Source organism: Ochrovirga pacifica (assembly GCF_000220525.1).
In the GTDB taxonomy this organism is placed as follows: Bacteria; Bacteroidota; Bacteroidia; order Flavobacteriales; family Flavobacteriaceae; genus Ochrovirga; species Ochrovirga pacifica.
Window position 1 is genome coordinate 1 of sequence record NZ_AFPK01000034.1, and the last position, 115,343, is coordinate 115,343.

The following is a 115,343-nucleotide window of genomic DNA, read 5'->3' on the forward strand; positions in this document are numbered from 1 at the left end:
GGGTTATATCTTTTTAATTTACGTCGATAACCAGATTAATGTTCCGGATAACAACGTAAATCAGTCGTCTTTATCTGCTATAAATATATTGTTTTTTTGCTGATGTTTAAATTGTTCTATAATTAAATCTAGAGGATTGTTAATTTTTTGCAACGCTTCACTCTGTACATGTGTATATACCATGGTTGTTTCTGGCTTGCTGTGTCCAAGTAGGGTTTGTATATACCTAATATCCGTTCCGCTTTCCAGCAAATGTGTTGCATAACTGTGTCGCAATGTATGCGGACTAACATATTTTTTTATTCCGGCTACCTGCAGGCTTCTTTTCAAAAATGTTCTTACAGAACTAGGAGCATATTTTTCTTTGGTAACATCGTTTTCTATCAAGTAATAGTTAGGACCATAAGTGTTTATATAGTTGTGTAACATGGGTAATATGCTTTTGGCTATGGGTACATACCTGTCTTTTCTACCTTTACTCATGTCTATTCTAAGTAAATTTCTATCAAAATCAATGTCTTTTAATCTTAAATTTAGGAGCTCTCCTATACGCAAGCCAGAAGAGTATAGCAATGCTATGCAAATACGATGTTTTAAATTTTTGGTTACCTGTATCAGTCTAATTACTTCTTCTTTAGACAATACATTAGGTAGTTTGTTGTCTTTTCTAGGGGCATCCGTCCTAAAATCTAATTTAAAATCAGCCTCTATATAATTTAGATAATGATTCATAGCACTTATAAATTGCCTATGGGTGCTAATTGATATTTTTTTAGGAACATAAACAGACTCAATAAATAGCTCTATGGCTCTTTTGTTTTTAATTTCTTTTTGTTGATGAAATACCAAAAACTCGGCAACTAAGTAAGAGTATGTTTTAAGAGTACTATTGCTAAATCTCTTTCCCTGTAAGTAATGGTAAAACCCTTTTACAGTTTCTCTTTCTGTTGTAGTCAATTTTTGTTTGATGTGTTTTTTGGGTTCCGTAGGTTTGTTGTTTTGTAAAGCCTTGTAATGAATATATGCATAAGATTGCATTTGTTTGTAAAACGTATTCAAGTCAAAATCAGAAGCATTAAAGTACCAGCTTTTTAACGACTTGCTCCAAATAGCTCCCATGCTTCTTACCAACGTTTTTAGTTTTTCGTCGTATTTAAAAGCTACACAAACAACAGAACTACTTTTGTGAAAGGCATATGTTAGGGTGATTTCTTTTTTCATAGCAGATATTAAAAATACAAAATAGAAGGCAATAAACCGGTTTTTTATATAGATAAATTATGTATATTGATGAAAAAATGCATAAAAAAGAAAGTTTATGATCAAATTAAAAACAGTTTGTAAGTCACAACCCCGTCATCCCGAAAAACAAAATTTGTACTATGCACAAGCGGTTGCCAAAGGGCGAGTAGATTTAGATCGCTTAGCAGATTTGATTGCAGGACAAACAACACTTAGCAGGGCAGATTGTTTTGCGGTAGTTGTAGCTATGGTCGATACAATTTCAGATCAACTATTGCAAGGAAACATAGTGCAGGTAGATAGGTTAGGAGCTTTTAAACTAACAGTACAATCTAGCCCTTCCATTACTGCAACCGAGGTAAGCAAAAAATCAATTGTAAAAACCAAACTGAACTTTAGGCCCGATAGCAGGTTTAAAGAAAAGCTAAACACAGCATCTTTTAAACACGAATCTTAAAGTTAAGCTTTTTTTTGCATAGACCTTTTGTGCTTTGTTTTTAAAGCAAGCCAACTTGTCAATAAAAAGTCAAGAGTTTTTGTATAATACTCATGTCTTTATTTTAAAAAGGACTTTGCTTTTGTATAAAAACACAAGAGTTTTTTTAAAAATATCAATAGTTTATTTAAAAAACACAAGGGGTTTTCATCAAAAGTAGCTTTGCGTGTTTACAAAAGTATAGTAACTTTTGTTAAAAACAACCAAAGCTTTTGTTCGCAAGTGGGATAAAAAAAAGGAACGCAATAGGTTCCTTTTTATTTTGTGTTTTGTAGTATTATAACTTTATACATTAAATCTAAAGTTCATCATATCACCATCTTGTACAATGTATTCTTTTCCTTCTACAGATAATTTACCTGCTTCTTTAACTTTAGCCTCGCTACCCAAAGCAACATAGTCATCGTATTTAATTACTTCGGCACGAATAAATCCTTTTTCAAAATCTGTATGAATTACTCCAGCTGCTTGCGGAGCGGTGTCACCTATGTTAATGGTCCAAGCTCTTACTTCTTTTACACCCGCAGTAAAGTAGGTTTGTAGGTTTAAGAGTTTATAAGCGGCACGAATCAATTTTGCAGATCCGGGTTCATCCAAGCCAGCTTCTTCCAAAAACATTTGTCTTTCGTCGTAGTCCTCTAGTTCATTAATGTCTGCTTCTGTTCCTACGGCCAATACCAAAACTTCTGCATTTTCGTTGGCTACAGCAGTTTTTACTTTTTCTACAAATTCGTTACCAGATACTGCAGCACCTTCGTCTACATTACATACATACAATACGGGTTTTATGGTAATTAACTGTAAAGGTTTTACAAACTCTAGTTCTTTTTCTCCAAATTCTATAGCACGTACAGACTGTCCCGCTTCTAATGTGTTTTTAATCTTATCCAACGTTTCAAACTCAGCTTGGGCAGCTTTGTCTCCTGTTCTGGCAGCTTTTTTTACACGTTCCAAACGTTTTTCTACAGTTTCTAAATCCTTTAACTGCAATTCAATATCAATAGTTTCTTTGTCTCTAATAGGATCTACAGAACCATCAACGTGTACAATATTATCGTCTTCAAAACAACGTAACACATGCAAAATAGCATCGGTTTCTCTAATGTTTGCTAAAAACTGATTTCCCAGTCCTTCTCCCTTGCTAGCTCCTTTTACCAAACCTGCAATATCTACAATCTCTACGGTTGCAGGAACTACTTTTTCGGGGTTTACCAAGCTTTCTAGTTTTTCTAGTCTTGGGTCGGGTACGTTTACAACACCAATATTAGGTTCTATGGTACAGAACGGAAAATTGGCACTTTGTGCTTTGGCATTAGACAAACAATTAAATAAGGTCGATTTTCCTACGTTGGGCAATCCTACAATACCTGCTTTCATGGTTATAATTTTTAGCGAGCCAAAGATACAAATTACTTCTTGAAAATTGATTGAATGTTCGCTTTCTACTTTTTGCCTATTACTAAAGATCAAACCAGTTGTTTTTGATGTGGTTGGTGGTGTAGAAGTAATTAAGCTAATAGAGTTCTTTTGAAATCTAGCCTAGCGACTGCTAACTTCTAATTGCTTAATACTGATTAACACTATCAAAAAACTAAATTGTAACTTTACCAATAAATCACTTTTTTAATACTAATAAAATAAATAAACTGTATGAATTTAACCATGAGTATTCCGGCTTTGTTGTTTCCGGCCATTTCTCTTAGTATGTTAGCCTATAATGCAAGGTATTTGGCAATTGCGGCTTTAGTAAGGCAGTTGCATAAAGAATACCAAACCTCTCATGAAAAAAATGTAGTAGCACAAATAAAAATTTTAAGCAAAAGGTTAACATTGATAAGAGCTACTCAGGGTTTTGCAATTTTAAGTTTTATAGGAAGTGTGCTTACAATGTTTCTTCTTTTTTTAATGTTGCCTATAATAGCCGATGTGGTTTTTATAGTAAGCCTTTGTTGTATGATGATTTCTTTGATTTTGTTGTTTGTAGAAATACAGATATCTACCAAAGCATTGCAAGTTCAATTAAAAGACATGGAGGTGTAGCAAAAGAATTTTAATAGTGGTTTTAAGAACGTTTGTTGCAAATAAAAAGAACGATAAATCTTAGGCATTGGCGTAAAAAAAGCGTTACCAAAATTGATAACGCTTTTGCTCCCCCTCTAGGGCTCGAACCTAGGACCCTCTGATTAACAGTCAGATGCTCTAACCAACTGAGCTAAGGAGGAGTTTGCTTCAAAAAGTTGCCTTTTTGTTTTGCGAGTGCAAATATATACTTTTTTTAGAATACAACATAATTTTTCCTAAAAAAAACAAAAAAAATCAATCTGTTATAAATTGTATGATTTTTAAGAATTAGCACAATAAACCAAAGCGGACTGCGATAAATACATTAATTTTGAAAATCGTATAAACGAACAACAATATTAAAAGTCAATAAATTATAATGGATAAATTTTCATTTTTGAATGCTGCTCACACAGGTTTTATTGCAGATTTGTACGAGCAATATCAAATAAATCCAGATAGTGTTGAGCCAAGTTGGAAAAGTTTTTTTCAAGGTTATGATTTGGCCAACGAAACTTACGAAGGTGAAAACAACATAGAGGTGCCTGAAGAAGTTAAAAAGGAATTTTTAGTTTTGGACTTAATCAATGGTTACCGAACTCGTGGTCACTTGTTTACCAAAACCAATCCTGTAAGAGAAAGAAGACATTATCAACCAACTTTAGATATTGAAAACTTTGGACTGTCTCAGGAAGATTTAAAAACCGTATTTAATGCAGGTGAAGTGTTGGGGTTAAAATCTGCAACATTGCAAAATATTGTAGATCGGTTAAAAGAAATTTACTGCGACTCTATTGGAATTGAGTACATGTACATTCGTCAACCAGACGAAATTAAGTGGTGGCAAAACAGACTAAATCAAAATGCAAATCATCCACAATTTTCTGCCGAGGAAAAAAAGTACATTCTTAAAAAATTAACACAGGCAGTTGGTTTCGAAAGCTTTTTACAAACCAAATACGTAGGGCAAAAACGATTCTCGGTAGAAGGAGGAGAGACCTTAATCCCTGCTTTGGCTACCGCATTAAAAAGTGCTTCAGAAAAATTTGGGGTAAAAGAATGTGTGTTAGGAATGGCTCACCGTGGTCGTTTAAATACCTTAACCAATATTTTTAAGAAACCTGTAAGAGATTTGTTTTCGGAGTTTGAAGGAAAAGACTTTGAAGAAGCAAATATTGATGGAGATGTTAAATATCACATGGGATTAACGCGTAGCAAAACCTATCAAAATGGGGCTGTTATGAAAATGAACTTGTTGCCCAATCCATCTCACTTAGAAACGGTAGGGCCTGTAGCACAAGGTGTAGCTAGAGCAAAAATAGACAACGATTATAACGGAAACGAAGATGCAATCTTACCAATCATTATTCATGGAGATGCTGCTGTAGCAGGACAAGGGGTGGTGTACGAGGTAATTCAGATGAGCAAATTAAACGGATACAAAACAGGAGGAACATTGCACTTGGTGGTAAACAACCAAGTTGGATTTACTACCAACTATTTAGATGGACGTTCTAGTACGTATTGTACCGATGTAGCCAAAGTAACTTTGTCGCCAGTATTGCACGTAAATGCAGATGATGTAGAGGCTGTTTGTCATGCAATAGAATTAGCTTTAGAGTTTAGAATGAAGTTTAAACGCGATATTTTTATCGATTTATTAGGATATCGTAAGTACGGGCACAACGAGGGAGATGAGCCAAGGTTTACTCAGCCTCAGTTGTATAAAAATATTGCAAAGCACAAAAATCCAAGAGATATTTATGTAGATCAATTGTTGGCCGAAAAAAATATCAATCAAGAAGAAGTAAAACAATTACAAGAAGATTATAAAAACTTGTTAGAAGAAAAATTCTTGCAAGCAAAAGAAGATCAGACTTCTAGAGTAATTCCGTTTATGGAAGAAATCTGGAAGGACTTTGTAAGAGAAGGGTTAGATGAAATGCTAGCACCTGTAGATACAACCTACGAACAAAAAAAATTAGAAGATATTACCAAAGTGGTTTCTCAAAACCCAGAGGGAGTAAAGTTTGTTCGTAAAGCACAACGTATTATAGAGGCACGTGCCAAAATGGTGTTTGAAGACAATAAGTTAGATTGGGGAATGGCAGAAACGTTGGCCTACGGTTCTTTGTTAGAAGAAGGGTTTAATATTCGTATTTCAGGACAAGATGTAGAGCGTGGTACGTTTAGCCATCGTCATGCTATTTTGCGTGATGAAATTTCTGAAGAACGTATCAACTTATTAAATACCAACCCAAACAATAAAGGAGAAATGACCATCTTTAACTCTCTATTATCAGAATATGGAGTTTTAGGTTTTGATTACGGATATGCAATGGCTCACCCAAATACGTTAACAATTTGGGAAGCTCAGTTTGGAGATTTTGGAAACGGAGCACAAATTGTATTTGACCAATACATTTCATCAGCAGAAGATAAATGGAAGTTGCAAAACGGAATTGTTGTTTTGTTACCACATGGATACGAGGGACAAGGACCTGAACACTCTTCGGCAAGAATAGAGCGATACTTACAATTGTGTGGAAATGATAATATGACCATTGCAAACTGTTCGGAACCAGCAAACATGTACCACTTGTTACGTCGTCATATGAAACGCAATCACCGCAAGCCGTTAATTGTGTTTACTCCTAAAAGTTTGTTGCGTCATCCAAAGGCTGTAAATACAATTGAAGAGTTAGCGGAAGGTTCTTTTAAAGAAGTAATAGATGATGTTTTAATAGACAAATCAAAAGTAAAAAAGCTAGTGTTCTGCATGGGTAAATTTTATTACGATTTGCTAGAAGAACGTGAAAAATTAAATAATGAGTCTGTAGCTTTGGTACGTATAGAGCAGTTGTTCCCATTGCACAAAGAAAAGATTCAAGAAGTAATAGATAGCTATCCGTCGGATGTTGAATTTGTGTGGGCACAAGAAGAACCAGAAAACATGGGGGCTTGGTCTTATTTATTACAGCGTTTTAATCTAGTACCATTAAATGTAGCATCACGTAGATTTTACTCGGTACCAGCAGCAGGTTCTAGTGCAAGATTTAAAAAGAGACATCAAGAAGTAATAGATAAAGTGTTTCAAAAATAACACTTATAAACAAGTAGTTAGTGCAAGGTTTGTGGCAACAGTCTTTAACTTTGTACTACTTTTACATAACAATTACAGAAGAACAAAAACAATAAACAAATCATATAAAAATACAATCTAATGGTTTTAGAAATGAAAGTCCCTTCTCCAGGGGAATCCATCACAGAAGTAGAAATCGCAACTTGGTTAGTTGAAGATGGTGACTACGTAGAAAAAGACCAACCTATTGCTGAAGTTGATTCTGACAAGGCAACTTTAGAATTACCAGCAGAAGAAAGTGGGATTATTACACTAAAAGCTGAAGAAGGGGATGCAGTAGCTGTAGGTGCTGTTGTGTGTTTGATTGACATGGATGGTGATAAGCCAGAAGGTGCAAGCGAAACTAAAAAAGAAGAAGCTCCGCAGCAAAAAGAACAAGAGGCTACTCCAGAAGCTCCAAGAGCAGATGCTCCTTCTAACAACGAAAAAACTTATGCTTCTGGAACCGCATCACCTGCAGCAAAAAAGATATTAGACGAAAAAGGAATAGAGGCTTCTAACGTGCAAGGAACAGGAAAAGACGGACGTGTTACTAAAGAAGATGCCATAAATGCAGTACCTGCAATGGGAACTACTACTGGTAGCCGTGCTTCTGAAAAGAAAAAAATGTCTATGTTGCGTAGAAAAGTTGCACAACGTTTGGTGTCTGTAAAAAACGAAACAGCGATGCTAACTACGTTTAACGAAGTAAATATGCAACCTGTTTTTGATTTACGTAAACAATACAAAGAAGAATTTAAAGCAAAACACGGAGTAGGATTAGGGTTTATGTCTTTCTTTACTTTGGCGGTAACAAGAGCGTTAGAGTTGTATCCTGATGTAAACTCTATGATTGATGGAGATTACCAAATAAAAAACGAATTTGCGGATATTTCTATTGCTGTTTCAGGTCCTAAAGGATTGATGGTTCCAGTAATTAGAAATGCAGAAAACTTAACGTTTAGAGGAGTAGAGTCTGAAGTAAAACGATTGGCTTTAAGAGCACGTGACGGACAAATAACTGTAGATGAAATGACTGGAGGAACTTTTACTATTACCAATGGAGGAGTGTTTGGTTCTATGTTGTCTACACCTATTATTAACCCACCGCAGTCTGCTATTTTGGGAATGCACAATATTGTAGAAAGACCAATGGCAGTAAACGGACAAGTGGTAATACAGCCTATAATGTACGTTGCATTGTCTTACGACCATAGAATTATTGATGGACGTGAATCTGTAGGATTCTTGGTAGCGGTAAAAGAAGCTATAGAAAACCCAATAGAACTGTTGATGAATAACAATCCTAAAAAAGCATTAGAGCTTTAATTAGAATTTGTAAAGGGATACAACCTTTACCATTAGATCCAAAAAAAAAAGGATGGCAGCGATTTCGCTTGCCATCCTTTTTTTTAAAGCTATGTTATCGAATTTGTAAAAGCTCTTTTTCAGAATATACTCCATTTTTAGGAGTTAAGGTTCTTAATTTCTTTATTTTTTGGATGCTGATGGGTTTAGGGTCATCAGAAAATGTATGCTGTAAATATGCAATAATGTTTTGGATATCTTGGTCAGAATAATCAGGGTTGTTTGCCAAGCCAGGCATGGTTGCCGTTAAATCGTACTGAATTCCGTTTACTTTAATAGGTCCTGATAATCCGTGTAAAATTACAGAAGCCAATCGTTCGGTAGATTCGCTAATGTATTCCGAATTTACAAAAGGAGGAGCAAGACTGGCAATTCCTTCTCCTTTTTCTCCGTGGCAGTTTGCACACAAATTGTCGAATGTTATCTTACCTGCTTTTATCGCTTTTTGTTGGTTTTGAGTCTGTTTCTTTTGTTGATTTTTGAACTGGGTTTGTTGCTGTGTGATTGCTTTGTCTAACTGTTTGTACAACACAGTTTGTAAAGGCAGGTGTTGGGTAGCAAAATCTTTAAAAGCTTGTTCTTGTAAGTACAGGCTACTTAAAATACCCTCGTAAACTAGCGAGTTGTTGGGGTGATTTTGAGCTATTTTTATCAAGATAGGAAAAAATAAATCGGGACTGATAGCAATCCATTGTTGTAAAGAACTGGCTACATACAAATCTAATTCTAACTTATTTTTAGTAACAAGCCATTGCAGAGATTTTGCAGCTTTGGATGCAAAATTAGGATGTGCATGTTGTTCTAATAATACAATTGCGTGACACAACGTTTCGGTTGGAGTGTTGGTGTTTTGTAGTAATTCATTCAGAAAATCAAAAGTCAAAGCCTCTAAACCATTCAGCGTATGCAAAGCGTGAATTTGTGTTGTTGCTAAATTGGTTTTAGAGATTAATTTCTGCAACAGAGGTACTGCCTTAAAATCCTGCCTGTAAACAAGAAGTTGCTGAGCTTTATCTCTATACCATCCATTAGTGTGAGAAAGGTAAGGTATTAGTTTGCTTGTTCTTAGTTCTGCAAGGTTAATGGTGGTTTTAGGCTTAAAATCTTTTGGGTGTATTTTTAAAATTCTCCCCATGCCAATTACAGTATCTAATTGTTTTTGTTGATAGTGTTTTTTTAGATAAGGTGTAAGGTAAGCTTTGTCTTGTATAATTCCCCTGTGCATGTCTACTACGTAAATAGATCCATCAGGAGCATTAAAAAGATTAACAGGCCTAAAGCCTTCGTCTGTGGCTGCTAAAAAATCTTTTTTAGGTGTAGGATGAATGGCTTTAAATTCAGGAATTGAAAAGTTCAATACATTTCTTTTGATAACATTAGCTTCTGGAGCACAGATAAAAGCATTTTGATGATAAGCATCAGCAAAAGCATCTCCTCTATAAATTAAAGGGCCGCAAGTTGCTGTAACATTTACAAGAACACTGTCTTTGTCTAAACGTCCTTCAATATACCCTCTGTTAACAGAAGTAGCATGTAGCGGATATACGCGTTGGTTTTTGTTTAATTTTTTACCCAAAGCCTGTTCAGGTTTGTAGTTAGGGTTGTGGGTAAAGGTATTAGGTAGTACTAAATCTCCTTTAAGAATTACAGAATTGTTATTGTGATACAATCGACCAAAATTGTCTTTGGTTATTCCCCATTGTCCTCTAAAGTAAGTACGTTCTTTAATCCATTTTCCGTGTCTTCTTTGGTATCGAAAGCTAGATTTAGCATTGTAAATCCAGTTGTCTATATGCATCATCAATCCATTGGGTTGATGTTCTACATTTCCTCCTGTAACATATTTATCATCTACTAAAACCTTGTTAGTGGGCTTGTCGTTTACAATATCTACAAACCATAAATTTGGTGGTTCTGCATACAGCAAACCTCCGTACACATGAGCAATAGCCCTTGGTAATACCAAACTGTCTAAAAAAACAGTACTGTGATCGGTTACACCATCATGATCTAGGTCTTCTAAAATCACTATTCTACCATTGGGCATATGTTCCCCAGTACCTTCTAAGTTTTGCATATATCCCCTCATTTCTACCACCCAAAGACGACCTTTTTCATCAATATCTAAGGTAACAGGAGCTTCAATAAAAGGTTCGGAAGCAATGGCTTTAAGTTCAAAATCGGGATGTATTTGATAGGCATCTAAATTTACGATTGGTTCATTAAAAGAAGGTTGGCTACAGCTGTATAAAAAAATGATAAAAAGGAAGTAAAAATAGGTTTTCATTAGGAAATGATTCAATATACTATAAATGTCTTTGTTTTTTTATTGATAAAATTGCTGCAAAGATATAGAAAATACATACAGCTAAAGAGGATGCGGTTGCTTAGTTTGTTATTTAAAATAAGAACAAATGAAATGGGTGTGTAGTGGTGGAATTAGAATTGGATTGATTCATAGTTACTTATAAAAAAAAAGGAAAAGGAATAAAAAAATAAGGAAGAAGAGTTGTGAAAGTTAAAATAATACCTATATTTGCACACGCAAAACAAGAAGCGATTCTTGAAGCAAACTCCTCCTTAGCTCAGTTGGTTAGAGCATCTGACTGTTAATCAGAGGGTCCTAGGTTCGAGCCCTAGAGGGGGAGCAAAAGCGTTACCAATTTTGGTAACGCTTTTTTTGTATGCGGTTCTTTTTACACTTGTTAAAAAAAATAAACTATTACAGGCCATCAGCTACGAACTAGCTATCTTTGTACTATCAAATTTTCAATTATGAACGAAGAGGTTTCTTTAATGCCAAAAAACGATAATGCAGGACTGTTTATTGCTATTGCTGTAGTTATGTTTGTATTGGGTGCAGAGTACATGGCAGCACGTAGAAAAGGAAAAAAAATCTTCCGATTTGAAAACACGATTGCTAACATCTCTATGGGAATTTTTGACAGAATTGCTGGAGTATTTATGGTGCCTATAATTTTCTTTTATTTTCACTTTTTACATCAGAACTTTGCCATTTTTAATATTCCAGAAACCACGGCATGGTTTTTAGTAGCAGTGTTGTGTTCAGATTTTACATGGTATTTTTACCACAGATCTGGGCACAGAATTAATTTGTTTTGGGGAGCACATATTATTCATCATCAAAGTGAAGATTACAACTATACTGTAGCGTTTAATTTAACTCCTTTTCAGGTATTTGTGCGTGTTTTGTTTTGGTCTGCAATGCCTATTTTAGGATTTAGTGCAAAAACGGTTTTGGGAACTCATTTGGTTATTGGTTTGTATCAATTTCTATTGCATAGTCCTTTAATTCCAAAATTAGGAATTATAGAAGAGTTTATGGTAACTCCATCGCACCACAGAGTACATCATGGTAGTAACGAAAAGTATTTAGATAAAAACTTTGGAGGAGTTTTTATTGTATGGGACCGATTGTTTGGAACCTTTGAACGTGAAGATGAAGAGGTAAGTTATGGAATTACCAAAGACATCAACTCTAGAGGGTTTTTAACGGGCGTGTTCCATTACTACGGAAACCTATTGCATATGATGCGACAAATGCCAACCTTTTCTGGAAAAATGAATGTATTGTTTAAAGGCCCCGATTGGGTACCAACAACGGGAGCATTACAACATCTTTCACTATATGTAGACAAAGGAACGTATCAATATAAAAAATACACATTAGCACAAAAAACATACATTATTTCTAGCTTGGTGCTTACCATTTTGGTCTTAGGATTTATGTCTGCTTACATTACCTATTTTCCTCCTTTTGGTTTAGAATTAGCAACTATGTTTATTTTAACCACCTTAGTATCATTGGGAAGAATGATGGAAAAAGAACCTGTTTTATGGTTAGAATTAATAAAATACGGAGTTGTGTTTGGATATCTAGCCTATCAGTTTTTAGGCTGATGTAATAGTTTTTAATGCAAAAATCAATACATCTATAGGATTCCTTTCATAGTTATTTCTTGTCAAAGCCATCGAAAGTTTATATTTGTAAGAAGAATTAATGCGCATGAACGAAAACCTTAATCCAGAGAACAGTTCTTTTTCTAACGAAGAGTTGGACGTTGAAAAGAGATTACGTCCCCTTTCTTTTGATGATTTTACGGGGCAGGAACAAGCAATAGAAAATTTAAAAATCTTTGTAAAAGCAGCCAATCTTAGACAAGAAGCTTTAGATCATACTTTATTTCATGGACCTCCGGGATTGGGAAAAACAACGTTAGCTCATATTTTGGCTAATGAGTTGAATGCAGGGATTAAAGTAACATCTGGACCAGTGCTAGACAAACCTGGAGATTTGGCTGGCTTGCTAACAGGACTAGACGAAAGAGATGTTTTGTTTATTGATGAAATTCATCGACTAAGCCCTATTGTAGAGGAATACCTATATTCTGCCATGGAAGATTTTAAGATTGATATAATGATAGAATCTGGACCCAATGCAAGAACGGTTCAAATCAATCTAGAACCATTTACACTCATAGGAGCAACTACACGATCTGGTTTGTTAACTGCCCCAATGCGAGCACGCTTTGGAATTTCTAGTAGATTGCAGTACTACAATACAGAATTGCTAAGTACTATTGTACAAAGAAGTGCAAAAATTCTAAAAGCACCCATTACTATGGAGGCAGCTATAGAAATTGCTGGTCGAAGCAGAGGAACCCCAAGAATTGCTAATGCTTTGTTAAGAAGGGTTCGAGATTTTGCACAAATTAAAGGAAATGGTAGTATTACAGTAGAGATTGCTAAGTTTGGATTAAAAGCACTAAATGTAGATGCTTTTGGTTTGGATGAAATGGATAATAAAATTTTAACTACTATTATAGAAAAGTTTAAAGGAGGCCCAGTAGGAATTAGTACACTAGCTACTGCAGTAAGCGAAAACGCAGAAACTATAGAAGAAGTATACGAACCTTTTCTTATTCAGCAAGGGTTTATTATTAGAACCCCAAGGGGTAGGGAGGTAACAGAGTTGGCGTATAAACATTTAGATATATCTAAACCCAACAGCCAAGGAGAATTATTTTAAACAATAAGTAATGAAAAAAGCAATTCCAATTTTAGAATGGTTGCCCAAATACAATTACAAAAAGTATTTAAAAGCTGATGTAGTTGGGGGGATGACTGTTGGAATTGTTTTAATTCCGCAAGGGATAGCCTATGCTTTAATTGCAGGAGTTCCTCCTATTTATGGTTTGTACAGTGCCTTGTTGCCTCAAATTATGTATTTGTTATTTGGTACTTCTCAACGTGTAGCTGTAGGGCCTGTAGCTATGGACTCTTTAATTGTTGCCGCAGGGGTATCGACTTTGGCAACAGCAGGAACAGAGGCTTATTTAACCTTAGCAATTTTATTAGCTTTTTGCGTAGGAAGCATTCAGTTTTTACTAGGTATAGGAAAACTAGGGTTTATTGTAAATTTTTTATCCAAACCTGTTATAAGTGGTTTTAGTTCGGCAGCAGCAATTGTAATTGGTATCAATCAACTAAAGAATTTATCAGGAATTCCTATTCCTAGAAGTAATAGAATTCAAGAAATATTAGGGGTGCTTCTAAAAGAATATCATCAAGTAGAGTGGCAAACATTAACAGTAGGTTTGTTAACTGTTTTTATGTTGTGGGGGATTAAGTGGAGTAAATCTAAGTTGCCTGGGCCTTTGTTAGTAGTGGTTTTAGGGATTTTAGGCTTGCACTTTTTTCATCAACAACTGCCTAAAGTTGCAGTACTTGAAAAAATCCCATCGGGTTTGCCCAGTTTTCAGTTTCCTGAATTTTCAATTTCGTTAATGATTGACTTGTTTCCAATAGCGTTGACTTTGGCTATTATTGGTTTTTTAGAAACAGTATCCATAGGAAAAGCAATGGAAAAAAACACCGACGATTTAATGATTGTTCCCAACAAAGAACTAATAGCTTTAGGAATGATGAATATAGTAGGTTCTTTTTTTAAAGCCTATCCTACCACCGCAAGTTTTTCTAGATCGGCCGTAAACGAAGATGCAGGAAGCAAAACAGGTCTAGCAGCTTTGTTTTCTGTTTTGATACTGGTGTTGGTTTTACTTTTTTTAACCCCCTATTTTTATTATTTGCCCAAAGCTGTACTTGCAGGAATCATTATTGTTTCTGTAGTAAAGTTGGTCAACTACAAAGAAGCCATGCGTTTGTGGTTGTTAAATAAAAATGATTTTTGGATGTTGATGTCGACCTTTGTAGGAACATTATTTTTAGGTATTAAAGAAGGAATTTTTATAGGGGTAATTTTGTCTTTGTTGATGTTAATTGCCAGAACTTCTCGCCCCCATGTGGCTGTTTTAGGGAGAATTCCAAATACAAATATTTTTAGAAACTGTGAGCGTTTTGAAGAAGTAGAAGTAGATAAAGATGTACTAATAGTAAGGTTTGATGCTAGAATTTACTTTGCGAACTCTGTATATTTTAATGATGTTTTGCAAGAAAAAGTGATAGAAAAAGGGAAAGCCTTAAAACTAATTCTCTTAGACTTTGAGTGTATTAATGGTGTAGATAGTACTGCCATTCAAATGTTAGAAAACACTATAGATTTTTACGCACACAAAGGTATAGAAATCTATTTCTCTAATGTAAAAGGGCCTGTTAGAGACATGCTTACGAAAAGTAAAATTGTAGATAAAGTAGGTGTAGAAAAGTTTTTTATTAACAACAACGATGCATTAACCTATTATAAAACAGGAAAATTGGATAGGCAACAAGACCTATCCAATTATATAGAACAAACCAATGTTTAAAGCATTAAGCTTGGTGCATTGGCGATAGTAAATCAGTAACTGTTTTTACAGGGTTGAAAGTTTCAATAGGAACTTCTACAAAAATTGTTAACCAGTCGTGCATTGCTCCGTTCCACAGTCCAGGTAATTCTAATCCTTTTATTTTTATACCGTTTACTGTTTTGTCGGTAATAAATACAGCATCGTGGTTAATGTATTTGGTCAAATCGAATTTGTTTCCTTTAAAATCTTTTACAGAACAAACAATATCTACAGGGTTAAAGTGAGTTGCCTGATACATGATTTCTTTCTGTTCGGGTTCGTCTTTGTTAATTTGTGCGCTTTCAATAATTTGTAAAGAAGAAGTGCCTTTTTCTTCATCTTTAATCCAGAAAGGTCCCCCACCAGCATCTCCTTGATTTTTAATCATACCACAAACTCTGATAGGTCTGTTTAAGAATTCAATTAAACAATCTACACCACAATCTTCTTCCATGGTTACAAAAAAGTTTTCCATCAAAAAGAAACGAATTTCTTGCATGTTTGCTTCTTCAGGTGTTTCTGTTAAAGTTTTTAAGAATCCGTAAATTCTTTCTTGCAAAAACAACAACTTTCCTCCTAATACTTGCTTGTATTTAATGGTTTCCTCCATGTGGTTTTGGTGGCTTACGTTGTCTATGTTTTTTACAAAAATCAAATCGGCTTCAATTTCATTCAAGTTTTCAATCAAGGCACCATGACCTCCTGCTCTAAACAAATAATTGCCATTTTCGTCTTTAAAAGGAGTGTTGTCGTAGTTTAGGGCAATGGTATCTGTACTGGGTTTTTGAATAGAGTAAGAAATATTAAAAGTAACTCCAGAGTCTCCATAGTTTGCAGCAATGTAATCATCGGCTTTTTTCTTAAAATCTTCTATAAACAAAGGGCTTACAGTAAAATGGATGTTCACATTTTGATTTTTGCAGATAGCGTAGTGGTATCCTTCATCAATTTGTTCTTCCAAAGCAGATTTGTTGTCTATATCGTATTGGTGGAATTTTATCAGCCCTTTAGGGGTTTTTTGATAGTTTAGTCCCTCATCGCTTAAAATAAAATTTAAAAAAGTCAACTTGTTAATCAAATTGTCTAATTTTTTTATTTGAGGATGTACTCTGTGAAACTCTATAATGATGTCCTTGTAAAAAGGAAACTTGTGTAAGTTGTTAAAAAAATATTTAGACATTGGATTGTTGGTTTTGGTGTTGTAAAACTCAGCCAATCCTTTAAACATTCTAGAAGCCAAACCCGATGCTGGGGTAAACTTGCAAATATCTATTTCTGTTTGTTTGATGTTGTAAATATTCATATACTTACTTCTATCATAGCTGTTAATTTCTACAATACCATCGCCTAGAGTTGCTATTCTATCTAGTGTAATTGTTGGAGTTCCTTTGACAAACGCTAACATTTGATGTGCTAACATCTCTTTAGTAATTCCTCTTCTCTCAATTTCTTCCTTTAATTTTGGTTCTAGCCTCATGTGTTTAGATATTTTTTAGATAACATTTTTTTTAGTAGATTCTTACTACAAACATGGTAGTAAAAAACACAACAACAATATTAACGATAATTGTTAGAATAACAACCTGTCTAAAAACATGTTTTTGTAAAGGTTTTGTGAACTTAAAATAAATAAATGTTGTTTATATTAAAGGCAAAATTGCTAATCAACAATACCAGTAGCTTTTGTAGCTAGGGCTAGCGAGTAATTTTCTATAGGATAAAAGTAAAATTTACAAGGCAATTCCAGTTCTGGAGTGTTGATAAAACCAGTTCCTGTAAATGCATTTAATTGATGAATTTCTAAATCTTTCTTAAAATTCATCCCACCGCAAGGATGAATTTTAAACATAGATTCTTTAGCACCCCATATAAAGGTTAGTTTTTGGATGTAAGCACCTACACTTAAATCTTGCTGAGGTTCATCTGTAAAGCGGTTTTTAATTACCAAAATTTTTTCTCTGTTTTTCTCAATATCAATTCCAATTATTTGATTTGATATGGCAATGGCAGAAAACTCAAAAGAATGTGTAATAGAAATATGTTTTCCATTCGTCAGTAAAGGTTTTCCGCAATTGTTATAAAACAAATCTTTATCAGACAAATGGATATGTTTTAATAAGTGTCTAATACTTAAGAAACCTTTTTGATGTGCTTCAGATTTCATCGAAAGTAGTCTATCTAGACTCTTTTTAGATAAATTTATATCCTTTAAAAACGCTAGGCTTTCGGTAATTTTCCACACAAAAATAGTCGTGTTTTCACTGATTTCTATTGTTTTAAATAAAGGCATTTATTGTAGTAAGGATTTCGTAAATTTGTAGTCTAAAAGAAACAAATATACTAATATGAGTTTAGAAACCACTTATGTTCCTTATAAAGTAAAGGATATCTCATTAGCAGAATGGGGAAGAAAAGAAATTCGTTTGGCCGAAGCAGAAATGCCAGGTTTGATGAGTATCAGAGAAGAATATAAAGGTCAAAAGCCCTTGGCAGGTGCTAGAATTGCAGGATGTTTGCACATGACAATTCAGACCGCAGTTTTAATAGAAACCTTAGTAGATTTAGGAGCTGAGGTTACCTGGTCTTCTTGTAATATCTTTTCTACTCAAGATCAGGCAGCTGCTGCCATTGCTGCTGCGGGTATTCCTGTGTATGCTTGGAAAGGGATGAACGAAGAAGAATTTGACTGGTGTATAGAGCAAACTTTGTTTTTTGGAGAAGACAGAAAACCATTAAACCTAATCTTAGATGATGGGGGAGATTTAACCAATATGGTTTTGGATAAATATCCAGAGTTGGTATCAGAAATCAAAGGATTGTCTGAAGAAACAACTACAGGAGTACACCGTTTGATAGAAAGAGTAAAAGAAGGTACGTTACCAATGCCAGCAATAAATGTGAACGATTCTGTTACCAAATCTAAGTTTGATAACAAATACGGGTGTAAAGAATCTTTGGTAGATGCAATCCGTAGAGCTACAGACGTAATGATGGCTGGTAAAGTAGCAGTAGTAGCAGGTTATGGTGATGTGGGTAAAGGTTCTGCTGCTTCTTTACGTGGAGCAGGAGCTAGAGTTATTGTTACTGAAATTGATCCTATTTGTGCATTGCAGGCAGCAATGGATGGTTTTGCAGTAAAGAAAATGGATGATGCTATTAAGGAGGCTGATATTGTAGTTACTACTACAGGTAATAAAGACATTATTGTAGGTCGTCATTTTGAGGCATTAAAAGACAAAGCTATAGTGTGTAATATTGGTCACTTTGATAATGAAATCGACATGGCTTGGTTAAACAAAAATTATGGAGACACCAAGACCGAAATTAAGCCTCAGGTAGATTTGTACAATGTAAAAGGAAATGATGTTATTATTTTAGCAGAAGGACGTTTGGTGAATTTAGGTTGTGCTACAGGGCATCCAAGTTTTGTAATGTCTAATTCTTTTACCAACCAAACATTGGCTCAGATTGAATTGTGGACCAACGCAGAGGCTTACGGGAACGATGTGTATACCTTGCCAAAACATTTAGATGAAAAAGTTGCTCGTTTGCACTTGGCTAAAATTGGTGTAGAGTTAGATACATTAACAGAAGATCAGGCCAAATATATTGGGGTTACTGTAGAGGGACCTTACAAACCTGAATATTATAGGTACTAAGAAAGTTTTTTAGTAAAAACAATTAAAAAGCCTGTACACCACTGTACAGGCTTTTTACATTTACAGGTTTAACGACAGCAATCTATTGGTTCGTCTACAGATATTGTTCAATCGTCTAATAATTAAGCAAAAGGGATGTTTGATGCGTTAACTTTACAACGTAATTATAAACCAACCCTTTATTTTTGAACCTACCTTACAAGCGTTATGTTATATAAAAAGACCCAAGCTTTGCTTGGGTTTTTTTATGCTTACCAACCATTCGTCGAAGCATTTTATCGAACCATTCATCGAGTCTAAAACCCGACAAAAGGTTTTATCGTTTTAAGTTTAATATTGGTCTAAAGAGGAGGTTGTCTAGTCTAAAAAGCTGAAAAATAGGGTGGTTGCGAACGTACCTTTGAAGTGTAATTAGTAACCAACAAACCCTAAATATTATGAAAACTGGAATCATCATCCCATGCTACAACGAAGCGACAAGATTAAACCAAGAAGCTTTTGTAAACTTTGCAAAGTCTCATGCAGACTACCATGTTTGTTTTGTAAACGATGGAAGTGCAGACCATACTTTAGAAGTTTTAGAATCTGTAGCTGCTCAATCACCAGAAAATATTAGTGTAGTCGATGTAAAAATCAACGCAGGAAAAGCAGCCGCAGTACGAACAGGAGTAAAGGTGTTAAGCCAAGATGATTCTATAGAGTTTATCGGATTTATTGATGCTGATTTAAGTACAGACTTTGAGGACTTTAAGAGCTTGGTAACTACCTTAAAGAAAAACGACGATTTGACTTTTGTATACGGATCAAGAGGAAAGGGAGAAGGAGAAATCAAAAGAAATTTTTTCCGCAACGTTTTTTCTAAAATAGTAAAAAGTATTGTTTTCTTAATCTTAGGGTTGCCAATAGAGGATACGCAGTGTGGAGCAAAAGTATTTAGAAAAGAGATTATAGGAGTTGCTTATGCAGAGAAATTCTTAACTCGTTGGTTGTTTGATGTAGAGATTTTTATCCGATTAAAAAAATTCTACGGATCTTCGGAGGTAATGCATAAAATGCACGAACAACCTTTAACAAGATGGGTGCACATGGACGATTCTAAATTAGGAATGAAAGATGCCATTCAAATTCCATACAAATTACTTAGCATTTGGGTTGCATACAGCATCTTAAAACCAACAACATCAGTAGTGTTTTCAGCAAATTAATTTTTACATAGATCATTCATTTTATTGTTTATTTTTTTTTTTTGATGCAGGTTCAGGTTTTCTGAATCTGCATTTTTTTTTACCATTCGTCGATGTGAAGTTTTTGTTATGTTTTTACATATTAAATATGTGTTGTAAATTCTTAGTAGTTGATTTTTAATGAGGAAGCAAATAGGAAGATTGATTTGAGTTAGTTTGTTATTTAATGTTAAAGAAATGTTTAAGCAATATATGAGTTACATTCGTCTTATGTTTAGTGTCATTCGTCGAATATTGTACATTTTCATCATACTTTAGTGCTAAATTTGGAGTGTAGTTAAACTCTAACACAGAGTAGATATTACAAAAGTGAGGCTATCATTGGTAGCTAAACCAGAAAAACAATTTTTTTTAGATAGGGGTATACTTTAAAAATTTGTTCAACGACAGTGATAAATTTTACAAATAGACTGCTGTAGGTGGCTTTGTTAAATGAATTTTTTAAAATTAGGGGTAGTGTTAATCAATTCAAATTTAAAAGCTAGTTATAAAAGTAAAAGAGTAGGTTTATCGCTGTCTCACTTAAAAAAAAAGACTGTTAGAAATTTCTAACAGTCTTTTTAGTATCAGTTAAGGATTGTTTTAAGCTTGTTTTCTTTGTATTGCTTTTTGAGCAGCCTCTACAACTGCAGCAGCATTTAATCCGTATTTGTCCATTAATTGAGCAGGAGTTCCAGATTCTCCAAAAGTGTCATTGGTTGCTACAAATTCTTGAGGAGCTGGTGTGTTAAGAGCTAATGTTCTAGAAATACTTTCTCCTAAGCCACCTAAGAAGTTGTGTTCTTCAGCAGAAACTACGCATCCTGTTTTAGCAACAGATTTTAAAATAATTTCTTCATCCAAAGGTTTTATAGTGTGTATGTTGATTATTTCAGCACTAATTCCTTTAGCTTCTAATTCTTCTGCAGCCAAAAGAGATTCCCAAACCAAATGTCCTGTAGCAACAATGGTTACATCAGTACCTTCGGTCAATCGGATTCCTTTACCAATTTCAAATTTATTTTCATGTGTGGTATTCGTAAATTTTGGCATAAAAATAGGAACTACAGGTCTACCAAAGCGCAAGTAAACAGGTCCATGGTGTTCTGCAATAGCAATGGTTGCTGCTTCTGTTTGGTTGTAATCACAAGTGTTGATTACTGTCATACCAGGCAACATTTTCATCAAACCTAAATCTTCTAAAATTTGGTGAGTAGCACCATCTTCTCCTAACGTTAAACCTGCATGTGAAGCACAGATTTTAACATTTTTGTCAGAGTAGGCGATAGATTGTCTAATTTGATCGTATACACGACCCGTTGAAAATCCTGCAAAAGTACCAGTAAATGGAATTTTACCTCCAATGGTCATCCCTGCAGCAATACCCATCATGTTTGCTTCAGCAATTCCTATTTGGAAAAATCTTTCTGGGTTTTCTTTAATAAATTCCCCCATTTTTAAAGATCCAACTAAATCAGCACACAAAGCAACTACATTAGGATTTGTTCTTCCTAAGTGTGCCAAACCAGCACCAAAACCTGAACGTGTATCTTTTTTTTCTGTGTAAGTGTATTTTTTCATTTTAGACATCTAACGTTTAATCGTCGACAAAAGTAATAATTTTATAACTGTGTCTAGGCTTTTATAAAAAGTTTTTAAGTTCTTGGTATAACTTGTGGGTTGGTAAGCCTACAACGTTGGTGTAACTGCCTTCTATTTTTTCTACACCAATTAAACCAATCCACTCTTGAATTCCATAACTACCAGCTTTGTCGTAAGGTTGATAGTGTTGAATGTAATGGGAAATTTCATCCGCATCCAACTTATTAAAATACACTAGGGTGGTGTCGGTAAAAAGTTTAGAATGTTTAGTAGTGGTTAATTTTACAGAGGTTATTACTTGGTGCCATTTTCCTGAAAGCTGTTGTAGCATTTGTGTTGCTTCTTTGGTATTACTAGGTTTTTCTAGGGCTTTGTTATTAGACCAAACAATAGTGTCTGAGGTTATTAAAAGTTCGTTATTGTTGATGGCAATATGTTTGGATTTTAAATCTGCTAAATAAGAAGTTATTTGTTCTTTTTGTAATTTATTAGAATATACTTCCTCTACTTCTGTTGTTCTGCATGTAAAAGGAATGTTTAACTCTTTTAAAAATTGTTGTCTTCTGGGAGATTTAGATCCCAAAACAATTTGATAGCGTTCTAGCAATTCTTGTAACATAGTGTTTAGTAACTTTTTTTCAATCGATCTAAAGATCTTTTGGTATCTCGTTCTTTTAAGGTTTGTCTTTTGTCGTACAATTTTTTACCTCTACAAAGAGCAATTTCCAGTTTTGCAATACCTCTGTCATTTAAAAACAAACGTAAGGGAACTATAGTCAATCCAACATTCTGTACTTCTTTGTATAACCTTTTTAATTCTTTTTTATTTAGCAATAGTTTTCTAGAACTCTTAGGTTTGTGGTTGTAGGCATTACCGTACAAATATTCTTCTATAAACATGTTTATGGCAAAGAGTTCTCCACGATCGTTAAATTCACAAAAACTTTCTGCAATTCTTGCCTTGCTAAGCCTTATGGATTTTATTTCGGTACCTGTTAGTACAATACCTGCAATATATTTGTCTAGAATTTCGTACTCAAAACGAGCCTTTTTATTCTGAATGTTTATTTTTTTCTGCATGGATTCTAATTATATTTCGTTTATCCTGTAGCGGATGTTGATTCCAAACTGTAAAAGTTTTAGACTCGTTCTAGAGATAATATTTAACTGTGGTCTCCAGTCCACACCTAGTGTTATAGGAGTTTTTTTAAAAAGATACTCAATACCTGTTTCTCCGCTTACACCCAATACAAAAGGATCTCCCAAAAAAGCAGATAATCCTGTACCTATATAGTATTGAAAATTAGGATTATTAAATCTTTCTACTGTAAAATCATACAAAAGATTGGCTCCAATTCCTTCTCCAAAAGCAATATCACCGTGAAGTCTGGTATGATCATCAAAATTTACAATTCCGTCTATAGCTACATTGCTGTAAGTAAACTCTCCTAATCTTATCCCGATTTCTTGTGCATGTATATGCAAGCTACAAGCTATTAAAATAATAAAAAATGTTTTTTTCATGTTTTTTATTTTATATGCAAAAATACAAAGTTCCGTAGACTTTGTGTGTTTGTTTTGTAATAACGACTGACAAGTATTTATAGTATGTGTATACGTAGTTTGTTAAATAGGGTCACCATGCAAATGATAAAAAACACCTATAAAACAGTCAATAATAAAACAAAATTTTATATACCATATCATTTGGGTACTTAATTTTAATTACTTAGTTTTGTACGTATAAATACTTAATTATGTTTGTGTCTAAGTTCTACATTCGTTGTGTGTTTTAATCGGCTTAATTGAACGTAAAAGTGGGAGTTTTTATGAAATAATTACACGGTTTAGTGTTGCTTTATGATGAATAGTTTAACGCTTTGCCTTAATTATAAATTCAGTTTTTGATAGATTTTGGTTTTATCTACCATAAAATGCCAACGAACTGTAGAATCTTAAAGTTCACCTTGTATTATTTCTAAACAGTATTCCTGTAGTAATAATAGTTTCTAGTTGTTTATTGCCATATCAGTAGTCAGTTATGGCAATTTTTTTATTTTTTATACGTATAAAGCAGTACCAAATAAATATGGGTACTGCTTTTTTGTATTTTTGAAACGTAAAAAATAAATAGATGATATCAATAGATAGTTTAGCGGTTGAGTTTAGTGGGAAAAAACTTTTTGACGATGTTTCCTTTGTGATTAATGAAAATGATAAAATCGCACTGATGGGAAAAAATGGTGCAGGAAAATCGACCATGATGAAAATTATAGCAGGAAAGCAGCAAGCAACCCGAGGTGGAGTTCATTGCCCTAAAGATACGGTTATTGCTTATTTGCCTCAACATTTATTGATAGATGACGATTGCACCGTAGTTGAAGAAGCTTCCAAAGCTTTTCAGAGTATTTTTGACATGAAATCCGAACTAGATGATTTGAACAAACAACTAGAAACCCGCACAGATTACGAATCAGAAGCCTACATGAAAATTATTCAAAGAGTTTCAGATTTGGGCGAAAAGTATTATGCTTTGGAAGAAATAAACTTTGAAGCAGAAGTAGAAAAAGCTTTAAAAGGACTAGGGTTTAAATCCGAAGATTTTAGTCGTCAAACATCTGAGTTTAGTGGTGGTTGGCGAATGCGCATAGAGTTGGCTAAAATTTTACTTCAAAAACCTGACCTAATTTTATTAGACGAGCCTACCAATCACGTAGACATAGAATCTGTAATTTGGTTAGAAAACTTTTTGTTGACCAAAGCCAAGGCAGTGATTGTAATTTCGCATGACAAGGCTTTTGTTGACAATATTACCAATAGAACTCTTGAAGTTTCTATGGGTAAGGTATACGATTACAAAGCCAATTATTCTCATTACTTAGAGCTTAGAAAAGAACGAAGAGCCAATCAGCAAAAAGCCTACGACGAGCAACAAAAATTAATAGCAGACAACAAGCAGTATATAGAACGTTTTAAAGGAACGTACTCCAAAGCAGCATCGGTAGCTTCTAGAAAACGTATGTTGGATAAACTAGAAATTATAGAAGTTGATGAAGTGGATACTTCTTCTTTAAAAATGCGTTTTCCTCCATCACCAAGATCTGGAGATTATCCTGTTAAAGTTGAAAATATGAGTAAGTCTTACGGAGATCATACTGTGTTTAAGGATGCAAATATGGCTATAAGAAGAGGAGAAAAGGTAAGTTTTGTAGGAAGAAATGGAGAGGGGAAATCTACCATGATTAAAGCAATTATGGGACAGATAGATTTTAAAGGTTCTTGTGGATTAGGACACAATGCAAAGGTTGGATATTTTGCTCAAAACGAAGCATCATTGTTAGATAACGATCTTACTATTTTTGAAACAGTAGATAATATTGCTGTAGGAGATATTCGAACTCAAATAAAAAATATATTGGGTGCTTTTATGTTTAAAGGAGACGATATTGATAAAAAAGTAGACGTATTGTCTGGAGGAGAAAAAACACGTTTGGCAATGGTAAAGTTGCTACTAGAGCCTGTAAATGTTTTAATTTTAGACGAACCTACAAACCACCTAGACATTCGCTCTAAAGATGTGATTAAAGAGGCTTTAATGAATTTTGATGGAACATTAATCTTAGTTTCTCACGATCGAGATTTTTTAAAAGGACTTTCTCAAAAGGTATTTGAGTTTAAAGACAAACGTGTTGTAGAGCACTTCGAAACAATCGATGCTTTTTTAGAAAGGAATCAGGTAGAAAGCTTGAAAGAAATGGATTTATAACAGATAACCAACACTGTAATGAGGCTTTTGTGTAGTGCAAAAGCCTTTTTTATAAATAGCTGTAATTCTGTAGTGTATTATTGAATGTGTAGCTATTAAAAGACATAAAATTAACTGTTAAAAACTTTTAATGTTAATTTAATGTTAAATAATTGTTGTTTAATAATGAAATGTTTGTATATTTGCAGTATCAACTTATAAATACAATTATTATGAACAGAGTTATTTTAATAGTAGGACTATTCATTGGATTTATATCATACGGTCAAGAGATCACTAGCAATAAAGAAGAGCAACCAGGAATCTACAAAGCAACAGTGTATCATGACAATGGAGAAATCGCTCAAACAGGTTTTATTACTTTAGATAAAAAAGTACATGGAGTTTGGAAGGCTTATGATGTAAATGGAAATTTAAAATCTTTGGGTGAATATGCTCATGGAAAAAAAGTAGGAACCTGGATTTTTTGGGATGGTAAAAAAATGAACAAGCACGTGTTTACTCGTGTAGACTATGATGTAGACAGTCAAATTGCAAAAATTTACAAGTCTACAGGATATGCTCAAATTGCCGAAGTAGAATTGGATGAATAAGCCAAAAGAATTAAAAAATTGTAAAGCAAAAGGAAACCACTCTGTTTAGAGTGGTTTTTTTGTGGAAAGAAAAGAGGTTAAACTTTTACAATATTTCCAGATTTTATTTTTACAGATCGGTGAACCCCTTTTACATAAGAATATTGGGTGTCACATCTAGAGCAAGTTAAAAATTCAGTAAAAAAAAGAAGACGTTTCAATTTCTTTTTCTTCTGCTTAGAACGTAAAGTAGATCCACAAGAGGGACAGTGTCTTTTTTTCATATTTTTACTGTTTATTCATATATGTTGTGAAATTAATAATAAAAATAAGATTATAGCTTGATTTCTGTTAGTTGATCTTTTTTTTGCTGATAAAAAATTAAGAAAGTATATACTTTTCAATAACTTCTGCAACTCCGTCGTTGTTGTTAGAAGCCACAATAAGATCGGCTTTATTTCTTAATTCAGGTGTAACATTAGCTACCCAAACTCCCAAACCAGCAAATTCAACCATGGTCAAATCGTTTCCTGCATTTCCTACAGCAATGGTTTCTTTATGAGAAATTCCTAATTGATCAATTAAGCGTTTTAAGGTAGCAGCTTTGTCTATTCCTTTAGGCATCACTTCTAAAAAGAAAGGCTTAGACATAGAAATACTTAAATCGGGTCTGTCTAAGAGTAATTTTTCTTCAATTGTTTTTAAATAAGAAGGTTCTTCTAATAGCAAACATTTTACACAATCTTTCTGAATTCTTTGCTCTATGTTTTCACAGACTTCATAAGGCATGCCTGTTAAATCTATTTCAACGTCTACATATTGGCTTTTTTTAGAGCTAACAATTGTATTCCCATCGTAGGTAAGGAAGGCTGTTTTATGGTTTTGACTAAATTGATATAAATAATGGATGTCTTTTACATGCAACGCTTGTTCAAAAATACAAGTTTCTGTAGCCATATTTATAATTTGACTACCATTGAAAGAAATGATAAAAGATTTGTAATGATCCAGTTCTAGTTCTCTTGCAAAACCAAGCATGGCAGGTGTGGGCCTACCAGAAGCCAATACCACGTAAACTCCTTTTTGTTGAGCAGCTTTAATGGCTTTTCTATTTCTGTCAGATATGGTATGTTCGTCGGTTAACAAGGTGTCATCCATATCTAAAACTATCATTTTATAACTCATGTTGTTATTTTTTGGTTTGTTAAATCTATGGTAAAAATAGCCAAAATAGATTCTTAAAGGTTTTAGCTCAGTGTGAATAAATATTTATTATTTTTGCACTTTATTTTCAACCTTCAAAAACATCAAAATTATGAAACGTGATCAAATCATTTTTGATTTAATTCAGCAAGAAAAAGAAAGACAATTAAAAGGGATTGAATTGATTGCTTCTGAGAACTTTGTGAGCGAGCAAGTAATGGAGGCTCAAGGATCTGTATTAACCAACAAATATGCAGAAGGATATCCTGGCAAAAGATATTATGGAGGTTGTGAAGTTGTAGATGTAGTAGAGCAATTGGCTATAGATCGTGCAAAAGAGTTGTATGGAGCAGCTTATGTAAATGTACAACCGCACTCAGGATCTCAAGCAAACGCAGCCGTTTATTTTGCGGTGTTGCAACCAGGAGATAAAATTTTAGGATTCGACTTGTCACACGGAGGACATTTAACTCACGGATCGCCAGTAAACTTTTCAGGAAAAATTTATCAAGCCGTACACTACGGAGTAGAGAAAGAAACGGGAGTTTTAAACTACGATAATATATTAGAAATAGCCAAAGCAGAAAAACCACAAATGATTGTGGCGGGTGCATCTTCTTACTCAAGAGACATTGACTTTGCTAAATTTAGAGCAATTGCAGATGAAGTAGGAGCTTATTTGTTGGCAGATATTTCTCATCCATCAGGAATGATTGCTACAGGGATTTTAAGTAACCCTATGCCTCACTGTCACTTTGTAACCACAACTACTCACAAAACCTTAAGAGGTCCAAGAGGAGGAATGATTATGATGGGACAAGATTTTGAGAATCGAGATGGAATTAAACTTAAAAATGGAAGCTTAAAGAAAATGTCTGCTATGTTAAACGGAGCAGTTTTTCCAGGACAACAAGGTGGACCTTTAGAACATGTAATTGCAGCAAAAGCTATTGCTTTGGGAGAAGCATTAACACCAGAATACAAAGAGTATCAATTGCAGGTAAAGAAAAATGCTGCAAAATTAGCTGCAGAATTGGTTGCAAAAGATTACCAAATTATTTCAGGAGGTACAGACAATCACTGTATGTTAATTGATTTAAGAAATAAAAACTTATCTGGAAAAGATGCTGAAGGTGCTTTGGTAAAAGCAGATATTACTGCCAATAAAAATATGGTTCCTTTTGATGATAAATCGCCTTTTGTAACTTCAGGAATTCGATTAGGAACTTCTGCTGTAACCACAAGAGGATTAAAAGAAGAGGACATGGTAGTGGTTGCAGGATTTATTGATGAAGTAATCAATAACTTTGAGAATGATGATGTATTAGAAGGAATTGCTAAAAAAGTAAATGAGTTTATGCAAGACAGACCATTGTTTCAGTGGTAAGAAGAATCATATAAATCAAAAAAAGAGTCAATTTATTGACTCTTTTTTTTGGGGGTTAACTTTTCGATTTTCAGTTGATGATATAATTTCCCTGTGTCTTTAGTGTAATCGCAGTCTTGAAAAATTCCGCAAGAGGTGTTAGCTCTTACCAAAGATTTTTTAGGCTGATATTTAGACAAAGCCTCTATATCTGGAGTTAAATACTTCATATTGTTTCTTTTATAGCTTGTTTATAATATACGCATAAAACTATAAAAAAGCAAAGGATAGATAATTAATTAAATACTAACTATTTAAGATGTTTTCTTAACGTTCTGAAGATAGTCACGTACTTTAGGACTATCAAAGTCACAGTTTAAAATAATTCCACCCGATGTGGAAGAATTTACCAATGTTTTTTCAGTAGCTCTTCTTCCTAATGCCTCAATGTTTTTGTTCAAATACTTCATTGCTTTAAAGTTTAAAAATTAGTACTGCTTGCTTAAGGTAAAATTAAAAAAGAGTGACAGTATATTAGATGACTTTTAGCAGGTTAAAAGAGGTTTTTAGATAATATTAAACAGTCTAATAGTTTTTTGTTTAAAATTTAAACCAATAAAGTGTGGCTGTTATTTTACAAAAAATAAATACTTTTAAGATGTACAAAAAACATAAAAATGTATTCAGAGTTAGAAACGCATTATGGATATCTTTTTGAAAAAGAGCTGTTAGAGGAAATAAGTAAAATTGCTATCTACAAAGAAGTTACAAAAGGAACCACGCTTATGTCTATAGGTCAGTATGTAAAATCGATGCCTATATTGCTAAATGGAGCTATAAAAATTTTAAGAGAGGATTCTGAAGGAGATGAATTGCTACTGTACTTTTTAGAAAAAGGAGATACCTGTGCAATGACATTAACGTGCTGTACTGGCAATAAAAAAAGTGAAATTAAAGCAATTACTGAGCTAGATACTCGGTTACTAATGATTCCTGTAGAAAAAATGGAAACTTGGCTAGCAACCTACAAATCATGGAGAGATTTTGTTTTAAACAGTTATCATCATAGGTTTATGGAGTTGTTAGATACAGTTGATACGATTGCTTTTAAAAAAATGGACGAACGCTTGCTGAAATATTTAAAAGATAAAAAAGCAGTAACAGGTAATAAGGTCATTAAAAGCACACATCAAGAAATTGCATATGAATTGCATACTTCTAGAGTTGTAATTTCTAGGTTGCTAAAAAAAATGGAGCAAGAAGGACGTATTTCTTTAAGAAGAAATGCAGTTTATGTATTGTAATAAAAAAAGCCTAACCAAATTGGTTAAGCTTTTCGATAGAAAATAATTTTCACCCATGTTTATTTTCTCTCATAGTAAAGTAATATATTGTATAAAGATTTTTTTAAATAGATAAAGCGGTGTTCCCTATAGATTCTTTAGGGCTAAAGATAGCGTATACAGCATTTTCTACATATTGTATACCTTTTTCTATAGTACTAGTTTCTCTGTTAGTTTTTGCAACCACTTCAGAAGTTGGTTTAAAGGCAAATCTAGAATTGCTAACAATCATACAAGCCTTTTTAGCATTGTACTCATCTACAATAATAGCAATTTTATTGTCAATCTTTTCAATACCTACAAAAATTGCAGATACTCTTTGGATTGCATTCTTTATTTGTAAAGCTTCTAATTTGTTAGTGCATGTATAAATTGATGTCGGGGTTTTGATAGGGGTATTTTTCATCTTGTTAAAAATTTAGGGGTTAGGGGTTTTGGGGTTTCTTTTTCAATGAGCTCTATTTACTGTGGGGCAATAAATAGTTGTTTGTTTTTCTTATTCTAAAATTAGAGAATATCTAAAGTGATTTCATTGACGTGTAACAATTTTATAATTGATTTAGGTTGTTGTTAAACTATGTAAAAGTTGATTTACTTGGCTTATTTATTTTTTTTCACATACAAAAACTTGTTAAAGTGTTGTTTTTTAGGTGTTTATATGTTTATTTGTCTTTGTTGATTTAAGCATAAGTCAACATGCTATTCAAATTAACTTAACATTGCAATGCTTATTGTCATTAACTTTTGTTATTTAATAAGTAAAACTTGCGGAAAGACACAGTTTAAAAAAGTTAGTTTTTATGCAAAAACCTACTAAAAAAGTAGAGATTGATGTTTTGAGAGGGGAGTAAAAAGTCAAATTGTACACAAGTAGCTTAAAAAAGTGAAGAAAAACAACCTGTTTTTTTTTTTGACAACAAACAGGTTGTTTTGGTAATTAATCTGTTACTTCTTTTACTGCTTCCACAGCTTTTTTAGATTTTTTTTCTAAATAAGTTCCAGCATCTTTTAATGCATCTTTGGTTTTGTCAATAGTACCATGTGCATCAACTTTAATTACTTTACGATCTTTTTTTTCACAGCCAATCAAAGCTAAGAGGGTTAAAAGGCCAAGTGTTAATACTGCGTTTTTCATATACTGTAAATTTGTGTTGGGCTAAGCGAAATTAAAAAATAAAAAAAAGAATGGATTGTAGTATCTTGCAGTGCATTAAAACTATCTATATATGTCAGATTCAGAAAAGATTATATTTTCTATGCGTGGATTGAGTAAAACATATCAATCTACAGGAAAACAAGTATTAAAAAATATTCATTTAAGTTTTTTCTACGGAGCTAAAATCGGAATCTTAGGATTAAACGGATCGGGAAAATCTACTTTGTTAAAAATTATTGCTGGTGTAGAAAAGAATTATCAAGGTGATATTAATTTTCTTCCAGGATATTCTGTTGGATACCTAGAACAAGAACCTCAGTTAGACGATGACAAAACCGTTATGGATATTGTAAAAGAAGGAGCGGCCGAAACTGTAGCTGTTTTAGAGGAGTACAATAAAATTAACGATATGTTTGGTTTAGAAGAAGTGTATTCTGATGCAGAAAAAATGGATGAGTTAATGGCCAGACAAGCAGAATTGCAAGACCAAATTGATGCTTCTAACGCTTGGGAGTTAGATACCAAACTAGAAATAGCCATGGATGCCTTGCGTACGCCAGAGGGAGATACTCCTATTAAAAACTTATCAGGAGGAGAAAGAAGAAGAGTTGCTTTGTGTAGGTTGTTGCTACAAGAGCCTGATATTTTGTTGTTAGACGAACCAACCAACCACTTAGATGCAGAATCGGTACATTGGCTAGAGCACCATCTACAACAATATAAAGGAACTGTAATTGCGATTACTCACGATAGGTATTTCTTGGATAATGTTGCTGGTTGGATTTTAGAATTAGACAGAGGAGAGGGGATTCCTTGGAAAGGGAATTATTCTTCTTGGTTAGATCAAAAAGGAAAACGTTTGGCACAAGAAGAAAAAACAGCATCCAAACGTCAAAAAACATTAGAGCGAGAATTGGAATGGGTTCGTCAAGGAGCTAAAGGTCGTCAGGCAAAATCTAAAGCCCGTTTAAAGAATTACGACAAATTGATGAACCAAGATCAAAAGCAGGTAGAAGAGAAATTAGAAATTTATATTCCTAACGGACCTAGACTAGGATCTAATGTAATAGAAGCCAAAGGAGTTGCAAAAGCATTTGGAGAAAAGTTATTGTATGACAATTTGGAGTTTAACTTACCACAAAACGGTATTGTAGGAATTATTGGGCCAAACGGAGCAGGAAAATCTACTATTTTTAGAATGATTATGGGCGAGCAAACTCCAGATGGAGGAGAATTTGTTGTAGGAGATACGGCAAAAATTGCATATGTAGACCAAAGTCATGCAGATATAGATCCAGAAAAATCTATATGGGAAAATTTTGCCGATGGACAAGAGCAAATCATGATGGGGGGAAGAATGGTAAATTCAAGAGCTTATTTATCACGTTTTAACTTTTCGGGATCTGAACAAAATAAAAAAGTAGCATTGTTGTCTGGAGGTGAGCGTAACCGCTTGCATTTAGCAATGACTCTTAGAGAAGAAGGAAACGTATTGTTGTTGGATGAACCTACCAACGATTTGGATGTAAACACCCTACGTGCATTGGAAGAAGGTTTGGAGAACTTTGCAGGATGTGCCGTTGTTATTTCTCACGACCGTTGGTTTTTAGATAGAATTTGTACTCATATTTTAGCTTTCGAAGGAGATTCTCAGGTGTATTTCTTTGAAGGTTCTTTTTCTGAATATGAAGAAAACAAAAAGAAACGTTTAGGGGGAGATACCATGCCAAAACGTATCAAATACAAAAAACTAATCCGTTAGTTTTTTTTTAAAGAAAAAGGTCGAAGCACAAACTTCGACCTTTCTTTTTTATGAGATTACAATGGTTTTTTTGTTTAAAAAAGTATAGAAACCATCTTCTCCTAATTCTTTACCGTATCCAGAGTTTTTAACACCTCCAAAAGGTAATTTAGGATCTGAAACCACAAGGTTGTTAATAGCTACATAACCAGATTCAATTTGTTTAGCTAGTTTGTTGGCTTTTTCTAAGTCCTTTGTCCAAACTGCTGCTCCCAAACCATAAGGGCTGTTGTTTACTTGATCAATCAATTCAGACTCTTTTTCGTATCCTATCAAACAAAGAACAGGGCCAAATATTTCTTCTTTTAAAAGAGGATTGTCCTTTTCAACTACAAGAAGTGTTGGGCTGTAAAAAGGTGCATTTACTTTTCCTCCTTTGATAAGTTTTGCTCCATGCTGAATGGTTTTTTCTACCTGTTCTTGCAAAGTCTCTAGGAACTCTTCTTTTGCAATAGGCCCCATATTTACATTTTCATTCATAGGGTCTCCTAAAACCAAATGCTCCATTTTTTCTAAGAGGAAATCAGTAGCTTGAGAAATTTTAGTTTTAGGGACAAAAATTCTTTTTGCAGCAATACATACTTGTCCCGTATTTTTTAGTCTAGAAGTGAAAGCTGCAGATAATGCATCTTCTAAATTGGCATCGTCTAAAATGGCAAAGGCATCGGTGCCACCAAGTTCTAATACCGATTTTTTTAAGTGTTTTCCTGCCAAAGCAGCTACTGCACTTCCTGCTTTGTTGCTTCCAGTAACACATACACCTTGTATACAATCATGTTGTATTACTTGCTCTACTTGCGAAGAGTCTATAACAAGAGCTGTAAATACATTAGATGGAAACCCTGCTTTTAAAAATAGCTTTTCTAGTTCTAATGCACATCCTGTAACATTAGAAGCATGTTTTAGTACACAAACATTACCTGCCATAATATTGGGAAAAGCATATCTAAAAACTTGCCAAAAAGGGAAATTCCAGGGCATGATACCAAAAACAGCTCCTTGTGGCTGATAAGAAATATAGCTGGATTCATTTTTGGGTTGATCTTGTAAAAATTGCGAAAAATGATTTGTGAAATAACGAACCAAAGTGGCACACTTTTCTATTTCCGCAATCGATTCTTTGTATGGTTTTCCCATTTCAAGGGTAATCATCTTAGCTAAAGATTCTTTGTTTTCTAAAACTATTTTCTCAAAAATATTTCCTAATTTTTGTCTGTAAGAAATATCAGATGCTTTCCAGAAACGGTAAGACTGTTCAATAAGGACAAGTTTGTCATCAATCTCTGATTCAGATAAAGTAGGATATTGTTCTAATTCTTTTTGAGTATAGGGATTGTAAGTTTTTATCATATAAAAGTTGTCGAGTTTGGTCAGTAAAATTACAAAACATGAAATTAAAAATAGAGACTAATACAATAGATATGGATATAGAACAACTAAGAATGTATTGTTTGCAAAAAAAACAAGTCACTGAAAGTTTTCCTTTTGATGAGCAAACATTGGTTTTTAAAGTAAGTGATAAAATGTTTGCTGTGATTGGTTTAGAAAAACACCCACATTCGGTAAATTTAAAGTGCAATCCCGAAAAAGCTTTGGAACTAAGAGAGCGTTACCAAGCCGTAAGTCCTGAGTATCATATGAGCAAGAAACATTGGAACACCATTCAGTTGGCATACGATATGTCTTCGGAAGAATTAAAGTACTGGATAGATCATTCGTACCACCTTGTAGTTAATGGATTTAGTAAAAAAAAGCAAAAAGAACTAGGACTTTAAAGTGCTTATATAACAGATGTTTAGGTTTTTTTATAACTAGAATAAGTATATTTGCAATCCATTTTTAAAGATTAGGAAGATGTTTTGGTATCATGAAGAATTGAATAGACTTGAAGAAGAAAAAAAGGAATTAGCTTATATCCCAGAGACGATCTTTTACGGAAGTTCCTCTTTTAATTTATGGGATGATTTAGAAGCTTTATTCCAAGAGTATAAACCTATCAATTTAGCGTTTGGTGGATCTACTTTAGCCGCTTGCTCTTGGTTCTACAAAAAGAATTTTAAAGGACTAAAGCCTAAGCATGTGCTTATTTATGCAGGAGATAATGACTTAGGAGAAGGTCGTCATCCAGAAGAAGTTGTACTGTTTTTTAAGACTTTGTTAACACAAATTAGAGAAGATTATGGAAATATCCCTGTTACATTTGTATCTATAAAACCAAGTCCAAGCAGATGGCATTTGGCAGGTAGCATACGCTATACCAATAGCAATATAAAAGAGTTGGTAAAAAAAGATGAAAATCTACATTACTTAAATATCTTTGATGCTACTTTGGATGAATCAGGAAAACCAAATCCGTTGTATTTTATGGAGGATCGATTGCATTTAAATAAAATAGGATACAAAATTTGGTACGACATTATTTCTAAACACCTAAAGTCTTTGCCTGTGCTTGTAAACTCGTAAAATGTAAAAGATGCTATGAATAGAGAATACCATAAGTGGTATAGTTCAGTTTTAGAAAGAGATATGGAATTGTTGGTTTTTGGTCATGCAGGTACCAAGGTTCTTTTTTTTCCACCAAGAATGGGGCGTTTTTACGACTACGAAAATTGGAGAGTTATTAAATCTTTACAACCTAAAATTGAAGCTGGTCACATTCAAGTGTATTGCTTAGATAGCATTGATACAGAAACATTTTACAACAAAGAATCGCACCCCGGACACAGAATTTACCGACATTGTTTGTATGAAAATTACATTCTAAATGAAGTGTTTCCTTTAATGGAACAGTTAAATGATCATCCAGATGTGATTTCGGCAGGATGTAGCTTAGGAGCGTATCATGCCATGAACATAGCACTAAGGCATCCGTCTAAATTTTGCAAAGTAGTTGGGATGAGTGGTAGGTACGATTTAACATTTTCCAAAGCTTATTTTGATGATTTAATGTCAGGTTATCATGATGAAAATGTATATTTTAATATGCCTACACAGTATTTAAAAAATGTAGGAGATCCTGTGTATTTAAACCAAATTGATCAAATGGATATTATTTTGGTCATTGGAAAAGAAGATTTATTTTTAGAAAACAATTATCAGCTAAAAGAAATTTTAGATGCAAAGGGAATTTCTTATCAATTTTATGAATGGGAAGAAGAAGCGCATAAAGCGTATTATTGGAGAAGAATGGTAAAATTATACATATAAAAAAGGAGCGATAGTAGAAAGTCGCTCCTTTTTGCATTAAGAGTTTTTATAGAGTTCTGTAAAGTGCTGGTAAAAATAAGGAATGGTTTCTATACCCTTAAAAAAGTTAAATAAACCAAAATGTTCGTTAGGAGAGTGGATGGCATCGGTGTTTAAACCAAAACCCATTAATATGGTATGACTGCCAAAAACATCGTTGAATAATGATACTATTGGAATGCTACCACCCGAGGGTTGTGGTATAGGAGGGGTTTTAAAAGTTTGAGAATATGCCTTATGGGCTGCTTGGTATCCTATAGAATCTAAGGGAGTTAAATAAGCCTTACCTCCATGATGAGGTGTTATTTTAACAGTAACAGATTCTGGAGCTAAACTCAAAAAATGGCGAGTAAACAATTCTGTAATTTTATCAGGGTCTTGATTGGCTACCAATCGCATAGAGATTTTAGCATAGGCTTTAGAAGGCAATACTGTTTTGGCTCCTTTGCCTATATAGCCTCCCCAAATTCCATTTACGTCTAGTGTAGGTCTTACAGAGCTTCTTTCTAAAGTACTGTACCCCTTTTCTCCAGCTTCTTTAGAAATGGCAATAGATTTATTATATGTTTGCTGGTCAAAAGGAGCTTTGGCCATTTCTTCTCTATCAGTTTCAGATAACTCTAGCACATCGTCGTAAAAGCCAGGAATGGTAATTTTGTTATTTTCGTCATGCAGTTCAGCAATCATCTTGCTTAGAATATTAATAGGGTTGGCTACGGCACCTCCATAAAAACCAGAATGTAAGTCTCTATTAGGACCTGTCACTTCGACTTCAACATAACTTAGTCCACGCAAACCTGTAGTAATTGACGGTTGAGTGTTAGAAATCATTCCTGTATCTGAAATTAGAATCACATCGTTTTTAAAGAGTTCTTTATATTCTTTAATAGTAGCTTCTAAACTAGGAGAGCCAATTTCTTCTTCTCCCTCTACCATAAATTTTATATTGCATGGTAGTTGATTGGTTGTTATTAAATATTCAATTGCTTTAACATGCATAAAAAACTGCCCTTTGTCATCACAAGCACCTCGTGCAAAAATTGCTCCTTCTGGGTGTATAAGAGTGTTTTTAATTGTGGGTTCAAAAGGTTCACTTTCCCATAAATCTAAAGGATCAGCAGGTTGTACATCGTAATGGCCGTATACCAAAACTGTAGGGAGCTTGGTGTCTATAATCTTATCAGCGTAAACTACTGGGTTTCCTTGGGTCTGAATTTCTTGAACATGGTCGCATCCTATTTTTTCTAAAGCAGAGGCAACTTGTTTTGCTGTTTTAGCAATTTGTGGTTTGTAGTCAGAGTCTGCACTAATAGATGGAGTGCGTAAAAGGTCAAATAACTCTTCTACAAATCGATTTCGATGTGTTTCTATGTACTTTTGTAAAGTATTCATGGGGTTTTGGTTTTTATAGTACTAAAATATAATTTTTCTCTTTGGTATTTGTAACTATTGTGTATATTTGCACTCGTTAAAATTAAGAATTGCGGGCGTGGTGGAATTGGTAGACACGCTAGACTTAGGATCTAGTGCCGCAAGGTGTGAGAGTTCGAGTCTCTCCGCCCGTACAAAAAAAACTTCTGTGAAAACAGAAGTTTTTTTCTTTTTAATAAACTTTAAAATTGATGCTTGGCTATGACTGATGTTTTGGCGAGTGATTTACGACTTTACTAGTTGTTTAACTTTGTTAAATAATATTCCCATCTCTGCTGCAATTAGCAAAGAGGTTTCTAGGTAAGCTTGTTTCTGATTTTCGGTATCATCATAAACTTTAGGGTCTTTATAAGGCAAATGAAAGCGTGCTTCTGCATCTAAAATTACGGGACAATTTTCATCAGCATCATTGCAAGTTGTAATGGCTAGAAAAGGAGTTGAATTAATGGAATGATCTACTAATTTAGAAAAACCAATAATTTCTTTTTCAGCATCTTTATAGTTAATAATGTATTTTGGATTTTTATGACTAAACTCTTCCAAGCTAAATTTAAATCCTGAAGCTTCTAAAGTTTTTAATGTGTTGGCATGAAAACAGGTGGCTTCGGTTCCTCCAGAAAAACTATAACCATTAGTTATACCGTAATATTCCATGGCATAATAAGCCCAGGTTTGGGCTATCAAACTACGTCTAGAATTATGTGTACAGATAAAGTTTAGGTTTACAGTTCTTTTGTTATTTAAAATTTCAGCAATTTTATTTGCAATGTCTTGTAGTATATGTTCTCTATTAATCGTTAATTTTGTGGTATTAATAGCTTTTTCAAACAAGTCTTTTACGTTTTTTTGTGGAATAGTGGTCATCAGCACTTTTTTTATTAGCTAAAAAACAAATATAAAGGGAAACCGATAGTCAAATGTTAATATATAATTAAGTAAAAATGAAACTTAAAATAGGTGATAAGGTCTTGATGAAAGATAGTGTAGGAAAAGGAGTAGTAGTCAAGGTTTCTAAAGGGCAAGTAATGGTTTTGGATGAATATGGGTTTGAGTTGCCTTATAGAGAAAATCAGCTAATTTTAATAGAGGTTGAACAGTCTGAGCTTTCTAAATTTAATGACATCAACAACAAGATGTTACGTCAAAAAGAACAGTTGGTAGAAACTTCTAAGCGAAGTACTAAAAAGTCAAAGCAAGAAAAATACGGAGTGGTGATGGAGGTAGATTTACATATAGAAAAATTAGTAAAGTCGATTTCGGGGATGAATAATGCAGATATTTTAAACAAACAGTTAGATACTGCTAAACACAAGGTTGAGTTTGCTATAAGAAATAGAATTCCCAAAATTGTGTTTATTCACGGAGTAGGAGAAGGAATACTAAAGGAAGAGTTGTATCGTTTGTTTCATAGATATTCTCTAAGATATGAAGATGCTTCATATCAAAAATATGGATTAGGAGCTACTGAAGTTTCTTTCTAAAAAAAAAACATGTTTTACAAAGTAAAACATGTTTTTTTAGTAATGAATTTAGTTACAGTATTTAGTTAAGTTTTAACTCTTCTATAACTTGTGCTATTTTATGATCTAATGCAGCTTCTGCTTCTTCAGCATTTTCTATGCTATCTAAATTTCCTTTAACACCAAAGTAAAATTTAATTTTTGGTTCTGTTCCACTTGGTCTTACGCATACTTTGGTTCCGTCCTCAGTATGGTAAATCAATACGTTAGATTTAGGCATATCCATTACGGTTTCTTCACCAGTAAGTACATTTTTCTGAATAGAAGATTGATAATCACAAATGTATTTTACTTTAGATCCTACAATTTCTTTCATTGGGTTTTCTCTAAAGTCCACTAACATTTGCTGAATCTGAGCTGCTCCATCCATTCCTTTTTTAGTAATAGAAATCAATGCTTCTTTGTACAATCCGTGTTTGGCATAAATATCTAACAACTGTTGGTACAAAGTGGTTCCTTTTGCTTTCGCATGTGCAGCCATTTCGCAAGCCAACAGACACGATGTTACTGCATCTTTGTCTCTTACAAAGTCACCAATCATGTAACCGTAGCTTTCTTCGCCTCCTCCAATAAATTCTTTTTTAGGGAAGTCGGCAATAGATTTTCCAATCCATTTAAAACCAGTTAAGGTAATTACGGTTTCCAATCCATAATAATCAGCCAGTACTTTTAACATTTCGGTAGATACAATAGTGGTTGCAATAAACTGATTGTCTTTTAATCCTCCATTGTTCTTTTTTTGTTGTATCAAGAAGTCGGTCATCAAGATCATGGTTTGATTTCCGTTTAACAATTTCATGTTTCCTTCTAAATCTCTAACAGCAATTCCTAATCGGTCACTATCTGGGTCGGTTCCCATTAAAATATCAGCTCCAATTTGGTTGGCTAAATTGGTAGCCATTTCTAAAGCTTCTGTTTCTTCTGGGTTTGGAGATTTAACTGTAGGGAAATTTCCGTTAGGTTGTTCTTGCTCTTTTACGATGTGTACATCAGAAAAACCTGCTCTGTGCAATACTGCAGGCACAGACATTACGGAAGTTCCGTGTAATGGAGTAAATACAATTTTTACATCTCCTCGGTCTATTTGATCTCCAAAAGTTCCGTGTTTTATAGAGGCCAAATGAAAAGCATCATCAATTTCTTCTCCAATATAGGTTAATAACTTTTCGTCTGCTTCAAATTTAATAGCATCAAAAGTTACGTTGTTTACTTCATCTATAATCATACTGTCTAATGGTGGAGTAACTTGACATCCATCAGCACCGTATACTTTGTACCCATTGTATTCTGGAGGATTATGAGAGGCTGTTAGCACAATTCCTGCATCACATCCTAAATAACGAACAGCAAAGGATAATTCTGGTGTAGTTCTTAAGTCATCAAACAAAAAAACTTGAATTCCGTTGGCGGTAAATACATCAGCAACAACTTTGGCAAATTCTTTACTATTGTTACGACAATCGTAAGCAATTACTGTTTTTAGTTCTTTGTTAGGACTGTTTGCTATTAAAAAGTTAGACAATCCTTGTGTTGCTTTACCAATGGTGTATTTGTTAATTCTATTGGTACCTGCACCCATAACCCCACGCATACCTCCTGTACCAAACTCCATGTTTTTGTAAAAACGATCGGTTAGCTCTTCTGGGTTATTGTCTATTAAATCTTGAATTTCTTTTTGTGTATCTGCATCAAATGTAGGGCTTAGCCATAATTTTGAAGCTTCGATAATTTCTGAAGTTACCATGATAAGTTTAAGTTATTCTGTTTTGTTGGGTTAAATATATAGAATATTGATTTATATTTCTTTTTCTGTGTAATATAAATTTGTTATTTTTCTATTCTTTAGAATCATTTCTCCTATAAACCCTGCTATAAATAGCTGTGTTCCCAAAATCATACTGGTTAGTGCTATGTAAAACAAAGGATTGTTGGTGATAAGTTTCGCTGTTTGATGAAAGTAAAAAACGGTTATTAGTTTATGAATTCCTAAGTAGATGGCAACTCCAAAACCAATTAAAAACATAAAAGTCCCTATCAATCCAAAAAAATGCATGGGTCTTTTGCCAAATTTGGATAAAAACCAAAGAGTGATTAAATCTAAAAATCCATTGGTAAAGCGATCAATACCAAACTTAGTTTCTCCATGCAGTCTAGCTTGATGTTGTACTACTTTTTCTCCAATTTTTATGAATCCTACATTTTTAGCCAAGATGGGAATGTAGCGGTGCATTTCACCAGTAACATCAATGTTTTTTATAACTTTATTTCGGTACGCTTTTAGTCCACAGTTAAAATCGTTTAAAGCAATTCCTGATGTTTTTCTAGCGGCCCAATTAAATAGTTTAGATGGAATGTTTTTACGAATGGCTGAATCGTATCTTTTTTTCTTCCAACCACTTACCAAATCATAATTTTGGTGAACAATCATTTGGTACAATTCCGGAATTTCTTCAGGACTGTCTTGCAAATCGGCATCCATAGTAATTACTACCTCTCCTTCTGCCTTTTTAAAGCCAGCATTTAGTCCCTGAGATTTTCCAAAGTTTTTTAGGAATTTAATTCCTTTTACATATGGGTTTTTTGCTTTTAACTCACAAATTACATCCCAAGATGTGTCGGTACTACCATCGTCTATAAAAATAATTTCGTAAGAAAATTGATGTTGTTCCATTACAGAAACAATCCATCGATGTAACTCTGGAAGAGACTCTGCTTCGTTTAGCAATGGAATTACAATAGATAATTGCATACAAGGTGTTTATTTGTTTTTAACAAAAATTCCCGTTACTACCGCAGCTAAAAAACCGATAAATAAATTTACTGCAAGGCTAAACAAAATAGTACCAGGAATAAAAGCATTATTGGCTAATTGGATGGCATTTTTTAAATTCTCTGGGTTTTCAAAATTACCTGTAGCCACCAAACGTTCTCTATTCATTGCTTCAAATTTGGTTAGTGTGTCGGGTTCAATGTTGTAAATAAATAACAAAGAATACACAATGTAAACAAAAGCTGTTAAAGCACCTATAATTAACCCTGGTTTTATAATTTGACCAAAACTTGTAAAACCAACATGCTTTTTTAAGTAGTTAATAGCAACCATTATAACAACAATAGGAATAATTAAACCCAAAGCCGAAAAAATAGAAGTACGTTCACTTATGTAAGGATTGCTACCCGTAGTTGCATAAATAATTAACTCGTTTAAAACGATTAAAAAACCTGAAATTAACCCGAATTTTAAGATGGGTTTGCTACTAAAAAATGAATTCATTGGAACGATTTCTTGTTAAAATTTGGAGCAAATATAACTAATTATTGTCCTAAAGTACCCTGTTACAGTAAGATGAATTAAATGTTAAAAAATGATGTATTAAATGTTGCAAGAATTGTATTTAGGTTGTAAATTTGCAGCCGGGTAAGTCCTACACAACTAGCTCCCTCGGAATCCCCCAGGGCGGGAACGCAGCAAGGGTACTTGGTCGTAGCAGTGTGATGTAGATCGCTTGCCCTTTTTTTATGTTACAATAAATAGTAAGTTTATTCATATAAAATCCAGCAAGTTTGCTGGATTTTGTATTTTCTAGCAACTAGGTTTGTTTTTTTGTTGAAAACTCTAAAATATTCGCACAAAATAGTCCTCCAAACTTGTAACGGATTCTTTATTTTTGAAAATCTAAAATGATGACACTATGTGGTTCGAAGTAAAAGTAAAATATAGCAAAATTGACGATAACGAAAAGGTAAAAACCTTTAATCAACCTTATTTATTTGATGCCTTAACTTTTACAGAGGCCGAAGCACGTGCCAATGAAGAAATGGCCAAATACTTATCCGAAGGTTTTAAAATAACCAACATTAAAGTAGCCAATTTTTCTGAAATTTTTCCGAGTGAACACGGAGATAGATGGTTTAAATGTAAAGTGTCTTTGGTAACTTTGGATGAAGACAAAGGCCTTGAAAGAAGAACCAACACTTATGTACTGGTACAAGCCAACGATGTAAAAGATGCTTTTGAATATTTAATTGATCAATTTTCTGATACGGTTTCTGATTTTTCTATTCCAAGCATTACCGAATCTCCTATTATTGATATTTTTCCATTTTTTGATGAAGACCAAGAGTTAGAACCTAAAATCGTTCCATCTTCAGAAGTATCAGCAGAAACTTATGACGAAGAAAATTTAGAAGATCAAGCTTTTGATGCTGTAAACGAAGAAGAACAAGAAGACGATTCAGAAATTTCTCAATAATTATCATGCAACAATTTGCCTACTTATTTGGAGGTTTTTTTGGTGTGTTAGCCATAGTCTTTGGAGCGTTTGCTAGCCATTTACTAAAGAAAAAATGGACACCATCAATAATAGATAGTTTTGAAATAGGGGTAAGGTACCAAATGTACCATGCTCTATTTTTAGTACTAATAGCCAATACGTTAACTTTTGAATACGTATTAGACACATTATCAGTAATTTTTGCGATAGTTGGTGTGTTTTTGTTTTCGGGAAGTATTTACGGAATATGTAGTTTAAAAAGTCGTAAACTTCCTGTTAAATTTTTAGGACCCATTACTCCATTAGGAGGTTTATGTTTACTTTTGTCTTGGTTGTTTTTTATAGCTACAACCATTGTGCATGGAAGCTAAAAAAAAATCGAGGTCTTATAGGTTGTTTCGTGTTTTTGTATATAGAAATAGAACAAAAATTGCATTGGCTCTAGATGTTTTTTTTATGGGCTTAAAGCATGGTGCACAAGACACACAAAAGACTACAGCCATTATTCAAACCTTTGTGTTGAAAGGTAAAATAGATAAAGAAGATGAAAAAATCCTAAAACTTTATCTATCTGATATATTAAAGGTAGTGGGTATTGGGATTCCTTTTATATTGTTACCAGGTGCTAGTATTATCATCCCTTTTTTAATTCGTGCTGCCGAAAAAAGAAACATAGATTTAATTCCGTCCAACTTTAAGAATAAATCCAAACAAGCAAAATAACCTCTGTTGTTTTTCTATGTGGTTAATAATCCGTAACTTAAATGGAGTTTAACCAAAAAACATATTATTATGACAGGAACAAAAATTGTTTTTAAGAATGCATTAAAAATCTATGCTTTAATTGTTGGGTTTTACTTTTTAATCAAAGTAATTGGTTTTTCTCATATAATGGGGCTTAGATTTGTAAATATTTTATTTGTATTGTGGGGTGTAAATACTGCTATCAAAACAAATATTACAGAAAGATACGACTCCGTATACTTTAATAATCTTTTTGTAGGATTTGCTACGAGTTTTTTAGCTGTATTGGCAACATTAATTAGCATGGTTTTGTATGTAAGTTTTATAGACGATTCGCTGTTATTAATGTTACAGCAATCTTCATTCTGGGGAAATCACTTAACCTTGCCCCGAATTGTGTTTGCAATGACTATAGAAGGAGCAGCATCGTGTATTATTAGTACGTTTATGTTAATGCAGTACTGGAAAAAACATAAGGTAACTTCTTATGTATCGTAACCTTAAAAAACTCAATCTTTTTGATTGAGTTTTTTATTTTATGTACTACATTTAGGATTTAAAATTATCCGGCATGTTTACACTTAAAAACTTTAAAATAATTGCTTTACTAGAAGGTATATCTTACTTAATTCTTTTAGGAATAGGAACCCCGTTAAAACACCTTACAGGAAACGACGTAATTGTAAGATTTTTTGGAATGCCTCATGGAGTGTTGTTTGTTGCTTATGTGATTTTTGCTTTTGTTTTAAAAAGTGAAATGAAATGGAATAATAAAGAGTTTTTTATGATTCTGATTTGTTCTGTGCTTCCTTTTGGTACTTTTTACGCAGATAAAAAATACTTAAAACCACAAGTATGAAACTACTTTTTAAGCATATTTATTTACTAATGATTCCCTGTTTATTGGGATGTGAAAATACCTTAAACAAAGAGTTGTCTCTAACGGACAGACCGGTTTACAAAGTTCATAAAGTAAAACAAGCTCCTGTAATTGATGGGGTAATTGATTTAAAGGAATGGGAGCATGCTGAAACGGTCAGTTTTGATTATTATTACCTTACCGAAAACGAACAAGAGCAGCAGCCAACCCAATACAGAATGTTATGGGACGATGAAAATATTTATGTCTCTTTTCAGATGGAAGATCGTTTCATCAATGCAAAAGAAACACAACGAGATGGAGCTCCTTATTTAGATGATTGTGTTGAACTTTTTTTAATTCCATCACCTAGTGCTGCAGATGTTCATATTTGCTTTGAAATAAATCCTAACAAGGCAGTAAATGATTTGGTGTATGTAAATAATTTCCACAACGGAAAAAATGCACCAATTCGTTCTTTTGATCCAGAAATAACGGTTGAAGTTTCTATTCAAGGTACGGTAAATAACAATAAAGATTTAGACAAAGGATGGGCCTTAGAAATGGCAATTCCTGTAAAAACTTTTAGAGGTATTGCGAGTCAATATCCTGTAGCTAAGGGAAGTCAATGGGCTTTTTTGGCTTTAAAACAAATGAGAGATGTAGATGCTATTGGGAGGAGAATGATGTCTACTCTTTTTCCAGTAGAAAACATCAAGGAAAAAGATGTACATCAGCCTAATATGTTTGGTTTGTTAATGTTTGTAGAATAAGAGTCGTTGTTGTTTATGCAGTATTATACCCAGTTTTCGTTAAAAGAATACAATACTTTTGGAATAGATGTTAACGCCAAAAAGTTTGTTTCTGTACAAAGTCTGTCTGAGTTAAAAGAAGTCCTAGCACATCAGAAAGAGGTGTTTCTGCTAGGAGGAGGAAGCAATATGTTGCTAACAAAGGATGTAGATAAAACAGTTGTGCATTTAAACCTCAAAGGAATCACTGTAAATCATCAAACAGAAAAATTTGTTGAGGTTACAGCCATGGCAGGAGAAAATTGGCATGAGTTTGTACTTTGGTGTATAAATCAAAATTATGGAGGTCTAGAAAACTTATCACTAATCCCTGGAAATGTAGGGACTTGCCCTATTCAGAATATTGGTGCATATGGCTTTGAAGTGAAGGATACTATAGTTTGTCTAGAGGCATTAAATTTAGAAACCTTAGAGTTAGAAAGGTTTAGTAATACAGAATGTGAATTTGGTTATAGAAATTCTATTTTTAAAACTTGGGCAAAAAACAAATATGCAATTGTAAGTGTTACTTTTAGGTTGACTACAAAAAATCATCAAACTAATATTTCGTACGGAGCTATTCAAACGCAATTAGAAGGAAAGTTAAATCCTACATTAAAAGAAATCAGTAATGCGGTAATTGCTATTAGAAACAGTAAGTTGCCCAATCCTAAAGAAATAGGAAACAGTGGAAGTTTTTTTAAAAACCCAGTAATTTCAGTAGAAAAATTTCAGCAACTTCAGCAAAAATACCCAGATGTTCCCAGTTATACAGTTTCTGAAAAACTAGTAAAAGTACCTGCGGGTTGGTTAATAGAAACTGCTGGTTTTAAAGGAAAGTCTTTTGGAAAAGCAGGTGTGCACAACAAACAGGCTTTGGTATTGGTAAATTATGGAACAGCTAACGGAATGGAAATTTTGAATATTGCTACGACCATTCAGAAAAAAATAAAAGAGTTATTTGGGGTCGAATTAGAAATAGAAGTTAACATTTTTTAGTTTTTTTGCACATTTGTGGTAGCATCTTGTTTTCTAGAGGTATTTTAATACTTGCTTGTTTGTTACTTTGGTCAAGTAATTTTTAATCTTATTAATAATGACCGTACATTCTTTATTTAAATCTTACATAGCTTTAGCAGCTTTGTTGATAGCAGTTCCTTTTGCAATGGCTTGTTCTAGTGGAGATTCAGATGTGTTTATACCTCCAACAGAAAATAAAAATAATCCGAAAGATGAAGATTCTGAGAAAGGAGAAGAAAACAATGATAGCGCTCAAGTTGATAGAACCACTCCCTTTTTTATAGAAATAGATCCTGTTCCGAATGATAAAAAATGGGTAAAAGTAGAAGAGTTGTCTGATGAATTTAATGATGGTTTTGATGATGATAAATGGTATAGAGACCCAGCTAAAGATCCTTTTGGTTGGTATGGAAGACCACCAGCACTTTTTGAATCGGACAATGTAACGGTAAAAGATGGAAACTTAAACGTAACTGTAGAAAAATTTGCAAGCCCCAAAAAGGTTAATGGAACCACGTGGACACATGGAGGAGCAATTTTGCGTTCTAAAGCAAAAGCCAAGTATGGACAGTATTATGAGTGTAGAATGCAAGCCAACAAAACGGTAATGTCTTCTACCTTTTGGATTGCTTTTTTACAAAACTGTAGTATGGGACCACAAAAAAAGTTGGAGTTGGATATACAAGAATGCGTAGGAAGAGTGCATGATGGTACAGATAGTTGGGCTACCAATTGGGATCAGAGCTATCATTCTAATACTTGGAGGCATGCTAGAAGTTGTGATGTAGAAAAGTCTTTAAACTCTCCTGCGGTAACTAAAATGGAAGAGAAGAACAATTCTAGATATTTTGTATATGGTTGTTGGTGGAAATCTCCCAATGAAATTTTATTTTACTTAGATGGAAAACATGTGCATTCCATTACCAATCCTCCAGCAGATTTTGATATAGAAGGGTATATTACCATGGCTATTGAAACCTATGACTGGAATCCTATAGACGAAGCAAATATTTTAGAATCGGGAACGTGGGATCAAAGAACTACTAAATATGATTGGGTAAGAACTTGGAAATTAGCAGAAAAAGAATAATGGAATAAAAACAAAAAAAACAGACTCCCTAAAAAAATTAGGGAGTCTGTTTTTTTAATAACCTAACTTATATAAAGTTCATCAACTCGTAAGAATTTCCTAGTACTTTTTTAGCATCGGCTTCTAGCCACTTGTCTAGTACGGTTGCGTAGATTTGTCTAAAATCGATAGCATATTTTAAGTCTCCGTTTTTGTCCAAATCATCAAGATGAACAGCATCGTTGTAAATTCCTGGTTTTTTTAGATTTTCTGTCAATAAAAATAAATTATTTGCTGCTCCGTGATCGGTTCCCATTCCCGCATTTTCTTCAACTCGTCTACCAAACTCGGTAAACACCATAATTAAAGTGTCTTTAAATGTATCGTGTTTTTTTAAATCGTTTACAAAAACTTCCAAACCTTCAGAAAGAATTTTCATCAGTCTTTTGTGCTTAGCGGGCTGTTGCACATGTGTGTCAAATCCACCCATAGAAACGTAGTAAACTTTGGTCTCTAAATGAGAGTTGATGAACTGAGCTGTTGTAGCTAGTTGTTTTCCGAACTGATTTTTAGGATATTCTGTTTGGGTGTTGTAAGTCTTAGAGTTTTCGTAAATATAAGAAGCAGAGGACTCAGCTTGTATCAATTGTTTGTACAGATATCCTAAATTTTCTTCGCTATGATGAGTATCCTTGTGGTGTTTTTGAAGTACTTTTTTAAAAAAAGGATCTTGTGTATTTCTGTTCAAATTTTTAGGATCAAAAGCCGAAATACCACTAGTCTTAGCCCCTTTTAGAGCTAATGATAATTTGTTATCAACATCAATAGCCATATGTGCATCTTGTTTAAAAACATCTAAGTAATCACCTAACCAACCTGTAGACTTGTACTGGTTGGCATCGCTTGCTGTTTGCCAGATATCGGAAGATCTAAAGTGCGATCTTATAGGGTTTGGGTATCCAACATTGTTTACAATACTAAGGTAGCCTCTATCGTATAGGTTTTTTAGGGGAGAAAGGTAATCTGGTACTCCTAATTCACCATTTAAACTAAGTATTTGTTCAGGTTTTATAGATATTCTAGGTCTTTTTTTGTAATACAAATCGTTTCTAAAAGGAACAATAGTGTTCAATCCATCGTTACCTCCAGCAAGTTGTATTACAACTAATTTTTTGTGTCCCAACTTGTTTTTAGGAATTTTTTCAAAAGCTCTTAAAAAATTTGGAGCCAATAACATTCCGCTAGCCAAAGAACTGTTAATGATAAAATCTCTTCTTTTCATATGTTGATGTTTTTAGCACATTTGATATTCTGGTAAAGACATAAGTGCGATACAGAACTCTCTAGGTGTATGATGGTTAATGGTTTGTATTACTTGTTCGGTTTCTTTAGATAGTTTGTTGCCCAAAAGTACTTGTTTCCAATCTTCTAGGTTAGTGCCTTCTTGTGCGTTTTGAAATGGAGTCCAGTTAAGATTGGTAAAAATAAAATACGCTTTGTTTTTTTTACGTTTGCTAATCATGTCAAAATCATCTTCAAAATCAGATTCTGCAGCAATTTCAATAGCTCTTTGTTGTGCAATAGCTGAGGTTAATTTTAGGCGAATCATAATGGTATTTGCATCAATCCATTGTTTGTCTCCTGGCCAACCTGCTACGTTTGGCGGATATAGTAACTTTTGTCCTAAATTAAATTGCAGATATTGAAAATAGCGTTCTTTTTTAAACTCAAAAGGAATCACTTTATGAATTCCTACCAACAGTTCTACAGGAGATTTAATTTTAACATGCATGTTTTCAGTATCGTAAAACCAATCAGAAGTTAAGGTGTATTTCATCAAATCATCAATGCGATATTTTTTTCTAAACACCTTTGCCATTTTTTTTATGTGCTTGCTATTGGGATTGGGGTTTACAAACTCTTTGTAAACTTTTTCACAGATAAACAATGCACATTCAGGTTGTTCTAGGATAATGTTTATAATGTCTGTGCCATCAAACTTTCCAGTTTTTCCTAAAAAAGTTTTGGTTCCGTAATCGTGTTGTTTGTCCCTAAAAACAAATTCATTTTTTGCGTTAGTTCCCCATCCTGTAAAAGCTCTTGCAGATTCTTTTATGTCTTGTTCAGTATAGTGTCCTACTCCCAAAGTAAATAACTCCATCAATTCTCTTGCATAGTTTTCGTTGGGTTTTTTCTTTCTGTTTTGTTGATTGTTTAAGTAGCGAATCATCATAGGGTTTTTAGAGATAGCAACAACAAAATCCCTAAAATCTCCTAAAGCATGTTTTTGAATTACTTTTAAATATTGTTCTGTCTGATCTACAAAATTACTAGAACATACAAAATGATTTGTCCAAAACAAGCACATTTTATCTTGTAGTAAAGATTCAGAAGAATACAAGTTTTTAAACCACAGTGTGTTTAGCTTAACTAAAAGTTTTCTGTGTACTTTCTGCAACATCATTCTTTTTTCTCGTTCATTTTTTACATGATCGTATTTGCTTAACTCAGATGTGTTAACCTTTAAAGGTTGTTGTTTTTTTGCTTTTTTTAGAAGCAAATCAACATGTTCATCAACACTAAGGTGACTTATTTTTTTAAGTTCATTTGGAAGTAAACCAAAACCGACTCTATTATATAAGTGTATAATTTTTTGTGGATTCATACCGTTTAAGTTTTAGTTTGGTATGTCTTTATGACTGTTGTTTTTGCATAAAGTTTAATTAATAACATTTATGTTTTTTAAAAATGTAGTTTTAGGTCTGTTTTGATGATGTAAATTTAACTATAGATGATTATTTTTTTTATTTTAATGATTCGAAGCTGTCGGATTGCATTTGTTTGATTTTTAGTTTGTTAAGTTTTGGTTAAAAAAATACTAAAAAAAGCCTCGTTTATATTTGTTCAAAACATATGTATCCGCTATCTTTGCAGTCCAAATCGCGGGATAGAGCAGTAGGTAGCTCGTCGGGCTCATAACCCGAAGGTCACTGGTTCGAGTCCAGTTCCCGCTACTAGCAAGAGCACCTTTTTATAAAGGTGCTTTTTTTTGTCCAAAATTTAGCCAGCAAATATTATCAGCAAACTTTTTGACAACTTTCAAAAGTTTGGATTAAAAAGAACTTAGTAGCTGAATTAAATTGTTAAGAAAAATCACAGTTCTAATATAATTATAGGTTTAGAAATATAAATATACTTCTTAAGTAATTCAAACTATAAAAAAGATAGGTAATACCACGTAACAGAAGTATATTAGATTGCTGTGTTTTTTATTTTAAAAAGGGGATGTTTTTGTGTAAATACTGTAAAACACTGTTTTTTATTGCGTTTTTGTTGGTTGATTCTACATTTGATGTAGTGATTTGTTAATGCGTTACGTTTCCAAATTCGGAATTTTTTCAAATTTGTTACCGTAATATAAACATACTTAAACTATGAGATTTAAATTATTTGAAAACTTGAAGATGAGGGGCGTGCTATTCGCACTCATTACTGTTTTTAGTTTTAATCTGATACATGCACAAACGAATAAAGTTTCGGGTATTGTAACAGATGAAAAAGGAGAGCCGTTAATTGGGGTAACGGTTAGTGTGAAAAGCACAGGTAAATTAACAATTACGGATTTTGATGGTAGATACGAGCTTGCTATTAATAAAGGGGATATAATAGTAGCAAGTTATCTAGGATTTAGTACGAAAGAAGTAGAAGTTAAAGAACAACGAATTATTAACATTCAATTAGAGTCTAGTGCAGAAAACCTAGATGAGGTTATCGTAGTGGGGTACGGTACTCAAAAACAAAAAGAAGTTACTGGAGCGGTAGCAAAGGTAAAAGCTGAAGTTATTGAGCAAACAGCAACTGCCGATTTAGGAGCTGCAATTCAAGGACAAATTGCAGGGGTAAACGTTGTTGCTGCATCCGGAGAACCAGGAGAAGAATCAAACATTCAGATTCGTGGTGTAAGTTCAATCTTTGGAGATAACAGACCTTTGTATGTTGTAGACGGTATTCCGTATGACAACGATCCAAAATTGAGTATGAATGAAATTGAAAGTATTGATGTATTAAAAGATGGTGCATCGGCTGCTATTTATGGTACTCGTGGTTCTGCAGGGGTAATCTTAATTACTACCAAAAAAGCAAAAGAAGGAGAAATGAAAATTAGTTTGAATAGCTACTATGGTATTCAAAAAATTACATCTAGCACTCCTGTTTTAAACAGAGAACAAAAGTTGTTTCAGTTACACCTAAGAGGAGAGTCTTTAAACGGAACTCGTTTTGGTAACACTTGGACAACAGTAGAACGTTCTCCTCACTTTATTACAAACGATACCAATTTGTTTGATTTGATTGAAAATGACAATGCAGCTATCCAAAACCACAACTTAAGTATTTCAGGAGGTAAAAACGGATTGTCTTACAATGTAAATGCAAGTTACTTTAGCCAAGAGGGAGTTTTGTACAATTCTCAATACGATCGTTTTAACTTAAGATCTAACACACAATACAAAAAAGGAAAATGGACTGTAAGAACAGGACTTTCTTTAAGAGTAATTGATAATACTGTGTCTCCTTGGGGATTGATTCAGGATGCTATTAAATACGATCCTTTAAGACCAGCTTTGGTTACAGATACAGATGTCTTAGAAAATGTAGGTGATGAAAACGAAGCTCAAAATATTTCTTTCTTAGGACAAAAATTGTCACAAATAAACACCAGAGAGAGTCACTATTTTGATGTAAACATCAATGCTTCGTATGATATTACAGATGATTTAAAATTTACAACAAGAGCTGCAGTAAGTTATGATAACGGAGATCAAATTTTAGTAAATCCAAATTTCGTAGCTGTTAGAGATGACGGTACAAGAATTATCAATTCACCTTCTAGCGTAACCAATACAAGTACTCTAAGAAAAAAGAAAACTTGGGATGGTTTCTTAAACTACAAAAAGAGCTTAGGAAGTCATAATTTAGATTTTACCTTGGCTTATTCAGCAGAGCAGTACGATTACTCTCAATTTTTAGCTCGTAAATTTGATTTGTTTAACAACGAAATTACAGTATTGAACAATGCTTTGCAAGATGAAGCGTATGTAGAATCTGGAACAAACAACTGGACAGAAAACAGTACGATGACTTTGATTGGTAGTTTGGCAAGAATGCAGTACAACTACAAAGGAAAATATTTACTTAGTGCATTTGTACGTAGAGACGGATCTTCTAAGTTTACAAATGATCCTTACGGAATTTTCCCTTCTATAAGTTTAGGATGGAATGTACATGATGAATATTTCTGGATGCCTATCAAAAGAGTGGTTTCTCAGTTTAAAATTAGAGCCAGTAGAGGTACAACAGGTAACAACGGAGCTCCTTATTACGGAACAGTTCCGGTGCTTCAGTTAAATAGAGATTATGTATTTGGAAGTGATGGAGGAGAAGTTCTGTACAGAGGAGCTACCCAAGAATCTTTTGCAGATAAAAACTTAAAATGGGAAACATCAATCTCTAACAACTTAGGATTCGACATGGCTTTCTTTTCAAACAAATTGACTTTAAATGTTGACTTATATAAAAATGATAAAAACGACATGTTGTTACCAAGAAGGTTGGCACCATCAGAAGGAGGGGGAAGCTTAACTGAAAGTGTAGTCGTAAACGTAGGAGACATGACCAACAAAGGATTGGAGATTGCGACCAACTATAGACACAAAGGAAAGTTTTCTTGGAACGTAGGAGCAACCTTTACTAAAAATGAGAATGAAATCACAAGAATGCACGAAAGTAACCCAATTATTTATTTTGATGGGAGTACTATTTCAGGACATGCTAACGATGCTGATTTAACAACGTCTGCAAGAGTAGGATACGAAGCTGGAGCGTTCTTTTTACATGAAACTAATGGAGTAATCCAAACACAAGAACAATTAGACGATTATTTGTTGATTGATCCAAATGCAAAAATTGGAGACCTGATTTATGTAGATGAAAACGGAGATGGAGTGATTACTATTGACGATAGAACTTATGCAGGAAGTGGAGTGCCAGATTTTGAGATGGGATTGAACTTTGGAGCATATTACAAAGGATTTGATATGTCTATGCAATGGTATGGTTCTTTTGGAGGAGAAATCTTAAACGGAAACAAAGCCTTAGCATACAAGTCTGCTAACCACGAAGAATTATTGTATCAATGGACAACCTTTAACAACGATTCTAACATCCCTGTAGATAGAGGAGCTAACCATAACAATTACAGAGGTCATACAGATTATTGGTTAGAAGACGGAACTTTTGCAAGATTACGTAACATTACTATTGGTTACACTATACCAAAAAAGAAAACACAAAAAATAGGAGTAAACAAATTAAGAGTTTACGTAGCAGCACAAAATGCATTGACATTTACAAAATACACAGGTTACGATCCTGAAGTAGGAGGAAATGGATTGAGTACAAGAGGAATTGATAAAGGAAACTACCCTGTTACCGCACAAGTTAGAGGAGGTATTCAATTAGAATTTTAATCTAAAAAAGTCGAAAACATGAAAACAATAAAAAAGATAATACACATAAAGTTGGCCGTCTTATCGATGTTGGCTTTAACTTTTACCAGTTGTCAAGATGATTTTCTTGAACAAGAAAACCCCAATGCACCTTCTACTTCAACTTTCTGGAAAACTCTAGAAGATTTAGAGTACGGGTTGATAGGTGCTTATAAAAACTTTGGAAGTACACAAAATATTCGTTTGATTGACGATATGAGTTGTAGTGATTTGGCTTGGGCCAGTGGTTGGCAAAGACCTACAAACTCTAACGAGTATTATTTGCAAATATTTAATGAAGCTTCTGATGCAGTTAACAGAAAATGGCATCAAAACTACAGAACTATATTTTCTGCAAACCAAGTAATTGCTGCTTGTGAGAAGTTAATAGGAACATTTAATTCTGAAGTAGAAGAAGAAAGAGCGAATCAAATTTTAGCTGAAGCAAGATTTATTAGAGGATATATGTACTTTTTATTACACAATGCTTATAATGAAGGTGCTGTTGTAATTAAAGACAAACCATCAGAATCTGAAGAAGATTATTCTTCACCACTTCAATCAGCAGAAAAAGTAAAAGAGTTTCTTTTGGCAGATTTAGACTTTGCTTCTAAAAACTTACCAATTTCTTGGGCAAACGGACATAGAGGGCGTGTAACTGCAGGTGCAGCAGTAGCTTTAATGGGGCAAACAGCTATGTATCATGGAGATTTTGCTACAGCAGCAGAATATTTTAAAAGAGTTATTAATGATTATGGATATGCATTAACACCAGATATCGGAAGTAATTTTACTACACGTGACGAATTAAATGAAGAATCTATCATAGAAGTGGTTTACTCTATGGATTTCAAAAATAACTTAGGACCTTGGGACTCTAGAGACGTAGCCAATACATCTTATCACAAAAGATTAACAGGTGTAAATGGATGGTGGGGAGCTGTTGCTGCCAACTGGTTAATTTTAGAGTATAGAAATGATGCTATAGATACTGCGGATCCTAGAAATGTTATTATTACAGAAAATCCTGATGGAACTACTTCTCAAAGATTTAGATCTTTTAGTCCTAGAACCTCTCAATCTGTAGCTTTGGTAGATGAGTTAGATACACCATACTATAAAAACTCAAATCCAGAAAAAGGAGACTTGCCAGGTCAAGTAACAAACTTTAATGTAAAAATGACATGTTTCTGGAGAAAACATACCAACTGGGATTTAGGAGCTGTAAATGAGGATGCATTGTCTCCTGGTAAAGTTCGTTCAGGAATTAATGAAAGATTACTCCGTTTGGCTGAAATTTATTTACAGTACGCAGAATGCCAGATTGAGTTAGGGAATATGGATGAAGCAATGAAGTTTATCAACAGAGTAAGAAGACGTGCAGGTGTTGTTTTGTTGGGACCAGTAGGAACAGGAGAATACCCTAATAACGACCATGACAATATTACTTATACACCACAAACTTTAATGGAGCATTTACGTTTAAAAGAATATCCATTAGAATTGTCTTGTGAAGGTGATGGAGATAGAAATATCGACTTAAGAAGATGGGCTAAATATGGTAATTATGCTATTGAAGACTTTAAGAAAAAGCGTTTTGAAGAATTAGCTTCAAGAAGATATGATGCTTTAGACCATGAGGTAATCATGAAAGATGGAACAAAAGTTACTAGATGGGGATCTATTGTGGTTGAGGTACCAGAAAATGACCCAGAGGTTGATGTAACTTGGAATGAGTTTCAAAGAGCAGCTGAAAACTATAATCAGACAAAAGCTTATTGGCCAGTTCCAAATTCAGAAATTATTGCAAACGGAAACTTGTATAACGATATTCCGGCAGATGAATAATAAATTCTGAAAAGTAACTGTTAGTCGAATTAAAATTTTAAAGAAATGAAAAATAAATTAATAATAGCATTAATAACGTTGTCTGCATTCGTCATAGGATGTACAACAGGAGGTTATGAATCTCCAGACGATTTTTCTGATGTTGGTTTTTACAACTCAGAAGGAAACACTCAGATATTGCAAAAAAATATCTACGATTATATGACTTTTTCTGACTTGTCTATCGGAGCAACTCAGCACGCATGGACTATTGAAACAGGAAACGCATTCTTAAAAGGACCTATTAGCCGTGTTCCTACCAATTTAGAAGGAATGATTATTAATGAAGGAGATACTGTTTCTAACGCAAAAACGGTAAATGTCTTTTTTAGAAAATCAGGAATGCAAAAGGTAAGATTGTACAATGAATTTAAAGATTCAGTAGCTTTTAGAGGAAGCAGAGGTGGAGAAGATTACGACTGGCCTGCAACTAAAGTTGGTAACAAATGGGTAATAGATACAACTTTTGTTGTAAAAGTATTTGATACCATTATTGCAGAGTTAGAAGTAAGACAAAATGATGTCGTAATAGATCACAAATCTACAGACACCATTTATGTTGAAGCTGGAGAGTCTCTTAATTTTATAGACAAAACAACAATAGGTGAACCTACAGGACGTAACTTTTTTGTAAGAACTCCAGTAGTACCAGGTGACCCATCTACAGGAAAAAATGTTGCAAATAGCAGTGCTGAAGATGCGACTTTATTGATGAAAAAACTAGGTGTTTTTGAAGGAGGTATTACTGCAAACAGAACAGGAGAAACCATACCTGGAGATTCAGATACCTATGTGTTTCCTGCTCCAATTAAAGTAATTCCATCTTCTCAGCCTTTCCAATTGGCTGGAAGCATTTATGAGTTACCTAATGAAACAATTAGATTGCCATTTAACGGAGAGTTTGTGCCAGCAACTGGGCAAGAAGCCTTCTTTGAAGTAAAAGTAAACGGAAGTGTTTTTGCAATAGAGAGTGTAACAGTAAACGATACTGATGCCACTTTCTTAGACATTAAATTAGTAGATGCTATTTACAGACCAGATGTAATTACGGTAACCATGCTAGATGGTAGTGACTTAGAGTCTACTGATACAAGAACACCTGTTGCGTTTGTAGATGAACCAGTGAAAATGAATGATATTAATTTATTAGTTCCAGATATTGCAGGGTTAGAACAAGGTTCTTTATGGCAGCCTTTGGATGCTTCGGTACCAATTACTTTATCTAGGTCTACAGAGCAGGCTGCTACTGGAAGTTACAGTTTAAAAGTCGAAGTAAAACCTGGTACTCCAAATGCAACATGGTTCTTGGCTAACTTGCCAGAAGGATTGGTATTAGACCCAAATAAAGAATATTTGCTTAAGTACAAAGTATATGTTGATCCATCTAGTACATCATTGCCAGGAGAAATCGGTACATGGTTATTGCCAAATTGGACTCAAAGATTATGGGGAAATCCATCTAACTTTGCAACAGGTCAATGGGTAGAAAGAGAGCAAGTGTTAAGTGGTTTAACTTCTCTAACAATTTTCAGAATGAGATTAATTGGTACAACAAGTGATGCTGTATTCTATTTTGATGATTTTTTCTTACAAGATATTGAAACTAGACCTTAATATTTAATTGAAATAAATAATAAGGAACTGCCTGATAAGAAATTATCAGGCAGTTTTTTTTGCTTCTTAGTTTGTATTTTTTAATCTTTTCTAAAATTAAACTGTGTGTCTCAGCAGGAGGCTGAATTTGTTAAATCAAACTCACTTTAAATCTTTATATCAAGCTTGTATATTATCAATCGATAAATGTTATATCCCTTTTAAGTCAAAATAACGGATGATACATAAAACAAATGCTGAAGTACCATAACCTTTCTAAGAAAGGCTTTATAAAAAATAAATAGGATAATAATTTAGCCAATCAATACCTTTCCTTTTAGATGTTTGGATATTATAAAAATCAGAACAAAAGGCATATAAATAAAACGACTGATAGAAATTATATCTACCAGTCGTTTTATTGTTTACAAGTTTCTATGTATTGTTATTTGTCTAGCAAATCATCTACAGAAATATTTCCAGAATTGCCTTTTTTCTTATTCAAGTAGTCACTTGGTTTGGCTCCAAATTGCTTTTTAAAGCACTTAGAAAAATAAGAAGCTGTACTAAAACCTGTTTTATACATAACTTCTTTTACTGGTAAGTCAGTAGTGTCAAACAACTGCATGGCTCTTTTTAAACGGATACTACGGATAAATTCGCTAGAAGATAATCCTGTAATTTCTTTTAGTTTTAGGTACAAGTTACTTCTACTTTGTCCAATTTCGTTTACCAACGTTTCTACACTAAACTCGGTATTTGTCATGTGTTTGTCTATAATTTCAATTACTTGTTTTAAAAAACGTTCGTCGGCAGAAGTTACGGTAACTTCTTCGGGTTGTAGGTCTACTTCTCTGTTGAAACGTTTTCTGAGCAATGCTCTTTTTTTGGTAATGTTTTTTAGCTTTAGGTTAAGCAATTCAATATCAAAAGGTTTTCTGATATAATCGTCTGCTCCATGCTGCAAACTTTCTAATTCTTTTTCTTGTGATAATTTTGCAGAAAGAATCAGAACAGGAATATGACTTGTGGTTACAGTGGTTTTAAGTTTTTCACAGAGTTCAATTCCATCCATAATATGCATTACCAAATCAGTAATAATTACGTTAGGGATAATTTTGGTTGCAATTTCAAATCCTTCTTTTCCGTTTTCTGCTTCGTATATTTTGTATTCATCTTCTAATGAATAACGTATAAAAGAGCGAATATCTTTATTGTCATCAACAATTAAAAGAATAGGTAATTCATTAGACCTTTGCTTGGCAATACTTTCATCGGCAATATCATCATTCATATCAATAGCAATAGATTCAGATTCTGAACTTCTTCTGGCATAATCTCCATCACTATCTTCTTTACAAACAATTTCAGGAATATTTAAGTAAGCTTCTTTTTCTATAGGAAGCTGTATTGTAAATTCTGTTCCTTGGTTGGGTTCACTTTTTACTTCAATAGTACCTTGGTGTAGTTCTACTAGATTTTTGGTAAAAGCCAATCCTATTCCAATTCCTTTAGGATTGTTTTCATTTTTATCTTTTTTAGTATAATATCTTTCAAAAATATTTTTCATTCTGTCTGGGGCAATACCTATACCAGAATCTTTTACTTGAATTACCACTTTGTTTTCGTTTTCTGAAACAGATACTTCTATGGTTCCTTCTTTAGGTGTAAATTTATATGCATTAGACAGTAGGTTGTTGATGATTTTTTCGATGGCATCATGGTCGAACCAACTGTAAATACTATTAGAGCTATTGTTTATGGTAAAATTTATTTCTTTTTTATGAACTAAAAACTGAAAAGGTTCTGCAACTTCTTTTATAAAACTAACAATATTACTATTTCTCATAACCAAGGTTGTTTTTCCTTGATTCATTTTTCTAAAATCTAACAGTTGATTGACAAGACGTAACAAGTAATTGGTGTTTTTTTCCATCAATCGTAGTTGTTCCTTAAAGGCATCTGGTTTTAGCTCTAAGCCTCTTTTTTGAAGTACGTCTAAAGGTCCTTTTATTAACGTTAGTGGGGTTCTAAACTCGTGCGAAACATTGGTGAAGAATTCTAGTTTTAAGTTTTGAAGTTCTTCTTTCTTCTCTTTTTCTAATTCTTTAACTTCTAGTTGATGTTTGTTTTTAGCTTTGTTTAAAATGTATTTCCAAAATAAAATAAGCAGTAAAATAAATGCAATAGAATAAATTACATAGGCTTGAGTTGTTTTCCAAAAAGGAGGAACAATTTTTATTGCCATTTCAGTGTAGTTTTCTTCCCAAATATTGTCGTTGTTAGCAGCTTTTACCTTTAGTGTATAATTTCCTGGGCTTAGATTGGTGTAGTTAGCAAAACGCTTTTTGGCATTGGTATAAATCCAACTTTTATCAAAGCCTTCTAGTTTGTACGCAAATTTATTTTTGGAAGGTACAGAATAATGCAAAGCAGCAAACTCAAACGAAATACTATTTTCATCATATTTAAGTTCTAATTCTTTGGTTTCGTATATGGCTTTGTCAAAAATAACACGATTGTTAAACTTATCTCCTCTTTTAATAGGTTGATTATCTATAGAGAATTTAGTAATTACTGCATTGGCTTTGTGTGGGTTGTCTTTAATTTTTTTAGGCCTAAAAACATTAAAACCGTTGGTACCTCCAAAAAGCAATTCTCCATTTTTTCTTTTAATGCTAGAGGTTTCTACAAATTCATTTCCTTGCAGCCCATCGTTTTGATCGTAATTTTTAAAAGTTTTATTGTTAAGGTCAAACTTAGAGATTCCTTTGTTTGATGAAATCCATAAATTTCCTTCATCATCTTCTAAAAAGCCTTTGATTACATTGTTAGAAAGTCCATCTTTTTCTGAAAAATGAATAAACGATGCTTTGTTTTGGTCTATTGCGGTGGTAAGCTTATTAATTCCACCACCTAAAGTACCAATCCATAGAGATTTGTCTTTGGTTTGTTTTACTTGTAAGATGTAATTGTGACTGATGCTTTTTTCGTTACTAGGGTTGTGGTAGTAATTGATAAATTTTGGACTGTTTTTATCAATTTCAGATACGACTAATTTACTTAGCCCATTAGCGGTACCTAACCAAATATTTCCTAAGTGATCTTCATGAATAGCTCTAATAATATCACTAGGTAAACTATTAGGGTCTGAAGGTTCATGATACAATCTTTCTTTTTTATAAGTATTGTTTTTTTTGTCTTTTAACCATCTGTACAAGCCACCATTATAGGTACCAATCCACACATTTTTATTGCTGTCTTCTAGCATGCTAAAAACACTTTCTTTAACATCGTTAGCTACCAAGTCTTTTTCAGAGATGTTTTCAATGTTTTTAATTTTTTTTAAATCCAATTCATACAATCCAGGGTAAGATTCAAATCCTAGTAACATTTTGGTATCATTGTCAATACCTTGGATAGAAAAGCATTTTTTAATAGATGTTTCTATTTTAAAAAACTCCTTATAGTCGTTCCCTTTTTTACAGATATTAATTCCCCCACCAGAAGTTCCAATCCACAAGTTTTGATTTTTATCTTCATAAAAAGTACGTACTGTGTTGTAACTTAAACTCTTTTCGTCAATCGTATTTTTTACGAGCTGGAATTGTTTTTTTTCATGGTCTATTTTATTCACTCCTCCTCCTTGAGTTCCAATCCAAACAATTCCTGTTTTGTCTACAAACAAAGAACTAATTACATTGTTGTTAATGCTATTTTGATCTTCTGGACTGTACCTAAATTTTTCTATAAAACGAGGAGATTCGTCCTTGTTAACAATCTTAAATTGAAACAAACCACCGTAGCCACCAAGCCAAAGATTGTCTTTTTTGTCTATGGTCATAGAGTTAATAAAGCCCCAGAATATTTGTTTTACTTTTTTATCAAACTTATTAGGGTCGTACATAAAAGCACCAACTCCAGTACCAATAATAATTCTTCCGTACTTGTCTTCTATCATATCATTAACAGGAGCTTTGGGTAAACCTAACATGTTGTTGATATGCTTAAAATAAATTTCGTCCATAGAATCCCTAGACATCATAAACAAACCCTCTGTATCTCCCACCCAAATTTGGTTCTGACTGTCTTGAAATATACTATGCACTCTATTTTTGTTAGATCTGCTAGCAATTTCTTCTCCTGTAATTTTAAAATGTTTAAAATTTAAAGAACCATTAAAGTCTTTAATGCTTGCCACGTCTAACCCTTTGTTGTTCCCTACCCACAAGCGATCTTCTTTATCTATAAAAACGCAGCTAACATGATTGTTTCTAAGACTGTTAGGGTCATTTTTGTCGTGTGTAAAATGTAAAAATTCATCCTTTACTTTATCGTAATAGTTTACCCCTTTTCCTGTAGTTCCTATCCAGATATTGTTATGCTTATCTCCTGCAATAGAGTATACCAGGTTACTATTAATAGAGGTTTTATCATTAATGTCAGGTTTGTATACCGTAAAATCATATCCGTCAAATTTGTTAAGGCCATCGTGTGTTCCAAACCACATAAAACCTTTTTGATCTTGATAAATAGTGTTTATATCTCCTTGAGACAATCCATTACTTGTAGTAATATGGTCAAAATAAATACTTTTCTGGGCAAAAAATAATTGTGTTATTAAGAAAAAAACAATCGAAAATAGTTGTTTTAATTTATGAGATGTAGTCATATATAATCCTTGTTCTTGATTCTTTCAAATTTAAGAAAATCTTAAGAAGTAATACGATTCTAACTGTTTTGAATTACTGGTTTAAACATTTGTTGTTGATTTTGTTCATAACTCTTTTAATAACTTAAGTTTTTTATGATATTAAACAATAAGATAAAAAGGTATTTTTATATTTATAAAAGAGTTTTTAGTGTTTTATTATTCGTTCCAAGTAGTTTTTAAAGAAGTCCCTAAGCATATCAGTTTGTGTTTTTCCATTTGTGGCTGCCCGTTAAGGTGTAAGGGGTGTCATTCTCCATTCTTGTTTAAAAATGAAAATGGGAAAAAACTATACAAACCAGATTATGTAAAAAAGTTAAAATCGTATCAAAATTTGGCTACTTGTGTTTTGTTTATGGGAGGCGAATGGGAGCAAGAAGCACTGATAGATTTTTTAAGAATTGCTAAACAGCATCATTACAAAACTTGTTTGTATACAGGACTTAATCATGTAGATCTTAGCATAAGCCAGTATTTAGATTATTTAAAAACCGGAAGTTGGCAAGCCAGTCTGGGGGGCTTAGAAAGTAGACAAACCAATCAGCGATTTACAGAATTGGCTACAGGTAAAATATTGAACTCATATTTTCAAAAAAATACATAAATGATACAATTAACACAAGATCAGATAAACAAAAAAGTAGCGTATATTCAGTATTATTTACAAGCAAACAATGCTGCAGATGCCTCTAAATTAGATGCCAATGCCAATGTTACACACAAAAATATAGCCACATTAGAGGCAGAGCTGAACAAAGATGTGAACATACAAGTCAATAGAGCTTTGGTAAAGCGTAAGATAGCTTCTATTTTTAATGAGTCTTTGGCTAATGAATACGAACGCCAAATAGAATCTCATGAAATTTATATACACGATGAAACGTCTCTAAAACCTTATTGTGTTTCTATCAATATGTACCCTTTTTTACTAGATGGATTGACAAAACTGGGAGGAGAAAGTAAAGCTCCCAAACATTTAGAAAGTTTTTGTGGGGAATTTGTGAACTTAGTTTTTGCAATCAGCTCTCAGTTTGCCGGAGCGTTGGCAACAGTAGAATTTTTAATGTATTTTGATTATTTTTCAGCGGTCGATTATGGAGAGGATTATTTAGAAACGTTTCCAGACACCATTCAAAATCATTTACAACATGTGGTGTATGCCATCAATCAACCAGCGGCAGCCCGTGGCTATCAGTCCGTTTTTTGGAATATTTCTTTGTATGATGAGTTTTATTTTAAAAGCATGTTTGGCAATTTTGTTTTTCCTGATGGAGTGAAACCTCAATGGGAGCGATTAAAAAAATTACAGCAATTTTTTATGACTTGGTTCAATGCCGAGAGAACAAAAGCAATCCTAACATTCCCTGTAGTTACAGCGGCTATGTTAACTGAAAATAATCAGCCAAAAGATGTTGGTTTTGCGTGGATGTGTGCCAAAGAGTTAAGCCAAGGCAATTCTTTCTTTATATATCAATCAGAAAATGCAGATAGCTTGGCTTCTTGTTGTAGGCTAAGAAACGAAATTACCGATCATACTTTTAGTTATTCTTTGGGTGCTGGTGGTGTTGCTACGGGTTCCATTAATGTAATTACGTTAAACCTAAATCGCTTGATACAACAAGGAAAAGACTTGCTTACCGAAGTCCAAAAAATACACAAATATCAGGTTGCTTACAGAGAATTAATGAACGATTACAATGCTGCTGGTTTGTTGCCTGTTTATAAATCTGGATTTATAAGTTTAGAAAAACAGTTTTTAACCATTGGAATTAATGGAATGGTAGAAGCAGCAGAGAGCCTAGGTATAAAAGCACAACCTACAAAAAACTATTATAACTTTGTAAATAAATGTTTAAAAACCATTTTTGACGAGAATAAAAAAGCTCAAAAAAAATGGGGATTTCGTTTTAATACAGAGTTTGTGCCTGCCGAAAACTTAGGCGTAAAAAATGCTAAATGGGATAAGCAATCTGGTTTGTTGGTCAATAGGGAATGTTACAATTCATATTTTTATGCAGTAGAAGATTCTGAACTAAATCATTTAGATAAAATTAAATTGCACGGAAAAGACTACACACAATATTTAGATGGTGGGTCAGCTTTGCATCTAAATTTAGAGCAAAATTTGGATGTAGAAACGTTTTTAAAGTTGCTATGTACCACGGCCAGGTTGGGCTGTAATTATTTTTGTTTTAATATAAAGATTACAGTTTGTAATAAATGTTATCATATAGACAAAGCTACCTTGTACCGTTGTTCTAAATGTTTTTCTGAAGATGTAGATCACGCAACAAGAGTTATAGGTTATTTAAAAAAAGTAACCAATTTTAGTTCGGAAAGGCAAAAAGAACATGCGTTAAGGTTTTATCACAAAGCTTAAGATTCTAGTATTTTTAAAGATAGTAAAGTGCCAGAGGTTTCGATTTCTGATTTTAAATCGCTGATGGTTTTGTATTTAAAGTCTTTTAAAACTTCATTTTTAAAAGGTTTTACTATGTGGTGTACTGGGCATGGATATTTATCACTGCAAAGAGAAAGACCTAAAAAACATTCATCAAACTTTTCGGTTCCGTCAATATTAACCACAATATCCCAAAGTTTAATTTTTAAATTGTCTTTAGATAAATAAAACCCACCTCCAGGACCTTTTGATGAAGAAACAAGATTATGAGTGCTTAATTGTTGAAGCAATTTGGCTAAAAAAGGTTTGGGGGTTTGCAATTCTTCGGCAATAGTAATAATTCCTATCTTTTTGTCTTTATTAGAGTGAATAGCCAAATAGAGGATGGCTCTGATTGCATATTTGCAGGCTTTAGATAACATATAAAAAAGAATTGGAGATCAATAAATTCCTTCAAAGATAGCAAATATAACTAGGCTGAATTTGATAAATAAAAAATCCTTTAACTATTGCGTGTATCAATGATATTCTCTATATTCGCAATCCAAATCGCGGGATAGAGCAGTAGGTAGCTCGTCGGGCTCATAACCCGAAGGTCACTGGTTCGAGTCCAGTTCCCGCTACAAAAAAAACACTTCTTTTAAGAAGTGTTTTTTGTTTATAACTGTTTACGCAATTTTACTATGGTAAAATTCAGAATCATTCAGATGTTTGTAAATCTGAAAGTTCAAAGTTTAACATCCATTGTATTCCAAAATAATCTGTAAGCATTCCAAAGTAAGCTCCCCAAAATGTCTCTTGCATAGGCATAGTAACTTGTCCGTCTTTAGATAAATAAGCAAACAACCTATCTGCTTCTTCTTTACTATCTGTATTTATAGATATAGAGAAATTGTTACCTTGTCTGTAATTGTTGGCCCAATCTTGGCCAATGTCGGATCCCATTAGTACGGTATTACCAATGGGCAAGCCTATGTGCATTATTTTATTTTTATCTGTATCTGCAATGGTGTGTCCGTCTTCTTCAGGCATTTCGCTAAATCTACCCACATAGCTAAATTCTCCACCAAAAACAGATTTGTAAAAGTCAAAAGCTTCTTCACAATTTCCGTTAAAGTTTAAATAAGTGTTAATGGTTTTCATGGCAATTTTTTTATGGATGTATTTTTTAGTGTGTTTTAAAAATACAATTTATTTAAATAGGGCTATGGGGACAAATAAAAAAGTATGAAAATAAAAAAACCTTACAAACAAACGCTTGTAAGGTTTTGCGGAGAAAGAGGGATTCGAACCCCCGGTCCTGTTACAGACAACGGTTTTCAAGACCGCCGCATTCGACCACTCTGCCATTTCTCCAGTATGTTGCAGACGATTGCTCGTTTGCGAGTGCAAATATATAATTCTTTTGTTATTTGAAGAGCTTTTTTAGAAAAAAAATAACATAAAAATTCAACTTGTTAAAAATTAGGCTTTTAAAAACATTCTGTTCTTAAAATATTAAAAAGAAATAATAATACCCCTAAGTTTGAACCTGTAAAACAACTATAATATGGAATTTGATTTTGGTTTACCTTTGCTAATTGTTGTTGGTTTTGTAGCTGGTATTATTAACACCATAGCAGGTGGAGGTTCTTTACTAACGTTACCTCTTTTAATTTTTATGGGATTGCCAGAAGCAATTGCCAATGCAACCAATAGAGTTGCCATTTTTTTTCAAACAGCATCTGCTGTTAGTGGGTTTAAAAGTAAGGGAGTTTCTACATTTCCTTTTAGTATTTATGTAGGAATCTCGGCTTCTTTAGGTTCTTTTATAGGAGTACAATTTGCTATAGACATTGATGGAGAATTGTTTAAGAAAATACTTTCTGTTGTTATGATCGTTGTAGTTTTGCTAATTGTGTTTAAAAAACAGAACAAACTTCAAGATCTGAAAACTGAGAAAACTTCTGGAAAGCATTTGTGGTTTTCTATAATTGCTTTCTTTTTTGTGGGGTTGTACGGAGGGTTTTTAAATGCTGGAGTCGGATTTATTATGCTGTTAATTTTACCAGCCATCAACAAATTTTCTTTAGTAAAAGCAAATGCAACAAAAGTAACAGTTGCATTTATATACACAAGCATAGCACTTCTTGTTTTTATACTAAACGATAAAGTAAATTGGAGACTAGGATTAACCTTAGCTATAGGAAATTCTTTAGGAGCTTGGTTTGGAAGTCGATATTCGGTTAAAAAAGGAGATAATTTTATACGAATAGCTCTCTTTGTTATAGTAACAGCAATGGCCGTAAAGTTGTGGTTTTTCTAAACCAAATTTTCCTAAGGTCAAGCAAAAAGTTTTCGTTAAATTTGCCCAAACTTTTTTTTATGGCTAATAAATTTGGAAAGCTCTTTAGCATTACTACGTTTGGTGAATCTCATGGACCTGCAATAGGGGGCGTTATTGATGGATGTCCTGCCGGAATAGAACTGGATTTTGAGGCTATCCAGAAGGAATTGGATAGAAGAAAACCGGGGCAATCTAAGATTGTAACCCAACGTAAAGAGCCAGATACAGTAGAGTTTATGTCGGGTATTTTTGAAGGAAAAACAACAGGAACCTCCATAGGTTTTAGAATTGTAAACACCAATCAAAAATCTAAAGATTATTCACACATAAAAGATCAGTATAGACCGTCTCACGCAGATTATACGTACACAAAAAAGTACGGACATAGAGACTATGCTGGTGGGGGTAGAACTTCTGCAAGAGAAACTGCTAACTGGGTAGTTGGTGGTGCTGTGGCAAAACAAGCAATTCCTGAAATAAAAATACATGCATATACATCATCTGTAGGAACAATTCAGTTAGATAAATCGTATCAAGAACTGGATTTTTCTAAGATAGAAAGCAATATTGCTCGTTGTCCAGATACTGATAAAGCTCAGGAGATGATTGACTATATTTCGGATATTAAAAAACAAGGGGATACAGTAGGTGGAACAGTAACTTGTGTTATTCAGAACGTACCTGTTGGATTAGGAGAACCTATTTTTGATAAGTTACATGCTCAGTTAGGAAAAGCCATGTTATCTATTAATGCAGTAAAAGGTTTTGAATACGGAAGTGGTTTTGATGGGGCTGCCATGACTGGTAGTCAACACAACGATATTTTTAATTCTGATGGTAGTACGAAAACAAACCACTCTGGAGGAATTCAAGGAGGGATTAGCAACGGAATGGATATTTACTTTAAAGTAGCTTTTAAACCAGTTGCAACTGTTATTCAAGAACAAGATACTATTGACAAGGACGGTAATATTGTAAAGATGATGGGGAAAGGTCGTCACGATCCTTGTGTGGTACCAAGAGCGATTCCTATCGTAGAAGCTTTGGCTGCTATGGTAATTTTAGACAATATCAAACTAGATAAAGCGGGTAAATTTTAAATAATAACTAATAGGAATTAGAGACAAAAAAGGGAAATAAAATTCATTTTATTTCCCTTTTTTATTACAGCATGCTGATGTTATCGTGCTTAATCAATCCTCTCAATCTTTGCTCCAACTGCTTGTAATCTTTTGACAATGTTTTGATATCCTCTATCTATTTGTTCAACGTTATGAATAGTACTTGTTCCTTTGGCAGATAAAGCGGCAATTAGTAAAGAAACACCTGCTCGGATGTCTGGAGAAGTCATCGTTGTAGCTTTTAAAGTAGATTTATGATTCATACCAACCACGGTAGCTCTATGAGGATCGCATAAAATTACTTTAGCTCCCATATCTATTAGCTTGTCTACAAAGAACAAGCGACTTTCAAACATTTTTTGATGAATTAATACCGTTCCTTTGGCTTGTGTAGCAACCACCAAAATAATACTCAGTAAATCAGGAGTAAATCCAGGCCATGGTGCATCGGCAACAGTCAGTAAGGATCCATCTATATAATTTTCTATTTCGTACGATTCTTGTTTGGGTATGTAAATATCATCGCCTTTTTTTTCTAGTTGAATTCCTAACTTTTTAAAAACTCTTGGAATTTGTCCCAAATCTGGCCATGAAACATTTTTTATGGTCAACTCAGAGCGTGTCATGGCAGCCATTCCTATCCAAGAACCAATTTCAATCATATCGGGCAATACTCTGTGTTCAGTTCCACCCAAGTAATCAACCCCTTCTATGGTTAACAAATTAGAACCTACTCCAGAAATTTTAGCACCCATACGGTTTAGCATTTTACACAATTGCTGCAAATAAGGTTCACAAGCTGCATTGTATATTGTAGTAGTTCCTTTTGCAAGTACAGCAGCCATTACAATGTTAGCAGTTCCTGTAACCGAAGCTTCATCTAGCAACATATCTGTTCCTGTAAGTTGATCTGCTTCTACACCGTAAAAATATTCTTCTTTGTTGTATCTAAATTTAGCTCCAAGGTTGATAAATCCTTCAAAATGAGTGTCTAATCTTCTTCGGCCAATTTTGTCTCCTCCGGGTTTAGGAATGTATCCTTTTCCGAAACGAGCTAGCAAAGGACCCACAATCATAATAGAACCACGAAGTTTTTTTCCATCTTCTTTAAAAGCTGTAGAACTTAAATAATCAATGTCAACCTCATCTGCCTGAAACTCGTATGTAAACTCATCTAGTTGTTTTACTTTTACGCCCATATCGCCCAAAATTGCAATAAGTTTATTTACATCAATAATGTTGGGGATGTTAGAAACAGTAACCTTTTCTGGAGTTAAAAGTACGGCACATAAAATTTGTAGTACTTCATTTTTTGCTCCCTGTGGGGTGATTTCACCTTTTAATTCGTGTCCTCCTTCTACTTTAAAAGTTGCCATAGGTTTTAGGGTTTAATTTTTACGGTTTTTGTGATTGTTGTTGTGTTTTCTTCCGTTGTTTCGGTTGTTGTTATTTTTGTTGTTTTGATTGTTCATTCTGCCAGAATTGCTCTTACGAAGCAAAGTTGCACTTTGAGACAATTCGTCATCAGAATTTCTTAAATCGATTTTTCCTTTGGACAATTCTAGCAAATGATCGTAAATAACCTCGTCTTCTACATTGTCTTTGTTCCAGTTTAAGTAGCATTTTTTCATGTGATTGGCAATATTTAGAATCAGTGCCTCTTTTAGCTCACTGTCTTCCCAACTCAATGCTACATTGATCATTGTTTGTATGTTGTGTCCGTAAAAACGGTATTTGCTGGCTGCTTTCGGATAATTTAAAGGTTCCGGCTTTACGTTAGTTTCTTCAGGTTTTAGTTTTTCGTAGGGTGAGTTAACATCTAATTGAAACTTAGACATGATAAATAACTGATCCCATAATTTGTGTTTAAAATCAGGAACATCTCTTAAATGGGGTTGCAAATTTCCCATTACATCAATAATTGCATGAGCCATTTTTTCTCTTTCGGCATCGTCTTCTAAAGCAACGCAATGATCTACCAATTTTTGGATATGTCTTCCGTATTCAGGAATTATCAAAGTGCTCCTTTCGGAGTTGTATTCTAAGTCAAAACCCATAGTTTTTTTATAATATAAAGTAAGTATTTTGTGGCTTTTACATTCATCAGGCGATAAACGGTTCCGTCACAATTGATTCTGCAATAAACAATTAATTCTTTTAATGAAAAAATAAATAGTCAACAATTAGTCCAAAACGTTGAGTTTGGCAAATTTTAATAAAATTTTCTTAACACCCATCTGATCAAACTTAACCTCAGCTTTGGTGTTAACCCCAGCTCCTTCTAGGCTGATGACTTCTCCGTTGCCAAAACGAGCATGATTTACTTTTGCCCCAACAGCTAGTTGTATGGCTTTTTTGGGCTCTGATTCTTGGGCTAGTTTAGGGGTGATTTTTTTTAGATTTTGTGGCTGTTTAAAAGGAGTGCTTTTAGGAGCTGTAGTTTGGTTTCTTACAGATCTCGAGACAGGTTTTCTAAAGCGAATTTTTTCTTTTGGAATATCATCGTCAAACAAATCTCTATCAACAAAGCGGTTGGTTGCTACTACTTTGTTGCGTTGTGGTGCTAGTTGCTCTAAAAAACGCTCGTCTATTTCTTCTAAAAAACGACTCGGTTCGCAGTCTACCAATTTTCCCCATCGATAACGTGTATGGGCATAACTAAGGTAACATTGTTTCTCGGCACGCGTTAGGGCAACATAAAACAATCGCCTTTCTTCTTCTAGTTCGCTTCTGGTATTTACGCTTAGTGCAGAAGGAAACAAGGTTTCTTCCATTCCTGCTATGTACACATAAGGAAATTCTAATCCTTTGGATAGGTGAATGGTCATTAACGAAACCATTGGTTCGTCATCTTCTTTTGTGTCTTGTGTGGTAGCCAGTGCTACATCTTCTAAAAAGGCTGTTAGACTGGTATCTAATTCTTGTTCTTTGCGTTCTTCTATAAAATCCTTAATTCCGTTAAGTAATTCTTGAACATTTTCTACTTTGTTTACTGCTTCTGGAGTACCATCAGTTTGTAAGTCTTTAATCAATCCTACACGTTTTACTACTTCATCGGCAACCTGAAAAGCATTGTTAGCTTTTGCGTTAATTTGTAGACTTTCTATTAACGTAGCAAAATTGTTTAGTTTGTTTTTGGTAGCACCTTGTATTTTTAGATCGACCTTGTCTAAATTTTGAATGACTCCAAAAATAGATCTTCCGTAGTGATTGGCCGCTACAGTTAGTTTGTCCAAAGTTGTTGCTCCAATTCCTCTAGCAGGATAATTTATAATTCTTTTTAATGCTTCTTCGTCGTTTGGATTGATGAGTACTCTTAAGTAAGCAAGTAAATCTTTGATTTCTTTACGTTGGTAAAAAGAAAGTCCTCCATACATTCTGTATTTAATTCCCTTTTTTCTTAATGCATCTTCCATGGCACGAGATTGTGCATTGGTTCTGTAAAGAATGGCAAAGTTGTCGTAAGTTAACTGCTTATTCATCGCATTTTCAAAAATAGAATTGGCTACCCAACGTCCTTCTTCTCCATCAGAAAGGGTTCGCATTACTTTTATCTTTCCTCCAGCATCATTGGCAGTAAAAATGGTTTTGTCTAATCGGGTTTTATTTTTTTCTATAAGGCTGTTGGCAGCCTCTACAATGTTACTGGTAGAGCGATAATTTTGTTCTAATTTAAACGTTTTTACATCAGGGTAATCCTTTTGAAAGTTTAGAATGTTGTTAATGTTGGCTCCACGGAAAGCGTAAATGGATTGCGAATCGTCTCCTACCACACAGATGTTTTGAAAACGATCTGCTAGAGCTCTAACAATTAGATATTGAGAATGGTTGGTATCTTGGTACTCATCTACCATTACATACCTAAAACGATCTTGATATTTGGAAAGTACATCTGGAAAACGAACTAGCAATTCGTTGGTTTTTAACAATAAATCATCAAAGTCCATAGCACCAGCTTTAAAACACCTATCTACATAAGCTTTATAAATGGCTCCCATTTGTGGCCTCATGGCTTGGGTGTCAGCTTCTATTAGTTCTGGGTTATTATGATATGCTTTTACCGTAATTAAGCTATTTTTAAACTGAGATATTCTTCCTAAAACAGATTTTGCTTTGTATTGATCTTTGTCTAAACCCATTTCTTTAATAATGGAATTCATCAAACGAACGGAATCCTGAGAATCGTAAATAGTAAAGCTAGAGGGGTATCCTAGTTTTTCTGCTTCAGCTCTTAAAATTCTAGCAAAAACAGAGTGAAAAGTTCCCATCCAAAGATTCTTGGCTTCACTTTTTCCTACCACAGCCCCAATACGTTCTTTCATTTCACGTGCGGCCTTGTTGGTAAAGGTAAGTGATAGAATTTGAAAAGCATCGACTCCGTTTTTCATTAAGTGAGCTATTCTATATGTTAACACCCTTGTTTTACCAGACCCTGCACCTGCAATAATAATCATAGGCCCTTCCATCTGTTCTACTGCAGCCCTTTGTGGTGGGTTCAATCCTTCTAAATAATCTGCCATCTACCTGATTTTTTTTCGATGCATAAAAATAAAAATTAACTCAGAAACAAAACGTATAAAAAAATGGTTTCTAAATTAAGTTATCAACCTTATGCCATTTCATCTACATTACTTACTTTTGAATATGGTTCTGATAACATGAAAAAAACTATGAAAAAACAGTTAAATAAAAGTTTTAGAATTACCAAATACGTTATTTACAAGGAAACGTTGATTGATAAGAAAGAGCATTTTTGGTCTTTTTTAGGTTCTTTTGTTGGAATTGCTTGCATTGCTTTGGTGCAGACTTTTTATCTAAATAAAACTGAAAATATTTTTTTAATAGGTTCTTTTGGTGCTTCTAGTGTGTTGGTGTATGGAGCTATTTACAGCCCTTTAGCACAGCCTAGAAATTTTATAGGTGGGCATGTAATTTCTGCTTTTGTAGGGGTTTGTGTACAAATGTTGGTAGGGCAATGGTTTTGGGTTGCTGCTCCCTTAGCGGTAAGTCTATCTATTGTGTGCATGCAAATTACCAAAACTTTGCATCCGCCAGGGGGAGCTACTGCTTTAATAGCAGTTATTGGTGCAGCTAAAATTAAAAGCTTAGGATTTTGGTATGTGCTTTCTCCTGTATTAAGTGGTTGTTTAATTTTACTGGCTACCGCTTTGGTGTTTAATAATATTACCTCAAATAGAATATATCCTAAAAATAGCAAGCTGTTAAAAAAATGGCGAAAGATGGCTTAGTTTCTTAAGAATATTTTTTTAAGAAACGCAACTTTATCTTAAAAGTTTCATCTTTTAAAAAAACAAAAATCATGAAACATTTATTACCGATTATTTTATTTGTTCTTTTGGGATGTAACTTAGAGGACGAAACACGCACAGAGAATTGTGATCAAACAGCCTGTACATTAGAATACAGAACAATTAGCATAGGCGTAAAAGACACAAACAATACTCCTGTAGCTTTAGACAGTTTACAAGTAGTTGATCTTGGAACAGGCAAAGTAGTTTTAACCAGTCAGAAATATGAATTTGAAGGATATCGTTATCCAATTTTTCACGATGGGTTTGTGGCTACTTATAAAAATCAACAAGTAAATTTAGAATCTAGGGGGTATGTAAACGGACAACAAGTATTGACAGAAAGTTATACGGTAGACGTAGATTGCTGTCATGTAAGTTTAGTTTCGGGAACTACAGAAGTTGTTTTATCAGAAAATAATTATCCAGAAGAATGCGCACAAGTTTTGTGTACCCAAGAGTTTAGAAGTATTCCCATCACTATAAAAGATGCACAAGGGGAAATGATTTCGTTAGATAAGCTAGAAGTCATTAATGCCAAAAACAATCAGTTGATAAAAACCGTAACCACTGTAGATGACTTATTTAAGGGCTACGTTATTTTTGACGATTCGTTTGTATCTACCTACGCAAATTCTGAGCTAAGTATTGTGTGTAGAGGTTATAAAAACAATCTAAAAATTGTAGAAGAAACCTACACCGTTTTGGTAGATTGCTGCCATGTAGATTTACAGTCAGGAACTACAGAAGTGGTGGTTCAGGATCCAACACAAGCCTTAAGTTGCGATGAAGCTTTTTGTACTAAAGACATTAAAAGTGTGTTTATTACAGTAAAAGATACTATGGGGAATGCAGTGTCTTTAGATCGTATAGAAGTAGTAGATGTACAGAACAATAATGTGATAAAAACCATTGATGCTACCTTACATAAAGGGCCTGGATATATTTTGATAAATGATGACTCTGTAGAGGCTTATGCAAATCAACAAGTTCAAATTCAGTGCAAAGGATATCGAAATCAACAATTAATATTTCAAAGAGACTTTTTAATTACAGTAGATTGTTGTCATGTTTATTTAGCCGAGGGAGCTAAAGAAATTGTTGTAAATTAGAAAACAAAACCTACGATTTAACAGTTCAAAAACCTATCAAAGGTAGCTGTGCAATACGACTTGTATTTGTAAGTTTGAAAAAAATATCCCAAAATGAAATGTATAGCAAAATCTCTGGCTGTAGTTGCCGTATTTTTTATGTTCGCTTGTAACTCTAAAACTACAAAAACGGAAACTCCTAATCGTAGCTTAATATATGTAGATACAACCGTACAGCCTCAGCAAGATTTTTATCGATTTGTAAACGGAAAATGGATAGACAGTGTTCAAATTCCAGATGATAAAACTACTTGGGGAGGATTTAACGAGCTGAGAGAGTTAACGGATAAAAACGTTTTGGCTTTGATTCATAAGACCATTAAGTTAGACACCTTAAACCCTAGTTCGGACGAGGCTAAAGCAATTCATCTATTCAAAACAATTGTAGATGTATCGGCAAGAAATCAACAGGGAATTGCACCCATAAAAAAAGATATCGAAGCAACGGAAAAGATTACCGACTTAAAAAGTTTACAAACCTATATTGCACAAACACAAACCCAAGGAAAAGCAAACTTTTTTTCGGTATATGTATATTCTGATGCCAAAGACAGTAACAAAAATGTATTGTATGTTGCTCCAGGCCAATTAGGATTGCCAGATAGAGACTATTACGTTTCTGATGACAAAGATGCTCAAGAAAAAAAAGCAAAATACAAAAAACACATCGCTAAAATGCTTCAGTTCTTGGAGGTGGGAGCAGATAAAGCACAGATTATGGCAGATCAAGTTGTATCTTTAGAAACAGAAATGGCTAGAGCTAGGTTGGATAAAGTTGCGCGTAGAGACCCTAAAAAGCGTTACAACCCTATGTCTGTTACAGATTTGCAAACACTATCGCCAGCAATAGATTGGAAGCAACATTTAAACACTATCGGAATTCAAAAAATAGATACACTAGTGGTCAGCGATGTGTCTTATTTTAGAGACTTAGGAACTGTTTTAGATGTACAAAAAGTAGCACAATGGAAGGCTTACTGTCAATGGTTGATTATAAGAAATGCAGCATCTAAGTTATCCGAAACTATAGAAACAGCTAATTGGGAGTTTTATAGCAAAGCATTAAGAGGAGCTGTAGAACAAGAACCTAAAGAGAAAATAGCGATACAAGTAATTAATGGAACAGTAGGTGAGGCTTTGGGAAAATTGTATGTAAAAGAGTATTTTCCACCAGCGGCTAAGCAAATAATAGAAGAGATGATTCAAACATTGATTCAGGCATACGCTATTAGAATTGATGCATTGCCTTGGATGGATGCTACAACCAAAGAAAAAGCGAAAGAAAAACTAGAAAAAGTAACCATTAAGGTAGGGTATCCCAATCATTGGAAAAACTATCAAGAAATTACAATTTTATCTCCAGATAAAGGTGGAACTTACTATCAAAACTTGCAGAATATTGCCCAGTGGGAATTTAAAGAACGCATCTCAAAACTAAACAAACCTGTAGATAAAACAGAGTGGCATATGGCACCTCAGGTAGTAAATGCATATTACAATCCATCTTACAACGAAATTGTATTTCCGGCAGCTATATTGCAACCGCCTTTTTTTGATTTTAAAGCGGATCCAGCTGTGAATTTTGGAGGAATAGGAGCCGTAATTGGTCATGAAATTTCACATGGTTTTGATGATAGTGGTGCGGATTACGATGCAGATGGAAATTTAGTCAATTGGTGGACAGAAAAAGATTTAGAGCAATTTAATGCTTTGGGAGAACAATTGGCGGAACAATTTAGCAGTATAGAAGTGTTGCCCGACACTTTTATTAATGGGAAATTTACATTAGGAGAAAACATAGGAGATCTTGGTGGTGTGAATGCTGCTTATGATGCATTGCAATTGTACTTGGCTAAAAACGGAGCTGTGGCACCCATTGATGGCTACACCCAAAACCAACGTTTTTTTATGAGTTGGGCCAATGTATGGAGAACCAAAATGAGAGACGATGCTTTAAAAACACGTGTAAAAACAGATCCACATTCTCCGGGAATGTACAGAGCAACCCAACCTTTGTTAAACATAGATGCTTTTTATCAAGCGTTTCATATTACCGAACAAGATGCAATGTATGTACCTGTTGAAAAACGGGTAAAAATCTGGTAAAATATTTTACAAAAACAAATTGTTTATTTATTGATGCAAAAGGATGTTTTCTTTACAGAAAATGTCCTTTTTTTATTGCAATAGTTTCCAGATTGTAACAGCTTCTACAGCTTCTTTTACATCATGCACTCTTAAAATTTGTGTGCCTTTTTGTAAAGCAATTGTATGGGCAATTGTGGTGGCATTTAGTGCTTGTTCTGGAGAAGTTCCTAAAGGTTTGTACAACATGGATTTTCTAGAAATTCCCGTTAAAATAGGTGTGCCTAGCTGTTGAAAATAATCTAGGTTTTTTAGTAGCTGGTAATTGTTTTCTATAGATTTTCCAAAGCCAAAACCTACGTCTAAAATAACATCGTGTGCATGTAGTTTTTGCAACAGAACCAATTTTTTAGACAATTCAAAATAAATATCTGTAAGTACATTTTTATACACTGGAGCTTGTTGCATGTCCTGAGGTGTACCTTGCATATGCATTAAAACATAAGGCACTTGCAAACGAGCTATGGTAGCAAACATTTCGGGGTCTAAATTGCCCCCTGAAATGTCGTTTATCATGCAAGCTCCTTTGTCAATACATTCTGTTGCGACTTGACTTCTAAAGGTGTCTACCGAAATAAGAATGTTTGGAAAATTTTGAATCAGTAAATCAATCACAGGTAAGATGCGTTGTAGCTCTTCTTTTTCAGAAATATGTTGTGCTCCAGGTCTAGAAGAATAAGCACCAACATCTATAAAAGTAGCTCCTTGGTTTAGCATTTTTTCTACTTGGTTGATGATTGAAGTTTCGTCTTTATACCTACCTCCATCAAAAAAAGAATCGGGAGTAATGTTTAAAATCCCCATCACTTTTGGAGTAGACAAATCGATTAAGGTTCCTTTGCAGTTTATGGAGTGGTTTGTGTTCACTAGTTAAAGATTCAAAAAATTAAACAATTTTAAAGATTTTTTGTGGCGGTTGATGTTTGTAACTACCTAATAACTCATTAAAAAAAGTGAAAAATCGTAATTTGTAATTGGTAATTCTTACTTAAATTCGTTTTCGATATCAAAATTACAGAAAACACATAGATTATGTCTCATACCTCTGCACAATACGATAAAATTATTGCTGAATGTTTAGGGTTGTTCTCTAAAAAAATGACCGATTACGGAAGTGCTTGGAGAATTTTAAGATTGCCTAGCTTAACGGATCAAATTTTTATCAAAGCACAGCGCATTCGTCAACTACAAGAAAATGAAGTGCAAAAAATAGAGGAAGGAGAAATTTCTGAATTTATTGGAATCATCAATTATTGTGTTATGGCGTTAATTCAGCTAGAAAAAGGAGTAGCAGATCAGCCAGATATAGAAACCGGTGAAGCGGTAGAGTTGTATAAAAAACACATAGGTATTACAAAAGAGTTGATGATTAACAAAAATCACGATTATGGAGAAGCGTGGAGAGACATGCGTGTAAGTTCTCTAACGGATTTGATTTTACAAAAACTTTTGCGTGTAAAACAAATAGAAAACAACAAAGGGAAAACTTTGGTTTCTGAAGGAATTGATGCCAATTATCAAGATATGATAAATTATGCTGTTTTTGCAATGATTCATTTAACTCTGTAAGCCATGAAAATTCTAACTCATTTATGCCGATTTATTATTGGTGTTTTATTTATTTTTTCAGGATTTGTAAAGCTGGTAGACCCCTTGGGTTCGGCCTATAAGTTTGAAGAGTATTTTGGTGCGGATGTTTTAAATCTAGAGTTTTTAATTCCCTATGCACTGCCGTTTTCTATTTTGTTAATTTTGATAGAATTGTTACTAGGAATTGCATTGCTTTTAGGTTATAAAGTAAAAACCACTGTGTGGAGTTTGTTTGGAATTACTTTATTCTTTTTGTTTTTAACATGGTATTCTGCTTATTACAATAAAGTTACCGATTGCGGATGCTTTGGAGATGCCGTAAAACTAAGTCCTTGGGAAACGTTTTATAAAAATGTGGTATTTATAGTGCTGATATTTGTATTGATAGTACAACAAAAAAATATCAAACCTTTGGGTTCTAAAAATTTTAGAAATTGGACTCTTTTTTTGTCGATGTTTGCTAGTTTATACATTATATACCACTCGCTAACCTATTTACCTATTATTGATTTTAGACCTTATGCTGAAGGGAAAAATATAAGAGAAGGGATGGAGTATAAAGAAGATGGAGAGTTGCCCCCTGTACACGATTTGTATTTAGAATCTGAAACAGAAGATCTTACCGAAACCATATTAGAAGCTCCCAAAGCACTATTAATTGTAGCAAACGAGTTAGAACACACTCCGCCAGAGGCATGGCAAAAAGTAATAGGTTTAGCCACTACAGCAAAGGAACAAGGTTATTTGGTGTATGCCGTTTCTAGTAGTAGCTCCGCTTTGTTTGATGAGACGATGGAAAAATACAATTTGTCTTTTCCTATTCTATTTTGCGACAGTACAACATTAAAAACTATGTGTAGAGCCAATCCAGGAATTTTACAACTAAATAAAGCCACGGTGATAGCAAAATATAGTTGGAGAAATATAGACAAAGAGCGTTTGTGATTCCTTCTTAAACTTTGCTAAATAATGCTTTTTTTTAACGCTAATTTTAGAAAAAAACAGAAGCTATCCCAAAAGAGATAAGTATCTTTATTGAATGTTTTTTTGTGACACAAGTTGTAAAGAATTCTCAGGAATTAGAACAATAAACAGGTCACATATAAGTTAAAAAGATCTTATGAACAACATCTTAAATAAGCTTTTTGTTTTACTATTCTTTTTGTTGTTTTCTGTAATTGTGAAAGCTCAGGAAAAAAAAAGAATCACCGACGAGGATTTTAAAAAGTTTAAAGAATTTTTTACCCTATATCCCAATGCAAAAGCTGCCGAAAAAGATAGTACACTATACAAGTCTAAATTAATTATGGCTCCTATTATTGGGTATTCGCCAGAAACCAATTTTAGTTTAGGAGTAGGGTCTAAGTATTTGTTTAAATTCAGGGGGTCGGGAGAAGAAACTCGAACCTCAAACATGCCCATTACCATACAGTACACACTAAATAACCAATTTATTTTATATTCAGGTTTCGAGATATTTACCAATCAAGAAGAATGGGTTATTACAGGAAATTTTGCTTTTAAAAATTTTCCACGTTTGTTTTACGGTTTTGGACGAAATTCTTTAGAAGAAAACGAAGAAGAGTATGGTTATTACCAATTTCGTTTTGAGCCTATAGTGCTAAAACAACTATTTGCAAGACACCTTTTTGTAGGAGGAGGTCTGAGGTACAATCATATTTTTAACGTAAAAGCTGAAGAAGAAGGCTTGCTGACAGCATCTAAATTTGCAGGTTTTAATGGATCTACTTCGGCAGGAGCAGAATTTGCTGTTCTATACGATAGTAGAGACAATATATTAAACGCTATTTCTGGTTGGTATGTAGAACTTACCCACGGATTTTATGGAAAAGTTATGGGAGGAACACAAGAGTTTCAATTAAGTAGATTTGATGTACGTTACTTTTTTAAACCTTTTCATAACAAAACAGATGTTATTGGAATTCAAGCTGCAGGAAGGTTTACTTACCATGATGTTCCTTTTTCGGAATTGGCACTTTTTGGAAACGAAGAAAACTTAAGAGGTTACATAGAAGGACGTTACGTAGATAAGCATATTTTGGCAACTCAAATAGAATATCGTAAAAACTTGTTTAACCGAGTAGGAATGGTAGCTTTTGCAGGGGTTGGTGATGTAACCCAAGAAGTTAAAGATTTTAAGTTTAAAAATTTACGTCCCACTTTTGGAGTAGGTCTCCGTTTTTTATTGGATAGAGAAGAACGTTTAAATGCACGTTTGGATTGGGGGTTTGGAGAAAATACCAACAATTTATATTTGAATATAGCAGAATCCTTCTAGTTGTTTTTTTTAGATAAAAAAATCAAAAAAGTGCTTTTTATTGATAAAAAAGTAATAAAAAACCAAAAGCATTAAACTTTTCGTGTTCTTAAAAGTCTTAGGTTAAACTTAAAAAGAACCATGACTTTATCCCCCAATAAAATCATCATAGCTTTTGCAGGGCTATTGATGAGTTTATTTACTTACGCACAGCAGATTGAGGTAAAAGGAACCATTATTGATGAAACGACCAAAGAACCTATAGACTTTGCAACTGTACAAATAGAGGAAACTAAAAATCATCGATTACTAGGTTATGGTTTTTCTGATGACAAAGGAAATTTTGTGATAGAAACCGAATTAAAGGAAGAAACAGATGTTTCTTTGGTTATTACCTACATAGGATTTACCACCTACAAACGTAACATTCCCCTAAATAAATTACATTACAATGCAGGACAAATAGTTCTGACCGAGACTACCGAAACTCTAGATGCAGTAGTAATAACAGCCAAACCTCCTATCTTAATTAAAAACGACACGATGCAGTTTAATGCATCCTCTTTTAAAACCAAAGAAGATGCTGTAGCCGAGGATTTGCTGAAAAAATTACCAGGAGTTTCGGTAGATAACGACGACGGAAGTATTAAAGTAAACGGAATTGATGTAACTAGAATTTTGGTGAACGGAGAGCCTTTTTTTAGCAATAACCCTCAAGTAGCAATGAAAATCATTTCTAAAGATATTATCGAAAAAATAGAGGTAACCAACACCAAAAGTGATGAAAATGAATTTACAGGAAACGAAGATGAAGAAGAAGCTAAAACCATTAACATTATTCTAAAAAAACTGGAACAAGGAAATATGTTTGGTGATGTGCTAGCCGGACTAGGTACCGATAAACGTTACGAAAGTAATGCTGTGTTTAATAGAATGCTAAACAAATCATTTTTTACAATTTTGGCTTTTAGCAACAACGTAAACAAAAACAATTTTAGTTACGATGATGAGGCTCAAAATACTTTGGATAGAAATAAAGCAATTAAAACCGAAACCAATGTAGGAAGCAATTATTCTAATAAATTTGATGGAGGAGATCGGTTAAATATCAACTACATGTTTTCGGATACCAAGTATGACAAAGGAACTAGAGAGGATAGAATTAGCCTGGTGCCTAGCAATCCCAATAGCAGAATAAGTGAAACAGACGATATTACGGAACAACAAATACATAAGTTCGATTTTAAGATGATAAACAACGTGTTTCAAAACTTTAGACTAATTACACGAACTAACTTTTATTCAAAAGATCGAGATTTTTTTAGAACATCAGAAAGTGAAACCAAAAACCAAGCGGGAGATTTTGTAAACGGTAACTATACCGATTTCGACCAATTTCAAAACACAACCAATATTTTTTCTAATATAAGTGCTATCTACAAATTAGAGAAAATCAATGCGTACATCAATTATAGAATTGGAACAGGAAAAAATATGTACAATGCATTTTCTAAAAACAAATCCACAACGTTTTTTGAAAGTAAGGATGACGTTATTAGAGATCAAGAAATAGATCAAAAAAGAAACGATTTTAATAGCAACCATTTTATAAAATACAACCAACGTTTTTTGAATAACAATTTTATATCCTACGAATTTAGTACCCGAAAGGACGATAAGGCTTTTAACAAACAAGTTGCCGATTATAATATGGATAACGGTAGTTTTGAAAACAACCAAGCGTTGAGTTTTGATCAACATTTAGACATTACCAAAGAAGAACATAAATTGGCCTATGAATACAGAAAAAAATCACTTTACTTTAATGCTAAAGCAAGCAAATTAAGAACGGAGTTGGGTAATAGAGAGTTGGATAGAGATCTGGAGTTGGTAAAAACCTTTAGTGATTATTTATACTCGTCAAAATTAAGATATACCATAAAATCAGGCTTTACGCTAAATGCAAATTATAGAACCAAAAGTATCGTACCCAAAAATAACGAACTATTAACCATAACAGACAATACCAACCCACTGTTTATAACCATTGGAAACCCCGATTTAAAAAGAGAATTAGAGCATTTGTTTAGCGTTAATATTCGTACGTTTAACAAGAAAAGTAAGGTTTTCTTCTTCAATCGATTTAGTTATACCAAGGTAGCCGATAAAATTATCAATCAATCTACGGTTGATGAAGAACTGGTAACCACCAGAACTTATGTAAACAATAGTGACAATTATAAATACAGTGTGTTTGGTAGTTTGTCTAAAGACTACAAAAAGGCACCATTGTTTTATAGTTTTAAAATGAAATGGTTTGCTAGTATGTCCGAAAACGCACATATAACCAACAACGTTTTTTTTAAGAGTCATTCCGTTACATTTACCCCTTCTTTTTATGCAGATATCAATTACAACGATTTGATAGAAATAAACCCTACTTACCGATTGTTTTTAGACAATACCCGATACGATACAGATTTGGTTGCCAATCAATCTAACGTACAGCATACTTTTGGTTTAAATATTACCACTTTTGCTCCCGAACGTTTTACTCTTTTTAACCAAATGCAATACAATTTAAATCCTAAGTTTGAAGAAGGTTTAGGAAGACAGTCTTTGGTATGGAACATAACTGCTAACTACAGTTTGGTGCCTAATAAAGCCAAACTAAAATTTACTGTTTTTAACTTGTTAAACCAATACAATAACACCAACAGAGCATTAACAGACAGCAGAAACTCTACGTATACTTACGATGTTTTAAAACAGTATTTTATGTTTAGTTTTAAATATATTTTTAAAAATTCGTAAACAAATACTAGAACTTTAATGGTGGCTATTGTTGATTTTTTAGTGTCTCTAGCAGATACTTTCAATCAATCAATAAAGATTGTAGTTACTTTTTTTGATGTAGCTTGTAGGATGTGATGAAGAGGAGAATGTTGTTTAATTTTGATATAAAAAGTAAGGAACAATAATTTAAATAATACTTTTAGCCTCTGAATTTAACCTCATCAAAAATGAATGTAAAAAGAATTACAAAATACCTAGACCCTTTTGTGCTGTGCTTGTTAATGGTAATTGCTTTGGCATTTCTTTTTCCTAATGGAGCAGAAACTTTTTGTTTAGCAGAGTTGACCAGCGTGGGGATTAGTGGAATTTTTTTCTTATATGGCTTAAAGTTGTCTATTGCCGAGGTGACTAACGGACTCAAGAATTACCCACTACACATATTGGTTCAGTTGAGTACTTTTGTGCTTTTTCCTGCAATTATCTGGATTCTAAAACCAGTATTATCACTATGGATTGGAGATACTTTTTGGATGGGATTGTTTTACTTATCAGCATTGCCTTCTTCAGTTTCTTCTTCGGTAATTATGGTTTCTTTGGCAAAAGGGAATGTACCTAGTGCTATTTTTAACGCTAGTATTTCTGGAATAATTGGAGTGTTTGCCACCCCATTGTGGATGGGGTTGGTGATGTACCAACAAGAAAATGTTTCTTTGCAAGGGATTTTTCTAAAATTGACCTTACAAATTCTAGTGCCTTTGGTTATAGGATTGTCGTTAAATAAAAAATACGGAACCTGGGCTCAACAAAAAAAACGTTTTATCACTCTGTACGACAAAACCATTATTGTTCTAATTGTGTATTCTAGCTTTTGTAAATCGATTTTAACCGATGTTTTTTTAGGAATTTCTCTTTTGCAAATATTGTATTTAGGTATTGTAATCGTTGCTTTGTTTTGGATAATGATGGGTATGATCTACAGTTTTGCTAGGTTGTTAAGACTTAATTTGGCAGATCAAATAACAGCCATGTTCTGTGGGTCTAAAAAATCCTTGATACACGGTTCCGCTATTTTAAAAATTTTATTTGTAAACAACCCAAATGCAAGTTTGTTTTTACTTCCCGTTATGTTGTATCATACCATTCAGCTAATGATTTTGGCTGTAATTGCAAATAGATTAGGAAATAGATAAAAAGAGAATAGATGAATGGTTTTTAAGAAAGGTTAAAGTATTAAAAGATAAAGGAATGTAGTTTGTCGAAGTTTACATACATCTTATCGAAATTTGATTAAAATTGGCAAAGGGTGATTGTAATTTTGCTAAAAAAACACCCTTAAGTCATGAAACACGTATTACTACTAATTCTTTTTTTTACGGCAAGTTTACAAGCTCAAAATTTTAATTATTTAGGAACTTATACTTCTGATGGAACCCCAGAATATTTAGAAAACCCATCGGACGTTGTAACAGAGGAAACTCTTAGAGAGATAAAAAGTGCACTTCCAGAGAGTTATCCTGTACCAGACTATAACCCTCATTATATTAGTTCAGGATTTGATACGGATATCCACATCAATCAAAAAGCGGAGGTTTATGTAACATTTGTTAGCGAAGGAGCTTGGTATAGAAATGTATTAGGTTTTTACACCTACAACACAAATGATCCAAATCCCAAAAGACCTAATGCAGAAGATATTACAGTTATATTTCCCAATGCATCTGCCCTAAACCAAAGGGGAAGTTTGCTAGCTGGTGATAAAGTAAAAATTGGTGAATTTGAAGCTGGTACAAGTATTGGTTGGGTTTTATTGGCCAACGCATGGAATGGTAGCAAAGTTACTTGGGGATTATGGCAATTGTATTCTAACACAGACTACAATCCTGAAAATGACGAGACTTTAAGAAAACACAACGTGTTGTTAGCTGATGATAAAAACCAAAGAGTGATTCTTGGTTTTGAGGACGTACGAAGAGATTATGCTTCTTGTGATCATGATTTTAATGATGCAATTTTTTATGTAACAGCAACTCCATACAGTGCTATTGTAAATGAAAACATAACAAAAGTAGAAAGTGCTACCGATGTTACATCAGCAAACAATGGAGGCTTAGAAAGTAACGGAACTTTGGCAGAAAAAATTGCCAAACGTAATTTTAAAAGAAGTTTAAAACATACACAGGCAGATACAAAATCAAGACAAACCAGAGTAAGAACTTTAAAAACATTGGGTACTTCTACTGTAGAGGAAACTAGTTTGTTGCAAAATTACATTCCTGAAACTGGAATGTTTGGGAATGAGAGTTCTTATGTGTCAAGTCCAACTGATTTAGTTGAAATTACCAATGCAGAAGAAGTTTTTTCTATAGATTATTATACTGATGATCATAGAATAGCAGCAGCATTGGCATCGTATACATCTGAACACGTTTATGATCACACCAAAGCTATTTGTGATCGTTTAAACAATTCTAGCTTAGAAGATGTAAGATTGGTTACCGTAAGAGGACATCAAATGATTTATTCAAAAATATTAAGAGAGTCAGGAGAGTTAGAGAATACGTTAAGTTTTTCTATCAAAAAAGAAGGCAACCAGTACGAATTGTATAGTTTTTGGAATATTGATCAATATCCAGAGGGTGATTATTACAACTTTCAAGTATGGGGAGGCAGTAATGGGCAAGTATTTGCAATTGCAAATCAAATTATAGACAAATTTAGTTCAGAAGCTTTGGTAACAAGCGATCACAATACTGAAAAAATTCCTGACGTTTTTGTAAAATCAGGATATTATCAAAATGGAAAAGTACATTTAGAGTTGATTAACAATACACGCACAACTGCTATAGCGTTGCATGCAAATTATAAAAGCACAGAACATGCAGATACAGCATCTTTACAAAGAAATATTTCTCTATCAGGAAACAGACAAGAATCTATTGTTGTGGAAACAGGAAATCTTTTTGATGCAGGAATTTCGATTCAGGGAATTGCATCTACTCAAATGGATGCTTTGTATTTGGCAGATGGACCTTGGGGAATAGATTATTTAGAAGAGGGAGCTAGAGTGAGTGTGTTTGATATTACTCAGAACAATACACAAGTACAAGAAGGAACCTATGCGGTTGAAAGAAATTTATTGGCTACAGGTAGTATAAAGAATACTTTTAACGCCTTTAGACAAGTTCTTCCTGGAGATCAAGCTTTAGATATACAGAACTACAATGCTATTCAGTTTAAAAATAAAAGCACACATCCTGTAGAATTAGTCTTAATGCAGAGTGGTTTAGAAGATTGGGAAGATAGATATTCATATGTACTAGAAGCTAGTAACAAAGAGGTTTTAAAAACGATTGCTATTAGTGATTTTACAGATAAATATGGCAATAAAGCAACCATTAAGGATGTAAAAAGAATTGTGTTTTCTATCAACGGAAATGGAAACAGTTTTGAGAATTTTGAGTTGGCAATACAGAATGTTACTTTTACAAACGTTTCTATGATGCCTAATGATGATGAGGTGATTCAGGAAGAAACTACAGACATAGGTAGTGAAGTTTATCCAAATCCATTCACAGATCAAACCCGTATTAAGGTAACCAATGGTATGGTTAATCCAATTATAAGGGTGTACAATATTTTAGGAAAATTGGTGGAAACACAACAAGTTTCTGTAAATCAATCAAACCAAACAATTACTTACAAAACAAAATTGTCTAACGGTATTTATGTCTATACCATAGAAGAAGAGGGAATAGGTTCTAAAAGTGGTAAGTTTATAGTAAACTAATTGAGATATACTATTCAATAAAAAAGGTTCAAAATGTTTTTTTTGAACCTTTTTTGTTTGGTAATTAGTAAGATTTATAAAATATCTTTTTTTACTGATTCTAAAATTAAACGACCGTCTGGATCTGCAGCTGTTTTTAATTTAGTAAAGTCCTCAGCCCATGCAGAAGTTCTAACTCTTAAAGGAGGTTGTTCTGTGTTGGCAATATCTAAAATAATTTGTGCTACTTCTTTTCCTGTTTGATAAGGAGAGTTTTCCGAGTTTGCAGACCTTGTTTGTACACCTTCTAAATATTTTTGAAAAATAGCTGCGTATTCTCCTGTAGCAAATTCCCCTTTTTCTGTAACTGTTTTGCTAATAGCATTGTTCATAAATTCAGTAGAAATTCCCCCTGGTTGTACTGTGGTCAAGTGAATGTTAAAAGGATCTGAGATATAAGTGGCCAAAGCCTCAGTAAAACCTTCTACAGCAAATTTAGCTGCACAATATAGCTCGTTAAAGGGTTGTCCTACCAAGCCCCCTACAGAACTAATATTAATAATACGGCCTTGTTTTGCTTTTCTCATATAAGGTAACATAGCTTTGGTGGTTCGTACAACACCTAAATAATTAACTTCGGTTACCCATTGAATTTCATCAAAACTAGCTTGTTCTAAAGTTTTAGAGAAACCTGCTCCAGCATTATTTATCAAAACATCTATTTTCTTATGTTTTAATATCAGCGTACTTATCACCTCTTCAATAGTGTCGTTTTGGGTTACATCTAGTTCATAAAGTTCTATGTCTAGTTTTTGATCTTCTACGGCTTTTTTTTAAGGCAGAAGCTTTTTTTAAGTTACGCATAGTAGCAAAAACCTTGTATCCGTTTTGTGCAAAAAGGAGGGCAGTTTCCAAACCTACTCCTGTAGAGGTTCCTGTAATTAATACATTTTTTTTCATTTGATATAAAATTGGTTTTTTGGAATAATCATTCCAATTTAAGTTAAAAAAATTATTCTTTAATGGCATCCCAAACCATTTCTAGTTGATTTTTTAGGGATGTTTTTTTATTGATTTTTGGTTGTGTCTGAAACCATCTAATAAAAGAGAAGATAGAACCTCCTATAAATTGAAGAAGTTCTTCAGTATCAATATGTTTAATAATCCTGTATTGTTTGCCTGATGTAAGCATAGATAATACAGGGGCAATGGTTTTTCTTCCTACATTTCTACTAGCTTCAGTAATTAACGGAGAGGCGTGTAGTTGCTCCATAAAATTAAAGTACAAAGGGTGTTCTATAAAAAATAATAAGGTTGCTTTGTAATAAGATTCAAATTGTGTTTTTATTGGTAGTGTTTCAGAAAAATTAGCAAATAAAGCTGTTTCTTCCTTTTTAATCATCGTGTAGATTTCATTAATAAGTACTTCTTTAGAAGGGTAGTAATTGTATATAGTTCCCATTCCAGTACCAGCTTCTTTGGCGATAGCAGACATGGGGGTAGCATGAACTCCGTTACGGGTTAATAAGGTTAAAGCAGCCTTAATAATATGATCTTTCTTATTCATGTAGCAAAGATAGATGTTTTGGAATAAATATTCCAAAACAAATAAAGTTTATTTTTTTTGTAAACAGATGTTTAATGGTTCGACCTAATTTTTAATAAACGAAAAACTTTGATAATGAGAAAACTACAAAACTACTTGGAGATAATTTTGGTTTTTCTGAGTTTTACTTCTTGTATTCAGGAAGATTTGGTAAACGATTATGTAGAGCCAGAATTTAGAATTGACACTGAAAATCCCATTCCGGAAAGAATAGGTTTGGACAACACCTATCAATTTACAGCTTCTTTTTTTAACGATGTAGGCCAACAAACAAATGTGCCTATTACTTGGACAAGCTCTAATACTGGAGTTATTACCATTAACAGTCAAGGACTGGCTACTGCTGTTGGAACAGGACAAAGCGTTATTACAGCAAGTGTTGCTGATGACAATCCTAAAAATAATTCTAAAACGATAACTAAAACCATTGCAACTCTTACTGTTGATGAAATTCAAGAAGGAACATTAGCGATTAACAACGCACGAACAAGTCCTATGGCTATTGGTGCAACATACAATTACAATGCTGATTATGTAGGAAGTGGAACTTTAGAATGGACAAGCTCTAACCCATCTGTAGCAAGTATAGATAGTGCTAGTGGTTTGGTAACTGCTAAATCAGCAGGGAATACTAGAATTACCGTTGCTGTAAACGATAACGGAAGTTTACTTACTGATACAACCGAATTAAGCGTGGTTGCAACTCAGTCCAAACAAGCTAGTTTGTCAGGTTCTTATGGTTTAACAGGTACGGTTACTTTTACGAGCTCTAGCTTAGAGTTTTCGGAAGATTTTGGCGTTCGTTCTGCTCCTGGTGGATATTTTTATCTGTCTAACAACCCAAATTCTATTAGTGCGGCTGTAAAAGTAGGAGGGCAAGTAACAGAAAGAACAGGAACCTGGAGCATTACCTTAGATAATATCAATATTAACAATTATACCTATATCATTTTTTGGTGCGATCCATTTGATGTGTACTTAGGAGGAGGGACTTTTGAATAAAAAAAACAAAAACAGATGAAAAACAAAGTAATAATTGTTGCCCTTCTTTTGATTGCATCAAACGCAATGGCACAGTGGACGAAAGGAAAGGGAAAAGGTTATTTTAAACTAAGTTCTTGGTATTTACAAGCTGATGAACACTTTAACGATGAAGGAGACAAATCTCCCTTAACAACCAGAGGTGTTTTTAATGTAAGTTTGTACGGTGAGTATGGAATTACAGATAAGTTTGATATTGTGGCCTATATTCCTTTTTTTGTTCGAAGTTTTCAAAACAAATCGGTGTCTGCAACCCGAGGAAATACAATAACCGAAGGAGCTTCTCTTAATAGTTTTGGTGATACAGATTTAGGGGTTCGTTATTCGCTTTATAAGTCGAGTAGATTAGCAGTTTCATCGACCTTAAAATTTGGAATCCCTTTAGGGAAAACAGAGGGAGGAAATGAAAGAGCTGTACTGCAAAATGGAGATGGAGAGTTCAATCAGCATTTGCAACTAGATGTAGGAGTGCCGTTTTCTTTAGGGGCATCTGATGCTTATGCAAAAACACACTTGGCCTACAACCATAGAACAGAAGGTTTTTCTGATGAGGTTTATTTTGGTGGAGAATTAGGAGTTCGTTTTTTTAACAAATTATGGCTTATTGGTCGTGTTGCTGTCTTAGAATCAACCCGAAATGGATCCTTAGGGGATGCAGGAAGTATAAATGGAAGCATTTTTGCGAATAATATTGAATATACCAGTTTGGGAGCTGAACTTGCGTATTATATTACTAAAAAAATAGGTGTTTCTTTTTACTACGCATCTGCAGTTTCTGGAAGAATTATTGTGGCAGCTCCTTCGTATAGTGGAGGAGTGTTTTTTGAGCTATAAACATAAAAAAACATCTTATACTTTAACAATTCTTTAAGTATAAGATGTTTTTGTTTTAACCAAAAGAGTTTTAATCCCAATATTCATCAATTACTTTTTGAATTTCGGGATACTGATGGTCTTCTTCTTTTACTTTGGTTCTTAGTTTTTTTAGTCGATCTTTTAGCTCTTTAATAATTTCTTTGTACTGATCATTTCCGTATAAATTGTTCATTTCTTTGGGATCTTTTTTTAAATCATAAAACTCCCAAGCAGGAGGTGTATTAAAATACGACATAGAAGCTGGGTTGTGTGCCCATTCTTGTGCTTCGGTATTTCTAGAGGTATTGTAGTCTCTTCCATAAAAGAAAATCAATTTATAATCTTTGGTTCTGATACCAAAATGTGCAGGATTGTTATGTTTGTGAGCCATGTGCATCCAATAACGATAATAAGTTTCCTTTTTCCAATCTTTAGGTTCTTGACCTGTTGTTAAAATATCATAAAAACTTGCTCCTTGCATGTACTCTGGGGTTTTACCACCTGCCATATTAATAATAGTTGGGGCAAAATCAGTATTGTTAACAATGGCATCGGTGCGACTACCTGCTTTAATTTTTTTAGGATAACGAACCATAAATGGCATGCGCATAGATTCTTCATACATCCAACGCTTGTCTATATAATCATGTTCTCCTAGCATAAATCCTTGATCACCGGTATAAATTATAATGGTATTTTCCATTAGATTTTCTTTTTCTAAGTAATCAAACAAGCGTTTTACGTTGTCATCTACTCCTTTCACACAACGTAAATATCGTTTTAAATATTCTTGATAAGCTAATCTTTTGTATTCAGGGTCAGGAATGTTAGGATCAATTTCCATGTGCATTCCCATATTTCTAATTACATTTCTGTGTCCTATAGAAGAGCCAATGGTATCTGTTAAAGTATCATTAAAACCTCTAGTTCCTACAGAACCGTTGTTCTTGTTATCCCATAAGCTTTCAGGTTCAGGAATGGTTACATCAGCTAAATAATTTTCGTATCTAGGGGCATATTCAAAAAAATCGTGTGGGGCTTTAAAATGATGCATCAGAAAAAAAGGTTTGTTTTTGTCTCTTTTGTTTTTTAACCAATCTAAAGAAAGGTCTGTAATTACATCAGATGAGTGTCCTTGGTATTGTGTGGCATTTACTTCTCTTACCAAATCTTCTTCAAATCTAAATTCGGTTTTAGTTCCTCCTTCTTTAGTGTATAAGGTTGGGTTAAAGTAATCTCCTTGCCCAGGCAATACGTTGTAATAATCAAAAGCATCAGGAGCGTGTTTTAAATGCCACTTACCAATCATTGCGGTTTGGTAACCTAATTTGTTCATTTCTAATGCCAAATATTGTTTTTCTTTTTTTAGTCTTCCACTTAAATCAACCACACCGTTTACCTGACCGTATTGACCTGTTAGAATACTTGCTCTAGAAGGGGTGCAAATAGAGTTGGTACAAAAAGCGTTTTCTAATAACACTCCTTCTTTGGCAATTCTATCAATAGTAGGAGTTGGGTTTAGTTTAGCCAAACGACTATCATAGGCACCAATTCCTTGGGTTGTATGGTCATCGGACATAATAAAAATAATGTTGGGCTGATCGGATTGTTTTTTTTCTTTTTTACAGCTAGTTAGTAGAGTAATAGCGAATAAAAATAGAAAAGTTGAATGTTTAGTCATGTTAACTTTAACTTTTATAAAAGGATGAAACAATTTTATGAAATATGAATTATTGGTTTAAAATTAAGGAAATGTTAAGTGTATTTTTATTTTTATGATGAATTTGTTTTGTTTTTTTAGATAAACGTGTTGTGTTTGTGATAAAACATCAATTAGCTTTGAGGGTAAAATACATTAAGGATGAAAGTTATTGTAAAAGTAGGATTTATTTTGACCACTATTTTTTTTGGAAATTGTAGCAAAGGAGAAGACAATGCATTTGTTCCTCCTAAAGAACCTATAGAAAATACAGAAGAAGATAACTCGGAAGAAACTACAGAAGAAAATGAGTTGGGACAAGATGCCAATCAACCTACTTTTAACGAAAATCAAGATCCTAATACAACGGACAAACAATGGGTACAAGTTCCTGAATTGTCAGACGAATTTAATGGAACAGAGTTGGATACAGACAAGTGGTCTCCAACTCCAGAAACTTTATGGAACGGAAGTGATAGAGGTTGGTACGGATCTACCCGTTCTTTGTTTGATGCTAACAATGCTAGTGTAGCCGAGGGATATTTAAGAATTGAAGGAAAAAAATACGATACACCTCAGTACAGTCCTAAAGATGATACTTCTAAACCCGCCAATAGAAGATACGGAGGAGCTTATCTTTACGGCAAAACATATGCTAAAGAGGGTTACTATATGGAAGCTAAAATGAAAGCAAGTGGAACTGCTATGTCTGCTGCTTTTTGGCTAAAAACTCCACCAATTCCTTGTAGTAGTAATGCAAGTTTTGGAGAAAACTTAGAAATAGATATACAAGAATGTGTGGGAGTATTTACGGGAGAAAAAGGAGATGCTTGGACAAATGACGATTGGGCAGTAGACTCCAAGTGGGATCGTATTTTTCATTACAATACCCACAGACACAATGCAGGAAACTGTTATACAGGAGGAAAACAGACAAAAGGAGGAAAACTAAATTTTGATCAAAAGAACTCCGAAGCATTTCATATCTATGCAGCCTATTGGCACCCCGGAGGAGAACGTATAGACTTTTTTATTGATGGTTATATAGTAAAACAAGTTACGCCGGCCATTCCTTTTAAAGGAGAGCTACGATTGATTATGTCCAGTAATTTTTACGATTGGATTGAAGAAACCACAGCCGAAGAAATGGGGTTTAATAAACCCCTTGAAGAACGATATACTCGTTTTGATTGGGTACGCACTTGGCGATTGGAGTAGTGTTTTAGAGATTTGTGGTAATGTAAAAACATTTGTTTTATCAATCAACAGAACAAGTGCCTTAGTTCGTTTCAAGCTGTTTTAATTTTACGTTTATCAAACACAAAAAACGTAAAAATGAACAAACGATTTTATGCTCTAAAGATTGCTATCATCTTTTTGATATTAGGATGCACTTCATCATCTAACGATGTATTTGTTCCTCCTACGGACACTGAGACTCCAACAGAAGAAGAGTTTACAGGAAAAGACGATCCTACAAAACCTACTTTTAACAACAATCAAGATCCCAATCATAGTAACAAGAAATGGGTAAAAGTAACCGCATTGTCTGATGAGTTTGAAGGCGAAACGTTAGATGTAGACAAGTGGAATCCTAATCCTCAGTATTTATGGGGAAGTTATCAGCAAGACAGAGGTTGGTATGGTTCGTCTAGATCTCTTTTTGAACCTGAAAATGCAACCATTTCCGAAGGGATGTTGTGCTTGGAAGGTGAAAAATTTGATAATCCTAAATATTCTCCTCAAGACAAAACAAATCAACCTGCAACAAGAAGGTATGGTGGGGCCTATGTGTACGGAAAAGTGTTGTCTGAACCAGGCTACTACATGGAAGCAAAAATGAAAGCAAGCAAAACGGCTATGTCTGCTGCTTTTTGGTTGATGTCTGAACCCAAGCCATGTAAGGAAACACCTAACAACGGAGAACGATCGGAATTGGATATACAGGAATGTGTAGGAGTGTTAACAGGAGAACTAGGTGATGAATGGACAAAAGATGACTGGGCGATAAAATCCAATTGGGATCGAATTTTTCACTACAATACTCATAGACATTCAACTTTAGAATGTTATAATGGCGAACAACAAACAAGAGGAGGAAAATTAAATTTTGACCAAAAGAACTCTGAGGTGTTTCATATATACGGTGCTTACTGGTACCCTGATGGAAAGAAAGTAGATTTTTTTATTGATGGCGAATTTGTAGAATCAGTAACACCAGCAGTTCAGTTTACAGCCCCCTTGCGCTTGATTATGTCTAGTAATTTCTACGATTGGATTGAAGAAACTACAGCCGAAGAAATGGGCTTTAACAACCCTCTTGAAGAACGATATACAAGGTTTGATTGGGTGCGAACTTGGAAGTTAGAATAACAAAGGTAATCACAAAGTATAGGCCTACTATGTTCTTAATAAACATTGTAGGCTTTTTTTGTTTTGATAAACTAGAAACCGTTACAAAATGTTATTTTTGCTCGTATGAAATTTAAGATAGAAAGTTTAGACCCAAAGAGTAAGGCAAGAGCAGGAGAAGTAACTACAGATCACGGAGTCATACAAACTCCAATATTTATGCCTGTAGGAACTATGGGAACGGTAAAAGGGGTACATCAACGTGAGTTGAAAGAAGAAATTAACCCAGATATTATTTTAGGTAATACTTACCATTTGTATTTACGTCCTAAAACAGAAGTGCTAAAGAGAGCAGGAGGTTTGCATAAATTTATGAACTGGGATCGTCCCATTTTAACCGATTCTGGAGGGTATCAAGTGTATTCGTTGTCAGGAAGAAGAAAAATCAACGAAGAAGGCGTTAAGTTTAAAAGTCATATTGATGGATCGTATCATTTTTTTACGCCCGAAAATGTGATGGAAATTCAGCGTGATATTGGAGCAGACATCATTATGGCTTTTGATGAGTGTACACCATATCCGTGCGAATACAACTATGCCAAAAGATCTATGCATATGACTCACCGTTGGTTAAAACGCTGTATAGAACATTTACAAAAAACACCATATACTTACGATTATGGGCAAACTTTTTTTCCAATTGTTCAAGGAAGCACTTATAAGGACTTAAGAAAACAATCTGCAGAATTTATTGCTTCGGTAGAGGCCGAAGGAAATGCAATTGGAGGATTGTCTGTAGGAGAACCTGCAGAAGAAATGTATGCCATGACTGATGTGGTTTGTAGTGTACTGCCCGAAGATAAACCAAGGTATTTAATGGGAGTAGGAACACCTATCAATATTTTAGAGAACATTGCATTAGGGGTAGATATGTTTGATTGTGTGATGCCTACCAGAAACGCCAGAAACGGAATGTTGTTTACTTCTGAAGGACATATTAATATAAAAAATAAGAAATGGGAAAAAGACTTCTCTCCCGTTGATCCTGCTGGGATCACATGGGTAGATACGGAGTACTCAAAAGCATATTTACGTCATTTATTTGTTTCGAATGAATTTTTAGGCAAGCAAATTGCTACAATACATAATCTAGGATTCTACCTATGGTTGGTAAGAGAAGCTAGGAAACATATTTTGGCCGGAGATTTTAGAGAGTGGAAGGACAAAATGGTAAAACAAATGGATAAACGCTTGTAATTTTGAGAATATTAGACAGATACATACTTTTACGTTACTTAAGGTCAGTATTGTTTGCCATGTTTATTTTGATACCTATTGCAGTGGTAATAGATGTATCAGAAAAGGTAGATAAATTTTTGCGACATGATGATTTGGGAATCTTAGAGATTATTCAGGATTATTATGTGAATTTTATTATTTATTATGGAAACACCTTTTTGCCTTTAGCAACCTTTTTGGCTTGTATCATGTTTACCTCAAAATTGGCTAGTAATACCGAAGTAATAGCTATTAATAGTGCCAATATTTCTTTCACAAGGTTTTTAAGACCTTATTTTATAGGAGCTACCATTTTAGCGATTATTGCTCTGTATATGAATCATTTTGTGGTACCTAAAGGAAACAATACTAAGTACAATTTTGAGCAAACTTATCTAAAACGAAAAAAGGAAAACAATACCTATGTAAAAAACTTTAACCTGCAGTTAAATGATAGTGCTAAAGTTTTTATCAAAAATTTTAGTTTGCAAAACAACAAAGGATACAATTTTTCTTATACTGAATTTAATGGTACTAAAGTAAAGTACAAACTTGTTTCTGATAATGTAACTTGGGATGAGGTTAATGAAAATTTTATTCTAGGAAAATACAGAGAGCGTTTTGTGCTAAATGATAGAGACTCTATTAGCGATGGACAAAGTAAAAAACAACCATTAGATTTTACGCCCGAAGATTTAATTACATCGGGGCATAAATCTATGGAAATGACCTCGATTGATTTGTACAATTTTATCAAAAAATCAGAAAGAAGAGGGGTTAAAAACTTGAATGAATATTATGTAGAGCTGTATCAACGAACCAGCTTGCCAATTTCTGCCTATGTACTTACTTTAATTGCTGTTTCGCTTGCTTCTAGAAAAAAAAGAGGAGGAATAGGAATTAATTTGGCAATAGGTGTGGCTTTAATGTTTATTTATGTGTTTTTTATGAAAGTGGCCAAAGTATTAGGGTCTGCACCAGGATCCAATCCGTTATTTATGGCTTGGCTTCCTAATATAATATTTTCTATTGTAGCAATGTATTTATACATTAAAGAAAAAAAACAAGGTTAATTAAGAGCCTATTGCTTGTTGTTGTGTTTCAAATTAAATACTATCAAAAAATAATTTGAATAACTACTTTTCTTAACAATAAATTCTAATCTTTGAACTGTTTAATTTTTTAACAACCAAAAAGAATGTCATTAATCAAATCAATATCAGGAATCAGAGGAACAATAGGGGGAGAAGTTGGAGAAAATTTAACGCCATTAGATACAGTTAAGTTTGCTGCAGCCTATGGAACTTGGATCAAAGCAAGAAATAAAGACACCAAAGAAATTAAGGTCGTAGTAGGAAGAGATGCTCGTATTTCTGGAGCTATGATTAGTAGTTTGGTAACCAACACACTTATTGGTTTAGGTATTCATGTTATCGACTTAGGTTTGTCTACCACACCCACTGTAGAGGTAGCTGTTCCTTTAGAAAAAGCACATGGTGGAATTATTTTAACCGCATCTCACAACCCTAAAGAGTGGAATGCTCTAAAATTATTGAACGAAAAAGGAGAGTTTTTAAACGGAGCAGACGGAAAAGAAATTTTAGAGTTTGTAGAAAGAGATGCTTATCAGTTTGCAGAAGTTGATGATTTAGGTGTTTACACAGAAAATAAAACCTATGTAGAAAAGCATATTCAAGAAGTACTAAACTTAGAGTTGGTAGATGTTGAGGCTGTAAAAAAAGCAAAGTTCAAAGTAGTGCTAGATGCAGTGAACTCAACAGGAGGAATATTTATACCTACTTTGTTAGAAGCAATGGGAGTAGCATGTGTAAAATTATACTGTGAACCTAACGGACATTTTCCACACAACCCAGAACCGTTAAAAGAACATTTGGGAGCTATTTCTGAATTGGTTGTTAAAGAACAAGCCGATTTTGGAATTGTAGTAGATCCTGATGTGGATAGGTTGGCTTTAATCAGCGAAGATGGTTCTATGTTTGGCGAAGAATACACTTTGGTAGCTTGTGCAGATTATGTATTAGGAAAATTAGGAGGAGGAAATACGGTTTCCAATCTATCTTCTTCTAGAGCACTAAGAGATGTAACCGAAAAGCATGGAGGAACCTATACCGCAAGTGCTGTGGGAGAAGTAAACGTGGTAACTGCCATGAAAGAAACCAATACTGTAATTGGAGGAGAAGGAAACGGAGGGGTTATTTATCCAGAATCACATTACGGACGTGATTCTTTAGTAGGAGTTGCTTTGTTTTTATCGCACTTGGCAACCAGTGGAAAATCTTGTAAAGAACTAAGAGAGAGTTACCCAGCTTATTTTATGAGTAAAAATAAAATTCAGTTAACTCCAGATTTAGATGTTGATGGAATTTTAGAAGCCATGGCAGAAAAATACAAGAACGAACAAGTAAATACCATTGACGGAGTTAAGGTAGATTTTGCAAAAGAATGGCTACATTTACGTAAATCTAATACCGAACCGATAATTAGAATTTACACAGAAAGTGGTTCTCAAACAGCAGCTGATGCTTTGGCACAAAGAGCTATTGATGAAATTAAAGAAATTGCAGGAATCTAATTCAGATTCAGAGTACATAACCATAAAATTTAAAGTCAGAGAAGTATAACTTCTCTGACTTTTTTTGATTAAAAGAATCATTGAATAAAGAATTCAATATCTAAATATTAGATTGGTATCTTTGCAAGGAAATTAAACACTAAGATTTTGAAAAATTTTAAAGAGTTAGGGGCTACTCCAGAGTTTATAAAGGCCATGAAAGAGATTGGAGTAAAAACACCAACAGAAATACAAGAAAGAACATTGCCTAAATTGTTAGAGGGATCCATAGATTACATAGGAAAAGCACAAACAGGAACTGGTAAAACCATAGCTTTTGGTTTGCCATTGTTGCAAAAAGTAAATCCTAAAAAAGACGAGATTCAAGGCTTGATACTGGCCCCTACAAGAGAACTGGCTCAGCAGATAAAAAAACAACTATTTAAGCTAACTAAATATGCTCCGGAAAGAATTTTTTGTGAAGCTGTGTATGGCGGAGAAAAAATAGACATACAAATAAAAAATCTGCAAAGAACAACGCACGTAGTCGTAGCTACTCCAGGGCGTTTATGTGATTTGTTAGATCGATCGGCTATCGATATCAGTCATATAAAAATGTTGGTTTTAGACGAAGCTGATGAAATGCTAAGCATGGGGTTTTTACCCGATTTAAATCGAATTTTAAAGTTTACCACAGGAACTAAAAACACTTGGTTGTTTTCGGCAACATTTCCAAATGCTCTAAATAGTTTGGTAAAAACTTACATGAACAACCCTGTTCGTGTAGAAGTAGAGGCCAATCAATTAATCAACGAAAACATTTCTCATAAATACATTTCTACAACTTTAAATCAAAAATTAGATACATTAATTTCTTTTGTAGAAAGTAGAGGGGTAGAAAAGGGAATAGTGTTTTGTAAAACCAAATTAGGGGCTCAAAAACTAAAAGAAGAATTGGAAGAAGAAGGGTTTTCTATTGCAGTTTTGGAAGGAGATATGGGACAACGTGATCGAGAAAAATCTTTGCGTTCTTTTAAAAACGGTGCCAGTCAGTTACTAGTGTCTACAGACGTAGCTGCACGTGGAATTGATATTCCTAACGTAAACTATGTGATTCACTACCAGTTACCAGAAAAAACAGAATATTTTGTGCATCGAAGTGGAAGAACTGCCAGAGGAGGAAACAAAGGCTTGTCTTTGGCAATTGTTTTGTCTAACGAAGTAGAGCAGTTGCATCAACTACAAAAGGAGTTTAAAATTTATTTCGGAAAATATACCTTAGCATAATTGCTAAAAGAATAAAATAAAAAACTTGAAGTACCTACTTCAAGTTTTTTTACTTTATAAAGAGTAATGTTTGTTAGTAAATATTTTGTAAAACATGTTTTTTATTGAATTATACATCTATTCTATAAAATTAGTTTAGCGTATTGTTGGTTTTTTTAAGAGATGGTTAGATTTGTCTAAAAATAATAGTTCATGATTAAACGAATCAGTATCTTATTTTTTGGAGCAATACTATTCAGCTCTTGTTCCAAAGAAAATGAAGGATTTATACCTCCATCAAAAGAAATAGAACAACCTATTGATAACGAAGAATTAGGAACAGATGCTTCTGTGCCCACTTTTTTAGAAGGAGAAGATCCTAATACTAGTGCTAATACTTGGACTAAAGTAGAATTACTATCCGATGAATTTGATAGCACAACGTTAAATACTAACAAATGGGCAGTTTTGGTAAATACTTGGATTGGAAGGCCTCCAGGAATTTTTAAAGAAGATGCGGTAAGCTTATCCGATGACAATTTAAAGGTAACCAATTACAAATTGCCTGAAAAAGAAATTGTAAATGGCAACGAATATACGCATGCTGGTAGCTTAATTCGTTCTGTAAACACTGCAAAATCAGGAATGTATTTTGAGTGTAGAATGAAAGCTAGCAAAACTTTTATGTCTTCTACTTTTTGGTTGATCAATACAAGAAATGAAGGTTCAGGTTGTGATCAACGAACTACAGAATTAGACATTCAAGAAACGGTTGGGAGAATTTCAGAAACAGTTCCTAATTGGGCATCAGATCACGATTCGGGTATGTTTTCTAACACTCATAGCAGAAATAAATCTTGTGATGAAACCAAAGAAGGAAGTGCCGGAGCTAGTGTGAAGTTTAACAACAAAAGTTGGGAGGGATATCATATTTATGCAGCTTGGTGGAAAAGTCCGACAGAAATTTTATTTTTTTTAGACGGAGAGTATCAAAGTACTGTAAATCCTAAAGAAAGGTTTGATTTGCCCATGTATTTAAGAATGGTTACCGAAACTTACGATTGGAATCCTGTGCCAGCAGATGGTGGCTTAACAGGGACAACTGAAGAGCGAACTACTTATTACGATTGGGTACGTACGTGGGAGTTAAAATAACAAAGTTGTTTGTAAAGAAGTAGCTTTGTTTTGTTTAAAAAATGCCAAGAACGGTTATGCCTGTGTTTCTGTTATAGCTCAAAAATAATAGATGCGGTTATAAAAACACAATCACTTTGACTATCTTTTTACCCTAGTTTGTGTTTGTAATAGTCTAAAAATAATAAAGTACACTTAAAGTATCTTTTGATTAGGTAACCTAATATACGTTCTAAGATTTTCTTATGATTAGTTCTGTTTGAAGCACTTTTGATTGTTGTTCTTTATGGTTGTTTCCTTGCTCAATAAGATCGATGAGTTGTTGGCAGGCAATAGTGCCCATTTCAAAATCTGGTTGGTTGATAGTTGTTAAATTAGGTTCTATAACAGCTGAAATAGGATCGTTGTTAAAACCTACTACAGAAATATCTTGGGGAATTCTGATTCCTTTAGCTTTTAAATATTGCATAGCACTGATGGCAGAAGTATCGTTAGAAGAATAGATTCCATCTATTTGATCCATTTGTAAGATTTTTTTTGCGAATTCTACGCCATCATTTTCTGAGAGTTTGGCTTCAAAAATATAGTCTTCTCTAACGGGTATGTTATGTTTTTTTAATGCAGCTATGTAGCCTTCTTTTCGATTTTTGTACAAGAGAATTTTTTGAATTCCCGAAAAATGCACAATGTGTTTGCAGCCTTTTTCTATAAGATGTTTGGTGGCATTATAGCTGGCTTCAAAATCATTAATAGTAATAGAGGTATAGTTGTTTAAAGGAACAGGACGATCGTAAAAAACAATTGGACCACCGTGGGTTTTAAAATTTTCTAAATGATTAAAATCCGTAGTTTCCATAGATATAGAAATCAATAGACCGTCTACACGGTTTGATAAGAAAGTAGAAACTAGCTTTTGCTCACGTTCCAAACTCTCAAAACTCTGTCCAATAACCACATTGTAACCTGCTTTGTAAGCAGTTTCCTCAATTCCTGAAATTACTGATGAAAAGAAATTTCTTGAAATTCTAGGAACCACAATACCAATGGTATTGGTTTTTTGTGTACGCAAGTTAGAAGCTAAGATGTTTTTTTGATATCCGAGTTCTTGAGCTTTTTTTAAGATCAAATCTTTGGTTTTTTTTGAAACCCTAGGACTGTCGTTCAGTGCTCTAGAAACCGTGGAGCTGTCTATGTTTAGAGCTTTAGAAATATCGTGTATGGTGGTTTTATTACTCTTCATTCTGCTAAAAATATATGTAAATATAGGTTGGGGTTTCTTATTTTCAAATATATAGAATTGATATTTAAACCAACAATCGATTGTAGGTGTGTAAGGCTAATACATGCACTAGTGTTGATGGTAATTGTAGAATTATTTTTTAAAAGACTTATTGGGCAAGAAAGTCTATGAATAATAAAGAGATTCTAAATTAACATAGGTATGTGTTGAATTTTAAAATGATAACTAAGCTAAAAATAAAAAACATCGAGAACCTTATTCTCGATGTTTTTGTTCTTTTTGATATTTCTTAAAAATAACACTATTGAATTTCGTAAATAGCAATAGTACTAGAAACTTCGTGGGTAGCAATCATTAAGTAGTTACCAGTAGGACTATCGTCTTTATCTACAACAGTAATTCCTTCTGGAGATATGTCGTTAGCATCGTACAACCAAGTCACAAATTCAGGGTTTAAAGGATTGGTAACATTGTAAACAAGTATTCCGCTTGTTCTTTCTAATCCAACAAATAAAATAGTCTCATTTCCAATTTTTAATGTTTTTACAGCTTCTGGCTCAGCACCTTTGTCATCAGATCTACCGTCAACATCACCTTCGTCTTGATTAAAAATACTTGGAGCTAATGATAAAGTTCTTCTAGAGATTTCAGAACCAGAATCGTAAACTCTTTCCCCGTTTGTATTCCAAATAGAGAATGAACGTGCTCCGTATCCGTAGATTTGTTCGTATTTATTATCATTATCAGCATCTCCGTTTGCAGTAGTAATTTTTAAACGACCTAAATTTTCATCTTCTTGTAGCCAGTCTGCATTTGGATATGCATCAAGGTCTAGTTCAAGGTCTTTAACTCTATCCTCTTCAGAATAACCGTCGTAATCTCTTGCATCTCCCTCGTTAGCAGAAACAATGTATCCATTTCCATTTGAAGTAAAATAATCAATAGCATCAGGCATATAAAAACTTAAAACATTCCAGTTTTTTAAATTACCTGCAATTCCATCTCTATCAGATGCATCTATTTCGTTTCCTGCAATGTTAAAGTTTTTTACCCCTAAACCAACCAATGTACTAATGGTTTTTGTTTCTAGATTAACTATTGCCATACCGTTGTTTTCTTGTAATGCAATGTAAGCTGTTTTAGAATCGTCTGAAACGGCAATGTATTCTGGCTCTACATCTTGTTGTAAAGTAGCACCAGGTCCAAAAACTCTAAAGTTGTTTCCAGGATTGGTTAAACCATCAAAAGCAACTTGAGTAACGTTTTGTGTTGCAACTTCTATAATTGTTATAGAACCTTCTGGGTCTACATTATAATCATCGTTAGGTTCTCCTTCGTTAGCAGCAATAATATAAGTTCCATCAGGAGAAAAGGTAACCATATCTGGCAAAGCACCAGCAGGATATGAAGCGATCAATACTTGCGTGTCTGTATTGTAGGTTTCGATAGTTCCGTTAGCTTGTTTGTCATCGTTTTCTACAGCAATAGCTAAGACTCCATTGTGTACTGCCACAGAGTTAGGGCTTCCAGGAGCTACAGAGATAGATGTTCCTTTAATAGGGTTAGTTACGTCTGATAAATCTACCACAGAAATCTCATCTTCTTCTGGATTTACAATAAAAAGTTTGTTAGTGGAGGCATCAAAAGCAGAAATTTCGGCATAAGCTTCATCGTTTCCGTTGGTAAAAGAACCTACTTTGGTAAAGCTCATTTCAGCAACCGTTTTTACGATTTCAGCATCTTTTCCGTCGTTTCCATCAGCCCCGTCAGCACCATCTTTTCCGTCGGTACCATTAAGACCATCCATACCATCTTGTCCACACGAAATAATTGTTAAAGTCCCTAATAGACCTAGTGTAAATAATTTGAAAAACTTGTTCATTTTAATTTAAATTTTGTTTGCCACAAATAAATAGAACCAGTGTTTCAAAAATGTTAATAGCTTACTATGATAGTATTAAAGTTTGTTAATAATGTAAAGATTATATTAAGACTTTGTTGTGTATTTCTTGTATAGGGAGCCTATAAAATAAAGAAAGTGTGTAGGTGATTTTCTTAAAAAACAAAAAAGCTTTGAAATAAATCAAAGCTTTTTAATGTGGTGCCTCCAGGAATCGAACCAGGGACACAAGGATTTTCAGTCCTTTGCTCTACCAACTGAGCTAAGGCACCATGCTTAACTTAGCGGTTGCAAATATACACACTTTTTAAAGTTCTACAAACTTTTTTTAGTAAAAAATGTGATTATCTTTGAATGTAAACTAAAGGTTATATGCATTTAATTATAGATGAGGGAAATACCAGAATAAAGCTGGCTATTTTTTATAAAAAAAAATTGCAAGAGATTGTTCAAACAACTTCTGAATTGTGTGAGATAAGACTCAACGAACTTTTAGAAAGATATACAATTAATGGAGCTATTCTTTCGTCTGTTACAGATCAAACACTTACTGTTTTTAATAAACTTCCCATTGCCCAAAAAGTAATTTTAACAAGTGAAACACCAGTCCCTTTTACGAATGCATACAAAACGCCTAAGACCTTAGGAGTTGATAGAATTGCTTTGGTAATGGCAGCTTGTCAACAATATTCACAAAATAACACGTTGGTTATAGATGCAGGAACTTGTGTTACCTATGATTTTATTGATAAAGATGCGATATACATGGGAGGAGCTATAGCTCCAGGTTTACAAATGCGATTTTCAGCCATGCACCAATACACTCAAAAACTACCTGCTTTAGATGTGCCTAAAGAAAAGGTGAGCTTTATTGGACAATCTACAAAAGAGTGTTTGGAAAGTGGAGTGGTGAATGGTATGGTATTTGAAATGGAAGGAGCAATTCAACAATATCAACAACAATTTGGAAAAGTTAATGTAATATTAACTGGTGGGGATGCTAATTTCTTGTGTAAACAATTAAAAAATAGCATATTTGTCAACCAAAATTTTTTGTTAGAAGGATTAAATGAAGTTCTAACGTATCAAAATAAAGATGAAGCAAAATTTAAGTAATGTAGTCGTAGTAGTGGTAATGTTCTTATCTGTAGGTGCTTATGCACAAGAACAACAAGTTTCATCCTTACTGTCTAATTATGGAATAGGAACGGTATTTTCTGAAGCAACTATTGCCGAAAAAGCACAAGGAGGTTTGGTTGCAGTAAGCAATAACACCAAGGAGGTAAATTCTATAGCCAATCCTGCGTTGTTAGGAGATTTAAAATTGACATCGCTAACAGTATCACTACAAGCCTTTAGTGCAAATGTTGAAACACAAAGTGTAGATTATCAAACCAGTTCTTTATCAATTTCCAATTTAAGTTTGGGAGTACCCTTAGGAACTAGAGGAGCTTTTTCAATGGGATTAAGACCACATTCTGCCGTAGGATTTGAAACTCAAAACACTAGTTTTTACAATTACGCAGACGGAGGTGTAAATCAATTTTTTGTAGGATTGGGGTATCAAGTCGTAAAAAACTTAAATGTAGGTTTTCAATTTAGTCGCTATTTTGGGAAAATCGAAAAACAACAAGTTTTTAAAGGAGTGCAAAAGGCATCGGTACAAAATAACAACTTTAATGTAAAAGGAATTTCAACACGTGTTGGGATACAGTATACATATGATTTTTCTGATGCCATACAAGCCGTAGCAGGTGCTTACGGAATTTTAGGTTACGATTTAAAAGCAGAAGGAAGTTCTAGATTTTATGAGGCCATTCAGTCCGATATTAAAACATTTTCTGAAATCTCAGGGAGTGCTATTGAAAATGGTATCAACGGACAAGAAAAAACACCTTTTAAAACAGCGTTGGGGTTAGGACTTGGAAAAGAAAATAATTGGTTTGCAGGGTTGTCTTATGAGTTTAGAGATGCTGTTACCTATACGGGTAATGCATTTAACCAAACTGCATCAACAAATATTTCTTATAATTACGAAGAAGCAAGTAAAATTAGTTTAGGAGGCTATTATATTCCTAAAAAATACGCTCTAAAAAACTATTTTAACCGAGTAGCTTACAGGGCTGGAGTTAAATATGAAAAGACAGGGTTGATGTTGAACAACCAAAGTGTAAAAGATTTTGGCATAACATTTGGATTAGGGCTACCAGTGGGTAGAAGAGTTTCTTATGCCAACTTTTCTTTAGAACTAGGAACTTTAGGAGATTTTTCTGAAAACAAATACCAAGAAAACTATTTTAACCTAGGAGTAGAATTCTCTTTGTCTGATAAATGGTTTAACAAACGAGTGATTGATTAAATTAATTAATATGAAAACAAAACTAATTACATTATTTACAACTGTATTCTCAGTGTTTATTTTAACATCTGTACAAGCTCAGGATGATTGTGCTCTAAAGTACAACATGTTAAAGACTGATTACAAAACCAAAAATTACGAATCTGCACTTAAAAATTTAAATTACTGTTTAGAAAACTGTGCAAAATTAACCGCTAATATTTATATCTACGGAGGAAACTTAATCAACAAAGTATTAAAAGAATCACCAGAGAAAAAAGCAGAATTAGCAGCTTTAGGAAAAAAAATGTACCAAAAACGTTTTGAAAATTTCCCAAATGCAGATCCAGCAAAAGCACATAGTGATTATGCAGACTTTTTAGTAGATGTAGGTGGAGATAAAGAAGAAATTTTTTCACACTATCAAAAGGCCTTTGACATAGAGCCTACCAAATTAGGTGTGGGATCTATTATATATTATTTTACAGAGGTAGTAGAAAGAAACAAATCAACCAATTTAAAGCAAGTCTTTAATATTTACGATATTACTGTTGAAGCAATTGATGCTAAAGTAGATGGATACTTAGAAGAAATTAAAGATTTACACGCTAAAGAAGACGAAGGACAAACATTGTTGTCTTCTGAAAAGAGAAAATTAAAGGCTTACACACAGAACTCAACTTCATTAGGTAAGGTAAAAATCATAATGGATCAAAAAATCGAAGAGATTTCTACTTGTGAATATTTAGTGCCTTTATACAAACAAGAATATGAAGCTAACAAAACGGACAAATTGTGGTTAGAAAGAGCAATTAACCGTATGTACAAAAAAGACTGTACAGAAGATCCATTGTATGTAACTTTGGTAGGACAATATCAAGAAGTTGCTCCATCTCCTCAAGCCTCTGTATTGTATGCAGGAATTTTAATGGACAAAGGAGAAACAAACAAAGCAATTACATACTTTGAAAAGGCTATCGATCAAGAAACGGATACAGAGAAAAAAGCCAAAAACTTATTTAAAGTAGCAGATATCTTTAGAAAAAAAGGACAATATGCCAAAGCAGTTTCTTATGCAAAAAAAGCAATTAGCTATAAATCTAACTTAGGTAGAGCTTATACCTTAATTGCTGTGGCTTACCAAAAAGGAGCAAATACTTGTGGTAAAGGAGAGTTTGAAAAAAGAATGGTATATGTAGTAGCAGAGCAATACGCATTAAAAGCTGCAAGAGTAGACCCAAGTCTTTCTGCATATGCTTCTAAATTAGCTCGCTCTTTTGCTGCTAATAAACCAAATAAAAAATTAGTGTTTAACAACGACTTAGGACTAAAGTCTGGTGACAGTTACACGATTAAATGTTGGATAAACGAAACCGTTAGAGTTCCTTAATAAAGAATAATATCAATTTAAAAAGAGCCAAAGAAATGAAATTTCTTTGGCTCTTTTTTTGCTTTGTACCTAGTCATATAATAAGATTTATAATTATATCTTTGTTAAAGTTTGTAAAGCAATGCATAAAAGTAAAAAAAGATTTTATACGCCTTTGGCAGTAACTATAATTACAGCTCTGTTGTTATGGAGTTGTAAGAACTCTACCAAAGAAATTAACGATTTTTTAGCTGATAGAAATTTACCCATCGGTGTAGCAGAAAATGTAAATTTTGTTTACAAAGATTCTGGTAGAGTAACCAGACGTATGATGGCTCCCGTTTTTTGGGATTTTAGCAATAGAGAATTAAATACGTATTCTGAATTTCCTGAAGGAGTTAAGATTGTTTCTATTAATAGAGTTACTAGAGATTCTGTGACCATTACAGGAAATTATGCAATAAGCTATGACAAAACTGCTTTTTCTGAAATTGTAGGAGATGTTGTTGTAATTAATCATACAAACGGAGCCGTATTAAATTCTGAACAAATTTATTGTGATGATAAAGAAGGTGTGTATTTTACAGAAACACCTTTTACCCTTTACACCCAAAAAGATACCTTAAAAGGTGTTGGTTTTGAATCTGATAATTATTTAAGCAATTGGATTTTAAACAACACAAGTGGTGATATAACCTTAGAAGAAAATATTGAGAATTAATAAGAAATGAATAAATTTAGTAAAATTATTGCTTGGGCTTATTTAGTAGTCGGAATTGTTTTTATCATAGAAGTATTTGTAAATTGGAATATAGACAGACAAAAGTCATGGGTTTCATTACTGATGGCCGCTTTGGCAATTTTTATGTTTTTCTTTAAAAGGAGATATAGGAACAAACGGTTTGAAAAATAACTTAAATGGATTCAGAAATTATTATCATTATTATATCGATACTGTTATCAGCCTTTTTTTCAGGCTTAGAAATTGCCTTTGTATCGTCTAATAAATTTCAAGTTGCTTTAGAAAAGAAAAAAGAAGGGCTTACCTCACGCTTACTAACCAAACTAACAGGAAAGTCTTCAAAATTTATAACAACCATGTTGGTGGGAAACAACATCGCATTGGTGGTTTATAGTTATTACATGGAAGACAAACTACTTTGGTTGTTGCCCGATTCTTATAACGAATATACTTTGCTGTTGTTGGTTACCATCATATCAACTTTAATTATTTTGGTTAGTGCAGAGTTTTTGCCCAAAGCCATTTTTAGTGTATACGCCAACGAAACACTACGCTTTTTTGCCTTACCAGCCTATTTTTTTTACATGTTATTCCATGTGATTTCTAGTGCCATGGAATGGTTTTCTAGTTGGTTGCTAAAAGTTTTTTTTGGGTCTGATGAGGATGGAGAAGAATCCGTTTTTAGTAAAGAAGAACTAGGACATTACATAGACAAACAAATTGAAAATGGTGATGAAGAAGAAATTGATTCTGAAATTCAGATTTTTCAAAATGCTTTAAGCTTTAACAGTGTAAAAGCAAGAGAAATTATGGTGCCAAGAACAGACATCGAAGCTGTTGAAATTCATGAAAGAGTGCACAAATTAAAAGAACTATTTGTAAATACAGGCTTTTCTAAAATATTGGTTTACAAAACTTCATTAGATGATATTGTAGGTTATGTGCATGCATACGATATGTTTAAAAATCCTAAAACCATCAAATCTGTTATTTTGCCTGTAGAGTTTATTCCTGAAACAATGATGATTAACGATGTACTAAATACCATGATGGGAAAACGCAAAAGCATGGCAGTAGTAATAGATGAATATGGAGGAACATCCGGAATTATAACGGTAGAAGATATTATAGAAGAATTGTTTGGAGAAATAGAAGACGAACATGATAAAATTGCTTTGGTAGAAGAAAAAATATCAGAAAATGAATACCGACTGTCAGCCAGATTAGAGGTAGATTATATCAATGAAACCTATGGATTGGCTATTCCCAAATCAGAATCTTACGAAACTTTAGGAGGTTTTATTATAGAAACCATAGAAGATATTCCTGAGCAAGGAGAAGAATTTGTGATGGAGCATTTGTACATAAAAGTTACCAAAGTAAGCCACACAAGAATAGAAGAAGTGTATCTAAAATCTCATCTAATCACGGACTAATTGTTTTTCTTTAAAACAGTTAAAATTTATTTTAGGATTTCAATTGAAATTGTATTTTAGCGGACAATCAAAAAAATTAATGTAGAACATGGCAATATTATCAAAAATCAGAGATCGCTCAGGGTTTTTAATCGCTGCAATTGGATTGGCAATGCTATCTTTTGTAGTGAGTCCTAAGGATATTTACGATTTTTTTAGCAACAAAAATTCCGATGCTATCGGTAAAGTAAATGGTGAGGAAATTTCTTATAGGGAATTTGCAGAGAGAGTAGAGTTGTACAAATCTCAATCCAGATCTAATTATGGAGGTTTGGCCATAGAGAACATGGTGTGGAACCAAATGGTGAGAGAAAAAATCTACGAAATTAAGTTAAAAGAAGCTGGAATTGTTGTAGGAGAAGGAGAATTGTGGAAAGCTATTTTAGAAAGTCAGCAAGTACAAAACACACCTCAGTTTAAAAATGCACAAGGGCAGTTTAGCGAAGAGATTCTAAAGGACTATATTGCAAACCTGCAATCGGATACTTCGGATGAAGGAAAAGCCATGTTAAGAGGTTGGTTAAATTTTGAGCAAGACATTAAAAACGGATTGTTAACCAGAACTTACAATGAGTTGATTGGAATGGGAGTAGGAGTTTCTGAAGAAGAAGCAAAAAACGATTACATACTTAACAATACAAAAGTTAGTGGAGATTATGTGTACTTACCTTATGCTTCTATCCCTAATACAGATGTAAAAGTTACAGAAGACGAAGTAGCAAATTACATTAAAAAACATGCTGCAGAATTTGAAACAGAAGCGACCAGAAACTTAAAATTTGTAAGATTTCCTTTTCAAGCATCAGAAGAAGATGAAAAAGAAATTAAGGCAGAGTTGACTAAAATGATAGAAGACAAAACAGCCGTTGCAGAATTGCGTTTAGAATCTGGATTTAGAAATGCTACTGATGTACAGTTGTTTGCAGAAGAAGCAGGTACGGATTTGCCTTTAGTGGATAGATTTCAAACAGAGGGAGAAATTCCAACTGTAATAAAAGAGAACGTTATCAACGGAGCAAAAGGAGATGTAGTAGGACCTTATAAGTTTTCTAAGTACTACAAAATCACTAAAATTTTAGATACTAAAACATTGCCAGACTCTGTACAAGCTAGTCATATTTTAATTCCTTTCCGAGGTGCACAAGGTGCTCAGCCAACGATTACCAGAACTGCTTTAGAGGCAGAGCAATTGGCAGATAGTTTGTTAACGGTAATAAAAAAATCACCCAACAAATTTGGAACATTAGCAGAAAATTATTCTACAGATTCTGGGTCTGCTAGTAAAAAAGGTGATTTAGGATGGTTTGGTTACAGAAGTATGGTGCCAGAATTTAGAGATTTTTGTTTTGAACAATCTAAAGGAGATGTAGGAGTGGTAAGAACAGCTTACGGTTTTCACGTAATTCAAGTAAACGGACAGAAAAACTTTAATCAAGCTTACAAATTAGCAACCATTTCAAGAAAAATTGAAGCATCAGAAGAAACAGAAAACAGAGTCTTCCAAGAGGCTAGTAGCTTTGAAAAAGAAGTATTAGAGGGTGCAGATTTTGAAAAACTTGCCAAAGAAAAAGGATACGATGTAAGTCCAGCAAACGGTATTAAAGAGTTGGATGTTTATGTTGGTTCTTTGGGGGATAATAGAAGAATTGTAAGATGGGCTTTTGAAGAAGATACAGACTTAAATGCAGCACAAAGATGGGATTTAGATGAAAAAGGATATGCTGTTGTTATGGTGTCAGACAAGCAAGAAAAAGGATTGAAATCTGCAAAAAATGCATTTATTCAAGTAGAGCCTATTTTAATTAAAGAAAAAAAGGCTGCACTATTAAAGCAAAAAATGCAAGGAAACAACTTAAAAGCTATTGCAGATGCTAATCAAAAACAAGTTGTTCCTTTTTCTGATATTACCTTAGGTGCTCCTACAATAGGAGGAGTTGGAATTGAACCATCAGTAATTGCAGCAGCTGTAGCTAGCAAAAAAGATGCTTTGGTAAAAGATGTTGTAGGAGATAAAGGAGTATTTGCTTTGGTTGTAAAATCTAAAGAAATTCCTTCTGAAGACCAGATAAAAATAAATACAGAAAATGCAGGAAAAGCAACCCAATTGGCTGTGTCTAGAAATCTTTACGATGCGTTACAAGACGGTATAGAAATTGAAGATTACAGAGCCGAAAGGTTTTAATAAAAAACAAATAGAAACAAAAAAAGGAGGCTTTGTGCCTCTTTTTTTGTTTTAAAGAAGTCCCTACCTTTGTAAGTATGATAAATCAAGAACAGATACAAAAGTTAAACAACCGAGTTGTGAAACTAAAACAATATTTAGAGATTGATAAAAAAATGATTGAAATAAACAATCAGGAAGAACAGTCTCTAGCTCCCGATTTTTGGAACGATCCCAAAAAAGCAGAAGCTCATATGAAAAATCTTAGAGGGCTAAAAAAGTGGGTAGAAGACTATTCTAAAGCCAAAGAGTTGGTAGAGGATTTAGGAGTTACTTTAGAGTTTTTTAAAGAAGGTGAGGCAACAGAAGAGGAAGTGAATAATTTGGAAGAACAAGCGATTACGCTGTTAGAAGATGTTGAGTTTAGAAATATGTTGTCTGATGAAGGAGATGAAATGAGTGCTGTGTTGCAAATTACAGCCGGAGCAGGAGGAACAGAAAGTTGCGATTGGGCTTCTATGTTGTTTAGAATGTATACCATGTGGGCTCAAAAACAAGGATACAAAATTAAAGAACTAAACTTGCAAGATGGAGATGTAGCAGGAATAAAAACAGTAACGATAGAGGTAGATGGTGAATTTGCTTTTGGATACTTAAAAGGAGAAAATGGAGTGCATCGTTTGGTAAGAATTTCTCCGTTTGATAGTAATGCCAAACGTCATACATCTTTTGCATCGGTGTATGTATACCCTTTGGTGGATGATTCTATCGAAATAAAAATAGATCCGTCAGAATATTCTTTTGAAACAATGAGAGCCAGTGGTGCAGGCGGACAGAATGTAAACAAAGTAGAAACAGCAGTGAGATTAAGACACCATCCAACAGGAATAATTATAGAAAATTCAGAAACCAGATCGCAGTTAGATAATAAAACCAAAGCTATGCAACTGCTAAAATCTCAGTTATATGAACTAGAGCTGCAAAAGAAAATGGCTGCTAGAGATGAGATTGAAGCCAATAAAATGAAAATTGATTTTGGATCTCAAATAAGAAACTATGTAATGCATCCATACAAACTGGTAAAAGATGTTAGAACCGCTTATGAGACAGCGAATGTAGATGCCGTAATGAATGGAGATATAGATGGTTTTTTAAAATCATTTTTAATGAAATCAGGACAACAAGAAAATAACAACGAATTGTAAAAAGCATGATTACCATATACCACAATCCGAGATGTAGTAAAAGCAGGCAAGGTGTTGCTTTTTTAGAAGAGAAAAAAGTAGAATTTAAAATAATTAAATACTTAAACGAAACGCTGTCTTTTGACGATTTAAAAGAAATCATAAGTCAGCTAAATATCAAACCAATAACATTGGTAAGAAAAAATGAAACTATTTGGAAAAGTGAATTTAAAGGAAAAGAGTGGTCTGATGATGAAATTATTCAGGCAATGGTAGTGCATCCCAAATTAATAGAAAGACCTATTGTTATAAATAACGGAAAAGCAGTAGTGGCAAGACCTGTAGATAAAATAGAAGAGATTTTGTAAAAGTGTTTTAAAATTATAATTGTTATTTAGACTTATGCACAGGCACTTTATGATTCACAAACCTTATGGATATTTGTCTCAGTTTGTAAGTAGAGAAAAATTAGCTCATAAAAAAAAGTACTTAGGAGATTTGTACAGTGTTCCTCAGGGTACGATGGCTGTTGGTCGTTTGGACGAACCTAGCGAGGGTTTATTGTTGTTAACTACTGATGGGGTAGAGAGTGAGTTAGTACGATCTAAGAAATATGAAAAAGAATACTATGTACAGGTTGATGGCATTGCAGAACAAGAGCATGTGTCTAAGTTAAGCAAAGGGGTTTTGATAGGATTGGGAAAAGGAAAGTATTACCAAACTTTGCCTTGTAGGGTACAATTAATCAATCCCCCAGAAAAGTTACCACATCGTTCTAAAAAAATAAGAGACGAAAGACATGGACCTACTTCATGGCTAAGCATTACTATTACCGAAGGTAAATTTAGACAAGTAAGAAAAATGTGTGCAGCTGTTCAGCTACCAGTCTTACGTTTGATACGTGTTCGTATAGGTGCTATGCATTTAAATGACATTCCTAATCAGGGAATTTTAGAAGTTTCTGCTTTTAAAGATTAAAGAAGTTTTTTGATAGGAATCCAAATTTCTTCTTCAGAATTAGGGTCATTGTTTTTGTAATGTTTTCCTAAAACTTCAAAATGAGGTCTTTTGTCTAGCTCGTACCCTGAATTAGGTAACCACTCTGTATAAATATACTGAAATATACTAGGATCGTCACTTAGACCTTTGTAGTTAAAAACAGCATACAAACCGCCCATTAGCTGAAAAGAAGTAAGTGATGCCGGAACCTCATCAAAAGAATAGACTTCTACAGTAGCCCATTTTACAAAAGGACGATTGGGACTAAACTCCATAAAGTACAACTCATCATACATTTGCATCGAGATTTTGTCCTCAGAAATTCTATTTGGAATCTCGTCAATACATGCCATAAACTCACTCCACAATTGCTGTGTTTTATTATCCGTTAAACTCATGTTTTTAGATAAACCTACAAGTTTCTTTTCGGTTAAAGTAATAATCCTTGGCTGCATAATATAACTGTTTAGTACAGTATAAACATAAAAAAATCCGCTAGAATTAGCAGATTTTTAAGGTTTTGATTGCGTTAAGATTATGGCAGATGTTTTAGGATTTCTCTAAAATCAACAAGTTTAAAGTTTTGATTTTTAACAGTTTCATCATCTTTGTTTTCTCCATCTTGAGCTATAAAAAAACCTTTTTTAAAGTTAGAGAAACTGACAGATGTTGCATCGATACCATCGGTATCGTTGGTGCCGTCTACCCTTCCATCAACAAGAGTAAAACTTTTGAGATATTTGTGAGAAGCTCTATCAAAAACAGCGTATGAAT

98 protein-coding genes, 7 tRNA genes and 1 other RNA gene (1 of these 106 running past the window's edge) are annotated in these 115,343 nt (G+C 33.7%); 66 read left to right on the forward strand and 40 right to left on the reverse strand.

Annotated features, from left to right (window positions below; genetic code table 11):
- Window positions 1-60: 60 nt before the first annotated feature.
- Entirely contained in the window at window positions 61-1,221 is a 1,161-nt protein-coding gene (locus tag FS85_RS0105965; RefSeq protein WP_010135197.1) for a tyrosine-type recombinase/integrase, read from the reverse strand.
- Window positions 1,222-1,318: 97 nt separating this feature from the next.
- Between FS85_RS0105965 and FS85_RS0105970 the strand changes: the two genes are divergently transcribed.
- A complete protein-coding gene (locus FS85_RS0105970) occupies window positions 1,319-1,699 on the forward strand; it encodes an HU family DNA-binding protein (RefSeq protein ID WP_010135199.1) in 381 nt (126 codons plus the stop codon).
- A 324-nt stretch (window positions 1,700-2,023) separates the two neighbouring features.
- Here the strand turns inward: FS85_RS0105970 and ychF are convergent, their stop codons facing one another.
- Window positions 2,024-3,115, reverse strand: coding sequence for a redox-regulated ATPase YchF (ychF, locus tag FS85_RS0105975; protein ID WP_010135201.1), 1,092 nt, complete (start codon window positions 3,113-3,115; stop codon window positions 2,024-2,026).
- A 273-nt stretch (window positions 3,116-3,388) separates the two neighbouring features.
- Between ychF and FS85_RS0105980 the strand changes: the two genes are divergently transcribed.
- Window positions 3,389-3,778, forward strand: a complete 390-nt coding sequence (locus tag FS85_RS0105980; RefSeq protein ID WP_010135202.1) for a DUF2721 domain-containing protein — start codon at window positions 3,389-3,391, stop codon at window positions 3,776-3,778.
- 108 nt (window positions 3,779-3,886) lie between these two features.
- Here the strand turns inward: FS85_RS0105980 and FS85_RS0105985 are convergent.
- A tRNA-Asn gene (locus tag FS85_RS0105985) sits at window positions 3,887-3,960 on the reverse strand.
- A gap of 218 nt (window positions 3,961-4,178) precedes the next feature.
- Between FS85_RS0105985 and FS85_RS0105990 the strand changes: the two genes are divergently transcribed.
- Together FS85_RS0105990 and odhB are read left to right on the forward strand one after the other, a co-directional pair.
- The gene (locus FS85_RS0105990) at window positions 4,179-6,902 is read left to right on the forward strand and encodes a 2-oxoglutarate dehydrogenase E1 component (RefSeq protein ID WP_010135203.1); all 2,724 of its coding nucleotides are present in this window, start codon (window positions 4,179-4,181) and stop codon (window positions 6,900-6,902) included.
- Between the two features lie 120 nt (window positions 6,903-7,022).
- On the forward strand, window positions 7,023-8,249 hold the full coding sequence (gene odhB, locus FS85_RS0105995; RefSeq protein ID WP_010135204.1) for a 2-oxoglutarate dehydrogenase complex dihydrolipoyllysine-residue succinyltransferase: 1,227 nt from the start codon (window positions 7,023-7,025) through the stop codon (window positions 8,247-8,249).
- 94 nt (window positions 8,250-8,343) lie between these two features.
- Here odhB and FS85_RS0106000 read toward each other — a convergent pair whose 3' ends face one another.
- Entirely contained in the window at window positions 8,344-10,575 is a 2,232-nt protein-coding gene (locus FS85_RS0106000) for a DUF7133 domain-containing protein (protein WP_010135205.1), read from the reverse strand.
- Window positions 10,576-10,862: 287 nt separating this feature from the next.
- Here FS85_RS0106000 and FS85_RS0106005 point away from each other — a divergent pair.
- From FS85_RS0106005 to FS85_RS0106020, 4 genes are all read left to right on the forward strand, one after another.
- Window positions 10,863-10,936 (forward strand) — tRNA-Asn (locus FS85_RS0106005).
- 127 nt (window positions 10,937-11,063) lie between these two features.
- Window positions 11,064-12,209, forward strand: coding sequence for a sterol desaturase family protein (locus FS85_RS15215; protein WP_010135206.1), 1,146 nt, complete (start codon window positions 11,064-11,066; stop codon window positions 12,207-12,209).
- Window positions 12,210-12,315: 106 nt separating this feature from the next.
- Window positions 12,316-13,338, forward strand: a complete 1,023-nt coding sequence (ruvB, locus tag FS85_RS0106015; protein WP_010135208.1) for a Holliday junction branch migration DNA helicase RuvB — start codon at window positions 12,316-12,318, stop codon at window positions 13,336-13,338.
- A 10-nt stretch (window positions 13,339-13,348) separates the two neighbouring features.
- On the forward strand, window positions 13,349-15,073 hold the full coding sequence (locus FS85_RS0106020) for a SulP family inorganic anion transporter (RefSeq protein ID WP_010135209.1): 1,725 nt from the start codon (window positions 13,349-13,351) through the stop codon (window positions 15,071-15,073).
- A gap of 4 nt (window positions 15,074-15,077) precedes the next feature.
- Here the strand turns inward: FS85_RS0106020 and FS85_RS0106025 are convergent, their stop codons facing one another.
- Together FS85_RS0106025 and FS85_RS0106030 are read right to left on the reverse strand one after the other, a co-directional pair.
- Window positions 15,078-16,571 (reverse strand): DUF4301 family protein, encoded by a 1,494-nt coding sequence (locus FS85_RS0106025; protein WP_010135210.1) that lies wholly within the window; start codon window positions 16,569-16,571, stop codon window positions 15,078-15,080.
- A 183-nt stretch (window positions 16,572-16,754) separates the two neighbouring features.
- Window positions 16,755-17,384, reverse strand: coding sequence for a 4'-phosphopantetheinyl transferase family protein (locus tag FS85_RS0106030; RefSeq protein ID WP_010135211.1), 630 nt, complete (start codon window positions 17,382-17,384; stop codon window positions 16,755-16,757).
- Window positions 17,385-17,439: 55 nt separating this feature from the next.
- Between FS85_RS0106030 and ahcY the strand changes: the two genes are divergently transcribed.
- Together ahcY and FS85_RS0106040 are read left to right on the forward strand one after the other, a co-directional pair.
- Window positions 17,440-18,753: an adenosylhomocysteinase gene (gene ahcY / locus FS85_RS0106035; protein ID WP_010135212.1), complete on the forward strand. Its 1,314-nt coding sequence runs from the start codon at window positions 17,440-17,442 to the stop codon at window positions 18,751-18,753.
- Window positions 18,754-19,190: 437 nt separating this feature from the next.
- Window positions 19,191-19,958 (forward strand): glycosyltransferase, encoded by a 768-nt coding sequence (locus tag FS85_RS0106040; RefSeq protein WP_010135062.1) that lies wholly within the window; start codon window positions 19,191-19,193, stop codon window positions 19,956-19,958.
- Window positions 19,959-20,579: 621 nt separating this feature from the next.
- Here FS85_RS0106040 and FS85_RS0106055 read toward each other — a convergent pair.
- The 4 genes from FS85_RS0106055 to FS85_RS0106070 all read right to left on the reverse strand — a co-directional run bounded on the left by FS85_RS0106055 (window position 20,580) and on the right by FS85_RS0106070 (window position 23,102).
- A complete protein-coding gene (locus FS85_RS0106055) occupies window positions 20,580-21,557 on the reverse strand; it encodes a transketolase family protein (protein ID WP_029489295.1) in 978 nt (325 codons plus the stop codon).
- A gap of 61 nt (window positions 21,558-21,618) precedes the next feature.
- Window positions 21,619-22,197, reverse strand: a complete 579-nt coding sequence (locus tag FS85_RS0106060) for a Maf family nucleotide pyrophosphatase (protein WP_010135214.1) — start codon at window positions 22,195-22,197, stop codon at window positions 21,619-21,621.
- A gap of 5 nt (window positions 22,198-22,202) precedes the next feature.
- Window positions 22,203-22,658 carry an SsrA-binding protein SmpB gene (gene smpB / locus FS85_RS0106065; protein WP_010135215.1) on the reverse strand — a complete coding sequence of 152 codons (456 nt, stop codon included), beginning with the start codon at window positions 22,656-22,658 and terminating at the stop codon, window positions 22,203-22,205.
- A gap of 9 nt (window positions 22,659-22,667) precedes the next feature.
- A complete protein-coding gene (locus FS85_RS0106070; RefSeq protein WP_010135217.1) occupies window positions 22,668-23,102 on the reverse strand; it encodes a hypothetical protein in 435 nt (144 codons plus the stop codon).
- 610 nt (window positions 23,103-23,712) lie between these two features.
- Between FS85_RS0106070 and FS85_RS0106075 the strand changes: the two genes are divergently transcribed.
- Window positions 23,713-25,344, forward strand: a complete 1,632-nt coding sequence (locus tag FS85_RS0106075) for an ABC-F family ATP-binding cassette domain-containing protein (protein ID WP_010135218.1) — start codon at window positions 23,713-23,715, stop codon at window positions 25,342-25,344.
- A gap of 212 nt (window positions 25,345-25,556) precedes the next feature.
- Window positions 25,557-25,937 carry a toxin-antitoxin system YwqK family antitoxin gene (locus FS85_RS15220; RefSeq protein ID WP_010135219.1) on the forward strand — a complete coding sequence of 127 codons (381 nt, stop codon included), beginning with the start codon at window positions 25,557-25,559 and terminating at the stop codon, window positions 25,935-25,937.
- 360 nt (window positions 25,938-26,297) lie between these two features.
- Here FS85_RS15220 and FS85_RS0106085 read toward each other — a convergent pair whose 3' ends face one another.
- The gene (locus tag FS85_RS0106085; protein ID WP_010135220.1) at window positions 26,298-27,101 is read right to left on the reverse strand and encodes a Cof-type HAD-IIB family hydrolase; all 804 of its coding nucleotides are present in this window, start codon (window positions 27,099-27,101) and stop codon (window positions 26,298-26,300) included.
- 130 nt (window positions 27,102-27,231) lie between these two features.
- Between FS85_RS0106085 and glyA the strand changes: the two genes are divergently transcribed.
- Window positions 27,232-28,506 carry a serine hydroxymethyltransferase gene (glyA, locus tag FS85_RS0106090; RefSeq protein ID WP_010135221.1) on the forward strand — a complete coding sequence of 425 codons (1,275 nt, stop codon included), beginning with the start codon at window positions 27,232-27,234 and terminating at the stop codon, window positions 28,504-28,506.
- Window positions 28,507-28,538: 32 nt separating this feature from the next.
- Here the strand turns inward: glyA and FS85_RS16785 are convergent, their stop codons facing one another.
- Window positions 28,539-28,715, reverse strand: coding sequence for a hypothetical protein (locus FS85_RS16785; RefSeq protein WP_192807097.1), 177 nt, complete (start codon window positions 28,713-28,715; stop codon window positions 28,539-28,541).
- Window positions 28,716-28,799: 84 nt separating this feature from the next.
- Window positions 28,800-28,955, reverse strand: a complete 156-nt coding sequence (locus tag FS85_RS16720) for a hypothetical protein (protein ID WP_160162390.1) — start codon at window positions 28,953-28,955, stop codon at window positions 28,800-28,802.
- Between the two features lie 207 nt (window positions 28,956-29,162).
- Between FS85_RS16720 and FS85_RS0106105 the strand changes: the two genes are divergently transcribed.
- Window positions 29,163-29,789, forward strand: a complete 627-nt coding sequence (locus FS85_RS0106105) for a Crp/Fnr family transcriptional regulator (protein ID WP_010135222.1) — start codon at window positions 29,163-29,165, stop codon at window positions 29,787-29,789.
- A 103-nt stretch (window positions 29,790-29,892) separates the two neighbouring features.
- Here the strand turns inward: FS85_RS0106105 and FS85_RS0106110 are convergent, their stop codons facing one another.
- Window positions 29,893-30,234, reverse strand: a complete 342-nt coding sequence (locus FS85_RS0106110; protein ID WP_010135223.1) for a hypothetical protein — start codon at window positions 30,232-30,234, stop codon at window positions 29,893-29,895.
- A 531-nt stretch (window positions 30,235-30,765) separates the two neighbouring features.
- Window positions 30,766-30,963, reverse strand: a complete 198-nt coding sequence (locus FS85_RS0106115) for a hypothetical protein (protein ID WP_010135225.1) — start codon at window positions 30,961-30,963, stop codon at window positions 30,766-30,768.
- Window positions 30,964-31,054: 91 nt separating this feature from the next.
- On the opposite strand from FS85_RS0106115, the gene ettA reads away from it, so the two are divergent.
- A complete protein-coding gene (gene ettA, locus FS85_RS0106120) occupies window positions 31,055-32,746 on the forward strand; it encodes an energy-dependent translational throttle protein EttA (RefSeq protein WP_010135226.1) in 1,692 nt (563 codons plus the stop codon).
- 48 nt (window positions 32,747-32,794) lie between these two features.
- On the opposite strand, the gene FS85_RS0106125 is transcribed toward ettA, so the two are convergent.
- The gene (locus tag FS85_RS0106125; RefSeq protein ID WP_010135227.1) at window positions 32,795-34,135 is read right to left on the reverse strand and encodes an aldehyde dehydrogenase family protein; all 1,341 of its coding nucleotides are present in this window, start codon (window positions 34,133-34,135) and stop codon (window positions 32,795-32,797) included.
- 38 nt (window positions 34,136-34,173) lie between these two features.
- Here FS85_RS0106125 and FS85_RS0106130 point away from each other — a divergent pair, with 38 nt between their 5' ends.
- From FS85_RS0106130 to FS85_RS0106140, 3 genes are all read left to right on the forward strand, one after another.
- On the forward strand, window positions 34,174-34,560 hold the full coding sequence (locus tag FS85_RS0106130; RefSeq protein ID WP_010135228.1) for an MmcQ/YjbR family DNA-binding protein: 387 nt from the start codon (window positions 34,174-34,176) through the stop codon (window positions 34,558-34,560).
- Window positions 34,561-34,639: 79 nt separating this feature from the next.
- Window positions 34,640-35,248: a GDSL-type esterase/lipase family protein gene (locus FS85_RS0106135; protein WP_010135229.1), complete on the forward strand. Its 609-nt coding sequence runs from the start codon at window positions 34,640-34,642 to the stop codon at window positions 35,246-35,248.
- 15 nt (window positions 35,249-35,263) lie between these two features.
- Complete coding sequence (locus tag FS85_RS0106140) at window positions 35,264-35,992, forward strand: esterase family protein (RefSeq protein WP_010135230.1); 729 nt, start codon at window positions 35,264-35,266, stop codon at window positions 35,990-35,992.
- 36 nt (window positions 35,993-36,028) lie between these two features.
- Here the strand turns inward: FS85_RS0106140 and FS85_RS0106145 are convergent, their stop codons facing one another.
- Window positions 36,029-37,423 carry a dipeptidase gene (locus FS85_RS0106145; protein WP_010135232.1) on the reverse strand — a complete coding sequence of 465 codons (1,395 nt, stop codon included), beginning with the start codon at window positions 37,421-37,423 and terminating at the stop codon, window positions 36,029-36,031.
- A 91-nt stretch (window positions 37,424-37,514) separates the two neighbouring features.
- On the opposite strand from FS85_RS0106145, the gene FS85_RS0106150 reads away from it, so the two are divergent.
- Window positions 37,515-37,596: transfer RNA gene (locus tag FS85_RS0106150), tRNA-Leu, on the forward strand.
- 91 nt (window positions 37,597-37,687) lie between these two features.
- On the opposite strand, the gene FS85_RS0106155 is transcribed toward FS85_RS0106150, so the two are convergent.
- On the reverse strand, window positions 37,688-38,326 hold the full coding sequence (locus FS85_RS0106155) for a low molecular weight phosphatase family protein (protein ID WP_010135233.1): 639 nt from the start codon (window positions 38,324-38,326) through the stop codon (window positions 37,688-37,690).
- 77 nt (window positions 38,327-38,403) lie between these two features.
- Between FS85_RS0106155 and FS85_RS0106160 the strand changes: the two genes are divergently transcribed.
- Window positions 38,404-38,943: a Smr/MutS family protein gene (locus tag FS85_RS0106160; RefSeq protein WP_029489299.1), complete on the forward strand. Its 540-nt coding sequence runs from the start codon at window positions 38,404-38,406 to the stop codon at window positions 38,941-38,943.
- A 61-nt stretch (window positions 38,944-39,004) separates the two neighbouring features.
- Here the strand turns inward: FS85_RS0106160 and FS85_RS0106165 are convergent, their stop codons facing one another.
- From FS85_RS0106165 to FS85_RS0106175, 3 genes are read right to left on the reverse strand one after another with little or no spacing between them, the layout of a single operon-like run.
- Entirely contained in the window at window positions 39,005-40,726 is a 1,722-nt protein-coding gene (locus FS85_RS0106165) for a phospho-sugar mutase (RefSeq protein WP_010135235.1), read from the reverse strand.
- Between the two features lie 51 nt (window positions 40,727-40,777).
- Window positions 40,778-41,731, reverse strand: coding sequence for a glycosyltransferase family 2 protein (locus FS85_RS0106170; RefSeq protein WP_010135236.1), 954 nt, complete (start codon window positions 41,729-41,731; stop codon window positions 40,778-40,780).
- A 9-nt stretch (window positions 41,732-41,740) separates the two neighbouring features.
- Window positions 41,741-42,256, reverse strand: a complete 516-nt coding sequence (locus FS85_RS0106175) for a DUF4199 domain-containing protein (protein WP_010135237.1) — start codon at window positions 42,254-42,256, stop codon at window positions 41,741-41,743.
- 142 nt (window positions 42,257-42,398) lie between these two features.
- Here FS85_RS0106175 and ffs point away from each other — a divergent pair.
- The 9 genes from ffs (at window position 42,399) to FS85_RS0106215 (ending at window position 47,760) form a co-directional block, all read left to right on the forward strand.
- Window positions 42,399-42,497, forward strand: an RNA gene (ffs, locus tag FS85_RS16365) — signal recognition particle sRNA small type.
- A 177-nt stretch (window positions 42,498-42,674) separates the two neighbouring features.
- A complete protein-coding gene (locus FS85_RS0106180; protein WP_010135238.1) occupies window positions 42,675-43,235 on the forward strand; it encodes a DUF4494 domain-containing protein in 561 nt (186 codons plus the stop codon).
- A gap of 5 nt (window positions 43,236-43,240) precedes the next feature.
- Window positions 43,241-43,627, forward strand: a complete 387-nt coding sequence (locus tag FS85_RS0106185; RefSeq protein ID WP_010135239.1) for a DUF423 domain-containing protein — start codon at window positions 43,241-43,243, stop codon at window positions 43,625-43,627.
- Entirely contained in the window at window positions 43,617-43,979 is a 363-nt protein-coding gene (locus FS85_RS0106190) for an LETM1 domain-containing protein (RefSeq protein ID WP_010135240.1), read from the forward strand. Before FS85_RS0106185 ends, FS85_RS0106190 begins: the two co-directional genes overlap by 11 nt.
- 69 nt (window positions 43,980-44,048) lie before the next feature.
- Window positions 44,049-44,498: a hypothetical protein gene (locus tag FS85_RS0106195; RefSeq protein ID WP_010135241.1), complete on the forward strand. Its 450-nt coding sequence runs from the start codon at window positions 44,049-44,051 to the stop codon at window positions 44,496-44,498.
- Between the two features lie 73 nt (window positions 44,499-44,571).
- Window positions 44,572-44,859, forward strand: coding sequence for a DUF3817 domain-containing protein (locus FS85_RS0106200; RefSeq protein ID WP_010135243.1), 288 nt, complete (start codon window positions 44,572-44,574; stop codon window positions 44,857-44,859).
- Window positions 44,856-45,632 carry a carbohydrate-binding family 9-like protein gene (locus FS85_RS0106205; RefSeq protein WP_010135244.1) on the forward strand — a complete coding sequence of 259 codons (777 nt, stop codon included), beginning with the start codon at window positions 44,856-44,858 and terminating at the stop codon, window positions 45,630-45,632. The genes FS85_RS0106200 and FS85_RS0106205 overlap by 4 nt, the downstream gene beginning before the upstream one ends.
- A 15-nt stretch (window positions 45,633-45,647) precedes the next feature.
- Window positions 45,648-46,649, forward strand: a complete 1,002-nt coding sequence (gene murB / locus FS85_RS0106210; RefSeq protein WP_010135245.1) for a UDP-N-acetylmuramate dehydrogenase — start codon at window positions 45,648-45,650, stop codon at window positions 46,647-46,649.
- 97 nt (window positions 46,650-46,746) lie between these two features.
- Entirely contained in the window at window positions 46,747-47,760 is a 1,014-nt protein-coding gene (locus tag FS85_RS0106215) for a family 16 glycosylhydrolase (RefSeq protein WP_010135246.1), read from the forward strand.
- 67 nt (window positions 47,761-47,827) lie between these two features.
- Here the strand turns inward: FS85_RS0106215 and FS85_RS0106220 are convergent, their stop codons facing one another.
- Window positions 47,828-49,021, reverse strand: coding sequence for a DUF1501 domain-containing protein (locus FS85_RS0106220; RefSeq protein WP_010135247.1), 1,194 nt, complete (start codon window positions 49,019-49,021; stop codon window positions 47,828-47,830).
- Window positions 49,022-49,033: 12 nt separating this feature from the next.
- Window positions 49,034-50,404: a DUF1800 domain-containing protein gene (locus tag FS85_RS0106225; protein ID WP_010135248.1), complete on the reverse strand. Its 1,371-nt coding sequence runs from the start codon at window positions 50,402-50,404 to the stop codon at window positions 49,034-49,036.
- A 276-nt stretch (window positions 50,405-50,680) separates the two neighbouring features.
- On the opposite strand from FS85_RS0106225, the gene FS85_RS0106230 reads away from it, so the two are divergent.
- From FS85_RS0106230 to FS85_RS15225, 4 genes are all read left to right on the forward strand, one after another.
- Window positions 50,681-50,753 (forward strand) — tRNA-Met (locus FS85_RS0106230).
- Window positions 50,754-51,173: 420 nt separating this feature from the next.
- Window positions 51,174-54,266 carry a SusC/RagA family TonB-linked outer membrane protein gene (locus FS85_RS0106235; protein ID WP_010135249.1) on the forward strand — a complete coding sequence of 1,031 codons (3,093 nt, stop codon included), beginning with the start codon at window positions 51,174-51,176 and terminating at the stop codon, window positions 54,264-54,266.
- 18 nt (window positions 54,267-54,284) lie between these two features.
- A complete protein-coding gene (locus tag FS85_RS0106240; RefSeq protein ID WP_029489301.1) occupies window positions 54,285-56,132 on the forward strand; it encodes a RagB/SusD family nutrient uptake outer membrane protein in 1,848 nt (615 codons plus the stop codon).
- 45 nt (window positions 56,133-56,177) lie between these two features.
- Complete coding sequence (locus tag FS85_RS15225; RefSeq protein WP_010135252.1) at window positions 56,178-57,785, forward strand: hypothetical protein; 1,608 nt, start codon at window positions 56,178-56,180, stop codon at window positions 57,783-57,785.
- A 424-nt stretch (window positions 57,786-58,209) separates the two neighbouring features.
- On the opposite strand, the gene FS85_RS0106250 is transcribed toward FS85_RS15225, so the two are convergent.
- Complete coding sequence (locus tag FS85_RS0106250) at window positions 58,210-62,436, reverse strand: hybrid sensor histidine kinase/response regulator transcription factor (RefSeq protein ID WP_010135253.1); 4,227 nt, start codon at window positions 62,434-62,436, stop codon at window positions 58,210-58,212.
- 190 nt (window positions 62,437-62,626) lie between these two features.
- Between FS85_RS0106250 and nrdG the strand changes: the two genes are divergently transcribed.
- Together nrdG and nrdD are read left to right on the forward strand one after the other, a co-directional pair.
- Entirely contained in the window at window positions 62,627-63,079 is a 453-nt protein-coding gene (nrdG, locus tag FS85_RS0106255) for an anaerobic ribonucleoside-triphosphate reductase activating protein (RefSeq protein ID WP_029489302.1), read from the forward strand.
- Window positions 63,080-64,855, forward strand: a complete 1,776-nt coding sequence (gene nrdD, locus FS85_RS0106260; RefSeq protein ID WP_010135255.1) for an anaerobic ribonucleoside-triphosphate reductase — start codon at window positions 63,080-63,082, stop codon at window positions 64,853-64,855.
- On the opposite strand, the gene FS85_RS0106265 is transcribed toward nrdD, so the two are convergent.
- Entirely contained in the window at window positions 64,852-65,298 is a 447-nt protein-coding gene (locus tag FS85_RS0106265) for an RrF2 family transcriptional regulator (RefSeq protein ID WP_010135256.1), read from the reverse strand. The genes nrdD and FS85_RS0106265 overlap by 4 nt on opposite strands.
- Before the next feature lie 128 nt (window positions 65,299-65,426).
- Between FS85_RS0106265 and FS85_RS0106270 the strand changes: the two genes are divergently transcribed.
- Window positions 65,427-65,499, forward strand: a tRNA-Met gene (locus FS85_RS0106270).
- A gap of 76 nt (window positions 65,500-65,575) precedes the next feature.
- On the opposite strand, the gene FS85_RS0106275 is transcribed toward FS85_RS0106270, so the two are convergent.
- Window positions 65,576-66,019, reverse strand: coding sequence for a VOC family protein (locus FS85_RS0106275; protein ID WP_010135257.1), 444 nt, complete (start codon window positions 66,017-66,019; stop codon window positions 65,576-65,578).
- A gap of 128 nt (window positions 66,020-66,147) precedes the next feature.
- Window positions 66,148-66,232: transfer RNA gene (locus FS85_RS0106280), tRNA-Ser, on the reverse strand.
- A 193-nt stretch (window positions 66,233-66,425) separates the two neighbouring features.
- Between FS85_RS0106280 and FS85_RS0106285 the strand changes: the two genes are divergently transcribed.
- On the forward strand, window positions 66,426-67,181 hold the full coding sequence (locus tag FS85_RS0106285) for a sulfite exporter TauE/SafE family protein (RefSeq protein WP_010135258.1): 756 nt from the start codon (window positions 66,426-66,428) through the stop codon (window positions 67,179-67,181).
- Between the two features lie 59 nt (window positions 67,182-67,240).
- Window positions 67,241-68,302 carry a chorismate synthase gene (aroC, locus tag FS85_RS0106290; RefSeq protein ID WP_010135260.1) on the forward strand — a complete coding sequence of 354 codons (1,062 nt, stop codon included), beginning with the start codon at window positions 67,241-67,243 and terminating at the stop codon, window positions 68,300-68,302.
- An 89-nt stretch (window positions 68,303-68,391) separates the two neighbouring features.
- Here aroC and murA read toward each other — a convergent pair whose 3' ends face one another.
- The 3 genes from murA to FS85_RS0106305 all read right to left on the reverse strand — a co-directional run bounded on the left by murA (window position 68,392) and on the right by FS85_RS0106305 (window position 72,843).
- On the reverse strand, window positions 68,392-69,699 hold the full coding sequence (gene murA / locus FS85_RS0106295; protein ID WP_010135261.1) for a UDP-N-acetylglucosamine 1-carboxyvinyltransferase: 1,308 nt from the start codon (window positions 69,697-69,699) through the stop codon (window positions 68,392-68,394).
- A gap of 12 nt (window positions 69,700-69,711) precedes the next feature.
- Window positions 69,712-70,380, reverse strand: a complete 669-nt coding sequence (locus FS85_RS0106300) for a DUF4290 domain-containing protein (RefSeq protein WP_010135262.1) — start codon at window positions 70,378-70,380, stop codon at window positions 69,712-69,714.
- Window positions 70,381-70,506: 126 nt separating this feature from the next.
- The gene (locus FS85_RS0106305) at window positions 70,507-72,843 is read right to left on the reverse strand and encodes an ATP-dependent helicase (RefSeq protein ID WP_010135263.1); all 2,337 of its coding nucleotides are present in this window, start codon (window positions 72,841-72,843) and stop codon (window positions 70,507-70,509) included.
- A gap of 150 nt (window positions 72,844-72,993) precedes the next feature.
- Here FS85_RS0106305 and FS85_RS0106310 point away from each other — a divergent pair, with 150 nt between their 5' ends.
- From FS85_RS0106310 to FS85_RS0106320, 3 genes are all read left to right on the forward strand, one after another.
- Window positions 72,994-73,572 carry an HPP family protein gene (locus tag FS85_RS0106310; RefSeq protein ID WP_029489303.1) on the forward strand — a complete coding sequence of 193 codons (579 nt, stop codon included), beginning with the start codon at window positions 72,994-72,996 and terminating at the stop codon, window positions 73,570-73,572.
- Window positions 73,573-73,643: 71 nt separating this feature from the next.
- Window positions 73,644-74,744, forward strand: a complete 1,101-nt coding sequence (locus tag FS85_RS0106315) for a hypothetical protein (RefSeq protein ID WP_010135265.1) — start codon at window positions 73,644-73,646, stop codon at window positions 74,742-74,744.
- A gap of 93 nt (window positions 74,745-74,837) precedes the next feature.
- A complete protein-coding gene (locus tag FS85_RS0106320; protein WP_010135266.1) occupies window positions 74,838-76,889 on the forward strand; it encodes a M13 family metallopeptidase in 2,052 nt (683 codons plus the stop codon).
- A 72-nt stretch (window positions 76,890-76,961) separates the two neighbouring features.
- Here the strand turns inward: FS85_RS0106320 and folP are convergent, their stop codons facing one another.
- Window positions 76,962-77,732: a dihydropteroate synthase gene (gene folP / locus FS85_RS0106325; protein WP_010135267.1), complete on the reverse strand. Its 771-nt coding sequence runs from the start codon at window positions 77,730-77,732 to the stop codon at window positions 76,962-76,964.
- Between the two features lie 228 nt (window positions 77,733-77,960).
- Here folP and FS85_RS0106330 point away from each other — a divergent pair, with 228 nt between their 5' ends.
- The 6 genes from FS85_RS0106330 (at window position 77,961) to FS85_RS0106355 (ending at window position 87,379) form a co-directional block, all read left to right on the forward strand.
- Window positions 77,961-78,497 carry a DUF1599 domain-containing protein gene (locus FS85_RS0106330; protein WP_010135268.1) on the forward strand — a complete coding sequence of 179 codons (537 nt, stop codon included), beginning with the start codon at window positions 77,961-77,963 and terminating at the stop codon, window positions 78,495-78,497.
- A gap of 3 nt (window positions 78,498-78,500) precedes the next feature.
- Window positions 78,501-79,463: a BT_3928 family protein gene (locus FS85_RS0106335; protein ID WP_010135269.1), complete on the forward strand. Its 963-nt coding sequence runs from the start codon at window positions 78,501-78,503 to the stop codon at window positions 79,461-79,463.
- A 175-nt stretch (window positions 79,464-79,638) separates the two neighbouring features.
- Window positions 79,639-80,817 (forward strand): BamA/TamA family outer membrane protein, encoded by a 1,179-nt coding sequence (locus FS85_RS0106340; RefSeq protein WP_010135270.1) that lies wholly within the window; start codon window positions 79,639-79,641, stop codon window positions 80,815-80,817.
- A gap of 120 nt (window positions 80,818-80,937) precedes the next feature.
- Window positions 80,938-83,610, forward strand: a complete 2,673-nt coding sequence (locus tag FS85_RS0106345; RefSeq protein WP_010135271.1) for a TonB-dependent receptor — start codon at window positions 80,938-80,940, stop codon at window positions 83,608-83,610.
- Between the two features lie 209 nt (window positions 83,611-83,819).
- Window positions 83,820-84,782: a bile acid:sodium symporter family protein gene (locus FS85_RS0106350; protein WP_010135272.1), complete on the forward strand. Its 963-nt coding sequence runs from the start codon at window positions 83,820-83,822 to the stop codon at window positions 84,780-84,782.
- A 149-nt stretch (window positions 84,783-84,931) separates the two neighbouring features.
- Window positions 84,932-87,379, forward strand: coding sequence for a DUF4114 domain-containing protein (locus tag FS85_RS0106355; protein WP_010135274.1), 2,448 nt, complete (start codon window positions 84,932-84,934; stop codon window positions 87,377-87,379).
- Window positions 87,380-87,453: 74 nt separating this feature from the next.
- Here the strand turns inward: FS85_RS0106355 and FS85_RS15930 are convergent, their stop codons facing one another.
- From FS85_RS15930 to FS85_RS0106365, 3 genes are read right to left on the reverse strand one after another with little or no spacing between them, the layout of a single operon-like run.
- Window positions 87,454-88,161 carry an SDR family NAD(P)-dependent oxidoreductase gene (locus FS85_RS15930; RefSeq protein ID WP_237706947.1) on the reverse strand — a complete coding sequence of 236 codons (708 nt, stop codon included), beginning with the start codon at window positions 88,159-88,161 and terminating at the stop codon, window positions 87,454-87,456.
- Window positions 88,148-88,318 carry an SDR family NAD(P)-dependent oxidoreductase gene (locus FS85_RS16860; RefSeq protein WP_237706946.1) on the reverse strand — a complete coding sequence of 57 codons (171 nt, stop codon included), beginning with the start codon at window positions 88,316-88,318 and terminating at the stop codon, window positions 88,148-88,150. The genes FS85_RS15930 and FS85_RS16860 overlap by 14 nt, the downstream gene beginning before the upstream one ends.
- Window positions 88,319-88,370: 52 nt before the next feature.
- Window positions 88,371-88,925: a TetR/AcrR family transcriptional regulator gene (locus tag FS85_RS0106365; protein WP_010135276.1), complete on the reverse strand. Its 555-nt coding sequence runs from the start codon at window positions 88,923-88,925 to the stop codon at window positions 88,371-88,373.
- Between the two features lie 114 nt (window positions 88,926-89,039).
- Here FS85_RS0106365 and FS85_RS0106370 point away from each other — a divergent pair, with 114 nt between their 5' ends.
- Both FS85_RS0106370 and FS85_RS0106375 read left to right on the forward strand, forming a co-directional pair.
- The gene (locus tag FS85_RS0106370) at window positions 89,040-89,966 is read left to right on the forward strand and encodes an Ig-like domain-containing protein (protein ID WP_010135277.1); all 927 of its coding nucleotides are present in this window, start codon (window positions 89,040-89,042) and stop codon (window positions 89,964-89,966) included.
- 15 nt (window positions 89,967-89,981) lie between these two features.
- Entirely contained in the window at window positions 89,982-90,839 is an 858-nt protein-coding gene (locus tag FS85_RS0106375) for a hypothetical protein (RefSeq protein ID WP_010135278.1), read from the forward strand.
- 70 nt (window positions 90,840-90,909) lie between these two features.
- Here the strand turns inward: FS85_RS0106375 and FS85_RS0106380 are convergent, their stop codons facing one another.
- Window positions 90,910-92,541, reverse strand: coding sequence for a sulfatase family protein (locus FS85_RS0106380; RefSeq protein WP_010135279.1), 1,632 nt, complete (start codon window positions 92,539-92,541; stop codon window positions 90,910-90,912).
- A gap of 180 nt (window positions 92,542-92,721) precedes the next feature.
- Between FS85_RS0106380 and FS85_RS0106385 the strand changes: the two genes are divergently transcribed.
- The 7 genes from FS85_RS0106385 to FS85_RS0106415 all read left to right on the forward strand — a co-directional run bounded on the left by FS85_RS0106385 (window position 92,722) and on the right by FS85_RS0106415 (window position 101,182).
- The gene (locus FS85_RS0106385) at window positions 92,722-93,777 is read left to right on the forward strand and encodes a family 16 glycosylhydrolase (RefSeq protein WP_010135280.1); all 1,056 of its coding nucleotides are present in this window, start codon (window positions 92,722-92,724) and stop codon (window positions 93,775-93,777) included.
- 117 nt (window positions 93,778-93,894) lie between these two features.
- Entirely contained in the window at window positions 93,895-94,932 is a 1,038-nt protein-coding gene (locus FS85_RS0106390) for a family 16 glycosylhydrolase (protein ID WP_010135281.1), read from the forward strand.
- A 105-nt stretch (window positions 94,933-95,037) separates the two neighbouring features.
- On the forward strand, window positions 95,038-96,168 hold the full coding sequence (tgt, locus tag FS85_RS0106395; protein ID WP_010135282.1) for a tRNA guanosine(34) transglycosylase Tgt: 1,131 nt from the start codon (window positions 95,038-95,040) through the stop codon (window positions 96,166-96,168).
- 2 nt (window positions 96,169-96,170) lie between these two features.
- Window positions 96,171-97,262, forward strand: a complete 1,092-nt coding sequence (locus FS85_RS0106400) for an LptF/LptG family permease (protein WP_010135284.1) — start codon at window positions 96,171-96,173, stop codon at window positions 97,260-97,262.
- A 125-nt stretch (window positions 97,263-97,387) separates the two neighbouring features.
- Window positions 97,388-98,782: a phosphoglucosamine mutase gene (gene glmM / locus FS85_RS0106405; RefSeq protein WP_010135286.1), complete on the forward strand. Its 1,395-nt coding sequence runs from the start codon at window positions 97,388-97,390 to the stop codon at window positions 98,780-98,782.
- Between the two features lie 147 nt (window positions 98,783-98,929).
- Window positions 98,930-100,048 (forward strand): DEAD/DEAH box helicase, encoded by a 1,119-nt coding sequence (locus FS85_RS0106410; RefSeq protein ID WP_010135287.1) that lies wholly within the window; start codon window positions 98,930-98,932, stop codon window positions 100,046-100,048.
- A gap of 192 nt (window positions 100,049-100,240) precedes the next feature.
- Window positions 100,241-101,182: a LamG domain-containing protein gene (locus FS85_RS0106415; RefSeq protein ID WP_010135288.1), complete on the forward strand. Its 942-nt coding sequence runs from the start codon at window positions 100,241-100,243 to the stop codon at window positions 101,180-101,182.
- Between the two features lie 211 nt (window positions 101,183-101,393).
- Here the strand turns inward: FS85_RS0106415 and FS85_RS0106420 are convergent, their stop codons facing one another.
- The 3 genes from FS85_RS0106420 to FS85_RS0106430 form a co-directional block, all read right to left on the reverse strand.
- Entirely contained in the window at window positions 101,394-102,401 is a 1,008-nt protein-coding gene (locus FS85_RS0106420) for a LacI family DNA-binding transcriptional regulator (RefSeq protein WP_010135289.1), read from the reverse strand.
- A 301-nt stretch (window positions 102,402-102,702) separates the two neighbouring features.
- Window positions 102,703-104,283 (reverse strand): choice-of-anchor I family protein, encoded by a 1,581-nt coding sequence (locus tag FS85_RS0106425; protein WP_010135290.1) that lies wholly within the window; start codon window positions 104,281-104,283, stop codon window positions 102,703-102,705.
- A 217-nt stretch (window positions 104,284-104,500) separates the two neighbouring features.
- Window positions 104,501-104,573: transfer RNA gene (locus FS85_RS0106430), tRNA-Phe, on the reverse strand.
- Between the two features lie 100 nt (window positions 104,574-104,673).
- Here FS85_RS0106430 and FS85_RS0106435 point away from each other — a divergent pair.
- From FS85_RS0106435 to FS85_RS0106480, 10 genes are all read left to right on the forward strand, one after another.
- Entirely contained in the window at window positions 104,674-105,417 is a 744-nt protein-coding gene (locus FS85_RS0106435; protein WP_010135291.1) for a type III pantothenate kinase, read from the forward strand.
- A complete protein-coding gene (locus tag FS85_RS0106440; RefSeq protein WP_010135293.1) occupies window positions 105,398-106,660 on the forward strand; it encodes a hypothetical protein in 1,263 nt (420 codons plus the stop codon). The genes FS85_RS0106435 and FS85_RS0106440 overlap by 20 nt, the downstream gene beginning before the upstream one ends.
- A gap of 10 nt (window positions 106,661-106,670) precedes the next feature.
- Window positions 106,671-108,029 (forward strand): tetratricopeptide repeat protein, encoded by a 1,359-nt coding sequence (locus FS85_RS0106445; protein ID WP_029489306.1) that lies wholly within the window; start codon window positions 106,671-106,673, stop codon window positions 108,027-108,029.
- Window positions 108,030-108,183: 154 nt separating this feature from the next.
- Complete coding sequence (gene lptC, locus FS85_RS0106450) at window positions 108,184-108,729, forward strand: LPS export ABC transporter periplasmic protein LptC (protein ID WP_029489307.1); 546 nt, start codon at window positions 108,184-108,186, stop codon at window positions 108,727-108,729.
- 6 nt (window positions 108,730-108,735) lie between these two features.
- Window positions 108,736-108,921, forward strand: coding sequence for a hypothetical protein (locus tag FS85_RS0106455; protein WP_010135297.1), 186 nt, complete (start codon window positions 108,736-108,738; stop codon window positions 108,919-108,921).
- Between the two features lie 5 nt (window positions 108,922-108,926).
- On the forward strand, window positions 108,927-110,186 hold the full coding sequence (locus FS85_RS0106460) for a hemolysin family protein (RefSeq protein ID WP_010135298.1): 1,260 nt from the start codon (window positions 108,927-108,929) through the stop codon (window positions 110,184-110,186).
- Window positions 110,187-110,274: 88 nt separating this feature from the next.
- On the forward strand, window positions 110,275-112,407 hold the full coding sequence (locus FS85_RS0106465) for a peptidylprolyl isomerase (RefSeq protein WP_010135299.1): 2,133 nt from the start codon (window positions 110,275-110,277) through the stop codon (window positions 112,405-112,407).
- 77 nt (window positions 112,408-112,484) lie between these two features.
- Window positions 112,485-113,591 (forward strand): peptide chain release factor 2, encoded by a 1,107-nt coding sequence (gene prfB, locus FS85_RS0106470; RefSeq protein WP_010135300.1) that lies wholly within the window; start codon window positions 112,485-112,487, stop codon window positions 113,589-113,591.
- Between the two features lie 5 nt (window positions 113,592-113,596).
- Entirely contained in the window at window positions 113,597-113,938 is a 342-nt protein-coding gene (gene arsC / locus FS85_RS0106475; protein WP_010135301.1) for an arsenate reductase (glutaredoxin), read from the forward strand.
- 34 nt (window positions 113,939-113,972) lie between these two features.
- Window positions 113,973-114,548 (forward strand): pseudouridine synthase, encoded by a 576-nt coding sequence (locus FS85_RS0106480; RefSeq protein WP_029489308.1) that lies wholly within the window; start codon window positions 113,973-113,975, stop codon window positions 114,546-114,548.
- Here the strand turns inward: FS85_RS0106480 and FS85_RS0106485 are convergent.
- Both FS85_RS0106485 and FS85_RS15235 read right to left on the reverse strand, forming a co-directional pair.
- A complete protein-coding gene (locus tag FS85_RS0106485) occupies window positions 114,545-115,024 on the reverse strand; it encodes a GyrI-like domain-containing protein (RefSeq protein ID WP_010135303.1) in 480 nt (159 codons plus the stop codon). The genes FS85_RS0106480 and FS85_RS0106485 overlap by 4 nt on opposite strands.
- A gap of 80 nt (window positions 115,025-115,104) precedes the next feature.
- On the reverse strand, window positions 115,105-115,343 hold the 3' end of the coding sequence (locus FS85_RS15235; protein ID WP_010135304.1) for a phytase. The gene runs 796 nt beyond the window's last position; only the last 239 of its 1,035 coding nucleotides appear in the window; its start codon lies beyond the right edge, outside the window; it ends in the stop codon at window positions 115,105-115,107.

Bases quoted from the DNA above. Each gene is read 5' to 3' on its own strand.
- FS85_RS0105965 (WP_010135197.1), bottom strand. From the start codon at position 1,221: ATGAAAAAAGAAATCACCCTAACATATGCCTTTCACAAAAGTAGTTCT.
- FS85_RS0105970 (WP_010135199.1), top strand. From the start codon at position 1,319: ATGATCAAATTAAAAACAGTTTGTAAGTCACAACCCCGTCATCCCGAA.
- ychF (WP_010135201.1), bottom strand. From the start codon at position 3,115: ATGAAAGCAGGTATTGTAGGATTGCCCAACGTAGGAAAATCGACCTTA.
- FS85_RS0105980 (WP_010135202.1), top strand. From the start codon at position 3,389: ATGAATTTAACCATGAGTATTCCGGCTTTGTTGTTTCCGGCCATTTCT.
- FS85_RS0105990 (WP_010135203.1), top strand. From the start codon at position 4,179: ATGGATAAATTTTCATTTTTGAATGCTGCTCACACAGGTTTTATTGCA.
- odhB (WP_010135204.1), top strand. From the start codon at position 7,023: ATGGTTTTAGAAATGAAAGTCCCTTCTCCAGGGGAATCCATCACAGAA.
- FS85_RS0106000 (WP_010135205.1), bottom strand. From the start codon at position 10,575: ATGAAAACCTATTTTTACTTCCTTTTTATCATTTTTTTATACAGCTGT.
- FS85_RS15215 (WP_010135206.1), top strand. From the start codon at position 11,064: ATGAACGAAGAGGTTTCTTTAATGCCAAAAAACGATAATGCAGGACTG.
- ruvB (WP_010135208.1), top strand. From the start codon at position 12,316: ATGAACGAAAACCTTAATCCAGAGAACAGTTCTTTTTCTAACGAAGAG.
- FS85_RS0106020 (WP_010135209.1), top strand. From the start codon at position 13,349: ATGAAAAAAGCAATTCCAATTTTAGAATGGTTGCCCAAATACAATTAC.
- FS85_RS0106025 (WP_010135210.1), bottom strand. From the start codon at position 16,571: ATGAGGCTAGAACCAAAATTAAAGGAAGAAATTGAGAGAAGAGGAATT.
- FS85_RS0106030 (WP_010135211.1), bottom strand. From the start codon at position 17,384: ATGCCTTTATTTAAAACAATAGAAATCAGTGAAAACACGACTATTTTT.
- ahcY (WP_010135212.1), top strand. From the start codon at position 17,440: ATGAGTTTAGAAACCACTTATGTTCCTTATAAAGTAAAGGATATCTCA.
- FS85_RS0106040 (WP_010135062.1), top strand. From the start codon at position 19,191: ATGAAAACTGGAATCATCATCCCATGCTACAACGAAGCGACAAGATTA.
- FS85_RS0106055 (WP_029489295.1), bottom strand. From the start codon at position 21,557: ATGAAAAAATACACTTACACAGAAAAAAAAGATACACGTTCAGGTTTT.
- FS85_RS0106060 (WP_010135214.1), bottom strand. From the start codon at position 22,197: ATGTTACAAGAATTGCTAGAACGCTATCAAATTGTTTTGGGATCTAAA.
- smpB (WP_010135215.1), bottom strand. From the start codon at position 22,658: ATGCAGAAAAAAATAAACATTCAGAATAAAAAGGCTCGTTTTGAGTAC.
- FS85_RS0106070 (WP_010135217.1), bottom strand. From the start codon at position 23,102: ATGAAAAAAACATTTTTTATTATTTTAATAGCTTGTAGCTTGCATATA.
- FS85_RS0106075 (WP_010135218.1), top strand. From the start codon at position 23,713: ATGATATCAATAGATAGTTTAGCGGTTGAGTTTAGTGGGAAAAAACTT.
- FS85_RS15220 (WP_010135219.1), top strand. From the start codon at position 25,557: ATGAACAGAGTTATTTTAATAGTAGGACTATTCATTGGATTTATATCA.
- FS85_RS0106085 (WP_010135220.1), bottom strand. From the start codon at position 27,101: ATGAGTTATAAAATGATAGTTTTAGATATGGATGACACCTTGTTAACC.
- glyA (WP_010135221.1), top strand. From the start codon at position 27,232: ATGAAACGTGATCAAATCATTTTTGATTTAATTCAGCAAGAAAAAGAA.
- FS85_RS16785 (WP_192807097.1), bottom strand. From the start codon at position 28,715: ATGAAGTATTTAACTCCAGATATAGAGGCTTTGTCTAAATATCAGCCT.
- FS85_RS16720 (WP_160162390.1), bottom strand. From the start codon at position 28,955: ATGAAGTATTTGAACAAAAACATTGAGGCATTAGGAAGAAGAGCTACT.
- FS85_RS0106105 (WP_010135222.1), top strand. From the start codon at position 29,163: ATGTATTCAGAGTTAGAAACGCATTATGGATATCTTTTTGAAAAAGAG.
- FS85_RS0106110 (WP_010135223.1), bottom strand. From the start codon at position 30,234: ATGAAAAATACCCCTATCAAAACCCCGACATCAATTTATACATGCACT.
- FS85_RS0106115 (WP_010135225.1), bottom strand. From the start codon at position 30,963: ATGAAAAACGCAGTATTAACACTTGGCCTTTTAACCCTCTTAGCTTTG.
- ettA (WP_010135226.1), top strand. From the start codon at position 31,055: ATGTCAGATTCAGAAAAGATTATATTTTCTATGCGTGGATTGAGTAAA.
- FS85_RS0106125 (WP_010135227.1), bottom strand. From the start codon at position 34,135: ATGATAAAAACTTACAATCCCTATACTCAAAAAGAATTAGAACAATAT.
- FS85_RS0106130 (WP_010135228.1), top strand. From the start codon at position 34,174: ATGAAATTAAAAATAGAGACTAATACAATAGATATGGATATAGAACAA.
- FS85_RS0106135 (WP_010135229.1), top strand. From the start codon at position 34,640: ATGTTTTGGTATCATGAAGAATTGAATAGACTTGAAGAAGAAAAAAAG.
- FS85_RS0106140 (WP_010135230.1), top strand. From the start codon at position 35,264: ATGAATAGAGAATACCATAAGTGGTATAGTTCAGTTTTAGAAAGAGAT.
- FS85_RS0106145 (WP_010135232.1), bottom strand. From the start codon at position 37,423: ATGAATACTTTACAAAAGTACATAGAAACACATCGAAATCGATTTGTA.
- FS85_RS0106155 (WP_010135233.1), bottom strand. From the start codon at position 38,326: ATGACCACTATTCCACAAAAAAACGTAAAAGACTTGTTTGAAAAAGCT.
- FS85_RS0106160 (WP_029489299.1), top strand. From the start codon at position 38,404: ATGAAACTTAAAATAGGTGATAAGGTCTTGATGAAAGATAGTGTAGGA.
- FS85_RS0106165 (WP_010135235.1), bottom strand. From the start codon at position 40,726: ATGGTAACTTCAGAAATTATCGAAGCTTCAAAATTATGGCTAAGCCCT.
- FS85_RS0106170 (WP_010135236.1), bottom strand. From the start codon at position 41,731: ATGCAATTATCTATTGTAATTCCATTGCTAAACGAAGCAGAGTCTCTT.
- FS85_RS0106175 (WP_010135237.1), bottom strand. From the start codon at position 42,256: ATGAATTCATTTTTTAGTAGCAAACCCATCTTAAAATTCGGGTTAATT.
- FS85_RS0106180 (WP_010135238.1), top strand. From the start codon at position 42,675: ATGTGGTTCGAAGTAAAAGTAAAATATAGCAAAATTGACGATAACGAA.
- FS85_RS0106185 (WP_010135239.1), top strand. From the start codon at position 43,241: ATGCAACAATTTGCCTACTTATTTGGAGGTTTTTTTGGTGTGTTAGCC.
- FS85_RS0106190 (WP_010135240.1), top strand. From the start codon at position 43,617: ATGGAAGCTAAAAAAAAATCGAGGTCTTATAGGTTGTTTCGTGTTTTT.
- FS85_RS0106195 (WP_010135241.1), top strand. From the start codon at position 44,049: ATGACAGGAACAAAAATTGTTTTTAAGAATGCATTAAAAATCTATGCT.
- FS85_RS0106200 (WP_010135243.1), top strand. From the start codon at position 44,572: ATGTTTACACTTAAAAACTTTAAAATAATTGCTTTACTAGAAGGTATA.
- FS85_RS0106205 (WP_010135244.1), top strand. From the start codon at position 44,856: ATGAAACTACTTTTTAAGCATATTTATTTACTAATGATTCCCTGTTTA.
- murB (WP_010135245.1), top strand. From the start codon at position 45,648: ATGCAGTATTATACCCAGTTTTCGTTAAAAGAATACAATACTTTTGGA.
- FS85_RS0106215 (WP_010135246.1), top strand. From the start codon at position 46,747: ATGACCGTACATTCTTTATTTAAATCTTACATAGCTTTAGCAGCTTTG.
- FS85_RS0106220 (WP_010135247.1), bottom strand. From the start codon at position 49,021: ATGAAAAGAAGAGATTTTATCATTAACAGTTCTTTGGCTAGCGGAATG.
- FS85_RS0106225 (WP_010135248.1), bottom strand. From the start codon at position 50,404: ATGAATCCACAAAAAATTATACACTTATATAATAGAGTCGGTTTTGGT.
- FS85_RS0106235 (WP_010135249.1), top strand. From the start codon at position 51,174: ATGAGATTTAAATTATTTGAAAACTTGAAGATGAGGGGCGTGCTATTC.
- FS85_RS0106240 (WP_029489301.1), top strand. From the start codon at position 54,285: ATGAAAACAATAAAAAAGATAATACACATAAAGTTGGCCGTCTTATCG.
- FS85_RS15225 (WP_010135252.1), top strand. From the start codon at position 56,178: ATGAAAAATAAATTAATAATAGCATTAATAACGTTGTCTGCATTCGTC.
- FS85_RS0106250 (WP_010135253.1), bottom strand. From the start codon at position 62,436: ATGACTACATCTCATAAATTAAAACAACTATTTTCGATTGTTTTTTTC.
- nrdD (WP_010135255.1), top strand. From the start codon at position 63,080: ATGATACAATTAACACAAGATCAGATAAACAAAAAAGTAGCGTATATT.
- FS85_RS0106265 (WP_010135256.1), bottom strand. From the start codon at position 65,298: ATGTTATCTAAAGCCTGCAAATATGCAATCAGAGCCATCCTCTATTTG.
- FS85_RS0106275 (WP_010135257.1), bottom strand. From the start codon at position 66,019: ATGAAAACCATTAACACTTATTTAAACTTTAACGGAAATTGTGAAGAA.
- FS85_RS0106285 (WP_010135258.1), top strand. From the start codon at position 66,426: ATGGAATTTGATTTTGGTTTACCTTTGCTAATTGTTGTTGGTTTTGTA.
- aroC (WP_010135260.1), top strand. From the start codon at position 67,241: ATGGCTAATAAATTTGGAAAGCTCTTTAGCATTACTACGTTTGGTGAA.
- murA (WP_010135261.1), bottom strand. From the start codon at position 69,699: ATGGCAACTTTTAAAGTAGAAGGAGGACACGAATTAAAAGGTGAAATC.
- FS85_RS0106300 (WP_010135262.1), bottom strand. From the start codon at position 70,380: ATGGGTTTTGACTTAGAATACAACTCCGAAAGGAGCACTTTGATAATT.
- FS85_RS0106305 (WP_010135263.1), bottom strand. From the start codon at position 72,843: ATGGCAGATTATTTAGAAGGATTGAACCCACCACAAAGGGCTGCAGTA.
- FS85_RS0106310 (WP_029489303.1), top strand. From the start codon at position 72,994: ATGAAAAAACAGTTAAATAAAAGTTTTAGAATTACCAAATACGTTATT.
- FS85_RS0106315 (WP_010135265.1), top strand. From the start codon at position 73,644: ATGAAACATTTATTACCGATTATTTTATTTGTTCTTTTGGGATGTAAC.
- FS85_RS0106320 (WP_010135266.1), top strand. From the start codon at position 74,838: ATGAAATGTATAGCAAAATCTCTGGCTGTAGTTGCCGTATTTTTTATG.
- folP (WP_010135267.1), bottom strand. From the start codon at position 77,732: ATGGGGATTTTAAACATTACTCCCGATTCTTTTTTTGATGGAGGTAGG.
- FS85_RS0106330 (WP_010135268.1), top strand. From the start codon at position 77,961: ATGTCTCATACCTCTGCACAATACGATAAAATTATTGCTGAATGTTTA.
- FS85_RS0106335 (WP_010135269.1), top strand. From the start codon at position 78,501: ATGAAAATTCTAACTCATTTATGCCGATTTATTATTGGTGTTTTATTT.
- FS85_RS0106340 (WP_010135270.1), top strand. From the start codon at position 79,639: ATGAACAACATCTTAAATAAGCTTTTTGTTTTACTATTCTTTTTGTTG.
- FS85_RS0106345 (WP_010135271.1), top strand. From the start codon at position 80,938: ATGACTTTATCCCCCAATAAAATCATCATAGCTTTTGCAGGGCTATTG.
- FS85_RS0106350 (WP_010135272.1), top strand. From the start codon at position 83,820: ATGAATGTAAAAAGAATTACAAAATACCTAGACCCTTTTGTGCTGTGC.
- FS85_RS0106355 (WP_010135274.1), top strand. From the start codon at position 84,932: ATGAAACACGTATTACTACTAATTCTTTTTTTTACGGCAAGTTTACAA.
- FS85_RS16860 (WP_237706946.1), bottom strand. From the start codon at position 88,318: ATGAAAAAAAATGTATTAATTACAGGAACCTCTACAGGAGTAGGTTTG.
- FS85_RS0106365 (WP_010135276.1), bottom strand. From the start codon at position 88,925: ATGAATAAGAAAGATCATATTATTAAGGCTGCTTTAACCTTATTAACC.
- FS85_RS0106370 (WP_010135277.1), top strand. From the start codon at position 89,040: ATGAGAAAACTACAAAACTACTTGGAGATAATTTTGGTTTTTCTGAGT.
- FS85_RS0106375 (WP_010135278.1), top strand. From the start codon at position 89,982: ATGAAAAACAAAGTAATAATTGTTGCCCTTCTTTTGATTGCATCAAAC.
- FS85_RS0106380 (WP_010135279.1), bottom strand. From the start codon at position 92,541: ATGACTAAACATTCAACTTTTCTATTTTTATTCGCTATTACTCTACTA.
- FS85_RS0106385 (WP_010135280.1), top strand. From the start codon at position 92,722: ATGAAAGTTATTGTAAAAGTAGGATTTATTTTGACCACTATTTTTTTT.
- FS85_RS0106390 (WP_010135281.1), top strand. From the start codon at position 93,895: ATGAACAAACGATTTTATGCTCTAAAGATTGCTATCATCTTTTTGATA.
- tgt (WP_010135282.1), top strand. From the start codon at position 95,038: ATGAAATTTAAGATAGAAAGTTTAGACCCAAAGAGTAAGGCAAGAGCA.
- glmM (WP_010135286.1), top strand. From the start codon at position 97,388: ATGTCATTAATCAAATCAATATCAGGAATCAGAGGAACAATAGGGGGA.
- FS85_RS0106415 (WP_010135288.1), top strand. From the start codon at position 100,241: ATGATTAAACGAATCAGTATCTTATTTTTTGGAGCAATACTATTCAGC.
- FS85_RS0106420 (WP_010135289.1), bottom strand. From the start codon at position 102,401: ATGAAGAGTAATAAAACCACCATACACGATATTTCTAAAGCTCTAAAC.
- FS85_RS0106425 (WP_010135290.1), bottom strand. From the start codon at position 104,283: ATGAACAAGTTTTTCAAATTATTTACACTAGGTCTATTAGGGACTTTA.
- FS85_RS0106435 (WP_010135291.1), top strand. From the start codon at position 104,674: ATGCATTTAATTATAGATGAGGGAAATACCAGAATAAAGCTGGCTATT.
- FS85_RS0106440 (WP_010135293.1), top strand. From the start codon at position 105,398: ATGAAGCAAAATTTAAGTAATGTAGTCGTAGTAGTGGTAATGTTCTTA.
- FS85_RS0106445 (WP_029489306.1), top strand. From the start codon at position 106,671: ATGAAAACAAAACTAATTACATTATTTACAACTGTATTCTCAGTGTTT.
- FS85_RS0106455 (WP_010135297.1), top strand. From the start codon at position 108,736: ATGAATAAATTTAGTAAAATTATTGCTTGGGCTTATTTAGTAGTCGGA.
- FS85_RS0106460 (WP_010135298.1), top strand. From the start codon at position 108,927: ATGGATTCAGAAATTATTATCATTATTATATCGATACTGTTATCAGCC.
- FS85_RS0106465 (WP_010135299.1), top strand. From the start codon at position 110,275: ATGGCAATATTATCAAAAATCAGAGATCGCTCAGGGTTTTTAATCGCT.
- prfB (WP_010135300.1), top strand. From the start codon at position 112,485: ATGATAAATCAAGAACAGATACAAAAGTTAAACAACCGAGTTGTGAAA.
- arsC (WP_010135301.1), top strand. From the start codon at position 113,597: ATGATTACCATATACCACAATCCGAGATGTAGTAAAAGCAGGCAAGGT.
- FS85_RS0106480 (WP_029489308.1), top strand. From the start codon at position 113,973: ATGCACAGGCACTTTATGATTCACAAACCTTATGGATATTTGTCTCAG.
- FS85_RS0106485 (WP_010135303.1), bottom strand. From the start codon at position 115,024: ATGCAGCCAAGGATTATTACTTTAACCGAAAAGAAACTTGTAGGTTTA.